Origin of the sequence: Pontibacter saemangeumensis (genome assembly GCF_039541895.1) — a bacterium.
Taxonomy (GTDB): domain Bacteria; phylum Bacteroidota; class Bacteroidia; order Cytophagales; family Hymenobacteraceae; genus Pontibacter; species Pontibacter saemangeumensis.
Genome location: NZ_BAABHC010000005.1, coordinates 115,077 through 230,419 on the forward strand (window position 1 = coordinate 115,077; position 115,343 = coordinate 230,419).

82 protein-coding genes and 2 tRNA genes (2 of these 84 cut by a window edge) are annotated in these 115,343 nt (G+C 54.1%); 45 read left to right on the plus strand and 39 right to left on the minus strand.

Annotated features, from left to right (window positions below; genetic code table 11):
• The 4 genes from murC to ftsZ form a co-directional block, all read left to right on the plus strand.
• Window positions 1-78, plus strand: partial view of a UDP-N-acetylmuramate--L-alanine ligase gene (gene murC, locus ABD920_RS06810; RefSeq protein WP_345157774.1) — the 3' portion only. It extends 1,332 nt beyond the left edge of the window; only the last 78 of its 1,410 coding nucleotides appear in the window; its start codon lies off the left edge, out of view; its stop codon occupies window positions 76-78.
• Between the two features lie 100 nt (window positions 79-178).
• Window positions 179-829, plus strand: coding sequence for a cell division protein FtsQ/DivIB (locus tag ABD920_RS06815; protein WP_345157776.1), 651 nt, complete (start codon window positions 179-181; stop codon window positions 827-829).
• Between the two features lie 11 nt (window positions 830-840).
• Window positions 841-2,166, plus strand: a complete 1,326-nt coding sequence (gene ftsA, locus ABD920_RS06820; protein ID WP_345157778.1) for a cell division protein FtsA — start codon at window positions 841-843, stop codon at window positions 2,164-2,166.
• 26 nt (window positions 2,167-2,192) lie between these two features.
• Window positions 2,193-3,740: a cell division protein FtsZ gene (ftsZ, locus tag ABD920_RS06825; protein WP_345157779.1), complete on the plus strand. Its 1,548-nt coding sequence runs from the start codon at window positions 2,193-2,195 to the stop codon at window positions 3,738-3,740.
• Window positions 3,741-4,247: 507 nt separating this feature from the next.
• Here ftsZ and ABD920_RS06830 read toward each other — a convergent pair.
• The 4 genes from ABD920_RS06830 to ABD920_RS06845 form a co-directional block, all read right to left on the minus strand.
• Entirely contained in the window at window positions 4,248-4,772 is a 525-nt protein-coding gene (locus ABD920_RS06830; protein ID WP_345157780.1) for an NADPH-dependent FMN reductase, read from the minus strand.
• A gap of 163 nt (window positions 4,773-4,935) precedes the next feature.
• On the minus strand, window positions 4,936-5,688 hold the full coding sequence (locus ABD920_RS06835; protein ID WP_345157781.1) for a succinate dehydrogenase/fumarate reductase iron-sulfur subunit: 753 nt from the start codon (window positions 5,686-5,688) through the stop codon (window positions 4,936-4,938).
• A 153-nt stretch (window positions 5,689-5,841) separates the two neighbouring features.
• Window positions 5,842-7,776 (minus strand): fumarate reductase/succinate dehydrogenase flavoprotein subunit, encoded by a 1,935-nt coding sequence (locus ABD920_RS06840; protein ID WP_345157783.1) that lies wholly within the window; start codon window positions 7,774-7,776, stop codon window positions 5,842-5,844.
• A gap of 21 nt (window positions 7,777-7,797) precedes the next feature.
• Entirely contained in the window at window positions 7,798-8,478 is a 681-nt protein-coding gene (locus ABD920_RS06845; RefSeq protein ID WP_345157784.1) for a succinate dehydrogenase cytochrome b subunit, read from the minus strand.
• A gap of 385 nt (window positions 8,479-8,863) precedes the next feature.
• Here ABD920_RS06845 and ABD920_RS06850 point away from each other — a divergent pair, with 385 nt between their 5' ends.
• The 5 genes from ABD920_RS06850 (at window position 8,864) to ABD920_RS06870 (ending at window position 14,721) form a co-directional block, all read left to right on the plus strand.
• Window positions 8,864-11,620 carry a T9SS type B sorting domain-containing protein gene (locus ABD920_RS06850; protein ID WP_345157786.1) on the plus strand — a complete coding sequence of 919 codons (2,757 nt, stop codon included), beginning with the start codon at window positions 8,864-8,866 and terminating at the stop codon, window positions 11,618-11,620.
• On the plus strand, window positions 11,620-12,045 hold the full coding sequence (locus tag ABD920_RS06855; RefSeq protein WP_345157787.1) for a thiol-disulfide oxidoreductase DCC family protein: 426 nt from the start codon (window positions 11,620-11,622) through the stop codon (window positions 12,043-12,045). The genes ABD920_RS06850 and ABD920_RS06855 overlap by 1 nt, the downstream gene beginning before the upstream one ends.
• 140 nt (window positions 12,046-12,185) lie before the next feature.
• The gene (gene fabD / locus ABD920_RS06860; protein ID WP_345157789.1) at window positions 12,186-13,067 is read left to right on the plus strand and encodes an ACP S-malonyltransferase; all 882 of its coding nucleotides are present in this window, start codon (window positions 12,186-12,188) and stop codon (window positions 13,065-13,067) included.
• A gap of 515 nt (window positions 13,068-13,582) precedes the next feature.
• The gene (locus ABD920_RS06865) at window positions 13,583-14,407 is read left to right on the plus strand and encodes a CPBP family intramembrane glutamic endopeptidase (RefSeq protein ID WP_345157790.1); all 825 of its coding nucleotides are present in this window, start codon (window positions 13,583-13,585) and stop codon (window positions 14,405-14,407) included.
• 11 nt (window positions 14,408-14,418) lie between these two features.
• Window positions 14,419-14,721: a hypothetical protein gene (locus ABD920_RS06870; protein ID WP_345157791.1), complete on the plus strand. Its 303-nt coding sequence runs from the start codon at window positions 14,419-14,421 to the stop codon at window positions 14,719-14,721.
• 31 nt (window positions 14,722-14,752) lie between these two features.
• Here the strand turns inward: ABD920_RS06870 and folK are convergent, their stop codons facing one another.
• Window positions 14,753-15,244, minus strand: a complete 492-nt coding sequence (gene folK / locus ABD920_RS06875; RefSeq protein WP_345157793.1) for a 2-amino-4-hydroxy-6-hydroxymethyldihydropteridine diphosphokinase — start codon at window positions 15,242-15,244, stop codon at window positions 14,753-14,755.
• A complete protein-coding gene (locus ABD920_RS06880) occupies window positions 15,237-16,082 on the minus strand; it encodes an alpha/beta hydrolase family protein (RefSeq protein WP_345157794.1) in 846 nt (281 codons plus the stop codon). The genes folK and ABD920_RS06880 overlap by 8 nt, the downstream gene beginning before the upstream one ends.
• A gap of 575 nt (window positions 16,083-16,657) precedes the next feature.
• On the opposite strand from ABD920_RS06880, the gene ABD920_RS06885 reads away from it, so the two are divergent.
• The 3 genes from ABD920_RS06885 (at window position 16,658) to ABD920_RS06895 (ending at window position 19,310) form a co-directional block, all read left to right on the plus strand.
• Window positions 16,658-17,635 (plus strand): polyprenyl synthetase family protein, encoded by a 978-nt coding sequence (locus tag ABD920_RS06885; protein WP_345157795.1) that lies wholly within the window; start codon window positions 16,658-16,660, stop codon window positions 17,633-17,635.
• 117 nt (window positions 17,636-17,752) lie between these two features.
• Window positions 17,753-18,271, plus strand: coding sequence for an energy transducer TonB (locus ABD920_RS06890; protein ID WP_345157796.1), 519 nt, complete (start codon window positions 17,753-17,755; stop codon window positions 18,269-18,271).
• A 415-nt stretch (window positions 18,272-18,686) separates the two neighbouring features.
• On the plus strand, window positions 18,687-19,310 hold the full coding sequence (locus tag ABD920_RS06895; RefSeq protein ID WP_345157798.1) for a class I SAM-dependent methyltransferase: 624 nt from the start codon (window positions 18,687-18,689) through the stop codon (window positions 19,308-19,310).
• 21 nt (window positions 19,311-19,331) lie between these two features.
• On the opposite strand, the gene ABD920_RS06900 is transcribed toward ABD920_RS06895, so the two are convergent.
• Together ABD920_RS06900 and ABD920_RS06905 are read right to left on the minus strand one after the other, a co-directional pair.
• On the minus strand, window positions 19,332-20,495 hold the full coding sequence (locus ABD920_RS06900; RefSeq protein WP_345157801.1) for a putative sensor domain DACNV-containing protein: 1,164 nt from the start codon (window positions 20,493-20,495) through the stop codon (window positions 19,332-19,334).
• Window positions 20,496-20,801: 306 nt separating this feature from the next.
• Entirely contained in the window at window positions 20,802-21,200 is a 399-nt protein-coding gene (locus tag ABD920_RS06905; RefSeq protein WP_345157804.1) for a hypothetical protein, read from the minus strand.
• A gap of 572 nt (window positions 21,201-21,772) precedes the next feature.
• On the opposite strand from ABD920_RS06905, the gene ABD920_RS06910 reads away from it, so the two are divergent.
• The 3 genes from ABD920_RS06910 to ABD920_RS06920 all read left to right on the plus strand — a co-directional run bounded on the left by ABD920_RS06910 (window position 21,773) and on the right by ABD920_RS06920 (window position 23,983).
• Complete coding sequence (locus ABD920_RS06910) at window positions 21,773-22,336, plus strand: hypothetical protein (RefSeq protein ID WP_345157806.1); 564 nt, start codon at window positions 21,773-21,775, stop codon at window positions 22,334-22,336.
• An 85-nt stretch (window positions 22,337-22,421) separates the two neighbouring features.
• Window positions 22,422-23,147, plus strand: coding sequence for a hypothetical protein (locus tag ABD920_RS06915; RefSeq protein WP_345157807.1), 726 nt, complete (start codon window positions 22,422-22,424; stop codon window positions 23,145-23,147).
• Between the two features lie 110 nt (window positions 23,148-23,257).
• Window positions 23,258-23,983 carry a leucine-rich repeat domain-containing protein gene (locus tag ABD920_RS06920; RefSeq protein ID WP_345157809.1) on the plus strand — a complete coding sequence of 242 codons (726 nt, stop codon included), beginning with the start codon at window positions 23,258-23,260 and terminating at the stop codon, window positions 23,981-23,983.
• Between the two features lie 214 nt (window positions 23,984-24,197).
• On the opposite strand, the gene ABD920_RS06925 is transcribed toward ABD920_RS06920, so the two are convergent.
• Entirely contained in the window at window positions 24,198-25,373 is a 1,176-nt protein-coding gene (locus tag ABD920_RS06925; protein WP_345157811.1) for a peroxiredoxin family protein, read from the minus strand.
• A 282-nt stretch (window positions 25,374-25,655) separates the two neighbouring features.
• On the opposite strand from ABD920_RS06925, the gene ABD920_RS06930 reads away from it, so the two are divergent.
• Window positions 25,656-27,932, plus strand: a complete 2,277-nt coding sequence (locus ABD920_RS06930) for an aconitate hydratase (RefSeq protein ID WP_345157813.1) — start codon at window positions 25,656-25,658, stop codon at window positions 27,930-27,932.
• 131 nt (window positions 27,933-28,063) lie between these two features.
• Here the strand turns inward: ABD920_RS06930 and ABD920_RS06935 are convergent, their stop codons facing one another.
• The gene (locus ABD920_RS06935; protein ID WP_345157815.1) at window positions 28,064-31,369 is read right to left on the minus strand and encodes a S8 family serine peptidase; all 3,306 of its coding nucleotides are present in this window, start codon (window positions 31,367-31,369) and stop codon (window positions 28,064-28,066) included.
• Between the two features lie 266 nt (window positions 31,370-31,635).
• On the opposite strand from ABD920_RS06935, the gene paaN reads away from it, so the two are divergent.
• Window positions 31,636-33,309 (plus strand): phenylacetic acid degradation protein PaaN, encoded by a 1,674-nt coding sequence (paaN, locus tag ABD920_RS06940; RefSeq protein ID WP_345157817.1) that lies wholly within the window; start codon window positions 31,636-31,638, stop codon window positions 33,307-33,309.
• Between the two features lie 60 nt (window positions 33,310-33,369).
• On the opposite strand, the gene ABD920_RS06945 is transcribed toward paaN, so the two are convergent.
• Entirely contained in the window at window positions 33,370-33,636 is a 267-nt protein-coding gene (locus tag ABD920_RS06945; protein WP_345157818.1) for a sll1863 family stress response protein, read from the minus strand.
• Between the two features lie 512 nt (window positions 33,637-34,148).
• On the opposite strand from ABD920_RS06945, the gene ABD920_RS06950 reads away from it, so the two are divergent.
• Window positions 34,149-34,589: a response regulator gene (locus tag ABD920_RS06950; RefSeq protein WP_345157819.1), complete on the plus strand. Its 441-nt coding sequence runs from the start codon at window positions 34,149-34,151 to the stop codon at window positions 34,587-34,589.
• 138 nt (window positions 34,590-34,727) lie between these two features.
• Here the strand turns inward: ABD920_RS06950 and ABD920_RS06955 are convergent, their stop codons facing one another.
• From ABD920_RS06955 to ABD920_RS06975, 5 genes are read right to left on the minus strand one after another with little or no spacing between them, the layout of a single operon-like run.
• Window positions 34,728-36,083 (minus strand): ATP-binding protein, encoded by a 1,356-nt coding sequence (locus ABD920_RS06955; RefSeq protein ID WP_345157821.1) that lies wholly within the window; start codon window positions 36,081-36,083, stop codon window positions 34,728-34,730.
• Between the two features lie 6 nt (window positions 36,084-36,089).
• Window positions 36,090-37,136 (minus strand): ATP-binding protein, encoded by a 1,047-nt coding sequence (locus tag ABD920_RS06960; protein WP_345157824.1) that lies wholly within the window; start codon window positions 37,134-37,136, stop codon window positions 36,090-36,092.
• A complete protein-coding gene (locus ABD920_RS06965) occupies window positions 37,126-37,539 on the minus strand; it encodes an anti-sigma regulatory factor (RefSeq protein WP_345157827.1) in 414 nt (137 codons plus the stop codon). The genes ABD920_RS06960 and ABD920_RS06965 overlap by 11 nt, the downstream gene beginning before the upstream one ends.
• A complete protein-coding gene (locus ABD920_RS06970; protein WP_345158156.1) occupies window positions 37,523-37,933 on the minus strand; it encodes an STAS domain-containing protein in 411 nt (136 codons plus the stop codon). The genes ABD920_RS06965 and ABD920_RS06970 overlap by 17 nt, the downstream gene beginning before the upstream one ends.
• Window positions 37,934-37,940: 7 nt before the next feature.
• A complete protein-coding gene (locus ABD920_RS06975; protein ID WP_345157829.1) occupies window positions 37,941-38,813 on the minus strand; it encodes an STAS domain-containing protein in 873 nt (290 codons plus the stop codon).
• 245 nt (window positions 38,814-39,058) lie between these two features.
• On the opposite strand from ABD920_RS06975, the gene ABD920_RS06980 reads away from it, so the two are divergent.
• A complete protein-coding gene (locus ABD920_RS06980) occupies window positions 39,059-39,601 on the plus strand; it encodes a DUF4136 domain-containing protein (RefSeq protein WP_345157830.1) in 543 nt (180 codons plus the stop codon).
• Window positions 39,602-39,636: 35 nt separating this feature from the next.
• Here the strand turns inward: ABD920_RS06980 and cobA are convergent, their stop codons facing one another.
• Window positions 39,637-40,392 carry a uroporphyrinogen-III C-methyltransferase gene (gene cobA / locus ABD920_RS06985; RefSeq protein ID WP_345157831.1) on the minus strand — a complete coding sequence of 252 codons (756 nt, stop codon included), beginning with the start codon at window positions 40,390-40,392 and terminating at the stop codon, window positions 39,637-39,639.
• Window positions 40,393-41,121: 729 nt separating this feature from the next.
• On the opposite strand from cobA, the gene nirB reads away from it, so the two are divergent.
• From nirB to ABD920_RS07015, 6 genes are all read left to right on the plus strand, one after another.
• Window positions 41,122-43,626: a nitrite reductase large subunit NirB gene (gene nirB / locus ABD920_RS06990; protein ID WP_345157833.1), complete on the plus strand. Its 2,505-nt coding sequence runs from the start codon at window positions 41,122-41,124 to the stop codon at window positions 43,624-43,626.
• 50 nt (window positions 43,627-43,676) lie between these two features.
• Window positions 43,677-44,033 carry a nitrite reductase small subunit NirD gene (gene nirD / locus ABD920_RS06995; protein ID WP_345157835.1) on the plus strand — a complete coding sequence of 119 codons (357 nt, stop codon included), beginning with the start codon at window positions 43,677-43,679 and terminating at the stop codon, window positions 44,031-44,033.
• Between the two features lie 240 nt (window positions 44,034-44,273).
• Window positions 44,274-45,560: an alginate export family protein gene (locus ABD920_RS07000; RefSeq protein WP_345157836.1), complete on the plus strand. Its 1,287-nt coding sequence runs from the start codon at window positions 44,274-44,276 to the stop codon at window positions 45,558-45,560.
• Between the two features lie 61 nt (window positions 45,561-45,621).
• Window positions 45,622-46,986, plus strand: a complete 1,365-nt coding sequence (locus ABD920_RS07005; RefSeq protein ID WP_425568568.1) for an MFS transporter — start codon at window positions 45,622-45,624, stop codon at window positions 46,984-46,986.
• 233 nt (window positions 46,987-47,219) lie between these two features.
• Entirely contained in the window at window positions 47,220-50,747 is a 3,528-nt protein-coding gene (locus ABD920_RS07010) for a molybdopterin-dependent oxidoreductase (protein ID WP_345157837.1), read from the plus strand.
• An 18-nt stretch (window positions 50,748-50,765) separates the two neighbouring features.
• Window positions 50,766-52,259 (plus strand): rubredoxin, encoded by a 1,494-nt coding sequence (locus tag ABD920_RS07015; protein ID WP_345157838.1) that lies wholly within the window; start codon window positions 50,766-50,768, stop codon window positions 52,257-52,259.
• Window positions 52,260-52,269: 10 nt separating this feature from the next.
• Here ABD920_RS07015 and purU read toward each other — a convergent pair whose 3' ends face one another.
• From purU to ABD920_RS07030, 3 genes are all read right to left on the minus strand, one after another.
• Window positions 52,270-53,109, minus strand: coding sequence for a formyltetrahydrofolate deformylase (purU, locus tag ABD920_RS07020; protein WP_345157839.1), 840 nt, complete (start codon window positions 53,107-53,109; stop codon window positions 52,270-52,272).
• Window positions 53,110-53,297: 188 nt separating this feature from the next.
• A complete protein-coding gene (locus ABD920_RS07025) occupies window positions 53,298-56,246 on the minus strand; it encodes an FAD-binding and (Fe-S)-binding domain-containing protein (protein ID WP_345157841.1) in 2,949 nt (982 codons plus the stop codon).
• Between the two features lie 609 nt (window positions 56,247-56,855).
• Window positions 56,856-57,395 carry a hypothetical protein gene (locus ABD920_RS07030; protein WP_345157842.1) on the minus strand — a complete coding sequence of 180 codons (540 nt, stop codon included), beginning with the start codon at window positions 57,393-57,395 and terminating at the stop codon, window positions 56,856-56,858.
• 517 nt (window positions 57,396-57,912) lie between these two features.
• On the opposite strand from ABD920_RS07030, the gene ABD920_RS07035 reads away from it, so the two are divergent.
• The gene (locus ABD920_RS07035) at window positions 57,913-58,107 is read left to right on the plus strand and encodes a hypothetical protein (RefSeq protein ID WP_345157843.1); all 195 of its coding nucleotides are present in this window, start codon (window positions 57,913-57,915) and stop codon (window positions 58,105-58,107) included.
• 76 nt (window positions 58,108-58,183) lie between these two features.
• On the opposite strand, the gene ABD920_RS07040 is transcribed toward ABD920_RS07035, so the two are convergent.
• From ABD920_RS07040 to ABD920_RS07050, 3 genes are all read right to left on the minus strand, one after another.
• Window positions 58,184-58,257: transfer RNA gene (locus tag ABD920_RS07040), tRNA-Pro, on the minus strand.
• Between the two features lie 144 nt (window positions 58,258-58,401).
• A complete protein-coding gene (locus tag ABD920_RS07045; protein ID WP_345157846.1) occupies window positions 58,402-59,553 on the minus strand; it encodes an MFS transporter in 1,152 nt (383 codons plus the stop codon).
• Between the two features lie 164 nt (window positions 59,554-59,717).
• Window positions 59,718-59,791, minus strand: a tRNA-Pro gene (locus ABD920_RS07050).
• 640 nt (window positions 59,792-60,431) lie between these two features.
• On the opposite strand from ABD920_RS07050, the gene ABD920_RS07055 reads away from it, so the two are divergent.
• Window positions 60,432-61,448 (plus strand): GntR family transcriptional regulator, encoded by a 1,017-nt coding sequence (locus ABD920_RS07055; RefSeq protein ID WP_345157847.1) that lies wholly within the window; start codon window positions 60,432-60,434, stop codon window positions 61,446-61,448.
• A 69-nt stretch (window positions 61,449-61,517) separates the two neighbouring features.
• Here ABD920_RS07055 and ABD920_RS07060 read toward each other — a convergent pair whose 3' ends face one another.
• The 3 genes from ABD920_RS07060 to ABD920_RS07070 form a co-directional block, all read right to left on the minus strand.
• Window positions 61,518-62,855 (minus strand): FGGY-family carbohydrate kinase, encoded by a 1,338-nt coding sequence (locus tag ABD920_RS07060; protein WP_345157849.1) that lies wholly within the window; start codon window positions 62,853-62,855, stop codon window positions 61,518-61,520.
• Between the two features lie 207 nt (window positions 62,856-63,062).
• A complete protein-coding gene (locus ABD920_RS07065; protein WP_345157851.1) occupies window positions 63,063-63,254 on the minus strand; it encodes a hypothetical protein in 192 nt (63 codons plus the stop codon).
• Window positions 63,255-63,286: 32 nt separating this feature from the next.
• A complete protein-coding gene (locus ABD920_RS07070; protein ID WP_345157852.1) occupies window positions 63,287-64,693 on the minus strand; it encodes a purine-cytosine permease family protein in 1,407 nt (468 codons plus the stop codon).
• A gap of 918 nt (window positions 64,694-65,611) precedes the next feature.
• On the opposite strand from ABD920_RS07070, the gene ABD920_RS07075 reads away from it, so the two are divergent.
• The 10 genes from ABD920_RS07075 (at window position 65,612) to ABD920_RS07120 (ending at window position 84,451) form a co-directional block, all read left to right on the plus strand.
• Complete coding sequence (locus tag ABD920_RS07075; protein ID WP_345157853.1) at window positions 65,612-68,797, plus strand: SusC/RagA family TonB-linked outer membrane protein; 3,186 nt, start codon at window positions 65,612-65,614, stop codon at window positions 68,795-68,797.
• Window positions 68,798-68,818: 21 nt separating this feature from the next.
• Complete coding sequence (locus tag ABD920_RS07080) at window positions 68,819-70,318, plus strand: RagB/SusD family nutrient uptake outer membrane protein (RefSeq protein ID WP_345157854.1); 1,500 nt, start codon at window positions 68,819-68,821, stop codon at window positions 70,316-70,318.
• Window positions 70,319-70,740: 422 nt separating this feature from the next.
• Window positions 70,741-73,230, plus strand: a complete 2,490-nt coding sequence (locus ABD920_RS07085) for a glycoside hydrolase family 31 protein (protein ID WP_345157855.1) — start codon at window positions 70,741-70,743, stop codon at window positions 73,228-73,230.
• Window positions 73,231-73,513: 283 nt separating this feature from the next.
• Complete coding sequence (locus ABD920_RS07090; protein ID WP_345157857.1) at window positions 73,514-75,127, plus strand: arylsulfatase; 1,614 nt, start codon at window positions 73,514-73,516, stop codon at window positions 75,125-75,127.
• Between the two features lie 399 nt (window positions 75,128-75,526).
• Window positions 75,527-75,838 (plus strand): L-rhamnose mutarotase, encoded by a 312-nt coding sequence (rhaM, locus tag ABD920_RS07095; protein WP_345157859.1) that lies wholly within the window; start codon window positions 75,527-75,529, stop codon window positions 75,836-75,838.
• Between the two features lie 37 nt (window positions 75,839-75,875).
• On the plus strand, window positions 75,876-78,035 hold the full coding sequence (locus tag ABD920_RS07100; protein WP_425568580.1) for a glycoside hydrolase family 31 protein: 2,160 nt from the start codon (window positions 75,876-75,878) through the stop codon (window positions 78,033-78,035).
• Between the two features lie 137 nt (window positions 78,036-78,172).
• Window positions 78,173-79,375, plus strand: a complete 1,203-nt coding sequence (locus ABD920_RS07105) for an alginate lyase family protein (protein WP_345157861.1) — start codon at window positions 78,173-78,175, stop codon at window positions 79,373-79,375.
• A 245-nt stretch (window positions 79,376-79,620) separates the two neighbouring features.
• Complete coding sequence (locus ABD920_RS07110) at window positions 79,621-82,473, plus strand: glycosyl hydrolase (RefSeq protein ID WP_345157863.1); 2,853 nt, start codon at window positions 79,621-79,623, stop codon at window positions 82,471-82,473.
• Window positions 82,474-82,629: 156 nt separating this feature from the next.
• Window positions 82,630-83,415, plus strand: a complete 786-nt coding sequence (locus ABD920_RS07115; RefSeq protein WP_345157864.1) for a polysaccharide deacetylase family protein — start codon at window positions 82,630-82,632, stop codon at window positions 83,413-83,415.
• Between the two features lie 262 nt (window positions 83,416-83,677).
• The gene (locus ABD920_RS07120) at window positions 83,678-84,451 is read left to right on the plus strand and encodes a rhamnogalacturonan acetylesterase (RefSeq protein ID WP_345157865.1); all 774 of its coding nucleotides are present in this window, start codon (window positions 83,678-83,680) and stop codon (window positions 84,449-84,451) included.
• A 45-nt stretch (window positions 84,452-84,496) separates the two neighbouring features.
• On the opposite strand, the gene ABD920_RS07125 is transcribed toward ABD920_RS07120, so the two are convergent.
• The 3 genes from ABD920_RS07125 to ABD920_RS07135 form a co-directional block, all read right to left on the minus strand.
• Window positions 84,497-85,564 (minus strand): hypothetical protein, encoded by a 1,068-nt coding sequence (locus ABD920_RS07125; RefSeq protein WP_345157866.1) that lies wholly within the window; start codon window positions 85,562-85,564, stop codon window positions 84,497-84,499.
• Between the two features lie 459 nt (window positions 85,565-86,023).
• Entirely contained in the window at window positions 86,024-86,152 is a 129-nt protein-coding gene (locus ABD920_RS07130) for a hypothetical protein (protein WP_345157868.1), read from the minus strand.
• 26 nt (window positions 86,153-86,178) lie between these two features.
• A complete protein-coding gene (locus tag ABD920_RS07135) occupies window positions 86,179-87,621 on the minus strand; it encodes a glycoside hydrolase family 28 protein (RefSeq protein ID WP_345157870.1) in 1,443 nt (480 codons plus the stop codon).
• Between the two features lie 555 nt (window positions 87,622-88,176).
• Between ABD920_RS07135 and ABD920_RS07140 the strand changes: the two genes are divergently transcribed.
• Window positions 88,177-89,736, plus strand: coding sequence for a sialate O-acetylesterase (locus tag ABD920_RS07140; protein WP_345157871.1), 1,560 nt, complete (start codon window positions 88,177-88,179; stop codon window positions 89,734-89,736).
• 364 nt (window positions 89,737-90,100) lie between these two features.
• Here the strand turns inward: ABD920_RS07140 and ABD920_RS07145 are convergent, their stop codons facing one another.
• From ABD920_RS07145 to ABD920_RS07160, 4 genes are all read right to left on the minus strand, one after another.
• Window positions 90,101-91,981 (minus strand): rhamnogalacturonan lyase, encoded by a 1,881-nt coding sequence (locus tag ABD920_RS07145; protein WP_345157872.1) that lies wholly within the window; start codon window positions 91,979-91,981, stop codon window positions 90,101-90,103.
• 49 nt (window positions 91,982-92,030) lie between these two features.
• Window positions 92,031-93,293 carry a rhamnogalacturonan acetylesterase gene (locus ABD920_RS07150; RefSeq protein WP_345157873.1) on the minus strand — a complete coding sequence of 421 codons (1,263 nt, stop codon included), beginning with the start codon at window positions 93,291-93,293 and terminating at the stop codon, window positions 92,031-92,033.
• A 219-nt stretch (window positions 93,294-93,512) separates the two neighbouring features.
• On the minus strand, window positions 93,513-94,940 hold the full coding sequence (locus ABD920_RS07155; RefSeq protein WP_345157874.1) for a glycoside hydrolase family 88/105 protein: 1,428 nt from the start codon (window positions 94,938-94,940) through the stop codon (window positions 93,513-93,515).
• A 218-nt stretch (window positions 94,941-95,158) separates the two neighbouring features.
• Window positions 95,159-96,463, minus strand: coding sequence for a DUF4861 family protein (locus tag ABD920_RS07160; RefSeq protein WP_345157875.1), 1,305 nt, complete (start codon window positions 96,461-96,463; stop codon window positions 95,159-95,161).
• A 414-nt stretch (window positions 96,464-96,877) separates the two neighbouring features.
• Here ABD920_RS07160 and ABD920_RS07165 point away from each other — a divergent pair, with 414 nt between their 5' ends.
• Window positions 96,878-98,029, plus strand: coding sequence for a glycoside hydrolase family 88/105 protein (locus ABD920_RS07165; protein WP_345157877.1), 1,152 nt, complete (start codon window positions 96,878-96,880; stop codon window positions 98,027-98,029).
• A gap of 238 nt (window positions 98,030-98,267) precedes the next feature.
• Here ABD920_RS07165 and ABD920_RS07170 read toward each other — a convergent pair whose 3' ends face one another.
• Both ABD920_RS07170 and ABD920_RS07175 read right to left on the minus strand, forming a co-directional pair.
• Window positions 98,268-99,203 carry a glycoside hydrolase family 43 protein gene (locus ABD920_RS07170; protein WP_345157878.1) on the minus strand — a complete coding sequence of 312 codons (936 nt, stop codon included), beginning with the start codon at window positions 99,201-99,203 and terminating at the stop codon, window positions 98,268-98,270.
• Window positions 99,204-99,708: 505 nt separating this feature from the next.
• On the minus strand, window positions 99,709-100,056 hold the full coding sequence (locus ABD920_RS07175; protein ID WP_345157879.1) for a c-type cytochrome: 348 nt from the start codon (window positions 100,054-100,056) through the stop codon (window positions 99,709-99,711).
• Window positions 100,057-101,194: 1,138 nt separating this feature from the next.
• Here ABD920_RS07175 and ABD920_RS07180 point away from each other — a divergent pair.
• From ABD920_RS07180 to ABD920_RS07190, 3 genes are all read left to right on the plus strand, one after another.
• Window positions 101,195-102,598 (plus strand): sulfatase family protein, encoded by a 1,404-nt coding sequence (locus ABD920_RS07180; protein ID WP_345157881.1) that lies wholly within the window; start codon window positions 101,195-101,197, stop codon window positions 102,596-102,598.
• Between the two features lie 52 nt (window positions 102,599-102,650).
• Window positions 102,651-104,732 carry a sulfatase-like hydrolase/transferase gene (locus ABD920_RS07185; protein WP_345157882.1) on the plus strand — a complete coding sequence of 694 codons (2,082 nt, stop codon included), beginning with the start codon at window positions 102,651-102,653 and terminating at the stop codon, window positions 104,730-104,732.
• Window positions 104,733-104,966: 234 nt separating this feature from the next.
• Window positions 104,967-107,123, plus strand: a complete 2,157-nt coding sequence (locus tag ABD920_RS07190) for a right-handed parallel beta-helix repeat-containing protein (RefSeq protein ID WP_345157883.1) — start codon at window positions 104,967-104,969, stop codon at window positions 107,121-107,123.
• A 24-nt stretch (window positions 107,124-107,147) separates the two neighbouring features.
• Here ABD920_RS07190 and ABD920_RS07195 read toward each other — a convergent pair whose 3' ends face one another.
• The 4 genes from ABD920_RS07195 to ABD920_RS07210 all read right to left on the minus strand — a co-directional run bounded on the left by ABD920_RS07195 (window position 107,148) and on the right by ABD920_RS07210 (window position 111,357).
• Window positions 107,148-108,497 (minus strand): sensor histidine kinase, encoded by a 1,350-nt coding sequence (locus tag ABD920_RS07195; RefSeq protein WP_345157885.1) that lies wholly within the window; start codon window positions 108,495-108,497, stop codon window positions 107,148-107,150.
• Between the two features lie 510 nt (window positions 108,498-109,007).
• Complete coding sequence (locus ABD920_RS07200; protein ID WP_345157886.1) at window positions 109,008-109,667, minus strand: SOS response-associated peptidase; 660 nt, start codon at window positions 109,665-109,667, stop codon at window positions 109,008-109,010.
• A gap of 194 nt (window positions 109,668-109,861) precedes the next feature.
• Window positions 109,862-110,509, minus strand: a complete 648-nt coding sequence (locus tag ABD920_RS07205) for an SIMPL domain-containing protein (protein WP_345157888.1) — start codon at window positions 110,507-110,509, stop codon at window positions 109,862-109,864.
• A 341-nt stretch (window positions 110,510-110,850) separates the two neighbouring features.
• On the minus strand, window positions 110,851-111,357 hold the full coding sequence (locus ABD920_RS07210) for a DUF6265 family protein (RefSeq protein ID WP_345157889.1): 507 nt from the start codon (window positions 111,355-111,357) through the stop codon (window positions 110,851-110,853).
• A gap of 377 nt (window positions 111,358-111,734) precedes the next feature.
• Between ABD920_RS07210 and ABD920_RS07215 the strand changes: the two genes are divergently transcribed.
• The 3 genes in view from ABD920_RS07215 to ABD920_RS07225 are tightly spaced (at most 52 nt apart) and all read left to right on the plus strand, a layout consistent with a single transcriptional unit that may run on beyond the window.
• On the plus strand, window positions 111,735-112,799 hold the full coding sequence (locus ABD920_RS07215) for a twin-arginine translocation signal domain-containing protein (protein WP_345157890.1): 1,065 nt from the start codon (window positions 111,735-111,737) through the stop codon (window positions 112,797-112,799).
• A 52-nt stretch (window positions 112,800-112,851) separates the two neighbouring features.
• Window positions 112,852-114,246, plus strand: coding sequence for a c-type cytochrome domain-containing protein (locus ABD920_RS07220; protein WP_345157892.1), 1,395 nt, complete (start codon window positions 112,852-112,854; stop codon window positions 114,244-114,246).
• A protein-coding gene (locus ABD920_RS07225) for a DUF1553 domain-containing protein (RefSeq protein ID WP_345157894.1) crosses the window boundary here: on the plus strand, window positions 114,221-115,343 show its start. The gene runs 2,147 nt beyond the window's last position; only the first 1,123 of its 3,270 coding nucleotides appear in the window; the start codon lies at window positions 114,221-114,223; its stop codon lies beyond the right edge, outside the window. The genes ABD920_RS07220 and ABD920_RS07225 overlap by 26 nt, the downstream gene beginning before the upstream one ends.

The window sequence follows — 115,343 nt, forward strand, 5'->3', positions numbered from 1 at the left end:
ATTGGCGCCGGGGACATAGACACACTAGTAAAGCCGTTAAGAATTTTTTTAGAAAATAACTGCGATGGGCTTGAATAGTAAAATAAAATCTTTAATTTTTGCAGGTTGTAGCGTGGCTGCGATGGGCGGGTTGGCGGCATTTGCTTCTTCACGACAAAATGAAAAAGTATGTGAAAAAGTGTCAATAAATATTGATAATGAGTACAATAATTACTTTATTGGGGATAAGGAAGTAAGGGACTTGCTCACGCGTGAGGGAGAGCGGAAATTAGAGGGCCTGCCGAACCAGGAAATTGACCTGAAGAACCTGGAGAAGCGCATTGAGGCAAATAAATTTGTGAAGGACGCAGAGGTTTCCAGAGGCTTAGACGGGAACGTGCATGTGCAAGTAAAACAGACAAGGCCTATTGCAAGAATTATACGATCAAACCAACAGGATGTCTATATAGACGCGGAGGGCAACATACTGCCCTTGTCTGACAGATACACCGCTCGTGTAATCCCTATTACAAAGTCAGCTCTTATCAAGCCATCTGACAAAGGATTCTTTCAGGATTCTATAGGCCAGTCTTACCTTTCCCTGCTGGAGTTCATCGAGAACGACCAGTTCTGGAAAGCCCAGCTGGCCCAAATGCACATTAACGGAGAAGGAGAGGTGTCTTTCCTGCCACAGGTAGGCGAACACACCATAGAGTTCGGAAAGCCCGACAGGGTCGAGCAGAAGTTCAGGAAGTTGATGATCTTATATAAAGAAGTGCTGCCCGCCATGGGGTGGGAGCGCTATAAGAGAGTGAACTTGGAATACGAGGATCAGATAATTTGTGAATAACAGACAAAAATATGCAGAACGACAAAATAGTAGTAGGCTTGGATATTGGCACCACCAAAGTTTGCGCACTTGTAGGTCGTAAAAATGAGTTTGGCAAGCTGGAGATATTAGGGATGGGAAAGGCCGCCTCCGAGGGGGTAGTCCGTGGCATAGTGAGCAATATCGACAAAACAGTGGAAGCCATCCGCAAAGCGATTCGTCAGGCCGAGGAACAGTCGGGTATCAACATTGGCGTAGTGAACGTGGGTATTGCCGGGCAACACATAAAAAGCCTGCAGCACAACGGTAGCATCACGCGCCAGCTAACCGACCATGAGATCACGGTAGAGGATGTGAATCGCCTTACGAACGACATGTACCGGTTGGTGACGCCTCCGGGAAGCGAGATCATCCACGTGATGCCGCAGGAGTACAAGGTGGATTACGAGGAAGGGATCGTGGACCCGGTGGGGATGTCCGGGGTGCGGCTGGAGGGCAACTTCCATATCATCACGGCGCAGTCAAACGCCATCAACAACATCAACAAATGCGTGTCCCGCGCAGGCCTGGAGGTGGATCAGCTGATCCTGGAGCCGCTGGCTTCCAGCATGTCCGTGCTGAGCGAAGAGGAGAAGGAGGCAGGCGTGGCCCTGGTGGACATCGGGGGCGGTACCACGGATTTAGCGATCTTCAAGGACAATATAATCCGCCACACCGCAGTTTTACCTTTTGGGGGGAATATCATCACCTCTGACATCAAGCAGGGGTGCATGGTGATGCAAAACCAGGCAGAACAGCTGAAGGTGAAGTTCGGGAGGGCCATCGCCGATGAGGCCTCTGAGAACGAGATCGTCTCCATACCCGGTTTGCGCGACCGCACGCCCAAGGAGATATCGCTCAAGAACCTTGCCTACATTATTGAGGCGAGAATGGAAGAAATCGTGGAGTTAGTGTATGCCGAGATCGTGCGCTCTGGCTACGCGAATAGCCTGGCTGGAGGCATTGTTGTGACCGGGGGAGGATCGCAACTTCAGAACCTGGTGCAGCTGGTGGAGTATATAACGGGGATGGATACGCGTATCGGATATCCGAACGAGCACCTGGGCAGGTCTAAGATAGATGCTGTGAAGAGCCCGATGTATGCCACGAGTGTTGGGTTAGTGCTTGCCGGGTATCAGCCCCTGGACCAGCGTGTGGAAGGGTACAGCAGTGTGGATGTGCAAACTGTCAATCAGAAGCAGAAGCCGCAGCCGGAGCCGAGAAGCGCATCAGGAAACAGTAACAATGGCGGGGGAGGCCTTCTGCAGAAACTGAAAGGCTTTTTATCAGACGACATCGACAACAAACAAAGTTATTAACCCATTTTAGAGCAGGAGAAATTAGCATGAGTTCAATGTATACCTTTGACTTGCCAGCCAGCGGCAAGTCTATCATAAAAGTAATTGGCGTTGGGGGAGGTGGTAGCAATGCTGTGAACCATATGTACGGCCAAGGGATTAAGGATGTAGAGTTTATCATCTGTAACACCGACGCGCAGGCTCTGAAGAGCAGCAGCGTCCCGAATAAACTCGCCATCGGGCAGAACCTGACTGAGGGCCTTGGTGCCGGTGCAAACCCTGAAAAGGGCAAGCACGCTGCCCTGGAGAGCAAGGAAGAAATTCGGGAGATGCTCAGCAACGACACCAAAATGGTGTTCATCACGGCTGGAATGGGCGGTGGTACCGGAACTGGTGCTGCGCCCGTGATCGCCAAGGTGGCCAAAGAACTCGGCATCCTGACCGTGGGAATCGTAACGGCCCCTTTCGTATTTGAGGGCAAGAAGAAGAAGGTGGCGGCTGAGAACGGCATCAAGGAACTCAGCGAGAACTGCGATACCATCCTGGTGATCCTGAATGACAAGCTGCGCGAGATGTTCGGCAACCTGACCATCCGCGAGGCTTTTGCGAAGGCTGACAACGTGCTGACAACCGCTGCCAAATCGATAGCGGAGATCATCACCGTGACCGCCGAAGTGAACGTTGACTTTGAAGACGTGAAAACAGTAATGAAAGACTCTGGTGCTGCAGTGATGGGTTCTGCAACCACAGAGGGTGAGGGCCGTGCCCTGCGCGCCGCTGAAGAAGCGCTTTCATCTCCATTGCTCAATAACACTGACATCCACGGTGCCCAGAAAATCCTGCTTTCGATCATGTCTGGCGAGCAGGCCGAACTGGAGATGGATGAACTGACAGAAATCACGGAATACATCCAGGACAAGGCGGGCCAGGAGGCGGAGGTTATCTTCGGCCACGGCATCGACTCCTCGCTGGGCCAGAGCATCCGCGTTACCGTGATCGCCACAGGTTTCGCTGCGGACGCTGAAAGCATCATCGAGCCTAAGAAAACGATCTTTGACCTGAACAGCCAAAAAAAAATTGAGGTAGCTGAGCCTGCAAGGCCTGAGCAAGAGGTAGCCGCTTTCGTGGCGCGCCCGGTAGCCCCGGCCCCCGTGCCGCCACAGCAGCCCGCGCAGCAAGCCCCGCCGTCTCAGCCTGCCTACGAGCAGCCTGTTCGACGCCCGGAGCCACAGCCGCCGGTACAGCCGCAGCCAATCGTGTTTGAGCTGGATGGCAACGTGCACCAGAGCCCTTACAGCGCCCGTGAGGAAGAGAGCATGGCCACACGCGAGCGCGAGGCAGCCAAGCGCCTGAGCGAGGAGCGTGAACTGATGCAGCGCCGCGCGGAGGAACGACGCGAGCGTCTGCGCATGCTGAGCTCGGAAGTAACAACTGAAGCGATCAAAGAGAAACTGGACACCCCCGCTTACCTGCGCCGCAACGTGGCCTTAGACAGGGTGTCGCATTCCTCAGAGCGTAACATCTCCCGCTTCAACCTGAACGACGACAACGAAATATTAGGGGATAACCGCTTCCTGCACGACAACGTGGACTAAGCGATTATATATAGCCATATAGCCAAACAGCGAGCGCCTGCATTGTAGAATGCAGGCGCTCGCTGTTTATAGGCAGTGTCTTAACAGTCTCCTCATACAGGATAGGGTTTTGTTCAGGATGTCATACTGACGAGAACGGTATGATGGAAACCTGTTGCTCCGAGGGCAGGTCTCGAGCGCACGTGATGGAATAATTTAACCCGGTACTGAAACAACGGTGTTTATATATATAAAGCTTATCCTGAAACGCACTGATTTATACTAACTTATTTATGCTAAGTGTCCTAAACCGTCTTCCATATATGGCATTATCTTTTTGATTAAAAGGTAATGCCATTTTAACGTGACTATGTGAGGATGAATATATGAGTGATATCATATAGGGGAAACCCCTGAAACAGGGTGGGATACAATGTCCCCGGGACCTGACTCAAAAGTGCTCACCCTATTCAAGGCATCGGCCAACAGCAGGGGAAACATATTGCCGGGCGATGCTCTATCCCCTTTTTAAAACCGGATCAGTTGATCTATATGCTGCTCCAGCAGCTCGTTATATAGCTTGTTGGTGATTTGCTGGCCATCAAAGTTTTTCTCGATATGGGCGAGTTTCAGCTTCATGGCCATGATGTGCATCCCGAGGTAGTTCAGGATGTCAGTCAGGTGGCTCAGCGCAAGGCCGCTGCCCTGCATACCCGACGAGAGGCCAATCAGAGCGCCTTTCTTGTTCATAAACGGGCAGGGGTAGCTCAGGGCATCGATGAAAGCCTTTAGAACACCAGGAAAGGAGGAATTGTACTCCGGCACCACAAACAAGAACTTGTCGGCATTTTCAATCATCCGTGTCAGATTGTTGAACTGCGCGTTCTTGCCGGAGTTCGTATACATCGCCGACTCGATGAAGTCCGGTGGCAGGTCGGCCAGGTCCAGTATCTGATAGGCCACCCCGCGCTCCTTCAGCATCGATGCATATAGATTAACGATTTTCCTCGATTTAGAGCCTTTCCTGTTGGTGCCTGATATCAGTGTGATCATGTAAAGCGGGTCTTATATCTCCTCTAACAGTTTATAGCGGCATAGGTTATACATGCCGCGCATTTATATATAAACGGTCTTGTGCGGGAGATTCGGCTATACTAAAAAAAGGAAAGGCGGGAACAGTAGCTGCCCCGCCTTTCCTATGCTGTGAAACGTTCGGTTATAGGTTCTCAGAAGTGGCTTTGGCACTGATGTACTCTCTTCGGAGCATGTCGATGTTCTCCAGCGATATACCCACCGGGCACTCGGCCGCACAGGCGCCGGTATTGGTGCACGAGCCGAAGCCCTCGATGTCCATCTGCGCCACCATGTTCTCCACGCGCGTTTTGCGCTCTGTCTTGCCTTGCGGCAGCAAAGCCAGCTGCGATACCTTGGCACTCACGAACAGAATGGCAGAGGCGTTCTTACAGGCCGCCACGCAGGCACCGCACTGGATGCAGGTCGCCGCGTCGAAGGCTTTGTCCGCAATAGTCTTCGGGATGGGGATCTCGTTGGCATCGGGCACGCCGCCTGTGTTCACTGACACGTAGCCGCCTGCCTGCTGTATGCGGTCGAAAGCGGAACGGTCCACGACCAGATCCTTATGCACCGGGAAGGCTGCGGCCCGCCAGGGTTCAATGGTGATCGTTTCGCCGTCGTGGAAGTGGCGCATGTGCAGCTGGCAGGTAGTGGTGCCGCGCTCCGGGCCGTGGGCACGGCCGTTGATGAACAGGCTACACATCCCGCAGATACCCTCGCGGCAGTCGTGGTCGAAGGCGATCGGCTCCTCGCCACGCACCATCAGATCCTCGTTCAGCACATCCAGCATCTCCAGGAACGACATATCCGGGGATATGCCTTTCACAGGATACGTGACCATCTGCCCTGCTGTCTCTCTATTTTTTTGGCGCCAAACCTTAAGTGTCAGGTCCATCGGTTTAGCATTTGGATTACTTCCAGCCATTTCTTTTTGAATTAGAAATTATAAATTATGAATTAGAAATTATTAGAACTGGTATCTGTTGCAGTATCCTGCATGGCCATTCACTTCTAATTTTACATTTCTAATTTTTAATTATCAGTTATACTATTTGTAGCTACGCTGCGTCAGTTTCACGTTCTCGAACTCAAGCGCCTCCTTGTGCAGGACTGGCTCGTTTCCAACGCCCGTAAACTCCCATGCGGCTACATACGCATAGTTCTCATCGTCACGCAATGCCTCGTTTTCCGGTGTCTGTGACTCTTCGCGGAAGTGGCCGCCGCACGACTCGTTCCTGTTCAGGGCATCATCCACCATCAGCTCGCCAAGCTCGATAAAGTCGGCCACGCGGTTGGCACGCTCCAGCGTCTGGTTCAGTTCCTCGTTCACGCCGGTCACTTTCACATCGCGCCAGAACTCATCCCGCAGTTTCCGTATCTGCTGCTTCGCAAACTTCAGACCCTCCGCGTTACGGGCCATGCCGCAGTGCTCCCACATAATCAGGCCAAGCTCCTTATGGAAGTCGTCCACGGTGCGGGTGCCGTTGATAGAAAGCAACAGGTTGTTTTTAGCGATTACGGCTTGCTCTGCCTCCACAAAGGCAGGGTGGCTTGTCGGGATTTTGTCGTTTGGCTGTTTGGCTAGGTAATCCCCGATGGTGTAAGGGAGCACGAAGTAACCGTCGGCCAGGCCCTGCATCAGCGCAGAGGCACCGAGGCGGTTCGCGCCGTGGTCTGAGAAGTTACACTCGCCTGCAGCATATAAACCCGGTATGGTTGTCATCAGGTTATAGTCAACCCAAAGCCCGCCCATGGTGTAGTGCACCGCTGGGTAAATGCGCATCGGTATCTCGTAAGGGTTCTCGTCCGTGATCTTGGCATACATCTCGAAGAGGTTACCGTACTTAGCGGCGATGGCAGGCTGTCCTTCCCGCTTGATGGCGTCAGCAAAGTCGAGGTACACGGCCAGGCCCGAGGACCCAACTCCGCGGCCCTCGTCGCACACCTGCTTGGCGTTGCGGGATGCCACGTCGCGCGGCACCAGGTTACCAAATGCCGGGTACTTGCGCTCCAGGTAGTAGTCACGGTCTGCCTCGGCTATGTCAGCCACCCTTATCTCCCCTTTGCGCAGTCGCTGCGCCATCTCCACCGTCTTGGGCACCCATACACGGCCGTCGTTACGCAGCGACTCAGACATCAGCGTGAGCTTCGATTGGTAGGTACCGGAAACCGGGATACAGGTAGGGTGAATCTGGGTAAAGCAGGGGTTGGCGAACAGGGCGCCTTTTTTATATGCCCTCCAGGCCGCTGTGGCATTCGAGCCCATCGCATTGGTGGAGAGGAAGAACACGTTGCCATATCCCCCGGTAGCCAGCACGACAGCGTGTGCGCTGTGCGATTCAATGGCACCCGTAATCAGGTTACGCACCACAATGCCGCGGGCTTTGCCGTCAACCATCACCAGGTCCAGCATCTCGGTGCGCGGGAACATCTTCACCTTGCCGTAGGCAATCTGGCGGTTCAGGGCAGAGTAGGCGCCCAGCAGCAGCTGCTGGCCCGTCTGGCCGCGTGCGTAGAAGGTGCGCGACACCTGCGCGCCACCGAACGAGCGGTTGGCCAGCAAGCCGCCGTAGTCCCGGGCGAAAGGCACGCCCTGCGCCACGCACTGGTCGATGATGTTGACAGAGACCTGCGCCAGGCGGTACACGTTGGCCTCCCGGGAGCGGTAGTCCCCTCCTTTTACCGTATCATAGAAAAGACGGAAAACAGAGTCCCCGTCGTTCTGGTAATTCTTAGCGGCGTTGATACCGCCCTGTGCTGCAATAGAGTGTGCCCGGCGCGGGGAGTCCTGAAAGCAAAACGCTTTCACATTATATCCCAGCTCGCCGAAAGTGGCCGCCGCAGAGGCGCCCGCCAGGCCAGTGCCCACTACAATGATATCGTACTTGCGCTTGTTTGCCGGGTTTACCAGCTTCACATCAAATTTATGCTTATCCCACTTGTCAGCTATCGGGCCTTCCGGGATTTTGGAATCTAATATCATAGCAACTATATAAAGTAGTTATTATTTTAAGAAGAAGAAGTACAGCGGGATAATGGCAAAGCCAAGGCACACCAACACTGAAAACGCGTAACCAAACATCTGTATAAAGGGCGTGTATTTTTTATGGTCCAGGCCCAGCGTCTGGAAAGCGCTCTGGAAACCGTGGATCAGGTGATAGGCAAGGGCAACCATGGCGATGACGTAGATGGCGACATACCACCAGATCTGGAACGACTGCACCACCTTCAGGTAAAGGTTGTCATACTCCACATCCTCAATCACAACACCCTCCAGTCCACCGAAGCGGGCGGGCACAAAGAAGTTCCACAGGTGGATGATCAGGAAGACAAGGATCACGGTGCCGAGCAGGCCCATGTTGCGCGACGACCAGGTGCTGTTCTCTTCCGGGTGATTATTTACGTATCCTATAGGGCGCGCCGCCTTGTTACGGCGGGTCAGCACGATGGCGTCGTATATATGGAACAGGAACCCGGCCAGCAGCACGATTTCCATGGTGCGGATGATGGGGTTGGTGCCCATAAACCGGGAGTAAATATTGAAAGCAGCTCCTCCGTCGTTGTTAAAGAGCTGTAGGTTGCCGATCAGGTGTACTACTAAGAAAGAGCACAGGAAAAGGCCCGTCACAGACATCACGATCTTGCGCCCAACTGTACTGGAAAACGTTTTAGTAAACCAATTCATCTGTAAGAGTTATAGTTAAAGTAGACATGCTTTTTAATTCTCAAAGGTACATGCGGACCTTATATAAACCAATATTAATATCATATTTTGAATCAATCTAAATTGCTACGCGTACCACAAAATGCTATATTCTGATAACCTACTAAACTTCTATTTGTTGATAATAAAATCAAAAAGAAGGAGTTTTATTTAGAGCTTGTATATATTTCGTTTCGACAGCAAAAATGAGTGAATGGAGTGTCGATCAGGCGCCTTTCGGGCGTAATAGCAGCAACTACCACCCAAAGATATCCGCAGGCAGGTTCTGGATGCGCACATTCGCAGCTCAAAGTATTAATTCTTAAAATGCTCTTATTGCCTATATTTACCGCCAAACCCAAGATGTATGCCATATAGTTTACGCATGAAGTATCTGCTGCGCGCCAGTCTGTTGTTCGTGCTGATCATAATGTGGGGCTGTTTCTCAGAAGCACAGGCGACGCACATCCGCGCAGGAGACATCACCGCCCAACGCGACACCACCCCAAACCCCAATCCACGCCGCTTTTTCTTTACCATGACCATCTATACCGATCAGGCTTCCTCCGCTGAGGACCCCATCGTGTATATGAACATGGGGGGAGGCGTGGTGCTGGAGGTTCCACGGCTCGCAGTGATACCAATCGGGAATGAGACTGACCGGGAGGTATATAAATGGGAGTACACTTTCCCGACCGACGGTACGCACCGGGTGTCGTGGGTGGGCGTAAACCGCAACAACGATATCCTGAACATGGCCCCGCCCTCTGACCAGCGCTCCTTCTTCATTGAGACAGTGATCAACATCAACGCGTTGCGGGGGTTCAACAGCACACCGGTGCTGACGGTGGCGCCAATCGATATCGCGGCGGTGGGAAGAACCTACGTGCATAACCCCGGCGCCTATGACGCGGACGGCGACAGCCTGGCCTTCAAACTGATTGTTCCCCGTTACGAGGACGCCCAGGGGAGGATCACAGTCGTTCCGGGCTACAGCCTGCCGCACCTGACGTTCCGGAACGCGGGTTGCACGACCTCAGACGCCTCTGGTCCGGCAACGTTTTCCCTGGACCCCCTGACGGGTCAGATGACATGGGACGCACCGTGCGTGAAGGGGGAGTACAACGTGGCCTTCGTGGTGGAGGAGTGGCGCGTCTCGCCTGGCGGCGGGGCGGTGAAGCTGGGGGAGGTGGTGCGCGACATGCAGATACTGGTACGGGAGACGCCCAACCGGCCGCCGGTGCTCGAGCCGCGCGACACGTGCATCGTGGCGGGCACGCTGCTCAAAGGCACAGTGTTGGCCACCGACCCGGACGGGGATTTGATAGAAATTACAGTGGCGGGATCGGGCATTGTGCCGCCGGCCACCTTTGAGCAGACCGTACGTGAGCCCGGCCAGGCGGCCGGGGTACTGACATGGCAGACGCAGTGCTCGGATGTGCGGGAGCGGCCCTACCAGGTGGTGTTCCGGGCCGAGGACGTGCGCCCGCCAGGAGAGGCGCGCCTGACGGACGTGCAGCCCTGGAACATCACGGTCGTGGCCCCGGCACCGGAGAACCTGGCGGCAGCGGCCGGCCCGGGGGAGGTGACGCTCACCTGGGACCCCTATACCTGCCCCAACGCCTCTACCATGCGGGTGTACCGGCGGGAGGGCCCCTCCGGCTTCGTGCCGGACGCCTGCCAGACGGGGGTGCCGGCCTCGACGGGTTACGTGCTGATCGGGGAGGTGGACGTCTCCACGGGAACCTTCGTAGACAAAGAGGCGCAGGCCGGGGTGGAGTACTGCTATATCATCTACGCGGTGTTCCCCGCGCCGGGGCGGGGCGAGAGCCTGGCCTCTAATGAGGCTTGCGTGGGCGTGGAGCGCGACATCCCCTACCTCACCAACGTGACGGTGGAGGAGACCTCGGCCACGGCGGGGCGGGTGCTGGTGCGATGGACGCCCCCCGAGCCGGGGCAGCTGACGCCGCCGCTGGAGTATCGGCTGCTGCGCAAGCAGGGCCAGGAGGCGGGCGAGGGCTACGTGGAGGTATTCCGCAGCCGCAATATGGCCGACACCTCCTTCGTGGACACAGGTCTGAACACACTGGAATTAGGCTACCGTTACCGCCTGGAGCTCTATCAGGCGCCGACCGCGGGGGGGCAGCCCACCGAGTTGCGGGAGGGCGCGGAGGCCTCAAGCGTGCGGCTGGAGGTGAGCCCGTCGGCGGGGGACGAGGCGGCGTTTGAGCTGACATGGACCTACCAGGTGCCCTGGGACAACGGGGTACTGCCCCACCGCATTTACCGGCGGGAGCCGGGCGGGGACCTGACGCTCATCGACAGCGTTGGGGCCACGGCCACCGGGGGCAGCTACACCGACAGCGGCCCGGGGCTTAAGCGCGGGGAAGACTACTGCTATGTGGTGGAGACGGCCGGGGCATACACCGTGGCCGGACTCCCCTCGCCGCTGCTCAACCGGAGCCAGGAGGCCTGCGCGCGACTCGAGAAGCTGGTGTGCCCGCCGGAACTGAGCGTGGACGCACTGGACTGCGAAGCCTTTGCCCGCGGACCGCGGGAACCGCCGTTCCAAAACGTGCTGACGTGGGTGCCGGCCTCTTCGGCGGACTGCACCCAGGACATCGCCTTCTACACGGTCTACTTCCGCGCCTCGGCTGGTGGGGAGTATGCGGTGCTGGGCACCACGGAAGAGACCACCTTCGTGCATGATGGGCTGGAGTCCTACGCAGGCTGCTATGCAGTGAGCGCCACGGACGCCCTGGGGCGGGAGAGCGCCCTGAGCAACGAGGTTTGCAAGGACAACTGCCTGGGCATCGTGCTGCCCAACATCATCACCCCCAACGGTGACGGGCGGAATGACAAGTTCCGGCCGGCCGGGCCAGGGGCCTCGTTCATCCGGGGAGTTGAGTTCCGGGTGTTCAACCGCTGGGGCGTGGAGGTATACAGCAGCTCGGCCGGGGCAGGGGGCGGCGACGCACTGCTCATTAACTGGGCCGGGGTAGATGGGCAGGGCAACCGCCTCACCGACGGCACCTACTTCTATGAGGCGGAGGTGGAGTTCCATGCGCTGGACCCCGCCAACGCCCGCGCCACCTACAAGGGGTGGGTGGAGATCATAAGGTGATGCGTTCTTTCGATCCGGAAAAGCTGCAGGGGGAGTCCATTGTTTTTTACGATGGCACCTGCGGCTTTTGCCAGGCAAGCGTACAACTCGTGCTGAAGCATAACAAGCGCCACAATTTAACTTTTGCGGCGCTGCAATCCGGTGTGCTAGAGGCTTTGGTGCCAGCCGCGCGACGCCCTGATCCCTTGCCGGACTCCGTTGTTTTCTATGAGCAGGGCCAGCTCTATACGGAGTCGGATGCGGTGCTGCGTATTGCGCGCCATCTCAGTTTTCCATTCGCGGCGCTTTACTATTTCCGGTTTATTCCTTTATCTTTCCGCAACTTTGTGTATCGCTTCATCGCCAGGCATCGCTATAAAATAGCAGGCCAGGCACAGGCGTGCATGCTGCTCGGCCCGGAAGAACGGGCGCGGTTTGTAGCGTAAATCGGTAAGGTTAAAATACTGGATTGCTGTTTGGGTAGATTGCCAAAACCTGACATAGCATGGGCAAACTAATCCTGCGGTTTAGCCATGCAACAGTCCAACAATTCAAAAGGAAACGAATAAAGATAAACGAACATCGAATGAAAAAGGCATACATTTTCCCGGGGCAGGGATCGCAGTTCCCGGGTATGGGAAAAGACCTGTATGAGCAGCATGAGGAAGTAAAACAGCTGTTCGACAAGGCAGATGAAATATTGGGTTTCTCTATCACAACCGTGATGTTCAACGGCACGGATGAAGAGCTCAAACAGACAAAAGTAACGCAGCCCGCTATTTTCCTGCACGCTGTGGCGCAGGCTGCCGTGGCCAAGGATTTTAAGCCGGATATGGTTGCCGGCCATTCGCTCGGCGAGTTCTCGGCGTTGGTGGCGAGCAAAGTGCTTCGCTTTGAAGACGGCCTCCGGCTGGTGTCGAAGCGCGCGCTGGCGATGCAGGCTGCCTGCGAGGCAAACCCTTCTACCATGGCAGCCATACTAGGGTTAGAGGATGCAAAGGTAGAGGAGATCTGCGCCTCAATCGATGGCGAAGTGGTGGTGGCAGCCAACTTCAACTGCCCTGGCCAACTGGTGATTTCCGGAACCAACAGGGGGATTGAGATCGCGTGTGAGAAAATGAAAGAGGCTGGAGCCAAGCGGGCACTTCCATTGCCTGTGGGCGGTGCGTTCCACTCGCCCTTGATGAAGCCGGCAGAGGAAGAGCTGGCGAAGGCCATCAGCGAAACAACCTTTAGCCAGGGTATATGCCCCATCTATCAGAACGTGGACGCCCGGCCGCATACGGACCCTGAAGAAATCAAACAGAACCTGATTCAACAGCTGACTGCCCCGGTGCGGTGGACGCAATCGGTGCAGGCCATGATAGCCGATGGCGCCACACATTTTATAGAGTGTGGTCCGGGCAAAGTGTTGCAGGGGCTGGTTAAAAAGATTGACAGAAACGCAGAGGTCAGCTCAGCAGAATAAGCTTTGTGCGCATATATAACCAACTGCTATAGCGTTCTATATAACAAGAAGGTCCTTCCCGGCGCTATGCCGGGAAGGACCTTCTTGTTTCATGTTTACCCGCTCCGCCTGTTGCTTGTCCTGAGGAATCAGAGAAAAAAGTAAGCTGCATATTGTCTGAGGAGGGTAGAATGAACTTTGAAAACAGGTATATTTATCTTGTATATTCAGCTCGCCTATCCTGCTAAGACAACACTATGTTCACAGGTATATATAATACCAAGTGATCTAAACCTTCTTCCATATATGGCTTTATCCTTTTGAATAAAATGAAAGGCGAATGGGTTTCTTACTTTAGCTATGGAAGGAAGTATATAGGATTTGGTATAAAATGTATCAGACGCAGGCGGGGGTACTCTGGCTTTGTATTTTATTGTCTGGGAGGTTTACAGCCGCGCGGGCCACTGTTTGCGACCATATGCAACTTGCATCATGTATATATAACCCTTTAAATTTGTAGCCCTCGAACTGTTTTTATGCAAACAAAGAGATCGTTTCTGCTGTGGCTATTCGTATTTGTGGTCCTGAACCTCTACGTGAATCTTGTGCCGCGGCTTTTTGATCAGAGCAGCATTACATGCTGGGGAGCCTACTGGCTTGCTTTCTTCGCTTTTACTTTTCTGACAGCAAGGTATGTCCTTCGGCTCCAGGGGCTGCAGTCGTTTGGGATGCGCCCGCACAGAGGGTGGCTCCGGCATATAGCAATCGGGTTTGTGGTAGGCTTTGGCATATATGCGGTGAAATACCTCATCTCTTATGCGCTTGGTAAATTCGAGGTAGCAGGCACAATGGACACCGCTTTTATCTTTATGCTGCTAGCCCAGGCCTTGCTGGCGATGTTCTTTTCGTCGGCTATCAACGAGGTAGTGATCAGGGGCTACTGGCTGGCTTACCTTCGGGAAAAGCACCTGCTGACATGGTTCCTGCCCGTCGTAACGGTGCTGTACATACTCGATGATTGCTGGAATGCAGGTTTTCATGCGGAGAATGTGGTGTTCTCCGCCATTCTGGGATTTACGTTTGCTTATGCGGTGCTGAAAACCGGCAACCTCTGGCTGTCGATCGGGTTGCACTGGGGCGGAAACGTGATGTACAGAATGCTGTATGGCTTTAACGGCCAGGGCGTGTGGCGACTGGAAAACATAGCAGATCAGCCTTTCTACGACTATATAAGCCTCACTGTAACGGCGCTTATGTTCCCGGTGGTCTATAGGCTTCTGAAGAGCAGATTAATATACGTTGATGCGCCGGCTGATGCAAAACAGGAACCCCTTTCCGCGGGTACGGCCCGGTTAACCTGATTATATCCGATATGAATTCTGAAAACAGAAAGGAAGTGCTGCAACTGGTGGATGCTGCACATGCCAGGGTAGAGGCCTTTTACCCGGACGCACCCGTCTACCGGCAGACGCCCGAGTGGGAGGAGAAATGGAGGCTGCTGCTCTCAGACCTGTCGCTGCACCTGGCGCAGGATGCCTTGAAAGGCGAAAGCATAAACAAGGGTTCGCTAAGGAACCACCTGTTTGCCATCCTGAAGATCTGTGATGAGTTTTTCCCCGATGAAAACTACAGAAAGGCAGCCGAGTGGGTGGATCGTGCGGAAGCAGAAAAATAACTCTATTCCAGCAGGAGCAAAGCGGCTGCGCTTAAGCCCCTCCCATATACTCTCGGACCTCTAACGTATCCGGGCACAGTTCCAGCAGTTCCCTTACCGTTTTCCCCAGCAGAGGGTGCAGCAGGGTGGGGGCTATTTCTGCGAGCGGCAGCAGCGTGAAACGGCGCAGGTGGAGCTGCGGGTGCGGAACGGTGAGGCGCTGGCTTTGCAGCACCCGGTCTTCATAAAAAAGAATGTCGATGTCGATGACACGGGCACCCCAGTGCTCCCGCCGCACCCGGCCCAGTTCCTGCTCCAGGCTGTTGATTTTCTCAAGCAGCTGCGCCGGCCCGAGCGGGGTCTGCACCTCCAGCACCTGGTTCAGAAAAGCAGGCTGCGCGGTGTTGCCCCAGGCAGCCGTCTCATATAATTTAGAGCAGCGCACGATGCTGCCTACCTGCGCGGCAATCCCCTCACGGGCCTGCGCCAGGTATGAAATGCGGTCGCCGAGGTTGCCGCCGAGCAGCAGGTAGGTGTCAGGCATACTTCCGGAAAAAAGCCATGGTCAGGTCTGCGGCGGCGCGGGCCGGGGCTGGCAGCTCGGTGTGCGGATACGGGTGCTCGCCGCCGAAGGAGTGGTTTGCGCCGGGCAGCAGGTGCAGTTCCGCATCGGGCTTCCACTTCTTCAGGTCATAGGCCATCTGCACCGGTAGCGTCTCGTCCTCCTCGCCGTGGAGGATCAGCAGCGGCTGCCGTACTTTCCGGATTACCTGCGGTATGTCGAGGCGCGCGCGGTTCTGGTAAAAGTCCTCCACCATCTGATAGTAGAGCGGCATCTGCTGACCGGTGCGGCCATTCAGCACATACTGCACCCCCTGCTTTTTCCACTGTTCCATATGTAATTCCGTCCAGCGCTGGTCGTAATCGCTGATGCCGGCCCAGGTGGCCACGGCATTCACGCGGGGCTCCTCAGCAGCCTTCAGGAGAATGGCGCCGCCGCCACGGCTGTGCCCGATCAGGTAAATGCGTTTCAGGTCGAGTTCCTGGCGCTGAATGGGTGGGTTCGCCTCGTGGAGCAGGTCGATCAGGGCCTGCAGGTCGTCCAGCTCCAGGCTGAAGTTGTTGTTACCAAAGGCCTCCATGTCGTGCATGTCGCTGTGGTCTTCCACGGTGGTGCCGTTGTAGGCAAAATTAAACTTCACGAACACAAAGTCCCGTTCAGCGAAGTAACGTGCCAGCAGGTTGAAATGCCCCCAGTCTTTAAAGCCTTTAAAGCCGTGTGTGAAAATGACGATGGGCTTCGGCTGGCCATCGGGCATATAGGTGGCGTCAGCGGTGAACGGGCGCCCGTGCTCGGGGTATACGACAAAATCTACTTTCATCTTTTTGCTTGTAAATTGTTCGTTTGATGAGCCGTTGAATCAATTAATCAACAGAAGACCAGCTCATGCAGGAAGGTTCTTCCTGAACTTCCACAAAGGTAGCTTTCTATTTTACAGCAAGCATGCAGCCTATATAAACGACAGGTGCAATATCAGGAAAACGTTTCACTGAGCAGATAGCATCTGCCGTCGAACCTTAGCATGCGACTGCAAACGCCACCCGGTTATATATGGGATGCGCCTGCAAAGGTTGTACGATCGCCGTCCTGCTATCTGAAGTTATTGCACCGATGCTATATATCTTTAAAAGCGATGCCCCGCCTCCTTTCTAAAGTAAGAACACTTTAGAACGCGCTTTCCTTCCGGTTACTTTCAGCAAAAATAAAACCATTCAGCCTTTCAGTTCTTAACAAATGAGTTGGCAACCACAGAGGTATATAGCCGATGCAACCAGAAATTACAACAAGCGGGCGGCAGCAGCAAGCAATCCGGTAATTAACCGGTAATTAAACGCTGATTTGCCGATGCACGTTTGGAAACCACTCTGCGACATAGTAATATTGCGGTCTTAATACATGAGCATCAGCCTAAAGGATATACAAGCGCCCATTGCGCCGGAAATGCAGCTTTTCGAGAAGAAGTTCAGGACGTCGATGAAGTCGAACGTGCTGCTTCTGGATCGTATCATGAGCTACATCGTGAAGCGCAAGGGCAAGCAGATGCGGCCGATGTTCGTGTTCTTCACAGCCAAGCTTTTCAGGGAAAGCATCGGCGACTCCACCTACCGTGGGGCGGCGCTGATCGAGTTGCTGCACACCGCCACGCTGGTGCACGACGATGTGGTGGACGACGCCAACTACCGCCGTGGTTTCTTCTCCGTGAATGCCCTCTGGAAAAACAAAATTGCCGTGCTGGTGGGCGATTACCTGCTCTCCAAAGGCCTGCTGCTCTCGCTGCAAAACGATGATTTCGACTTGCTCAAGATCGTGTCGAACGCAGTGAAGGAGATGAGCGAGGGGGAGCTGCTGCAGATGGAGAAAGCGCGCCGCCTTGATATAACAGAGGAAGTCTACTTTGATATCATCCGGCAGAAAACGGCCTCCCTGATTGCCTCCTGCTGCTCGGTAGGGGCCGCCTCGGCGGGCGCCTGCAAAGAGGAGGTGGAGAAAGCCCGCCTGTTCGGGGAGAAAGTAGGGATCGCTTTTCAGATCAAGGACGATCTTTTCGACTACGGGACAGCCGAGATCGGCAAACCGGTGGGCATTGATATCAAGGAGAAGAAGATGACCTTGCCGCTGATCCACGCCCTCCGGCAGGCCGACTGGCTGACCAAGCGCCGCATCATCTACAACGTGAAAAACAACAACGGCGACAGCAATCGGGTGCAGCAGGTAATTGATTTTGTGAAGAAGTCGGGCGGCATCGAGTACACGATACAGCTGATGAACCGCTACCATGCCGAGGCGCTGGCCATCCTGAACACTTTCCCGGCTTCCCCTTCGCGGACCTCGCTGGAGCAACTCATTGCGTACACCATAGAACGGGAAAAATAGCGTTTTCTACGTTTGGGTACTATATTTTAAACTTTTTGTGGTGTTTTACAGTAGCATGCCTAATGCTGCCAGAACTATTTGCCCCAGAACTGGTTCTGTTACTTTACATACATGTACATGATGCGTAAGGCCCTACTCTTCGTCAGCCTCCTGGTGCTGTCGGTTCCTCTTGGTGTGCTGGCTCAGGACCACGAGCCTGTATTTGTGCATGAGCGATACAAGCACCCCACCGAGCTGTTTGCCCAGAACATGCTGCCTGATGTATATGAGCTGTCGAAGCTTTGTGTGAATTCCGTAACGTTTGTCCGGTTTATAATCGGTGCCGACGGGAGTGTGAAAAGCGTGGCCTGCACCAAGGACACGCCAACGGTTATTGCTGCGTCGCTGAAAGAAACCGTGCTGGCCACAAGCGGCAGCTGGCTGCCTAAGGAAGTGAACGGGAAGGCGGTGGATAGCAAACCGTACCTGTTGCCGGTCATGTTTAATGTGAACTACGGATGTCCTAAAGCTGACAAAAGCACGAACAAGTTTGAGGAGGCCGTGCGGCGGGTGCTGGTTTTCGACGATGGCACCGTGGCGGAGTCGATGGAATGCACGATGCTGCCTCCGATGGTACAGCGCTATACCAAAAACTGACCCCGCTCCCGGCAGGGTTTTTATATCACTGCCCGGAAGACGGACTGTAGTTGCCCCGCTTCATAAGAGCCATTCCCTTTAAGCACACTTTTTCTGAAGGCTATATAGCTGAACCATATATGTCTTATCCCATGCCTGCAGCCGAGGCCGACGCGCAGACAGGTCGCGGCTTGTCTCTACTAGGGATTGCACCAGGTGCAAAGGCTCCTATATTGGAAGGGGAAAAATCGCCCTGATGCCCCTGCAGTGCGGGTATATAAAGGGTAAAGCATCAGAACGAATCATCCTGTTTAAAAAGACCATCTCTTAAAAAATCGGCTCTAAGGCCATATATAAAAAAGTGTGTTTATATATAAACTGTGGCGTTTGAGGGAGCGGATCTTTAAATTGCAGCGGCACGATACACCTCCTACACATGGGCATCAACACCACTTCCTGGAACCGCTTACGGTATACCTTCTATCTACCCCTATATGATTTCGTGGCCGACCGCATCTTCCGGCGATACAGACAACGGTCGGTCGTGCTGTTAGGGGCTGCCCCCTCCGATGCCATCCTGCTGCTGGGGGCCGGCAGCGGGCTCGATCTGCCTTACCTGCAGGGCTACACTAATCTCACCGCCATCGACATAACGCCGGGCATGATCACGAAACTGAAGAAGCGGGCGCAGGAACTCCATATACCGGTACAGGCGCAGGTAATGAACGGGCAGGAACTCCAGTTTGCCGACGCCTCTTTTGATGCGGTAATCCTGCACCTGATACTGGCCGTGATCCCGGACCCGGTGGCCTGCCTGCGGGAGGTGGAGCGGGTGCTGAAGCCGGGGGGCACTGTGATGGTGTTTGATAAGTTCCTGCCGGATGGGCAAAAGCCATCGCCCTTGCGCCGCCTGCTCAACCAGCTTACCAGCACCCTCTTCTCCGACATCAACCGCCGCATTGGCGACATTGTTGGCCACACCTCTTTGCAGGTAGAACTGAATGAACCCACAGCCTTGGGCGGTGCTTTCCGGATTGTGCGGCTGCGGAAGCCGGGGTAGGCTACTTGCATATCCTTCTGGCTACAGCAACAGCGTGTCGATCTGGTGCGCCTGCACCATCTTTGTGCAAGGCGACCAGGCGAAGGCTGTGAAGCGGCCATCCTGAGAGGCTACCAGCGCAATAGCATCCTGCTGATCTTGCACGAACTGCGCCGCGGACAGGTGCCGGGTACCGCCTTTCTGCGTGGGATGGACAATGCAGGGTTCGGAGCCAAGAACGGGCTCCGTCACCATCATCTGCTCCACCGGTGCTCTCCCTACAGGCCGGGTTATCTTGGCGCCGAAAGCGATTAATTCATACTGATCGGTGATGATGGTTGCCCCGTCTACAGCAGTGAAGCTGGCGATACTGTCGATAGCCTCCCGTAGCGCTCCCTGCCATTCGGGTGTGACTTTCTCGCGCTCGTCCTGTTTCATCAGGTCGGACAGCCCGAAAAACGGGGGCTCTATCAAATGCAGGATCGGGTGAACCATTGAGGCCTGCCATGCAGCAGTGCCTGCCGGCACAATGAGCAGGGTGCCCCCGTGCCTGTGGGCGCGCATGGATAAGGCTAACTGCACCAGCGCATTAACAGGTTCATCCCAGGAGGAGGAGGACCCCAGGCCTAGCAGTGAAGTGAGCAGAGCCGGGCATTCCGTCAGGTGTGTGCTGCTTTCATCTATCACCTTCACCTGCTCCCCAACCAGCACAGCCATATTTTTAAATTTCACGAGTCCTTCTTTTCGTTTATGCTTCACCACCAGCATGCCCGGCTCTGAAACATCCACGACAAAACAGAAATTCGGCAGGTGGCGGGTGGTGCCCCACACGTAAAGTTCATCCTGCTCATACCAGACCCCGAGGTGAATGCCGGGGCGCTCTACACCGGGGGCAAGTTTTTTGAGGTTATTGGTGGAAAGTTTCAGCCGCTGCCCGAACCGCACTGGCTGCACGGCCTGCTCCGGCGGGAGGAAGGCAAGGGAAATCCTGGGCGAGAACCCTTCCTCCCGCCGCAGGCTCGTCCAGAAAGCGGCGTCAATGATGCCCTCGATTGCTTGCGCATGTGGTTGTACGGCCTGTCGCTTGTCCCCGCTTCGGCGTGCCGTGGCGATATGGCGGGTGTAATGGCTCTCTACCGTTTCGACGATGGTGATAGCCGTCTGGTATTTTGTTAAGTGGGCCGGTGTTACGGTTTGGCTGGTCATGTGGGAGAGCTCTAAAAGGGTGGGGCGCTCACCTGAAAAGGGCACCTGGGCATTGTGCTGTTATACCCGAAATAATTTGGTTCTGCTTCGTACAGCAGGGTTCTTACTATTTTTTACGCGGCCTGCTTGTTTCCGTTTACTTTATATTGTTATATATAATATATGTTAAATTTTGTTTTGAAGCAGCTGATGCTGCTGCCAGCCAGAGGGTGAGCCGCCGCTAGTTCAGTTCTTGACAGATTGGGAACGGTGCCAGAAGCAGCTCATCAGGACCAGCAGAAAGAGTGAACAGACAGAGGTTGAACGTTAAAGGAAAGACACTTTCTGGATAGCTATATCCGGTGAAGTTGTTTTTAACTTAATTTCCTGCTCCTGTACGTTTTTGCCATCCCACACCCGCACGCTGTACAAACCGTCAGATAACTGGGACAGATCGAAACGCACCCTGGTTCCGCTTTCCACATGCGATAGCGTTTTAATGGCAATGGTATTGCCGGAGGAATCTTTCATGCGGATGATCATTTTCGGGGTATCTGTGGCCTTAATGATTACATCCACTTTTGAGTTGTCGATCACAAAAGCAACGGGATCAGAGGTGGCTTGCGTTTCGTGTCCATTGCCAGTGGTGCCTGCGGCAGAGGCAAAGCTGGGAGACGAGGTGCCTACGGTGAAGGCTACGAAGATGGCGGCAAATAAAGTTTTCATGATTTAATTTTTTAAAGGTTATGATGTCTGAATTTTATATTGGCAGCAGTTTTTTTTGCTGTCTGATGATTCAAAGAGACTACATTTCTGGTTAGCGAAAAAATGGAATAGACCGGCGGCCTGAGGGCACCGACGGGAATGGCTCTACAGGCTGCCAACGGGACTAAGCGCGTAAACAGGCTGATAAACAAGGTTGTATAGAGGGGATAGGCGGGTTCTGTCGGTTCGATCGGGGCTCCTGTCGATCCAGGATGCTAAAACTTGCCAAAAGAGGCGGGGCTGGCATTTAGCTTTGACAATGCCGGAGCAGTTTCTTATATATAGGAATATTCGCGTAAAAGAGCTATGTTTAACATAAGATGTAGTTATACCGCAAACACGCTCCAGAGGCTGGAATCGCACCCGCTGTTTTTGGTACTTTGGCAGGAGCAGAAACTGCCGACGGTTTTGTTTATATTGCTCCGCATATATAGTATATTCGGCAGCCCAGTTCCGATTATCGTTCGTTTTCGACAGATAACGGGAACAGACTTCCGTTTACACCATAGTTGGGTGTCATTATAAATTAAGAAATGAAAAAATATATACTCGTTGTTGCTTTAGCTACTTCATTCCTTGGTTGCAAACCTGCACAAAGAATATCACCTGTTGAGGCCGCAAATAAACTTGGCCCCAATCCTCACTTCATTATAGACGGACAGGCATCTGATAAATCCGCAATGCAAACAATGGAAGCTGAAGATGTTGCCTCTTTAACAACTTATTTTGGAAAGGACGCCACAAACCGATACGGAGATAAGGCTAAAGATGGAGCCGTTGAGATTGAAACTAAAGCATTTGCTAAGGTTAAGTACCAGAAGGTGCTTAAAGAAGCAAGTAGTGATTATAATAAACGACTTGAGATTGAAGGAAGTGACGACAGTTTCCAATATATCCTGAATGGACAAGTGTTAACAGATAATTTCGCAGGTGACTTGGCCAGCATAACACCCGACTTATTGAAAGAAGTGAAGGTTGTTTGGGGTGAGGAGCTAAATAGTAATTTCAATGCAAACGGAAAGAAAGCTGTAGTTATCATTGTCGCATCGCCGCCCAAAAACCTCTACAACGGCAAGGAAAAATTCAAACAAAAATAACGTCACCCAACACTGTATAAAAATCATGCTACGGCCGACGTCCTTGCACATTTTTTATACGAGGCCGTTGTATGTAACCCGAATAATGAAAAGAGTCTTTGATTTTAGTATAGTTGATTGGATTAGCAAAGGTGTGGACCAGCATAGCTTTGGTAAGGTAAGTAATTTGCTGCCTCTAACCTTTGACAGCTACATCAAAATACTAATGCCTATTTGCATAGATAAGAAAATGCCAATTAAGGAATATTCTTACAATGCCAAATCAGTTGAAGACCTTAATAAAAGGGTAGAGTTTTGGAATAAGTATGGAATAAGCAATGGCCATCCAGCCAAAGACAGATTGGAAAGAACTTCCTATAAAGAACTGTCCAAAGAACTGAACATCCCTTACAATAAGCACATAGACACTCAAAGTATTTGGAACATTGATAAGCAATGGCCACCAAATTTAGGAAGCTTGCTTGAAGTAGATATTGAAACTCTCAATGAAATAATCAACATTATTGGTGCAGCAACTCCAACCTTCTTCTATGGTGACGTGCTTGATGGCAAAGGTTTTCATGAAAATGAAGAAGTTGTGGATTGGCTTTTCTTCGGGGAGTTGTCAGAACTTACAACACTTTACGTTGAGCAGAATCAAGACTTTCCAAGTTACTTCTTTGCAGAAAACAAAGGTTGGTGTTTTTGCCATCCTGAAGACCAAGGCTTCCTACTGCTTGGCTGTGGCGAAGAATTAGCAAATAAGATTCTTAAATCTGAATTTCTTGAGTGTTTTGAGTTTGACCAGCAGGAACGAATAATAAAAGAATAAGAAAAAGGGCTCCACACAACGTCTTGTGTATACCCTATGCTTCGTCTGAAGGCCTTGCACAGGGTATACACAAGACGTTGTGCAAAATTTTGATAGTATAAAGTATAATAATGAAATCAGTGATTACAATTCTATTCCTTTTTATTGCGCTTCAGTCAAGCGCTCAAAAGATCAAGTTCAAAGACGCTAACCTCAAAAAAGCTTTGATTGAACTTGGGTACGACTTCAATAAAAACGCTGAAATTGAAAAAGCCGAAATAGATACAGTCTCCATACTCAAAGTATCTAAACGTAACATTTCGTCACTTGACGACCTTGTTCACTTTGAGAATCTTAGAGTTGTTCATGCAATGACGAATAATATCACCAATATTAACGTGTTCTTTGGAAACTCAACAATAGAAGAGTTATACATTGGAGAGAACAAACTCGGTCCAAAACTTGTGCTAAAGGATATGCCGAATTTGCGAGGAGTTTATGCTTTTCGCAATGAATTAAAAGATGTTGAATTCAGCGGGAATCTTAACAAAATGAGATCCTTATACCTTCAAGGAAATTTGTTTGTACATCTTGACGTACACAATCTACCAAACTTAGAAAGCTTACAACTATTTGAATGTGATCAATTAAGGACTGTTGATATTTCCAAAGACACCAAGCTTAGGCAATTTTTCTTACTTGACTCAAAGGTTGTAAATGTCGCTTGGAAGAATCAAGATGTCAAAACAATCTTTATTGAAAGAAAAGCCGAGACTGAAGTTCCTACTCAACACGATAGTATAAAGACCGCGCCTACATTTAAAGTTAAAGAAGGTGTGAAAGTAAAGACAAAGTAAAACTTAGCACAACACGAGCTTCACGGTAGCTGCGCCACCGCAAAGCCAAATACGTTAGCTTAACATAATTGGGCTTTTGAGACAGCAGCCAAACTACTGCTGCTCTATATAAAAGCCATCTGCTGACATGATACAGCAGACGGCTTTTATCTTTTGCCAGCTCTGCTCCCATTACTCCCAGCCACATATGAACCGATAAACAAGCAACGGCTCCCTACTTCTCCGCCAGCAACTCCTCCATCGTCTTGTTGAAGTCGGCTACCCAGTCCTCGTAGTACTGGCCGGTGCCGGGGCCGGAGAAGCCGGTGTGGATCTTGCGCACTTTCCCGTCGCGGCCAATGAAGATGGTGGTCGGGAACGACATGACGTGGTTGAGCGCAGGAAGCGCCTGGGCCGCAGCCTCTTTATCCGACACGCCGGCCACCAGTAACTCATAGCCAACGTCGAGGCGTTCTTTCATTTTGGCGAGGCGCGCGGCGGCTTTCTCAAACTCCGGGCTGCGCTCAAAGCCAAGCCCGATCACCTCAAGTCCTCTGTCCTTGTTCTTTTCATAATAGGGGGCTAGGAACTGCGTTTCGTCCATGCAGTTCGGGCACCAGGAACCCAGCAGTTGCACCAGCACCACCTTGCCCTGGTATTTCGGGTCAGCCAGAGACACCTGCTCGCCCTGCAGGTTCGGGAACGTGAATGACAGGGAGTTATATCCCTCTTTCAGGTAGGTGAGGGTGTCGGCGCTGGCAAGTGCGGCGTCCGGGTTACGCCTGGCAGTCCAGCTTTCGTAGCCGCTCATGCCAGAGTAAAAATCACCCTGCAACGTGCTGTCGCCGCTCGGTTTTGCCGTGAACAGGTAGGTATGGTTGCCGTCGAAGGTAGAGAGTTTCAGTTCATCGCCCGCAACCTGCCCCTCCAGGTAGCGGTAGTCGCCCGTCTCTGTCAGAAAGGTGCCGGTCACATCGTTATCCTCCTGTTCGAACAGGCCGATGGCGTTGTAGCTGCCGCCTGCCGTATCCGAGAAAACGACCTCCCATTTACCGCCAAAGTTGAAAGTGGCCGGGGCCGGGTCTGCCGTAAAACGGTTCTGCTGCCCGTGCACCGCCGTAAACGGTATAGAGTAGCGCGTTTCGGTGTCGTTCTTCACAAAGCGACCCTGCATGGTGTCGCCGTCTGCTTTGGCAATCAGGTCGGCATCAAACATGTGCAGCCCTATTTTCACCGAGTCGCCCTGCGGCTGCAGGTCGTCCAGCAGAATGCGCTCCTCGCCGTTGAGGAGGTAGAGCACTGTTTTTCCCTCTTTTTGCTCCGCCTCCATCAGGAAAGGGATTTCCTGGCCTTGGGCCTGCAGCGCCACGCGCCAGGTACCGGTTCGTATCGTGTTGTCAGTAGCTTCCATGGAGTTGCAGGCGCTTAGCAGTTGTGATATTATAATTGTCAAAAACAAAATAAGGCTGGCAGGGGTATTAAGAAAATGATGTTTCATGCGGTAAACATTTAAAAAAATATGCGTGCGCAAAAATACAGCATCTGTATTTAATTTCTGCATGCCGCACACAGGGAACACAACATTAGGTAACCGCCTATATTCATGGGGGCTAATGTTTTTCAAGATATATAGATTTCGTACATTTGTGAACTTCATCAAGAAGCATTAAAAAACACTAACAATAGCAAAACTATGGCATTTGACTTAGGAATGATCAAGGCAGTATATGCCGGTATGGCCGAGCGGATATCCACTGCACGCAATAGAGTTGGCAGACCGCTCACCCTGACAGAGAAAATCCTGTACGCGCACCTTTACGAAGGTCCGGCGACAGGGGCACACGAGCGCGGCCAGTCTTACGTGGATTTCGCGCCGGACAGGGTAGCCATGCAGGATGCCACGGCACAGATGGCCTTGCTCCAGTTCATGCAGGCCGGAAAGCCGACCGTGGCGGTTCCTTCTACAGTACACTGCGACCACCTGATTCAGGCACGCGTTGGCGCCGACGCTGACTTGCAGGACGCCTACACAGAGAACAAAGAAGTATATGATTTCCTGGCGTCGGTGTCGAACAAATACGGCCTTGGCTTCTGGAAGCCGGGTGCGGGCATTATCCACCAGGTGGTGCTGGAGAATTACGCTTTCCCGGGCGGTATGATGATCGGAACGGACTCGCACACACCGAATGCCGGTGGCCTGGGGATGATCGCCATTGGCGTGGGCGGTGCTGATGCCGTGGACGTAATGGCCGGCATGCCTTGGGAGCTGAAGTTCCCGAAAGTGATTGGCGTAAAGCTGACCGGCCGCCTGAGCGGCTGGACTTCACCGAAAGACGTGATCCTGAAAGTGGCCGGTATCCTGACGGTAAAAGGCGGTACAGGCGCGATCGTGGAATATTTCGGCGAGGGTGCCGAGTCGATGTCCTGCACGGGTAAAGGCACGATCTGTAACATGGGCGCTGAGATCGGGGCAACCACCTCCGTGTTCGCCTATGACCCTAAAATGCGGGAGTACCTGATGGCCACGAGCCGTGAGGAGATCGCAGAGATGGCGGATGAAGTGGCCCAGCACCTGCGTGCAGACGACGAAGTGCTGGCTGACCCGGCTGCTTTCTATGACCAGCTGATCGAGATCAACCTTTCTGAACTGGAGCCGCATGTGAACGGCCCCTTCACGCCGGACGCAGCGTGGCCCATCTCCCAGTTTGCGGCTGTCGTGAAAGAGCACGGCTGGCCGGCCAAGCTGGAAGTAGGCCTGATCGGTTCCTGCACCAACTCCTCTTACGAAGACCTGACCCGCTCCGCCTCTATTGCAGCACAGGCTGTGGAGAAGAAACTGGTGGCGCAGGCCGAGTTTACGATCACGCCTGGTTCCGAGATGGTGCGTTACACCACCGCCCGCGACGGTTTGTTGGATACGTTTGCAGAGATGGGCGGCGTGGTGCTGGCAAACGCCTGCGGCCCGTGCATCGGCCAGTGGGCCCGCCATACCGACGACCCGACCCGCAAAAACTCCATCATCACCTCGTTTAACCGTAACTTCGCCAAGCGCAACGACGGTAACCCGAACACGCACGCGTTCGTGGCTTCGCCTGAAATCGTGACGGCGTTCGCCATCGCCGGAGATTTAACATTTAACCCGCTGACCGATACCCTGACAAACGAGGACGGTGAGCAGGTGCGGCTGGATGAGCCGAGGGGCATTGAGCTGCCAACACAGGGCTTCGCCGTGGAAGACGCTGGCTACACAGCCCCTGCGGAAGACGGCAGCCAGGTAGATGTGGTAGTGGACCCGGCGTCTGACCGCCTGCAACTGCTGGAGGGCTTTAAGCCATGGGAAGGCACAGACCTGAAAGGCCTGAGGCTCCTGATCAAGGCACAGGGCAAGTGCACGACCGACCATATCTCCATGGCAGGCCCGTGGCTCAAGTACCGTGGCCACCTCGACAACATCTCCAACAACATGCTGATCGGGGCCATGAACGCCTTCAACGGCGAGGCGAACAAAGTATATAACGACATGACGCGCGGCTACGATACGGTTCCCGCCACTGCCCGTACCTACAAAGCGGCCGGCATCGGCACGGTAGTGGTAGGCGACGAGAACTACGGCGAGGGCTCTTCCCGTGAGCACGCTGCCATGGAGCCGCGCCACCTGGGCGTTCGCGCGGTGATCGTGAAGTCATTCGCGCGTATCCACGAAACCAACCTGAAGAAGCAGGGCATGCTGGGGCTTACCTTCGCCAACAAAGCTGACTACGACCTGATCGAGGAAAACGACACCATTGATATCCTTGGCCTGACCGATTTCAGGGAAGGGCAGCCGCTGAAAGTGGTGTTGCACCACAAAGACGGCAGCCAGGACAGCTTTATGGTGAACCATACCTACAACCAGGGGCAAATTGAGTGGTTCAAAGCCGGTTCTGCCCTCAACCTGATCCGACTGAAGGAAAAGGGTGCCATCGCTTAGGCACGCGCATTCTTATATATAAAAAGAGAAGTCCTCCCGATCGGGAGGACTTCTCTTTTTATATAGGCCTGGTAGTTTTATACCATGGTTATATATGGGTGTAAGTTTATAGCTAAACCTTAGCGTCAGATTTACCTGTTCCGTACCAGGACGCGCTCCACGTAGCTGGTGTTGTTGTAGAGTACGCGCGCAATATATACGCCCGCGGCCAGCCTGCTGACATCGTAGTGCACGTTTGATTCCGAGACAGAATAGGGCGGCGAAACAACTTTGCCCGTGATATCAGTCAGAGTAAGCTGCGGGCTGGTGGTGTTGCTGCTCATGTCGAGCGGCCCGGTCAGGGTAAGGGCAAGGACCTCCGTTGCCGGGTTAGGGTAGAGGGTAACGTGGTCGGCATAGATTTGCAGTTCCTGACTTGTGCTGCTCTGCACGCAGCCAAGGCTGTCGGTGGCTGTCAGGGTGATGGTATATAAGCCGGCCTCCTGGTAGGTATGGGTGGGGTGAATCTCGGTGGAGGAGGTGCCGTCCCCGAAGTCCCAGGCCAGGTTGGCGGCATGCTTGCTGAAGTTCAGCAGGCTTACTGCCTTGCCCATGTTCCCAAAGGCCTGCGCCAGCTTAAAGTTAGCCCTGGCTTCTGCCGGAATCTTATAAGAGTAAGGCACCGACCTGCTTTCAAAAAGCGAGTCGGCGTTGCTCACGTAAATGGTTTTGTCTGTGTAGAGGGCACCCGCCGGAAAGGAATCGCCTGAGCCCAGCAATTCTGTCTTATCCTGATCGGCGTAGAAACGGAAGTTGCTCCCTTTATCGGGCGTGACGACAACCGGCGCGCCCGCACATATACCCTGCACGATACCGGTAGGCAGCGGCCCTGATTTAATGGCCTGGTACTTTGCCTGTGCCGCCGCGGCATGTGTTTTCAGCTTACCGAGGTCGTCTGCCGCCAGCAGGGCGAACGCCACAGTCCGTGTCTCGCCCGGGGCAAGGCCGGCAATCGTACCTCCCACCACATGCGAGATGTTGTTGCCCCGCTTGCCGCCTGCCCGTTTCCTGCTGATGCCCCTGGCGATCACCTTGTACTTCTCAGCATCAGAAAAGCCGTCGTCCACGGTCACGGTCGAGTCGTTCCCGCCAATGTTATCGATCGCGTGGTAGATGGGCGCGTTCCGGGTCAGCAGCTTAATGCCGGCGTAGGGCAGGGCGGAGGAGGTGTTGTAGGCGTAGCCCAGGCGCAGCAGCGTATCATAGGCGGCCGCATTCTGCATATAGTTGCCGATGTCCCAGTCGGCGTAGATGCCGGCGTGCACTTGTTTGATCGTGTCCGGGGTAACATTGGTGAGCTGGTATTCCACAATGATATAATCCTGATCCGGGGCTTCCATCCAGGCAGAGGCCACCTGCTTTACCCTTACCCCCGCCTGCCTGTCGCCTGTGGCCGCCATCAGCGTGCGGGCCTCCTGCGTGGCGAGAGGGGTGTCGTAATGCAGCCGCACCGCTCCGGCTGATTTAAAGTTCTCGTCGTTGAGCCACCGGTCGTTGTGCAGGTTGTCGGAAACAGCGCCGGCGTCTGTGGCCACCATCAGACCTCCCTCGAACAGCAGCGAAGGACCGCCTTTGTATTTCACGCCCACTCCCTGCTTAAAGTTGAGGCCGTTGTAGCCGATGTTTCCCACATTGTTCAGCGTTACGTGCAGGTTGTTGGCCGTCAGTGTCACAAAGCTTGGGTTGATGACCAGCGTGATATACTGGAAATCATTATAGGTGCCGTCCTTAAAGCCGAAGCGCAGGCGCACGAGGTGGTTGGCAGGGGCCTCTTCCGCAATATTCAGGATAAACGGCCGCAGCCCGGTGGTGGCGGTGGCCATGGTGGCAACACTTCCCAGGCTCAGCGTGCCCCGCTCCACCTGCACATAGGGTGAGGCGGAAGTCAGCGTGACCTCAAGGGCCGCGGTCGGGGAAAGGTAGTTGACAAAACTGGCGTCCAGGGCTACCTTGCTGCCCGCATAGGCCAGCTGCGTGCTCAGCGACAGGCCCGACGAGGTGCAGCGCACCGACCGCAGGTTCGTTTCCCTGAGGGCCCGCTTCAGGTTCAGCCGACCTTTGCCGAGCATCTCCAGGAAAGGCTGGTTCCCGGGCAGGTAATAGATGTCATCAGCTGTTACGCGGATGCGCTCTGCCGCCTGTAGCGCCGTCAACTGCGGGTACTTCGACCTGACAAGCGCAGCGCTTCCGGCCACAATGGGAGAGGAAAAGGAAGTGCCATAGGCGCCGCCATACGCGTTGTCGCTGCTCATGGTGGCCGTGTACACGCTCTCGCTCGGTGCGGTCAGGTCGATGTGGTAGTTGTAGGTGTGGTCTTTGTACTTGACGTCTTTAGGGTTGGTGCCGCCCACGGACAGCACATTTTTGTAAGCTGCCGGGTAGATGTCTACCAGCTTGTTTGTGTTTCCGGCGGAGGCCACGATCAGCACGTCCTTGTCGAGTACGGCGTAGTTGATGATATCCTGCTCGTACTGCGACTGCCCTTCACCGCCCCAGGAGAGGTTGATCACCTTAACGCCTTTATTGGCCGCGTACACGATCGCCTCATAACCACCGAATGGGCCGTTGGCGACCGATGAGAATACCTTCAGGGGCAAAAACCTGGTGTTATAGCCGAGGCTGGAAATACCCTTGGCGTTGTCGGTGGCGCCGGCCGCCACTGCTGCTACGCCGGTTCCGTGCCCTTTCCACGGCGTGTCGTCAAATACATTGTTGTCTTTGTCGGCAAAGTCCCAGCCTGAGAAGTTGTCTATATAGCCGTCCCCGTCGTTGTCTATGCCGTCAACCGGGTCGCTGTAGTTGTGCTTCACCTTTGTGCTGAGTTCCTCGTGTGTCAGCCCGAAGCCGGTGTCCAATATGGCAACGACCACGTTGGTATCGCCCTTTTCCACCGTCCAGCCCTCATAGGCCTGCACCAGTTTCAGGTAATACTGCCGGGTCGTGACTGAGTCCGCGAAGGGGTCGTTGGGCTGGATGAGCGGTTCCCGTAGATAGAGCGGCTCCACGTAGGTGACCACCCCCGTCGCCAGCAGTGTCTGCTGCACCTGCTCCAGGGTAAGGCTGTCGGGATACTGCAGTTCATATATATGGGAGAGGTCTACGGCAGGGGCGGCCTTGCGGCTGTTAGTGGCCTGGGCTGTCTCCTGCCCCGGGAACTTCTGCCGCGGCACTTTGGCGCCCACGCGCTGCAGAGCCGACTGCAGGGTGCTGCCAGTGCGCTGGGTAGTGCGGGCCATCTGGCCATAGCCAGGCTTCAGTTTGTACACCACCGTGCGCGGCACCGTCTTTCCCCCGGTTCCGGTTCCCGGCAGGCGCTGTGCGTACAGCAGGGGCATAAACACAAGCGCCACCAGTAGGGTGCAGAGGCCACGCTTCAGCAGTTCTAGTTGGGTAAACATGCAATCAAATCAGCTAAATTTTTAGTGCAACGATGTCTGGATGCTGCGCCAGGGTAACGTCTGGTACGGGATTAAGGGCTGCGGGTTGATTTTGACACGCTGCCATATCCTTACCAATTTTTTACGTATCTTTCCCTAATGCAGTACAAAAATCCTGTGTTTATGCCTATAATAAATATACTATTAATTATAACTTAAAAACAAGATTTAACCTGCTAAAAGTACGGAATTAAAGTATATATGTTCTATTATATAAGCGAATTACTATGAATTTAAATTTAGTGGATAAGCATCAGTCTACTATCGATACGGCGGTTCGTGCCCTGCATGAGCGGACCTTCTTTGCTCACTACCCCGAGAACCCCTCTCCGGACGTATACGGCGAGCACGCCGATAAGGAGGGCCGCGAAAAGTACAAGGCGCATCTGAACCAGAAGTTTGAGGAATTGCTGCAGCAGGACCCGGAAGCTTGGGTAGGGCAGGAGGAGTCGCCGTACGAGCAGCAGCCCCTGGGCGTGAAATACCCTTTCTTCTCCCCTGAAACCCTGGTTTCGCGTGCTGAGGAGGCTTATCACCAGTGGCGCAAGGTAAAGCCTGCCGACAGAGCGGCCATCCTGGTGGAGTCGCTGGAGCGCCTTAGAACCCGCTTCTTCGAGATTGCCTACGCCACCATGCACACCACTGGCCAGGCCTATATGATGTCGTTCCAGGCATCGGGGCCACACGCAGCGGACCGTGCGCTGGAGGCCGTCGCCGCCGGCTTTGAGGAGCAGACCCGTTTTCCGGAGGCCGCGGCCTGGGAGAAGCCGATGGGCAAGTACAACCTTAAACTGAACAAGACCTGGAGAGCCGTGCCTAAAGGCGTGAGCCTCGTGATCGGTTGCGCCACCTTTCCCACCTGGAACACCGTGCCCGGCATGTACGCCAGCCTGGTGACGGGTAACCCGGTCATCATCAAGCCGCACCCGAAAGCCGTGCTGCCGATTGCCATTGTGGTGGCAGCGGTACAGAAGGTGCTGCAGGAAAACGGCCTGAACCCGGACATCTGCCAGCTGGGGGTGGACGCAGACGACCATCTGATCACAAAAGACCTGGCCGAGCACCCGAAAGTAAAGTTGATTGACTATACCGGTGGCACGGAGTTCGGCAACTATATAGAAAGCCTGCCGGGCAAGACCACCTTCACGGAGAAAACTGGCGTCAACTCCATCATTCTGGACTCGGTGGATGACATCGATAAAGTGGCACAGAACCTGGCCTTTTCCGTTACCTTGTATTCGGGGCAGATGTGCACGGCGCCGCAGAACTTCTTTGTGCCGGCGGGCGGCGTGAAGGCGGGCGGCGAAACAGTGCCGTATGCGCAGGTGGTGCAGAAGATCGCAGATGCCGTCACAGCACTGGTAAATAACCCAAAGGCGGGCCCGCATATACTCGGTGCTATACAAAACCCGGCTACCGCTGCGCGCGTCAAAGACGCGGCCTCGCTAAAAGGCAAAGAGGTGCTCAGCACCTGCGAGTTCCAGCACCCAATGTTTGCCAACGCCCGCACCTGCACCCCGGTTATATATGAGGTGGACGCCACCGAGAAGGAAAGCTACAGCCGGGAGCTGTTCGGGCCCATTGTGCTGGTGATCAAAACCAGGGACACGGCGCAGTCGATCCAGATCGCGAAAGAGATGGCGCAGAATTACGGCGCTATCTCCTGCGGGGCCTACACCACCGACCCGGATGTGAAAGAGCAGATTATGGATGAGATGGGGCTGGCCGGTACGCCGGTGTCGTTTAACCTGACGGGCGGCATCTATGTGAATCAGAATGCCAGCTTCTCCGACTTCCACGTGACCGGTGGGAACCCGGCGGGGAACGCCTCTTTTACAAACCCGGAGTTTGTGATCAAGCGTTTTACCTGGGTTGGTTTCCGGGAGCCTGCGGCAGGCTGAAAAGAAAGCGAAGAAAAGCAAGAAGCCCCTGCAGCACGAGCTGCAGGGGCTTTTGTATGGCTACTTGAATAAATTTGTGAGGTCGTCCTTCAGGTTATCGAGGCCTTCGCGCAGTTCCTGCCAGGTGCTTTGGTTGTCTTCGGCAGTGGCCATTTTGGAGGCAATTAATTCCCGTTTCCGCTCCAGGCCGGCAATGTGCTGGTGGTAGGTGTGGTTTGAGTCGGCGGCGGTGGCGTTTGCTCTCCCTTTCAGCACTTTTATTTTACTGTCCAGCTCTTCCAGGCTCTGCTGTATCTCCTCACGCGTCAGGTGAGCGGGCGCTTTCATGTGTTCTGGTTTTAGAGGGTAGTGGTCCATAGCTTTCGTTAATTCGTTCTACACGCGCCCTTGTCAGGCTTTTCTATCTGTAATACTTATCTGGAGGCAAAAAGGATGTACCGATCCGCCGGCTTGTGGCGTAATTGCCCCAATTTTATCCCGTCATCAGAACACAGGCAGTTTTTCACCGTATCCTGTCACTTCACGTCATCCTTTTATGCCGAGACTTTGTGCCCAGACTGTTCGCGGAGGTATCGGTTGGGGTATATAGATCAGGCTTTGCTCCCAATCCAGCACGTTATGCAAGCCCTGCGGTGTGGATAAATACTGCTATGCATGTGGAACTATTACCGCCAGCGCACTGCTTTATAATTCGCGTTGCATGTACGAAATAAAAGTGTTTTTAAAATAAGCCAAAGTACCCGATATTTGGCTTAACTTTAACGAGCACCAGACTCTCTGGCAACGGCACCGCTGCTTATATCTTTAACATTAATTTTGAGGGTAGAAATATACACAGAATGAATTCATATAACACTCCTTTGGATCTGGTGCTGCTAGTAGACGACGATGAGACAACCAACTATCTGAACGAACGCTTATTGAATGAAATGGAGGTAGCCCGGGAAATCCGGATACTCAAAAACGGGAAAGAAGCGATTGATTATTTATCCAACGCCTATGCCTCGCCGCTTGACCCCGCGTTTAAGCGCCCCGACCTGATCTTCCTGGACATCAAGATGCCCGTTATGGACGGTTTCACCTTCCTGGAGGAGTACGAGCGGCGCGGGCTTGACATGGGAGACCATATGATCATCCTCATGCTCACATCCTCGGCCAGCTTCTATGACCTGGAGCGGCTCAAGAGCTTCAGGAAAGTGAAAAGGCATTTCTCAAAGGCGCTCACCAAGCACGATGTCCGTGAAATCCTGAGTGACTTTTTTAAGGTAAGGAAACAGTAGCATATATCGCCTGCTATACGACAAGAGGCGCAGCATTCGGTTGCTGCGCCTCTTGTCGTATAACACAGGTTCGGCTCCATTGGGATATGCGAACGCCGGGAGTTCAGGGGTTATATATAAATACGCCCGTGCATGGCGTTAGATGCTGTTTTCCGGAACGATCTCGTTGGTGGGCCATGTAAAGTGAAAGCGGCTGCCACGCCCCTCTGATTCAATCCACAGCTTGCAGTCCTTTACCTGTATTATCTTTTTGACGATGGACAGGCCAAGGCCCGAAGAGAAAGGCCTTGGGGTTTTGCTATCGGCTTCATACAGGTGCAGCACCTCCTGCTGCTTATGGGGCGGTATGCCCGGGCCGTTGTCCTGGACCGTGAACAAAATGAAGTCCTCTTTTACCTCACATGCTATATATACCTGTGCCTCCGCAGGCTTGTCGTGGTGTTTGATGCTGTTGCCAATGATGTTGCTGAAAACCTGGAACAGGAAGATCTCCTCGGTATGCAGCACCGGCAGTTCCTGCGGAATATGCACCTTGAAACCGGCGGGTAATTTGAAAGAAGACACTACCTGGTGCAGCAGCGTGTACAGGTCCACCTGGTTCTTTTGGATGCTTTGCCGGCCGGCCAGCGAATAGGCCAGTATGCCTGTGATCAGGCGGTCCATTTTTTGCGCTTGCTGGCGCAGCAATGGCAGCACGAGCAGCGCCTCCTCAGGCTGCTCGGCGTCAATACAGGCCTCCAGGGCCATGGCAATGCCATATATGTTCTGCAGCGGCGCACGCAGGTCATGCGATACCGTGTGGGCGAAGGCATCCAGGTTTTCGTTTACGAGGTGCAGCTGAGTGTTTTTCCTGTTCCGGTCCTGTAACAGCATGTTTATCTCGTCGTTGGACTGTTGCAGCCTGGCATTGAGCCGCCTGATCTCCTGCAGTTGCTGTTCTGCCTCGGTGTTGCGGATGCCCAATTGCTCCAGCACCTCCAGTAGTTGCATGTTCTGCTTTTTGATCTCAGCATAAGGCGAGATGTTCAGCTCCTGGTCAAACTCCACCACCCAGTTGTCGAGCAGCTGCTTTGATACGTTCGGGGCCAGGGAAGGCAGCCGCTTCCGAAGCATCACCCGGGTGCCCTTCTCAAAATCACTCTCTATATAAAAGGAGTCCACCAGCTTTTTGGAGTTGATAATACCAGAGCCACGGCCGGTGGGGGCGTGGGCTGCTTTGGAGAGAATATGGTCGAGGTTGCCGATGCCGCGGCCCCTGTCCGTAATCATCGCCTCCAGGTAGTTGGCGCCGGCCTCTTCCATCAGGCAAAACTGTATGCTGCCGCTGCCCACATACTCTACCACGTTCCGGCAGATCTCTGAGACGGCGGTGGCAAACTTTGTCTGGTTTACCTGCGCCAGACCCAGCCGCTCCGACAGCTGCATGGCCCGCTTATAAGCCAGCACCACGTCCAGCTCATTCGCAATGTTAATCTTTAGGATACTACGCGACATCTCTTGTTATATTTTGCCTTTACACACTATAACCAGGGCATCATCTGTCAGCCGGCTGTTCGTCTTATATAAAACGGCGGCGATGGTGGTGGCGTGATGACGGATCAGGTTAGGGAACCTGGTTAGATCCCACCGTGACCTGAGCCCGTCGGAATGCAGCACCAGCACCTTGTTCCGTTCCCAGTCCAGTTGCTGGTTGCTGATGGTGGTGGGGATGTTGTGCCCCAGAATGCCGTTATAGGAAATAATGTTCTTGTAGGAGGCGCCGGCCATGCTCCCGTCCAAGGTAAAGAGCTTGCCGGCGATGTTGCCGATGCCACAGTAACGGATGCTCTGTGTGCTGCCACTGATGTTGGCCGCCAAGCCCACGGCGCCACGCGTGCGCTTGATATTGTCGTGTATGTGGCGCAGGGCCTCGCTGGGGGAGGACTCCGGGCAGGCCAGGAAATGCTGTGCCGCCTGTTTCGAAGCCTCATGGGCGTTTGACCCGTGGCCAAGGCCGTCCAGGGCCAGCAGGTATAAATTCGCATCGCGCTGTACCAGGGCGAGGCCATCGCCGCAAACGATTTCGCCCGGCTTCGGCACCAGCACGTGCCCTACCTCGTAGCGGGGGGCGTTTTCCGCGGCTGCCGGAGGCTTCTTTCTGCCGCTTTTATATATCCTCGAAAACACGACGGTGCCAACGCCGGGCTGGGAGTAGATGTCGAACTCATCGGACTGCCTTCTGATTGCCCCCATGCCTTCACCTGCCGAGCCGTAAGTAGAGAAGCCGTCTTCCTGCATGCGGGCCGAATCCACCACACCGGGGCCGCTGTCGAGGCAAATTACCTCGATGCCGGTAATGGGGCTGCCTATTGGTTTTACCAGTAGCTCCCCGCCCTCAGTGGCAAACTTCGCCAAGTTCGTAACCAGTTCCGCGACCACGATGTTCACCTTGCCCACATCAGCGGGGGAGAAACCGTAGCTTTCGGCCAGGCGGGTAACGTCCCGCTTCGCTATACTGGAGTAGCTCTTGTCAGGGATTAAAAACTGCTGGTGCTGATTAACGTCCATTTTTCCAGTGGGTAACGGTGACACGGGTGCCCTCGTTGGGCCTGCTCTGTATGTCAAACTCATTGACAAGCCGCTTGGCCCCGGGTAAGCCGAGGCCAAGGCTTTTACCGGTCGAGAAGCCATCCCGCATGGCCTGCTGAATGTCAGCAATGCCGGGCCCTTCGTCTATAAAAGTTAATCGTATGCCACTCCGGGCATTCTTGCTGATGATTTCGATGTTGACCTGACCGCCGTTTGCATACTTGAGCATGTTGCGGACCAATTCGCTGGCAGCCGTGATCAGCTTTGTCTGGTTAATGAGGCTCATCCCGATTTTGGTACTGAACTCGCGCACCCGGTTGCGGAAAAGGACCACGTCCTGCTCCCGCACGATCTGCATCGTGTCCTTAGTCAGTACGATCATCCGGCTCTTCCACCTCGTCCTGCTCCTGCACCTGGTCAGGGCCGATTTTGTCCTGAAGCAACTCCATGCCCTTTTCCACATCCAGTGCCGTGTACACGCCCTGCAGCGTGAGCCCGAGCTCCACCAGCGTTATGGCAACAGCGGGCTGCATGCCCACCACCACTGTCTCGGCATCCATGATGCGCGACATGGAGGCGATGTTGCCCAGAATACGGCCCATGAAAGAGTCGACGATGCTTACCGCTGAAATATCTATGAGCACGCCCCGGGCATTGGTCTTGCTGACCATGCTGATGAGGTCGTTCTCCAGGTTCAGGGCCAGCCTGTCATAAAGGTCCACCTGAATGGTGACCAGCAGAAAGGGGCCCATCTTTAGTATCGGAATTCTTTCCATTTCCATATTAGCGCTTCAGTCCGAAGTTCATGATCCTTCCCTGAGACTTCACTTCTATTTTGTTCATGCTGAACGCTAGCTGCAGGGCGCTGGCCAGCGTGGCTTTTGTCTTGATGTTGGAGAGGTCGATGCCCAGGTGCACAATGGTTTGCGCAATCTCGGCCCGTATCCCGCTGATGATGCACTCGGCGCCCATCAGGCGGGTGGCGCTCACGGTCTTGATCAGGTGCTGCGCCACAAGCGAGTCTACGGCCGGCACACCGGATATATCCAGGATGGCGATGTTGCTGCCCGTGTTCACGATCTCCTGCAGCAGGTTCTCCATCACCACCTGCGTACGGGCACTGTCCAGGGTGCCGATGATCGGCAGGGCCAGAATGCCCTCCCACACGCGGATAACCGGGGTGGATATCTCGCTGATCTCATCGGTCTGGCGCAGGATCACCTCTTCCCGGCCTTTGATAAACGTCTCGAACGTGATGACGCTGAGGTCGTCGAGGAGCCTGTTCACGGTCATCATCTCCTTGTAGAGCTGGTCCGGCTGGTCGGCCAGCTGCTGCTCGAGGGTTTCGGCCAGGGCCTGCTTCAGGCTCAGCACATATAAACCGGTTTCGCGCGGACTAAAGCCCTGACGCGCCCGTGTGATAGAAATGTCTGACAGGATTTCAGTTACCGGCTCATACTCCAGCGCATAGATGTTGTCTACATTGCCCGATGCCATGGCTTTGCCCAATTCATCCAGCAATTCCTCTGATTGCCTATGCAGCTCTTCGTTCGAAATAAGGTCTTCGTGAAGTCCGTGCCCGGAGAGTTGATTGCTGATCCAGCTTTCGAGGATGGTTTTCTTCTTACGCTGTATTAATTGAGCCGTTATGTTCATGGTTGCGCGAAATGGTTTCCGAATAGATAGTGTATGTGGTGCCGGCAGCAGTGGGCCACGGGTCATATTTTCGCTAAAGGTAAACATTCTGCTGTACATACCCGCTGGATATATTTCAGAAAATACGCGAAAATGACTTGCGCGCCACATGGCCAGCGGGATGCTGCCGGGGCGCCGGCTGAAGAATCTGTTGTTGCCCCGCTGGTTTACGTATACAGGAGCTAGATATATAGAGAAAGAGCGAAATGAGAAAGACCTGTTTCAAGTGTATTTTGCCGCTCCTGCTGCTGCTGGGGGCCTGCGCGCCAGCCATACAGGTGAAGACCGAGCCTGCCGCTGATTTCCGGCTAAGCGATTACAAGACCTTTGCTTTCTACGAAGTGGATGCCTCCGGCGACGGCTTAGGGGACTCGTACCAGCCGCAGATCGATTACCTGCAGCAGGAAATAGCCGCGCAACTGGGGAAGCGCGGCCTGACACGCACCAACGCCGATCCTGATCTGCTCATAAACATAGGCGTGGTGGTAGACGAGGAGGTGCAGACGCGGGAAACGAACCTCCGGTCAGACCCGCCGAACTACATTGGGCAGCGCCGCTATACCTGGCGGAGCAAGGAAGTGGAGGTGGGCCGCTACAAGGAAGGGACCGTATCGGTGCACCTCGTGGACAGGGACCGGAACGAGCTGGTGTGGCAGGGCACGGCAGAAACCATCCTGCGGAGCAAACCGGAAAAACTGCAGGAGCAGATCGCCGATGGCATGGAAAAGCTTTTCAGGCTGGTGCCTTAGAGTCCGTTCGGTGCAAGGCTATATATAGGATAAGGTTAGTGAGTGCCTGAGCCCTGGTGGCTGCCCTGCTGTACGCTTACCACCCAGCCGATGATGATGAGGGCCGGGTGGGTCAGGTGGTTTGAGCTGATCAGTTCGGGCAGATCCTTCACCTGCCCGGTCACAGACCGCTGGTGGGGGAGCGAGGCATGCTGTATCACCGCGACAGGCACATCGCCCTTGCCCTCGTGCATATAGGTGGCGGCAATCTCGGCCGCCTTCTTCATGCCCATATAGATCACCACGGTGGCGTTGCTTTGCATGGCTAGCCGCAGGTCATCCGACAAGGAGCCGTCTTTCTTGGTGCCCGTGATGGCCCATATACCCTCACTCACCGCCCGGTGCGTGAGCGGAATGTCGTGCAGCCCGCTTGCCTGCATGCTTGTGATGCCAGGTATATAGTGTGTCCGGATGCCATGCTCCCGCGCAAAGAGCACTTCCTCAAAGCCTCTCCCGAATATATAGGGGTCTCCGCCCTTTAGCCGCACCACCATCCCTTTGCTGAAAGCCTTTTCCCTGATCAGTTCATGTATCGCCTCCTGCGATGTGAAGGCGTCATAGGGTCGTTTGCCCACATATATGTGCTCGCATGCGGGTTTTGTGATGTCCAGCAGTTCCTTGTTTGCCAGGTTATCAAAGAGCACCACGTCGGCCCGCTGCAATACCTTGTAGGCTTTTACAGTAATCAGTTCCGGGTCGCCGGGGCCGGCCCCCATGATATATAGTTCGGGCATTGTCATTTGGTCAGGCATATCTTCTCATGCTTCCTGCAGGTGGTTTATATACTTTTTCATCGCATTACTTTCGCTGGCCTGTCGTGCTGCCAGGCATGCAAGGGTGTGTCGGCTACAAATTTAGGCTTTCACTTGCTAGCTTCAAACCAGTTAGGCCCTTCTGTGCCGCCGCACCGGCACTTCATGACTCCAGCTATTGGGGGTTTTTCCCATCCGAGCCGAACTTTTACAGATGATTAGTTACTCACTCAGTATCAAACTCGTTAATTTTACGGTATATTTCAATTTTGAATAGCTTATATATGCTTTTGGTATAGGTTCTGTAAATGTAAGGGGTGTCACCTTTATAAATAGCATAAATAATAAATACCCCCTATTTTTATAGGGGGTATTTGAGTGATAGCTGCATAGTTATTTATTTTTAGTGTTAATGAAATAAAGGGTGTGTTAAATATTTTTAATTTTTTTTTAATTAGTCATAATATTAGAATAAGATAATTTATATGCCTTAAATAGCGTGTTTATGTCAAAATTATTAAATTATCAAAAACAACGATTCATTTTGATACATTTTCAATTTACATGCCTTATATAGATTGATAAATAATTATTACGTATGTTTGATTGAAAATATGGCAAAAACGCATTTAGGGCCAAAGAGTAAGATTTTCCGTGGTTAGCGAGCCAAGAGCGCCAATAGCTGACCCTTCTCAGACCTGGAAGCAGATTAAAATTGAAACTATGGATATGTCTCAGCAAGATTCCAAAACAATAGTAGTAGTAGGCAACGGGATGGTGGGCTACAAGTTTTGTGAGAAGCTTACCTCTAAAACTACCGCTTTCCGCATTGTTGTTTTCGGGGAAGAGCCGCGCCACGCCTACGACCGGGTGCACCTGAGCGAATACTTTAACGGGAAGTCTGCAGATGACCTGTCGATGTCGCACCTCGGGTGGTACAGCGAGCACAACATCGCCCTGCACCTCGGCGACACGATCACAGAGATCAACCGCGCTGAGAAAACGATCCATTCCTTGAAAGGTGTCTCGCTCTCCTACGATTACCTCGTGCTGGCCACCGGCTCTTCGGCCTTTGTGCCCGACATCCCCGGCGTGGAAAAGGACGGCGTGTTCGTGTACCGCACCCTCGAGGACCTCGACCAGATACAGACGTACGCCAAAGCAGCCCGGAAGGGAGCCGTTTTGGGCGGTGGGCTCTTAGGCCTCGAAGCGGCGAAGGCGCTCATCGACCTGGGTATAGAGGAAACACACGTGATAGAGTTCGCGCCCCGGCTGATGCCCCGGCAGATCGACTCCGCCGGCAGCGCCATGCTACAGTCCAAGCTGGAGCAGCTGGGCCTGAAGGTGCATATGAACAAGAGCACCAGCAGTATTCTGGGGGCCGACACGATAAAAGGGCTGCAGTTTGCCGATGATACCTCCCTTGATGTGGATATGCTGGTGATCTCGGCGGGCATACGCCCCCGCGATGAACTAGCCAAACTGGCAGGGCTGGAGACCGGCACGCGCGGCGGCATCGTGGTGAACGAGCAGATGCAGACCAGCGACGCCAGCATATATGCCATAGGCGAGTGCGCGCTATATGACGGGATGATCTATGGCCTAGTGGCACCGGGATATGAGATGGCCGAAGTGGTGGCCACGCAGCTATGCGCCGGCGAGAGAGCTTTCACCGGTTATGACATGAGCACGAAGCTAAAACTGATCGGGGTGGACGTGGCCAGTTTCGGAGACCCTTTTGTGACGGAGCCCGACAGCCGCTCCATCGTGTTCGAGGATTCCCATAAAGGAATCTACAAGCGCATCAACATCAGCAACGACGGCAAGTACCTGCTGGGCGGGGTGCTGATTGGGGATGCCGATGCCTATAACCTCCTGCTGCAGACGGTGAACAACAACATCGTGCTGCCGCCAAACCCGGAGGACCTGATCCTGGGCTCCAGGGGAGGCGAGGCCAGTGCGGGAGCGGGTGTAATCACCTTGCCGGATGAAGCGCTGATCTGTTCCTGCGAGGCCGTATCGAAAGGGGATATATGCGGCGCCGTGACCGACCTGAACGTGACGACGGTGGAGGGGATGAAGAAGTGCAACAAGGCCGGCACCGGCTGCGGCGGCTGCGTGCCGCTGGTGAAAGACCTGATCAACGAGACGCTCAAGGCAAACGGCACCTATATCAAGAACGTGGTGTGCGAGCACTTCGATTTCTCACGCCAGGAGCTGTTCGATCTGCTGAAGCTGAACCACATCAGAACCTACGACGACGCCCTGGACCATTTCGGGAAAGGCGATGGCTGCGAGTCCTGCAAACCCGCCGTGGCCAGCATCCTCGCCAGCCTCTGGAACGACGTGATCGTGAAGCAGCACACCATCCAGGACAGCAACGACCGGTACCTGGCCAACATCCAGAAAGGTGGTACTTACTCGGTGGTGCCCCGCATTCCGGGCGGCGAGATAACACCGGATAAACTCATCATCATCGGGCAGGTGGCCAAGAAGTACGGCTTATATACCAAGATCACCGGCGGCCAGCGCATCGACCTCTTCGGGGCGCATCTCAGCGACCTGCCGGATATATGGGAAGAGCTGATAGACGCCGGATTCGAGAGCGGCCACGCCTACGGAAAGGCGCTGCGTACGGTGAAGAGCTGCGTGGGCAGCACATGGTGCCGCTTCGGCCTGCACGACAGCGTGTCTTTTGCCATCGAGGTGGAAGAGCGTTACCGTGGAATCCGGGCACCGCACAAGATAAAAGGCGGCGTGAGCGGCTGTGTGCGGGAGTGCGCGGAGGCGCAATCGAAGGACTTCGGCATCATCGCCACCGAAAAAGGCTGGAACCTGTACGTGGGCGGCAACGGCGGCTCCAAGCCCCAGCACGCCCAGCTCCTGGCCACAGACATCGACAAGGAAACCTGCATCAAATACCTCGACCGGTTCCTGATGTTCTACATCAACACCGCCGACGCCCTGACCCGCACCGCCACCTGGCTGAACAAAATGGAGGGTGGCCTGAGCTACCTGAAGAACGTGATCATCAACGACAGCCTGGGAATATGTGCGCAACTGGAGACGGAGATGCAGGCCCTGGTGAACAGCTACCACTGTGAGTGGAAAGAGGTGGTGGAGAACCCGGACCTGCGCAAGCAGTTCGCCCACTTCGTGAACTCCCCGAAAGAGAAAGACCCGCATGTTGCTTTCGATACGATGCGCGAGCAGGTGAAGGCAAAGGAGTGGTAACAGCCGAACAATAGACTTAAATCATATATAAACTGAAATCATATAACCTTATGGAAGCAGTAATAGACATAGCAGTAGAGTGGGTTTTTGTTTGTAAAACAGACGATGTGCCTCAGAATGGCGGAGGCTGCGTGAAGGTTGGGAGTGAGCAGATCGCGATCTATAACTTCAGCCGCCGCGGCGAGTGGTACGCCACCCAGAACCTGTGCCCGCACAAGCAGCAGATGGTTTTATCGCGGGGGATGATCGGCAGCACCGGCGATACCTGCGAGCCGAAAGTGGCCTGCCCGTTCCACAAGAAAACCTTCTCGCTCCTCTCCGGCGAGTGCCTCACGGGGGAAGACTACCAGCTCAAAACCTACCCTGTGAAAGTGGAAGGCGACCGGGTGTATATTGGCATCGAGTAGGTGCGCCTAACAAGAGCTGTACGATAACAGAAAGGGGCGGTGCCAGCCTTGCCTGCACTGTTTCTTACCCTGACCATGTCTCCACCACCGGGAGCCTTTAGCCAGTTGCAAACTTCTGAAAGCCTGCCAAAGACCTCGCAGCGTGCGCAGCACCTGCGGGCGTCTGGGCAAGGGCTGCGCTTTCCTCATGCGGCCAGCAGGCACACACAATAATTTTCTCAGTCAACAAAGCCAATGCGTATGAGAGTACCCTTTACAAGAATTATTCTGCTTGTGCTAACGCTGCTGCTGATCGGCACGGAGGCGTCCTTCGCACAGTTCACGTTATCGGCCGAGATAAGGCCGCGCGCGGAGTTCCGCGACGGCTTCAAATCCGTGCAGGCCGAGGGCGAGTCGCCGGCCTTCTTCATTGAGCAGCGGTCGCGGCTGAACGCAGATTACCAGTCGGATAAAATCCGGCTGCGGCTGTCGCTGCAGGACGTGCGGGTGTGGGGAAGTACCAGCCAGATATATAAGGCAGACCCCAGCCTCATGAATGTATACGAGGCATATGGCGAATACAGCTTCACTCCCTTCCTATCGGTGAGGGTGGGGCGGCAGGAGCTCGACTACGACAACACCCGCTTCCTGGGGAACCTGGACTGGGCGCAGCAGGGGCGCAGCCACGACGCCGTTCGGTTTATATATGCCGACAGCACGGGATTTGCCCTGCATGCGGGGGCCGCCTTCAACCAGAACGTGCCGCTGGAGCCCGTAAAGCTGGAGGGCACGTTCTACGGGGGCATCGACAACTATAAAACCATGCAGTACCTGTGGCTGCACAAGGAGGTAAGCGGCGCTAAATTCTCCGCCCTGGTGTTTAACGACGGGCGCCAGCGCGCGGCAGACTCCACGGTGTTTTTCCGCCAGACCTACGGGGTGATCGCCGAGAAAACCCTTGGTGCTGTCGGGCTGGGGGGGGAGCTGTATTACCAGGGCGGCAAGGACCCCGCCGGCCGAACAGTGCAGGCTTACCTGGCCGCCCTGCGCGCCACCTTCGCCACAAAGCTCACCCCGCTCACTATAGGGGTGGATTATCTGTCCGGCTCCGATGCCGACGACACGCGCAACAAAGCCTTTGTGCCGCTTTATGGCACCAACCACGGCTTCTACGGGCTGATGGATTACTTCTATGTAGGCAACAACCACGGGCAGCAGGGGCGTACGGCCGGCCTGGCGGATTTCTACCTCAAAACCAGCTTTAAGCTGGGGGAGAAAAGCGCGCTGCTTGCCCATCTTCACCATTTCGAATCGCCCGCGACCATCTATAATCCGCAGGAGGGGGCCGGCAAGCTGAATTCACGGCTCGGCGAGGAGATCGACCTGGTCTATAACCTGAACGTGAGCCCCGAATTCAACCTGAAGGCGGGCTACTCCCAACTCTACGCCACCGCATCCCTGGACGCTTTGAAAGGCAAGTCCGGCGAGCGTTTTAATCAGTGGGCGTGGGTGATGCTCACGTTCAAGCCGACCTTGTTCAAACAGTAAGCCGCCCTTTGGGGCATATCATACAAAAAGAAACTACCTCTCACTATTAAAATTTATCATCATGAAGGGAACGAACAGAAAAGCCACCTCCATCAACTTGTTCAGCCTGAAGACGGTTCAGATGCGGACGTTCCACCTCTCGTGGCTCGCTTTCTTTCTGTGCTTTTTCGGCTGGTTCGGTATTGCGCCGCTGATGGCGGTGGTGCGCGACGAGCTCAGCCTCACAAAAGACCAGATCGGGAACATCATCATCTCCTCGGTGGCCATCACCGTTATCGCGCGCCTGGCCATCGGCTGGCTCTGCGATAAGATCGGGCCGCGCATCGCGTACACCGCCCTGCTGATTCTGGGTTCGCTTCCGGTCATCTTCATTGGGCTGAGCAACAGCTATGAGTCTTTCCTGCTGTTCCGGCTGGCCATCGGCGTGATCGGGGCTTCGTTCGTGATCACGCAGTACCATACCACCGTGATGTTTGCGCCCAATGTGGTGGGCACGGCCAACGCGACCACAGCCGGCTGGGGTAACCTGGGCGGCGGTATCACGCAAATGGTGATGCCGCTCATCTTCGCCGCCTTTGTGGCGGCCGGCTTTATCGAGGCGCAGGCCTGGCGTTATGCCATGGTGGTGCCGGGTGTGGCCATGATCCTGTGCGGGATCGCCTACTACCTCTATACCAAAGACTCGCCGGCAGGCAACATCGGCGACTTGTCGGATATAGCCGTTGCCAAAAAGAAAAAGGACACGGATTCTTTCTGGAAAGCGGCCGCTGATTACCGGGTTTGGGCGCTGTTCGTGCTCTACGGGGCCTGCTTCGGCATCGAGCTGACCATCAACAACATCGCCGCCATCTACTACCACGACTATTTCGCCCTCGACCTGGCCACTGCCGGCCTAATTGCCGGTTTGTTCGGACTGATGAACATCTTTGCCCGTACCCTCGGCGGCTATTTCGGGGACAAGGCCGGTATCCGCTGGGGGCTCTCCGGCAGGGTGTGGTTCCTCGGGGCAGTGATCCTGGTGGAGGGGCTGGCGCTGCTCGTGTTTTCGCAGATGACGGTGCTGCCGCTGTCTATCATGGCCATGATCGTCTTCAGCCTTTTTGTGCAGATGTCGGAGGGGGCTACTTTTTCGGTGGTGCCTTTCATCAACAAGAGAGCCATGGGCGCGGTGTCGGGCATCGTGGGGGCCGGCGGCAACGCGGGTGCCGTGGCGGCGGGCTTCCTCTTCAAGGTGGATAACCTGTCGTACCCCGAGGCCCTTTTCATCATCGGGCTGGTGGTAGCCGGCACCTCCATACTGGCGCTGCTGGTGCGTTTCTCACCGGAGATGGAGCGGGAGGCGCAGGCCGAAATGGACCTGCTGCTGGCTGAGAAGGAGACGATCATGGTTGCTGAACCCGCCTACGAGGTGGAGGAAGTCAGGTAATGCGAAAGTGCCCCTCTCGGGAGCAGGGCCTTTAGCTTCTACCCGAGCCGGCGCGAATCTTTAGATTCGTGACTTGGGATGAATGTGGAGTCGGAGACTTCACTGGACCAGAGGACCAGGAATAGCAGATACGAGCGAAGACGCACGCACCCTATATACATTGCTTTAGCTGATGAAACTGGCGCTTTAGTCCCCCTTAGAAGAGGACTAAAGCGCCTCCTAAATAACTTGATATGCCAGTAGATACGCAACATAAGAATTCCTTTTCCAGCACGTGTTGCTATTGTGGCGTGGGCTGCGGCGTAGTGGTGAACAGGGAAAAGAACGGCACTGTCAGTGTGTCCGGGGACAAGGAGCACCCGGTGAACAAGGGCATGCTGTGCAGCAAAGGCATGCACCTGCAGTACACGGTGAACGACAAAAGTGACCGGCTGCTGTACCCGGAGATGCGCTACAACAAGAACATGCCGCGGCAGCGTGTGACCTGGGACACGGCCCTGGAGCGAACGGCCGCTGTTTTCAGGACTTTCATCGAGAAATACGGGCCGGAGTCGGTGGCGTTTTATGCCTCGGGGCAGTGCCTGACGGAGGAGTATTACGTCATCAACAAGCTCATCAAAGGCTTTATCGGCAGCAACAACATCGACACCAACTCGCGCCTGTGCATGAGCAGTGCCGTGGCCGGATATAAAATGGCGCTCGGCGAGGACAGCGTGCCGATCTGCTACGATGACATTGAACTGGCGGATTGCTTTTATGTGACCGGGGCCAACCCGGCCTGGTGCCACCCCATCCTCTGGAGAAGGGTGGAGGCGCACAAGGCGGAGCACCCCGAGGTGAAGATCATTGTGGTGGACCCGCGGGTAACGGACACCTGCGCCATCGCCGACCTGCACCTCCAGCTCAACCCCGGCACCGACGTCACGCTGAACCACGCCATCGGCCGGGTGCTGATCGAAAACGGCGACATTGACCTGGATTTTATACGGAACCATGCGCAGGGCTTCGAGCAGTACCGCGAGGTGGTGTTCCAGAAAACGGTGGCGAAGTCTGCCCAGATCTGCGGCGTAACGGAAGCCGAGATCCGGTTGGCGGCATCCTATATAGGCAACGCGAAAGGTTTCATCTCCATGTGGACGATGGGGCTGAACCAGAGCGCCAACGGCGTGAATAAGAACCTGAGCCTGATCAACCTGAACCTGATCACCGGGAACATCGGCAGGCCCGGCGCCGGCCCTTTCTCCCTCACCGGCCAGCCCAACGCCATGGGCGGCAGGGAAGTGGGCGGTTTGTCTAACCTGCTGGCGGCGCACCGCAACCTCAACGACCCGGCACACCGCGCAGAGGTGCAGAAGTTCTGGGGCGGCACAGTTATATCCGAGAAACCCGGACTCACGGCCACCGAAATGTTCGAGGCCCTGAACGACGGGCGCCTGAAAGCCATCTGGATTCTCTGCACCAACCCGCTCACCAGCCTGCCGAACGTGCGCATGGCCGAGGAAGGCCTGAAGAAAGCAAGGTTTGTGGTGGTGCAGGAGATCAGCAACAAACCCGAGACGCTGCCATATGCCGATGTGCTGCTGCCTGCCGCGGCCTGGGCGGAGAAGGAGGGAACGATGACCAACTCGGAGCGGCGCGTGAGTTACCTCCCCAAGGTGATCGATGCGCCGGGAGAGGCCTTGCCGGATGCTGAGATCATATGCCGCTTTGCCCGGAAGATGGGTTACCGGGGCTTCGACTATCCAAGTTTTGCCGACATATATAAAGAGCACACCCAGTTGACTGCCGGCACGAACATCGACGTGAGCGGGCTGAGCTACGAGGTGCTGAAAGCGAACCGCAGTGTGCAGTGGCCCTATATAGCCGGCGAAACCGGCAAGGGAAAAGCACGGCTTTTTACCGACAGGCTGTTTTATACCCCATCCACGAAGGCCATTATACATGCGCCCTCCGACGAGGTAAGCAGTGAGCAGCCAAATGCCGATTTCCCGCTGATCCTGACCACCGGCCGTATCCGCGACCAGTGGCACACCATGAGCAAGACCGGCAAGGTGAACAAGCTGAAGAAGCATATACCACAGGCCTTCCTGGAGATAAACCCCGCCGATGCGGAGCGCCTGCAGATAGCCGGGGGAGACATCGTGGAAGTGAAATCGAGAAGGGGCGAGGTGCGCGTGAAAGCGCAGTTGTCTGCCCATATAAAGCAGGGCGTGGTGTTCCTGCCGATGCACTGGGGCAAGATACTGGGCAGCGACCTCAACCGGGCCAACAACGTTACCAGCGACCTGCTGGACCCGATCTCGAAAGAGCCTGACTTTAAGTTCTGTGCGGTGGAGGTGCAGAAATACCGGAAGCCGTTCCAGCGCATCGTGGTGATAGGGGCCGGCGCGGGTGCCTACGGGTTTGTGAAGTCCTACCGTGAAATCAACGAGGACGACGAGATCACCATCTTCAGCAAAGAGGATTTCCCGTTCTACAACCGCGTGATGCTGCCCGATTATATCAGCGGGCAGCAGAGCTGGCAGCAACTGGTGAAGATGCAGGACTCGGAAGAGCCTGCTTACAACATCGAACTGCTGCGGGGGGTGAGCGTGGAGCAGATTGATAGGGAAAACAAGTTCGTCACCGACTCGCGGGGCATCCGGACCAACTACGATGTGCTGCTGATGGCCACCGGTAGCCGGGCTGCGGTGCCCAGGCACCTGCCGTCGCTGCCCGGCATCTTTACCATGCGCAGCCGGAACGATGCCGATAACTTCAAAAACCATGTGCCGGAAAATGCCCATGTGGTGATTGTGGGCGGCGGCTTGCTGGGGTTGGAAATGGCGGCTTCCCTGCGGGAGATCGGGGTGAAGATCACCATCATCCAGCGGGTATCGCGCTTCCTGGACCGCCAGCTGGACCCTTTGGGGAGCCAGCTGCTACACGAGGAAATGATAGACCAGGGCTGCGATATCTACTACAACGACGAGGTGCAACTGTATTACGGGCGGTCGAAGCTGACGGGCGTAGGCCTGAAAAGCGGCCACCGGATCGACTGCGATGCCATGATCATCGCCATCGGCACCGTGCCGAACCTGGAGCTGGCCCGGGCCTGCGGCCTGGAGTGCAAGCGCGGCGTGCTGGTAAACGAGCGGCTGCAAACTAGTGACCCCAACATCTACGCCATCGGGGAGATAGCCGAGTTCAACGGGGTGCTATATGGCATTACGGCCGCCGCCGAGCAGCAGGCGGAGGTGGTGGCGCAGCACCTGAACGGCAACATCGCCAGCTACTACGAGGGCAGCACGTTCATGAACATCATCAAGATCCATGGCTTCGATCTGTGCAGCATCGGTCTGGCGGAGAGCCCCGACGAGGAGCACTACGAGGAGATCGTTTTCATAGACAAGGCCAAGCGCTACTACAAGAAATGCATCATACACCAGGACAGGCTGGTGGGCACCATCCTGATAGGCGATAAATCAGAGTTCCAGGAGTACAGGGAGCTGATCTCGAACCGCATTGAGCTGAGCGAGAAGCGCCTGCAGCTGCTGCGAAGCGGCAACAAGGCGGAGCCGGTGCTGGGCAAGCTGGTGTGCAGTTGCAACAACGTGGGCAGTGAGAACATCCGGCAGAAGGTAACGGAAGGCTGCACGGATCTGAAAACGCTCTGTGCCCAAACGGGTGCCGGAATGGGCTGCGGCTCCTGCCGGCCGGAGGTGAAACAGATCCTGGAAAAAACCCTGAGGCTGGAATTAAAGGAGGCGGCCCTCAGCTAACATAAAACGGAGATGACGATGAGGAAGAACTTAGTGAAGATAAACCTGCCCGGTGGCATGGTGTCTGCCGGCGATCTGTACGGCATATTGGATGCCGCGGAGAAGGCCGGGGTGGAAAACGTGCGCTTCGGAAACAGGCAGCAGATCATTTTTTATGTGGAGGAAGCCAAACTGGAGGTGCTGAAGCAGGATCTGATGGCGGCCGATATTATGTTTGAGCTGGATGCCGACATCCACCCGAACATCATCAGCGCGTACGCCATTGAGGATGTGTTTTACCACGCCGACTGGCTCCGGGAAGGGGTATATAAGGACATCCTCGACCTGTTCGATTACAGGCCCCAGCTGAAGATAAACTTGGTGGACAACAACCAGACGTTTTTCCCTTTCTTCACCGGAAACCTGAATTTTATCGCGTCCGGCACCAGCAACTACTGGTACTTATATATACGCTTCCCCAAGACCAATATCCTCTACGCCTGGCCTTCGCTCGTGTACTCCGAGGACATTCCCGGCCTCAGCAGCGCCATCGAAAGCGCTATTTTCGACAACAAGGAGCAGTTTTACGACCAGCCGGCCATCGAGGGGAGCGTGCTGCACCGCCTGGTGACTGCAGGGGGCAACTTTGTGGTGCAGCCGGTAACGGAGGCCTTGAAACTGCCGGATTTTAAACTGCCTTACTACGAGGGGTTTAACCGTTATGGCAGCAAGCTGTGGCTGGGCATCTACCGCCGCGACGAGTTGTTTTCGGTCACCTTTCTGAAGGACGTCTGCCGGATATGCCTGAAAACCCGCGTGGGCCAGCTCTATACCACCCCCTGGAAATCCATCATCATCAAGGGCATTGAGCTGGCAGACCGGGACGTGTGGGATGTGGTGTTGTGCAGGCACCGGATTAACGTGCGCCATGCCTCCAACGAGCTGAACTGGCAGGTGGAGGACCTGTGCGACTACGGGCTTGAGCTGAAGAACTACCTTGTCCGGAAATTTAACGAGGAAGACGTGCGGACCTACCGCCTGTGCTTTGCCATCAAGACGCAGCCGAAAACAGGCTTGTTCGGCTCCATCGTTATCCGGACGCAGCAACAGCATCTACAGGGAATGGAGCCTGGAGACGAGCGTTTTGAGGTGCTGCATACACGCGAGTTCAACCCCAACTCCAAAGATTATATCTGCTTCCGGAAAGACGTGAGCAGGCAGGAACTGAGCGCCTCGCTGATAGAGTTGTGTAACCTGTTCTATGAAATGCAGGGCGAACCGGAACTGATGACAGGCGCCGTTTACCTCGAGGAAGATACGGCAGCCGAGAACGAAGAGCAGCCGACGCACCAGGTGTACCAATGCAGGAACTGCTTTACCATATATGATGAGGAGCAGGGCGACGCACTCAATCACATCGCGGCGGGTACTCCGTTCGAGACCCTTGCCATCTACAACTGCCCGACCTGCGACGCGCCAAAAGCGGACTTTATGCCCGCCGAGCTGGAGACCCTGCTGATGGGCAAGGCCTGAACGGAACGGGCTATTCGAAAATGATCGTCTTGTTCCGGTAAACGAACACCTGTTCGTTCAGCACCAGCTTCAGCGACTTCGCCAGCACGTTCTTCTCCACATCCCGGCCAGCCTGGGCCATTTCGCGGGCGCTGTGCGTGTGGTCCACCGGTATCACGCTCTGGGCGATGATGGGCCCCTGGTCCAGGTCGTTGTTCACGAAGTGGGCGGTGGCCCCGATGATCTTTACGCCCCGCTCATAGGCCTGGGCATAAGGGTTAGCCCCCACAAAGGCGGGAAGAAAGGAGTGGTGGATGTTGACAAGCCGGTTGGTGAAATGGGCCACAAAATCACCTGACAGGATGCGCATGTACTTGGCCAGTACCACAAACTCCGGGTTATACTGCTGAATGGTTTCGAGCACCGCCGCCTCATGGGCCTCCCTGCTCAGCCCTATATGGCTGACGTGATGGAAGGGAATGTCAAACTTCCGTGTCAGTTCTTCCAGCACGTCATAGTTGCTGACCACGCAAAGCACGTTGGCATTCAGCTCGTTGAACGTGTGCCGGATGAGCAGGTCGCTGAGGCAGTGGTGTTCTTTGGTCGCGAGCAAAACTATGTCCTTTTTCCTTCTATCCGTGAGCTTTATGTCTACGTTTTCGGGCAGAACGGCATACAGGTCCTGCAGCAGCTCCTCCCGGTCAAACTCCCCGGAGAATTCTGTGCGCATAAAGAAATGGTTGAAGTTCCTCTCCACGAACTCCCCGTTCCGGATGATGTTCAGGTCATACTTATTGTACAAGATGCCTGTGACTTTATAGACGAGCCCGCTTTGGTCCGGGCAGTTGATCAGGAGAATGTGCGAGAGCATGTGTTCAGTTGTAAGGCATTGTCTTCTCTTGCATACCGCAAGTTTTCAACTTGTGGTTTATATAGCGCCAGTTTTCAACTGGCGTTACCCACTTTATTATCATATATACTTCATCATATATATCCGCCAGTTAAAAACTGACCTCATGAAAGCTTCAAGTTGGAAACTTGAAGCAGGTATAGTTGCTCCTACCGCAAAGCATCATACAACACCTCAATCGGGTGGAGGGCTTTGCGGCCGGTGCCGTCGTGGATCTGGTGGCGGCAACTGGTGCCGGGGGCGGCGATGATCACCTCCTCCGGCTGCTGCCGCACCGTCGGGAACAGCACCAGTTCCCCCACCTGCATGGAGATGTCGTAATGCTCGGCCTCGTAGCCAAAAGAGCCGGCCATGCCGCAGCAACCCGACGGGATGTGCTCCACCTTGTAGTTTTTAGGCAAAGTGAGCATCTGTTGGGTATATAGCACCGACGACAGCGCTTTCTGGTGGCAGTGCCCGTGCAGCTTAATCAGCCGTGCCTCGTCCTTGAACAGGCTCTTGTCGATGTGGCCGCTGAGGATCTCGCGGGCGATAAACTCATCGAACTGCAGGCAGTTGATGGAAAGTGATTTAGCGTCTTCCTCCTGGTCGGCGTCCACCAGATCCATATATTCATCGCGGAAGGAGAGGATGCAGGAGGGCTCGATGCCCACCAGCGGCGTGTCGCTCGAGATAAGGTCCTTGAGCAGGGCCACGTTTTGCTGCGCCAGCTTCTTGGCCTCCCGCAGCAACCCCTTCGACATATAGGTGCGCCCGCTTTCCTCGTGCTTCGGAATCTCCACTTCATACCCCAGCCGCTCCAGCAGCAGCACCGCCGTTTTGCCGATGTGGGTGTCGTTGTAGTTGGTGAACTCGTCGCAGAACAGGTACACTTTCTTTTTGGCCGGCTGCTGCCTGTTGCCATAGGTCTTTTGCCGCTTATGCTTCTTAAACCAGCTGCGCAGCGTGGTTTCCTGCAGCAGCGGCAGCGTGCGCTTCGGCGCGAAGCCCATCATTTTTTTAGCGATGGCGGCCGTGGCGTTGTTCTTAAACAGGAAGTTGTAGATGCCCGGCGCCATGGCGGCCAGCTGGTTCGCCTTGGTGAAATTACCTATCAGCCGCGTACGGAAGGGCACGCCGTTGGCATCGTAGTAGTGCTGCAGGAACTCCGCCTTCAGCTTGGCCACGTCCACGTTGGAGGGGCACTCTGACTTGCAGCCTTTGCAGGAGAGGCACGTGTGCATGGTGTCCATGATCTCCTCGTGGTCGAAGCGGTTCTCTTTGGTGGAGCGCGTCAGGAACTCGCGCAGCATGTTGGCGCGGCCCCGGGTGGTGTCCTTTTCGTTGCGCGTCACCATATAGCTCGGGCACATGGTGCCGCCCGTCAGGTGCGTTTTGCGGCAGTCGCCGGAGCCGTTGCACAGCTCGGCTGCCCGCAGCACGCCCCCGACCTGGCCGAAGCGGAAAACGGTGTCGAACTCCGGCGTTTCCTGGCCTGGGTCGTAGCGCAGGAAGGTGTTCATGGAGGGCGTGTTCACGATCTTGCCGGGGTTGAAGATGTTGGACGGGTCCCAGACGCGCTTCACTTCCTCCACCAGTTTGTAGTTCTCTTCCCCGATCATGAACGGGATAAACTCCCCGCGCAGGCGGCCGTCGCCGTGCTCGCCGCTCAGGGAGCCCCGGTACTTTTTCACGAGGTGGGCGATCTCGGTGGCGATGTCGCGGAAAAGCTTGTTGCCTTCCTCTGTCTTCAGGTTGATGATGGGGCGCAGGTGCAGTTCGCCGCTGCCGGCGTGGGCATAGTGCACGCAATATAAATTATACTGCTCCAGCGTGAGGTTGAACTCCCGGATAAACTCCGGCAGGTCGTTCACGTCCACGGCCGTGTCCTCGATCACGGCCACGGGCTTCGCGTCGCCGGGCACGTTGGAAAGCAGCCCGAGGCCCGCTTTGCGCAGCGTCCAAACTTTCTTCGTGTCGGGGCCGGTCACGAGCGGGTAGTGGTAGCCCAGGCCGTTCTTTTCCAGGTCCTGCACCAGCGCCGCCGCCCGCTCCTTTACCTCCTCCAGGTTGTCGCTCCCCAGCTCCACCACCAGGATGGCTCCCGGGTCGCCTTTCACGAAGAAGCGGTTCTGGCTTTGCTCAATGTTGGTTTTGGTGCACTCCAGTATATAGCTGTCCATGAGCTCGCTGGCGCTGGGCTTGTAGCGGAGCGCCACCAGGTTGGCCCGCAGCGACTCGTCGATGCTGTGGCAGTGGATGCACAGCAGGCCGGTTTCCTTTGGCGGCAGCGGGTTCACGTGCAGCTTGATCTCCGTCAGGAAAGCCAGCGTGCCCTCGGACCCCGCGATCAGTTTGCAGAAGTTAAAGGGCTCTTTGCCCGCCGTAAACGGCTCCGACTCCAGCAGCAGGTCGATGGCGTAGCCGGTGTTGCGGCGGTGGATGCTGGGCTTCGGGAACTCCCGCCGTATGTTCTCCTGCGTCTGCGCATGCGACAGCATGGCTTTGGTCGCCTGGTAGATGCGGGTCTCCAACTCGCCCGACGTGTTCTCTCCCCGGCATTTCGCGTCAAACTCTTCCTGGGGCAGCACACCGAACTCGGCTTCGGTACCGTCGCTGAGAATAGCTTTCACCGAGATCGTGTGCTCGCGGGTGCTGCCATATATAACCGAGTTGGAGCCGCAGGAGTTGTTGCCCACCATTCCCCCGATCATCGCGCGGTTGGCCGTGGAGGTTTCCGGGCCGAAGTAGAGGCCGTAGGGCTTCAGGAACATGTTCAGCTCATCGCGGATCACGCCCGGCTGCACGCGCACCCAGCTTTCCTCCGGGTTCACCTCCAGTATCTGGGTGAAGGCGCGCGACACGTCCACCACGATGCCGTTGCCCACTACCTGGCCCGCAAGCGAGGTGCCGGCCGTGCGCGGGATAAGCGAGGTGACCTCCTGGCGGGCAAACCGGATCAGCTTTTTTATATCCGCCACAGACTTCGGGAAGGCGACGGCCTGGGGCATCTCGCGGTAGGCCGAGGCATCGGTGGCGTACAGCGTACGCATGGTGTTATCGAAATAAAACTCGCCTTCCAGTTGCCCGGCAAGTTGTTTCAGTTTTTCTGGAGCCATATATAAAAGCGCAAACCCGGTACCGGCGGCAGCACAAGAGGCATCTCCTGCAACGGCCAGAGAAGGGGGTATAGGCGCTGAGTTTAGTAAAATGCGTTAACCCTTTGTCAATCTTTGTTTTGTTTTTTTAAAAGCGTGGCAACATATATAGCCGGTGCCTTGCCTATTTAACAAAGATTCTTCTCCCGAAGGTAAGCAGAGGAACGGTAAAGTCAAAAAGTGAAACAGGATGCTGTCGACGCAGCGGGGATGATGCTGTGAGCCGGTTGGCCCTTTAGAGTTAAATAATTGGGGGAATAGCTGCTATAAAGCGCTACAGGGGGATTTATATATGGCTCCGTTGCCTAAAATTTCCCTCACCGAAAGGGATTGAACAGCACCCCGTTCCGGTGGAGTGGCGGGTGCTACAGAGAAACGCGCTGCCTGGCGGGTTGGAGGGCTGTTGGTTGCCCGTGAAGCGAAGGTTTTTATATACGGCGGAGGGATTTATATATAGCCGCCTGTAAAAAACGCCTGCCGGTGGTGGCCGGCAGGCGCCTGTTTCAGAAGCAAAAACGGAGACAAAGCTGCCGCAAGGGGCAATATCTGTTCTATCCTCTGCTGCGTCTGTTAATACTGTACCTGGGCAACCACATCAATGTCCCGGGGCTGGCTAAGCATCATTTCCTTGTTTACCGTAAAGTTACCCACGGTTTTTTCTGTAATGGTGATCTGATCCAGCAGGAAACGGCGCTTCTTTTCTTCCTCACCTAATACCAGGCCCCATACGGTGGGTCTCTCTTCCGTGTCTTTGCCATATACATATGGCGAGAGCACGACCGTTTCCTCATGTCCTTTTTCATCCTTATAAATAAGGTCCAGGATAAGCTGATTGTTGATGGCGTTGATGATCGTTGCTATTTTGGGGGCGCCCTCCATATAGTAACTGCCCTGCTCCGTCAGCCTGCCGTAAATGGCGTGTATGTGTTCCGGGTTTTTAGAACCCTCGAAGGCGGACGGTTCCTGAAGCTCTATCAGTCCCTCGAGGTGGAGGTTGTGTATATAGGTCTCTGAAATATTGGACGGGTCTCTTTGCATCAACGGTGTCAGGTCGTGAAACTGCCCGTCCCCATAGAAGTCGTGCAGGTAGGTTAAAACAGGGTTTATCATTGCTTTGGGGTTTTGGTTTCTTTGTTAGTGCAGCTTCTCAGCAGTTCCCATGCGCAAGCCTTGCAGGCATACGCTGCCCATGTTGGCATCGGGGATAATTTTGCATCAGCGCCGGTTCTGCATACATGTATGTTAAAAAGACTAAAAGGTTCTATAAACACATAAAAAAGCCTTGTACAGACATATATACGTTGTTCCTATAGGCAGGAGGGATGGGTTTGTAACACTGGTAACACGCGCTTTGAACAAGACGGTAATTTTAAGCCAAAGAAGAAGCCGCCGCCTTTTGAAGCACCGGCTGCAGCTTTTTTGCAGCACGTGCGCAATAATCCAGCAAGTTGCTTGTTAAAGAAGCATGAAAGTGCGGGGGGCACTTTCTGTGCTCAGGAAACCATAGTCATTCAAAAACTTTTTTAAAATTACCCTGTGTAACTCTACAACGTCCTGAGCACGAGTGAGTGAAAGAATTATACTTTGGATCAGTTGGTAGAGTGCACGCAGCTGATTTGCGCAGACAATGAACACGGAAAGGAAAAGAGAGCTGAAGATCATTGCCACCGAAATAGTTGCCAATATGGCCACCGAGGCAGATGTCTCCGATTTTGAAAGTAAAGTAGAGGAACTCCACAAAACAGAAGCAGAATTCGTGGTTTCCCAGGTTAACCATATCGGCGAAACCCTAAGAAACAGGGTAAAGCGGATGAAGGAGTGATAAGGAAGGCGTTGCCTCCGGGGGTTCCTATAATGATAAGAGGCCGTTTATGCGATATAAACGGCCTCTTTATTTGTCGGAGTGGCAGGATTTGAACCTGCGACCTCCAGCACCCCATGCTGGCGCGATACCAGGCTACGCTACACCCCGAATCTGACGGCAAAATAAAAGCCTTCCGCAACAAATGCAAGACTTTTTAAAAGGGAGGGGATATATAAGTTTGCCTGAGGCCCGCCGCTGTATATAGCAGCGCCCGCGCATGTTTTTATAGTGGGTTGATAATCAGATACAATATTAGCGGGCCGCTGCCACCTGGGCCTCTTTTTTGAAGAACAGCTGGGAGATGGGGATGAACATGAACCCGGCGAAGGCAAAGGCAATAAACGATACCCGCAGGTTAAAAGCATGGGCCAGGTAGCCAATCATCGGCGGCCCAATCAGCATGCCGACAATGCCATAGGTCGCGATGATCGAGATGGCCATGCCGGGAGAGTATTTTTTGGAGGCACCCGCCAAGGTATAGGTCATGGGTATGACGGCGGCAGTGCCAAATCCTACCAGCGAAAACCCGACCATGGCAGGCCAGAAGCGCGGCACAAGCGTAGCCAGCCCGATGCCTGCGAAAATGAAAACAGCGCTCACCATATAGGTGGCAGGCATACCGATCCTGTCGATGATGCGATCGGAGAGAAACCGCGAGAGCGCCATGAACGCCATGAAGACCAGGTAGCCGGAAGTGAAGATATCCACCCGCACCACTTCCTGGAAGTAAATGCCGCTCCAGTCGAACATGCCGCCTTCGCAGATAGCCGCGAAAAACACCAGCAGCCCCAGGTACAGGATATAAGGGTCAGGTTTGCCGAAGGCCAGTTTGTTGCCTGCGGCAGCCCTGTCGTTGCGCAGCAGAAACCGGTAGCATGCCAGCGTCGCCAGGATCGCGATGCCTGACACTGACAGCAGATGTGGGACCATCGGAATATCCAGCGCCACCATCAGGGTGGTATAGCCGACCCCCACGATGCCGCCAGTGCTCCAGAGCCCATGGAAAGAGCCGTTGATTTTGCGCGCGTACTGCTTCTGGAGCGTAATGGCCTGCGTGTTCATGGAGATATTGAGTATCCGCATGCAAAACGCAAACAGGAAGATCGCCGCCACAAGCGTAGCGGTGGTGCTGGCAAAGCTGATGAGCGACAGGCACACCGCATATAGAACAAAGGCAACCGACAAGGGCACCCGGCTGTCGAACCTGGTGATGAGCCAACCGGAAAAGGGGAGGCCGATCAGGGAGCTGATAGGCATGGCGAGCAGAATGCTGCCTAACTCCGCCTCGTTGTACCCAAAGGCTGTTTTGATGGTCGGGATACGGGATGCCCAGCTCGAAAAGCAAAACCCGGAGAGGAGGAAAAAGGCACTGAGCGAAACCCGCTGCTTTATTTTAGAATCCATGGCAACAATTCTTTACGGGTGCAAATATCCTGACTTAGCCGCAATAAACGGGCTGCTTGCGATATAAAAATGGGGAAGTATTCCGAACGCGCCTGTTAACCGCGGGTAAAACAGGGCATAAAAAAGCCCGCCTCTCTTAAGAGAGAAGCGGGCTTTTTTATATGTCGGGGTGGCAGGATTCGAACCTACGACCTCCACATCCCAAATGTGGCGCGATACCGGGCTACGCTACACCCCGAACTGATACTTAAAAGAAACCAAAAGCGCTGCAGAAAGGCAGGGCGTGTGCTTCCATTGCGATGCAAGTTACGCAGCGGAAACCATTTTACCAATGCCTTGGCAAAATTTGCTCCGCGCCAGCGTTTCTTTTCCATAGCCGCTCGTGGAAGCTGATCCAGCGCAATCCTCAAGGACGTAAGCAATGTTCGAAAGCTGCCTGGAGTTGAATTTATATAAGCCGTTGGATTACAGGTAACACTGAAATGTGCCTGTAGGCAGGGCCTGTTTCTACCTACAGGCTGGATGGAGCTGTCTGTCGCGCCATATATAGAAAGCAATAGGGACGAAGCTTTTCCTGGTAAATTTTTTGACAAACTGAAAGAAATTGTTACCTTAGAAATCTGAACCGCTTGATTGACTACTCACTAAGGTAAAAAAAGAAAATTGAAGACGCTGAAAAGCGATTTTTTTTAACCTTCAATGCAATCGGTTGCGCAAGGCCGGTGCTGCATATCAATATACTGTAAAGGCCTTGTATACAGTATGTTGAGGTTGTTTTTTTACAGGCGGGGCTGCCGTCGGTTTACATGGCTCTCTCGAGCGGTATGAGCTGACAAAATTTAAACGAGTGTTCATTTTGCCATTTTAAAGACTACCCTATGGAACTTATAGACCGTATTGATGCAACGTCTGCCACGCCAAAATACCTACAGGTTGTTAATGCCGTGATCGCAGACATAGAGGCCGGCATACTGAAGCTTGGGGAGCGCGTGCCTTCCATCAACGAAACCAGCGAGATGTATTACCTGTCGCGCGACACGATTGAAAAGGCCTACAAGGTGCTGCGCAAGCGGGGCGTCATCAGTTCTGTGAAAGGAAAGGGCTGCTTCATCAGCAAAACGTTTTGTGCCGACAAAATACGCGTGCTGCTGCTGTTCAACAAGCTGAGCGCCTACAAGAAAACCGTTTACTATTCCATTCTCCAGACACTGGGCGAGGATGCCATTGTAGACCTGCACATTCATCACTTCGACGGCAAAATCTGCGAAGACCTGATTCAGGAAAGCTTAGGGAAATACCACTATTATGTTATCATGCCGCATTTTTCCACCAATGTGGAGGCAGCCAACCAGGTAATCAGGAAAATCCCGGAGGAAAAGCTTTTGCTGCTCGACAAGAACATAGAGACCTACCAGGGCAACTGCGCCGCAGTGTATCAGGATTTTGAGCGGGATATCAGGAGCGCCCTGCATTCGGGGAAAGACCTGTTGCAGAAGTACAACAAGTTTGTGTTGGTATACCCCAAGGAGGTGGCCTATCCGATCGAGATCGTGAAAGGCTTCCGCCAGTTCTGCAGGGATACCGCCATGGCGCATACGGTGGTCAGCAACATCCAGGAAGAGCCGCCATTGGCCGGTACGGCCTATATCGTGCTGGAGGAGTCTGATCTGGCCGATCTCATTCAGGAAACCCGCGCAAATGGGATGGCTTTGGGAGAAGACATCGGGCTTATCTCCTATAACGACACGCCTCTGAAGAAGCTCCTGGATAACGGGATCACCGTGATCTCGACCAACCACGAACAGATGGGTGAAACGGCAGGGTATCTGATGAAGCACAAACTGCAGGAGAAAGTACACAACCCTTTCACGCTTATCCGGAGAAGCTCTCTGTAGCGCTTGCCGGGGCAGGCAGCCTGGAGCAGCAGGGAGGCCTGAAAAAAACCGCCCTACCGCCGAGGCATGCTAATATGGCCACACATTCAGAGCCAGTGCGGCTCCGAGCGCGGTGCCCTGGGCCTCTTTTCTGGCTTTGATTTTTAAATCAGGGAAAACGCGCCGCAGCAGGGACATGAAAACCTGGTTCCGGCTAAAGCCCCCCTCCACAAGCAGCAGCTTAAAATAACCGGTGTCTCCCTCCGCTGCCAGGTTTAAAGAATCGAGCAACTGCTGAATTAGCTGCTCGATTAACTGATGGTACGCGGCCTCGTAGGTGTCATGCAAGGCCAGGTCCACCTCTAAGCTCACCGCTGAGACCACGGTGTCACTCCCGAGTGCCTGCCCCTGCTTTTGGGCGCTCCCCAGGCCCTGCAGCAGGCCCGCATTTGTCAGGCTCTCATCATACTGAACCGATTTGTAATAATCCAGCGGTTTCCCGTAATACTCCGCGAAGCGCTTCACCTGCTTCTCATGCACATCCCCGATAAATTTACGCGATGCTTTCACTGGGTTTCCCCGAAACGTCAGGTACTGCAGGCAGTCGTGCTGCAGGTCTGTCGTGCTCAGGGGTTGCCTGGCAAAGGGGTTTAGCGTGATGCCCCATGTGCCCATCGAAAACAGCAGGAAAGGCTTCCGGTACTGCTTTAAATACGGGATGAGCGCCGCAGAGCTATCGTGCAGCCCTAACCCGGCAAGGATCTTCCCGGACCTGAAGGTGGTCTCCAATGGCCTGTAGTAGTGCCGCAAAGGGGGCAGCAGTTTATCGAAGCCCTCGGCATATACCCAGGCATGGTAATCCTTTTTCTGAAAATCCCAGAGGGCAGTGTGGCAACCGAGGCTGGTGTACTCCGTTGTCAGCTCCCCGGTGAACAGGTAGGCAACGTACTGTGGCAGGTGCAGCGAATGCCGTATCTGCCGGAATAACGCAGGTTTCTGATACTTTAGCCAGTATAGCTGCAGACCCGCGTTCAGCATGCCAAGGGGCGGCGACGCTGTCTGCGCCGATAGCGTGAGCCTGTCTCCGTAGGTGTTGTAAAATTGTTTCTCCAGGTTTTCCGGGAAGGGCTTCAAGTAATTGTAAAGCGGCGTAACAGCCTCGCCTGCATCGTTCAGGTGCACGAGGCTGGCCCCGTAGGCCGTAAAGTTCACGGCCAGCACGTCATAGCGCTGGTCTGCTTCCAGGGACCGCCAGGTGGCGCGTATCCAGTTGGTCAACGCCTCCAGGTCTTCTCCTTTATCCCCATCGTCATCTACTGTCGCCTCGATGCTAACTTCTTCTTCTTTTATTATCTGGTAGCGTTGATCGAACAACAGGATTTTCTTGTGTGTTTTGCCAATGTCAAAAATTGCGATACAAGGGATCATAAAGGAGAATCAGAAATAAGTTTAGACAATAGTTTAAGGCCCGCAGGCGTGTTTAACTGCCCCTGCTGTGGCTGCTGGTATTGGATGGCAATACAACCGGATCGTTTTTTTCTCAGGCGACAGGCCGGTATAAAAGGTTCCGGTGCCGCGTTGTCTTACCGGTTTCTCTCTGTTCAGGGCACACCGACCCGGGCTTCTTGCCGGATGCTATGCTTCCCCTGCCGGTTCCTTCTGCTTGTTCATCCAGAAGGGTGCCGTCACGAACCAGAGCAGCGTGCCTATTAACATCAGTGTTTTATGAAAGTTCAGCTCAATAGCCCCTGAAAATACTAAGAAAGCAGGCACAACCGTCAGGATCAGGCCGATAAATGATATGATTTTTAAGATAGACTGCATCATTTGAGTGGAGTTAGAATTAGCAGGAAGCGCAATTATAAGGCATTCGCAGAAATCTTAACTTCCGCTTGTTCGGTTATTTTCTGCTGGTAAAATTTGCTTATGACGATGTACAGGGTGGCGGCAATGAACCAACCCGGCAGCCCCAGGAAGAAAATCTCTATGCCCTGGAAGAAATTGAGGGACAGGCAAAGCAGGAGCGTTGCCAGCCAGGTTACGCCAGCCGCTATGTTAAAGGACGATCGGACCACACTCGCGTAGTTGCTGCGCAGACCAATTTTAGGGAAAATATAAAAATCAATGAAAATGATGGCCCCCATCGGCATCAGCACCAGGCCATATAGTGCCACAAAGTCGAGCAGCCGCATGACCAGGGCAGGGAACAGGGCCGCAATCGTGGTGACCAGGCCCACGACCAGCGTAACCTTCCACCTTTTTACACTCGGCACAATGGACTGAATGGCCAGGCCCGCTCTATATATGGTCGGGTTGGCGGTCGTCCAGCCGGCTATCATCACACAGATGGCGCCCGCTACGCCTGCGCTGCTGTAGGCAATCGGCCCCGGGGTCACCTCGCCGCTTGCCGCCGCCACCAATATACCCGAAGCGATCCATGCCATCACGTGGCCGATAAACATACCGGCAGTGGAAGCAAAGCCATATTGCCATTTCCGGGCATAGCGGAGGATAGAAAGGTCACCCATGCCAATGTGCATGGCCATGTTCGCGAACCAGGCAAAGAAGGTGACGTGCCAGAAGGTGAATTTGCTGAAGCCTTCCACCGGAACGCCCGTCCAGATCCGGGACTGCGCCACCTGCCAGAAGCTGTCCAGCGACGTGATACCCAACTGCGGCATCACGGCAAAGGCGGCTGCCACGAACACCAGGATCATCCAGGGTGCGCAGATGTTCGCGAACCTAGAGATCTGCTCATATCCTAAAATGGCGACCACTGTGATCACCGACCCCACCAGGAACACCGTCACCATCCAGCCGATGCTTGTCGGGTACAGGTCGTCCAGGCCGGGCATGGCTATATTAAAGGGGATGCCCACGGCAGTCGCTGCCACCGCAATCATGGAGCCTGCCAGGAAACAGAACATCAGGGCATTCACGAGGTTATAGCCCGATACCAGGTACCTGCCGCAGATCTTCTCCAGCTGGAAGTAAAGCGTGAGCCTGGCTTTCACCGCGATCGGGGCGCACAGGAAAGCCCAGCTTAAAACAGCCAGTACGTTGCCTACCAGCAGACCCAGGAAAAGATCAGGCGCGCTTACGCCATGCACAACAAACAGCGGGCCTATCACGAACTCCGTTCCGGCAGTGTGCTCCCCTGCGTACATGCCGATAAAGCTTTTCAGGCCCTTCAGCTTATTTTCAGGAACCGGCTCCCGCTCATACTCATCGATGGAGTCTAACTGATTGGCAAGTGTCTTCTTCATTTCTCAGGTTGTTTAGATACTACATTTCCCGGTATTCGATTCGGGGGCAACAGCATGTGGCAAAATCCTAAACTCAGTTCAGGTCAGTAATATAGGGTAATTTCCGCACGATCGCTTTCACTGAGGATATATAACCTATGTGCTTTGTAAGGATGCGTGTCAGATGTGAAAAATAGATATAATTGATTTCATAACTATCCGGTAGTGTCCTGTGTCTGCCGCATTTCGCGAAAATTTGAGCAGCCCCCGGGCAGACAAGGCAGTAACGCAGGAATTACCTGCAGGGGCTGCTTCTGCGCCAGGCAATTAATTATATATAGCAGCTGGTTTATGCGCCTTGAATCTCGCCTGTCTGCAGCTTGCCATCCAGGTAGGGGCAGGGGTGAGTTTTGCAGAACAGCTTCGTACGTAGCATTCGGTTTATAGGGGGATAATACAGCGCACGCAGCGAATCCTCCCCTTTGCGCGCCGTTATATATACCTTCCATATGTACCTCACGGCAAAGCCTTTCTTTCTTAAACTTTAAAAATCAAGCTGGCGCGAACCCTGCTGTTACGAAGCTGCAACAGGATAGAGCAGGATAGAATTCTTTTTTGAGCTCTGTAATTTTAAGAAATGGCAGAGATGTTATCGGTTTTGCTCTGTGTATAAATAGCTGAAAAGCTGATATATAGGTATCTGGGGTTCGTAGCTATAGTATAGGGCGCACCCGTTCTGTGGCATGCATAGCGGGTGTTCTAATCAAACTGACTTGCCTCCTGCGCATGCCACCCTGAGCCGGGTGGGAAGACAGAGACTGACAGATAAGTACCGCAGCAGCTAAGGCTAAACAACTTAAAGAAAGCCTTGCCTAACCGCTGACCGGATTGAAGCTCCTGGAATGATTTAAAAATATATAACCTTAAAAATGCTCACCTATGAGAAGAAAAATACAGCTATGGCAGCTAAGAAGCTGCATGGCATTTATACCGTTGGCTCTGATAGGAGCTGCTCTTCCCCAGGAGGCGATATCTCATCCTTCCGTTGTGTCTGCCAATGCTTTTGAGTGGACTATTTCCGGTATAGTAACGTCCGAGGCGGGAGCCCCGCTGCCAGGTGTAACCGTGTTGCTGAAAGGCACCACCAATGGCGCCGCCACCGGTGCAGATGGTTCTTTTAATTTATCTGTGCCTGAAACGCCGGGCACCTTGGTGTTCTCTTTTATCGGCTTCAATACTGTAGAAAGGGAGTTCTCAGGCCCGCAGACAATTAACGTGACGCTTTCGGAAGACACCGAAGCGCTGGAAGAGGTGGTAGTAGTGGGGTATGGTACCCAGAAAAAAGCCGACATAACAGGTGCTATTGCCACACTGGATGCGAAAGCGATCGAGGAAAGGCCGATTGCGCGGGTTGACCAGGCGCTTGTTGGCCAAATGGCTGGCGTGAGGGTGCAGCAAACCAGTGGGTTACCAGGGCAGGGGTTCAGCATTCAGGTGCGGGGCTCGGGCTCGATCTCGGCGGGCAACGAGCCGCTGTACGTCATCGACGGCTTCCCGCTGGACGTGTCTACGCAGAACTCAGCGGGAGGCTTTTCCCAGGGCAACCCGCTGGACAATATCAACCCGAACGACATAGAGTCTATCCAGGTGTTGAAAGATGCGTCGGCGGCGGCCATATATGGCTCACGGGGAGCGAACGGGGTGGTGATCATCACGACAAAGTCAGGCAAGTCCGGCAAACCCAGGATCACGTTCAACACCTATGCCGGCTGGAATGAAACAGCAAAGAAACTAGATGTGCTCAGCGGCGAGGAGTGGATAGACAGGGCCATTGAAATGGTAAACTACAACTGGGTGAATTCAGGGGAGGGCAGAACGGCCAGCCAGAGTTCTGCCGAGCGGATGGCCATTCTGGGCCGTTTTAGTCCCAGCCTGATCCTGGATGAGCGTTGGCTGCAGCCAGGCCACCCCGGGCTGCAGATCGTGGACTGGCAGGATGAGGTTTTCCGGAAAGGCTTGGTGCAGAATTACCAGGTGACGGCATCCGGGGGTACCGACGCTGTCAATTACTATGTCTCAGGCGACTATCTGAATCAGGAAGGCATTGCTTTGGGCGTAGGGTATGAGCGGTATTCCGGACGGGCCAATGTAGAGGTGAAAGCCAACAACAAACTGAAGTTCGGGCTCAACCTGAACCCTTCCTACGCCATCATCAACGACCCCGGGGTAGAAGGCAAAGACCAGCAGATGCATATCGCGGTAGGTTTCAACCCCGTTGTGGAAGACACCGTGGGATTAGACGTGAACACCGGGAACAATCTGCCTTACCAGTGGGGCGTATCCAGGAACAGTCCGGTGCGCGTAATCGAAAACTCCATTGGGGAAACCAAGATCTTCCGGACCCTGGTGACTCTGTTCGGGGAGTACAGCATTGTGGATAACCTGAGGTTCAGGAGCACTGTCAACCTGGATCATTCTGACGCCAATATCAAATCCTTCACACCTTCATTTGTCAGCGGGCAACGCGGGAACAGGCAGGCATCCGGTACTTTTAACGGTTATCGCAAGCAGACTTTCGTGAATGAGAACACGCTCTCCTATGACAGGGTGATCGGTCAGAACCACAATGTCTCGGCGCTGGCCGGTATGTCCTACAACATGGGGAGTTTCAACAACTGGCAGATCCGGAGTGCCGGAGGGTTTGGGACGGATGACATATCTACCCTGAATGCAGCCAACAACATCAATGTCGGGAGCACCTTCACGACGGAGAACAAGCACACAATGCTGTCCTACTTTGGCAGGGTGCAGTATAATTTCGCCGAACGTTACCTGCTGAGCGCCACCATCCGCCGCGACGGCTCTTCCAGGTTCGGGGAAGATACCAAATGGGGCACGTTCCCCTCGGCCTCTGTGGGCTGGAGGATTTCCGAGGAAAGCTTCATGGAAAGCATCGGGTTGATAAACGACCTGAAACTGCGGGCCAGCTGGGGTATTTCGGGCAATAACACAATTGGCAACTATGCGCACATCGCCCTGCTCGATTTTTCCAATTATACCTTCGGCAATAATATAGCCACAGGGCAGGTGCCCGCCAATGCCCCCAACCCCAACCTGGGGTGGGAAGAGTCCAGGACCATCGATGTCGGGTTTGACATGGGGCTTTTCGAAAACAGGATTTTCACCTCCTTCGACTACTATACCAAAACAAACTCGAACCTGCTGCTGGACATACCGGTGCCTACTGCCACAGGGTTCTCGAACGCGCTGACGAACATTGGGGAGGTATATAACAAAGGATGGGAGTTTGAACTGACCACGCGCAACATGACAGGCGCCTTTAACTGGACGACGAACCTGAACCTGAGCCACAATAAGAATGAGGTCAGGCAGCTAGGGCCGAATAACACGCCGGTCGAGGCCGGGGAGTTTGGTACTTTCCACAGGATTCTGCAGATAGGGCAGCCGCTCTGGAGCATTTACGTGGTACAGCAGGACGGCATTCTGACGCAGCAGGACATTGATAACGGCGTGCCGCTTTACGGCAACCAAACCGTCGGCGACCCCCGGTACGTGGATGCCAATGGCGACGGGGAGATTTCCCCGGATGACAGGGTGATTGCCGGCAAGCCGAACCCTGACTATGTATGGGGTGTCACAAACACCTTCAGTTTCAAGGGATTTGACCTGAGGGTGCTGCTGCAGGGCCAGCGGGGCGGGGAGATTTATTCGCTGTTTGGCCGCGCCATGGACAGGCCAGGCCAGGGCCTGGTGGAGAACACGCTGGGCCTGCACCGCGACCGCTGGAGATCTCCCGAAGACCCGGGTGCCGGGCTACGCGGAAAAGCGAACTCGAACTTCGGCTTCCTGAAGAGCGATGCCTGGCTCTACTCCTCTGACTACTGGAGAGTGCGAAACATAACCCTGGGGTATGATCTGGGGCAGTTAATCCAGAACAAAAGCCTGGTGCAGGGAGCACGGGTATATGTAAGCGCAGAGAACTGGTTTGGGGACGACAAGTATGAGGGCGGTTTCAACCCGGAAGCCATCAACACGGGGGGAGATGACTATGGCGCTTTCCCGCTGGCGAAGTCTATGACGATCGGGCTTAACCTTACATTCTAATTGCTATCTAAAACAATTGTGATGAAAAAGATATCTTTATTCATATGTTACTTGCTGGTGGCAGGCCTGGTGTCCTGTGAGGATGAACTGGATCAGGCACCGCTTTCGGATGCCAGCGCAGCGAACTTTTACCGTAACTCAGCTGATTTTGAGCAGGCAGTCAACGGCATATATGCCCAACTCAGTCCTGTCCCTGACCGGTACTACGACCTCTCTGAGACAAGGTCAGACAACGTGTACGGTTCCTCTTCAACGGGCGTAAGGCCCTGGGACCCGGTGAATGACTTTGCTACTACCCTGGAAAATAACGAACTGATCGCAGAGGCCTGGAATAATGATTTTAACGGCATTATGCGGGCCAATACGGTATTAGAAAAGCTCAATGAGAGCGTGGTGCCCGAGGAAGGCCTGAGAAACCAGTTTGAGGGGGAAGCCAGGTTCCTGAGAGCGCTTTATTATTTCGATCTGGTCCGGTGGTTTGGCGAGGTGCCCCTGTACGCCACGGTTGTGCTTCCTGCCGAGGCGTTAACCATACCCCGGAGTCCTGTGGCAGATGTGTATGCGCTAATCATGGCTGACCTGAACACAGCCATAGAAAAGCTACCCGCCTCCTATGGCGCCTCCGGCAAGGGGAGGGCAACCTCCTGGGCCGCCAAAGCCCTGTTGGCCCGCGTTCACCTCACCCGTTCAGGGCCAAGTTATGGTATAGAGGGCCCCGGATTGGAGGCGAACGAATATTCTCAGGCACTTACCCTGCTGAACGATGTCATCACCAACGGCCCATATGGGTGGGTGAGCGACTATGCCAGCATCTTCGGTTACGGCAATGAGAACAACCCCGATATCGTGTTCGACATTCAGTTCCAGAGTGGTGGCCTTGGGCTGGGCACTACCCTTCCCGGCTATATGGGGCCAGGATCGTATTTCAATGCCATACCAGGGATTCCTTCGCCGCAATCAGGCGTGGAAATGCGGGAGCTCTCTGATGACCTGTTGAATGCCTATGTCCCGGAAGATGTCCGGAAAGGCGTCACGGTTCAGGAAGGGTTCACGGATGTGAACGGGAACGTGGAGACGAGGGCGTTTTACAGGAAATTCCTGGATGAAAGCAGCCCCGGCATTGACCGCTTTGACTGGCCCATCAACTTCCCGCTCATCCGGTACACCGACGTACTCATGATGAAAGCAGAAGCCATCCTGCAGGGGGCCGCGGGCACACAGCAGGAGGTGGATGACATCGTGAACATGGTAAGAGCCAGAGCCGGATTAGAGCCCGTGGCGAATGTAACCCTCGGCATGCTGCTGGAAGAAAGAAGGCTGGAGTTTGCGGGCGAGGGGCTGCGCTGGCATGAACTGGTACGGTTTGGCCAGGTTATAGACAAAATGAATGCCTGGCTGCCACAGGAGGATGAGCTGAACCGGATGCCGGAGAGCATCGAAGCATTTCATGTGATTTACCCTATTCCGTTCACACAACTCACCGTGAAAGAAGGGTTATATGAGCAAAACCCTGGCTATTAACCTACACTGGGGTAAAACACATGAAAGGAGCGGCGCATGGTGTGTCGCTCCTTTTGCTTTTCGCTGAAAAATGTGGCTAAAGCACCCACTGAAGGAATCACAGACAGCAAGTAATACCAAGTGATCTAAACCTTCTTCCATATATGGCTTTATCCATTTGAATAAAATGAAAGGCGAATGGGTTTCTTACTTTAGCTATGGAAGGAAGTAGATAGGATTTGGTATAACTCCAAACTGACATTACAACCGGACAGTGCAGGATGCCTGTATCAGCAGAAATGACTATTTTTATGAGAAGCGTTGCAATGACAGGCGCAGGCGAGTGCCGCTGATTCGCCTTCAAAAGTCTCCTTTTGTAAAGGAAAGGAGGCAACGGCGCGATAAATCACTTTAACCGATAGCATATATAGATGTTATATACCTTGAAAAGTCTCCTTGCGGTAGTTGTCATTCTTCAGTTTTTTCCCTTTGCTGCGCTGGCCCAAAACCCTGTCGGGAACTACCAGTCCGGCTTCCGGCAGCAGGGCAACGAGGTGTTTTTCTCCAATGCCGATGCGGACGTAAAGCTGGAGTTCAACTCACCCGATATGTTTCGGGTAAGGGCCAGCTGGGACAGGAAGTTTCAGCCAAACGAGCCCTATATGGTGGTTGATTACGATTGGCCCAAGGTGGAGATAAAGACCTCTGAAAAGGCAGACCATTTCCTGCTGCAAACCGAGAAGCTCGATATAAAGGTAAGCAAGGCGCCTTTCGGCATCGCGGTATATACCAAGGCTGGCAAACTGCTCACCGCAGACGCGACGGCCGGGAAGGGCGGCGGGCTTGCGAAAGAAGGCGAAGCCGTATCGGTAACCAAGCAGCTCTCCCCGGATGAGCATTTTTTTGGCTTTGGCGAGCGGATGGACTTTCTGGACCAGCGCAACAAGAAATTGGAGCTGAACGTGGGCAGGGGCAAAGGGCTGCCGCACCACGTGGGGGCCTACAACGTGCTGGAGGCGAATTACTCCCCGGTGCCTTTCTTTATGAGCACCCGCGGTTACGGCATCTTCTTCCACACGGCCTACCCCACGGAATGGGATATGGGCCACACTAACCCCGACAGCTATAGTTTTAAGGCCGAGGGAGGGGAACTGGATTACTATTTTATATATGGCCCCACGTTCCCGGCGCTGCTAGACGGCTATACCTCCCTGACCGGGAAATCGCCGCTCTTGCCTGAGTTTGCGCTGGGCCTGCACGTGGGTACCTACAGCGGCGGCACCTGGGGGCACGAGGCTGAAACATCAGACAAGTATGTAGTGGAACTGGGGCGCAAGTTCAGAACCTACGGCATCCCCGCCGATATCCTACACCTGGACTCTACCTGGCGCATATTCGGGAAAGAGGGCGGCAAAGGGGCTACTTCCTTCGAGTGGCGCCCGACTTTCAAAGACCCCAAAGGCATGTTCGACAGCCTCTATGCGATGGACTTTAAAATGGTGGGCCTGCACCTGCGCCCGCGCTTCGATAACGGGGAGCAACTGAACCTGCTGGCGCAGGCGCAGGAAAAGGGCTTTGTATACCCTGAAAAGAACAGTCCGGGCGAGTTCGTGAATTTCTTTGACCAGAAGGCAGTAGACTGGTGGTGGGAAAACGGGGTAAAGCGCATCGCCGACCAGGGCGCCATGTTCCTGAAAACAGATGAGGGCAGCGCCTTCGGTGCTCTGGCAAACGAGAGCGAAAAAGTAGGGCCCACTGGCGAAGACATCAAGTGGAAGCACAACATTTTCCCGCTCATTTATACCAAAGCCTCCTTCGAGAAATTCCAGGAGCACAACGGCATACGGGGCATGGCCCACACCCGCGAAGGCTATGCAGGCATTCAGCGCTATCCGTTCATCTGGGCCGGCGACTGGCCGAGCGAATGGCAGTACTTCGCACCCGTTATCAAAGCAGGGTTGAATATTGGCCTGTCCGGGGTGAGTTACTGGTCGCACAACATGGGTGGGTTTGAGCACGTGGCGGACCCGGAACTCTATATACGCTGGGTGCAGTTCGGGATGTTCAGCCCCATTGCGCACCTGCTCGGGATGGAGCACCCCACCTACAAAGAGCCCTGGAACTATGGCGAGGATGCACTCCGGAACTTCAGGAAGTACGACCTGCTACGCTACCGCCTGATTCCCTATATATACAGCAATGCCTACATCAACCACACCACCGGCATGCCGCTGATGCGCGCCCTGGTGCTCGAGTACCAGAACGACCCGAACGTATATGATATAGCCGACCAGTACCTGTTCGGGAATAACCTGCTGGTGAACCCTGTCACGACAAAGGGAGCAAAAACACGCACGGTGTACCTGCCGGAAGGCACCTGGTTCGACTACTGGACAGGCAAGCAGTATGAAGGCAAGCAGTATGTGCACGTGCTCACGCCGCTGGATACCATCCCAATGTTCGCCAAAGGCGGGGCCATCATCCCGATGCAGCCAGAGATGAAATACTTTGGCGAAAAGCCGGTGGACCTCATCACGCTGGATATCTTCCCGCATGGTTCCTCCAGCTTCGAACTGTATGAGGATGACGGCAAAAGCCTGGACTACAAAAACGGGGAGTACGCCATCACCGAAATCTCCTCTGACCTGACAGCATCCGGTTTAAAACTCGCTATCCAGAAGCCGAAGGGAACATACAAAGTGCCCCCGCATCACTACATGGCTAAAATTCACTGGAACGAAGCGAAAGCTCCGGCCAGCGTGACGGAAAACGGGAAGAAAATAGCGGCGGCGGCAAACGCAGCAGCTTTGGAAAAAGGAGCAGGATGGTTCTACGATGCCTCAAACAAACTTCTTTGGGTGAAGACAAAGCGCTCCAATAAAGATGATATTAACCTGCATGTGAGCAAGCAACAAGGTGCCAGCACGAAGTGAAACTGTTTCCAGTTTTTCCATGAGGCGCCTCGAGAGTTTCCGGTGCCGCGGGAGCGGCAGCCGTAAGGCAGGAAACGAAAGCAGCGCCGAAGGGGAAAACGAGGCCTCTCGGCCTGAGAGCACCACAGCCAGTTGTGGAACTTGAGAGGTAGTGAGGCCGCAGGGATGGACAGCGGTCAAAGCATAAACAGAATAACTCCCGAACTCACGATAGAATAAATATTGAGGCTTGTCTTTATATATGCCCAAACGCAATAACATTTTCTCCTTTAATGCCTTGTTTATGATAAAGAGACGCATCCTGAGCCTTTCGCTGATATTCGCGACCGGACTTTTAGTAAGCCTGGCTCCCCGGAAAGACCAGCCAAACATCATCATCATCCTGGCCGACGACATGGGTTACTCTGACATCGGCAGCTTTGGTTCGGAGATAGAGACCCCTTACCTGGATGCCCTGGCAACGGGTGGCCTTAAAATGACGCAGTTCTACAACGCCTCACGCTGCTGCCCGACACGCGCATCTTTGCTTACAGGCCTGTACCCGCATCAGGCGGGGGTGGGGCATATGGTCAACGAGCGGGAGCAGCCTGGCTATCGGGGCATGCTGAACGAGGAGTGTGTAACCATTGCCGAAGCCTTGAAGGACGGTGGCTACAGCACGCTGATGGCCGGCAAGTGGCACCTGAACGACCGAAAGGAGCATTGGCCGGTAAAGCAGGGCTTCGACCGTTACTTTGGCCTGCTGGACGGCGCGAACAGCTACTTCGGCAACCGCCCTTACCGCCCCAACCAAAAGCTGACCTATGCCCTTGATGATGCGCCCTACACGCCGGGCGCAGGCTTTTATGCCACTGACGCCTACACCGACTATGCCCTGAAGTTTATCGAAGAGGGAAAAGAAAAGGACAAGCCGTTCTTTTTGTACCTGGCATATACCGCCCCGCACTGGCCTTTGCATGCGCTGGAAGAAGATATAGCCAAATACAGAGGCCGTTACATGAAAGGCTGGGATAAACTGCGTGAGGCACGCTTCCGGCGCATGCAGGAGATGGGCGTCATCCCCCGTTCTACAAAATTGTCGCCCCGCGACGAGAACGTGCCGGCATGGGAGTCGCTTTCAGAAGCCGAGAAAAGAAGGTGGGATGAGAAAATGGCCGTGTATGCAGCCATGGTCGACCGCATGGACCAGAACATAGGCAGGCTCCGGCAGAAACTCAAGGAATTAGGGGAAGCGGAGAACACCATCATCATGTTTCTGTCAGATAACGGCGGCAGCTACGAAGCCATCGATGGTCCTGGTTTTACCCCTGAGATTCTGGAGGCGAGCAGGATGTCGCCCAGCAATCCCGCCTCCTTCACCGCGTACGAGTACGAAGGAGCGAACGTGAGCAATACTCCTTTCCGCAAATTCAAGCGCTGGGAGCATGAGGGCGGCATTTCTACGCCCTTCATTGCGCATTACCCGGGCACGATTCAGCCAGGCAGCATCAGTCACCAGCCGGCGCACATCATCGACCTTATGGCGACCAGCCTGGAGCTGGCCGGGGTAACATACCCGAAAACTTATCAGGGAAACGCAATCAAACCGATGGAGGGGGTGAGTTTAGCATCTCTGTTCGACGGGCAGAAATGGCAGGGGCATGAGGCTATTTTCTTTGAGCATGAAGGCAACCGCGCTGTTCGGCAAGGGGAGTGGAAGCTTGTGTCGATGTTCCCGGAGAATAAGTGGGCGCTCTATAACATGGAAACAGACCGGACAGAACTGAAGGACCTCAGTGCCCAACGCCCGGAAAAAGTAAAGGGAATGGAAAAGCTGTATGATGCCTGGGCTGCGCGCGCGAATGTGGTGCCGTTTGCACAGCTGGTGGAGTACGACAAGCAGCGGAAGCGCGAGTAAAGTAAGATATAGTGACTTGAAGTTGGAGATTAATTCATATACGATCTATCGTATTTCAGTTGTTTATGTCTATATATAAACATAGCATCCAGCACGGAGTGAAAGCTCTTCCAGTTTTTCCATGAGGCGCCGGGGGTAGGGGCCCTCTATTTGTAGATTTCCGGTGCCACGTTAGTGGCAGCCGTAAGGCAGGAAATGTACACAGCGCCGAAGGGGAAAACAAGGCCTCTCGGCCTGAGAGCACCACAGCCTGCATGAAACTTAGAAGTAGTGAGTCCAGTGGGATGTACAGCGGCTATCAGCGTAGGCGAAATAATTTTCGAGTGTACATTATAATGGTCTTCGCAGATAATTGCATCGGAAACAGGATAAGACGAATTAAGAATTAATACGAAAGATATGCAGCGGTTTGCTTTCAAAATGAAACTGAAGCCTGGGCATGAGGCCGAATATAAAAGGCGGCATGATGCGATATGGCCCGAACTAAAACAGCTTCTGAAAGAGGCTGGCATCAGCGACTACACCATATACCTGGATGAAGAAACCCACACCCTGTTTGCAGTGCAGAAGCAAAGCGGCGCCTCCTCGCAGGACTTGGGGAGCACGGCTATCGTGCAGAAGTGGTGGGCCTATATGGCCGACATCATGGACACGAATCCGGATAACTCCCCGGTCAGTGTTCCTTTGAAAGAAGTCTTTCACCTGGAGTAATACGGAGGCTCCATAAACAACAAAGAATCCCCATATGATGCGTCTGTCTAAGATCCTTACTTTTCTAATTGTCTCTTGCTGTGGTATCGTTACTGCAGCAAATGCCCAGGGGTTAAACTGGACTGAAGTAGCGCCCGGTGTCTGGAAAACGGTCGTGGGCAATCCCGATGAATATGATTTACTGAAAGCAGCCGGTGTAGCACCCAAAGTGGAGGCACTGGCAAAAATTGGGCAGGCCGCTTTTCCGCTGCCGGAGAGTGACATTGCCGGGCAGGTGCAGGGAGGGAAAACTGCGTTGCGCTTTCCGTTGGAGCGGGGCGAGCAGATCTACGGTTTCGGCCTAAACTTTCAGTCGGTTCATCAGCGGGGAAAGATATTGCGCCTGCACGTAGACCATTATGGCGGGGAAGACAATGGCAGAACGCATGCTCCCGTGCCCTTCTACGTTTCGTCCAATGGCTATGGCGTGTTTGTAAATGCAGCCCGCTATATTGATGTATATGCAGGGGCTGCTGCACGAATCGACAGCGAGAACCCGCCGGAGGCAAGAGACCGGAATACCGATGAAAACTGGACCTCAAGGCCCTACTCAGATGCTGTGGAAATGCTGGTGCCGGCAGCGGGAGTGGAAGTGTACGTGTTTGCAGGGCCGACGCCCCTGGATGCTATCCGGCGGTACAACCTGTTTAACGGCGGAGGACCTTTGCCTCCGCGCTGGGGGCTTGGTTTCACGCAACGGGTGCATAAACTATATACAGCTGAACAGACCATAGCAGAGGCCAAAGCTTTTGAAGAAAAGGGATATCCCCTGGACTTTATTGGTCTGGAGCCCGGTTGGCAAAGCAAGGCTTATCCCTGCACCTTTGAGTGGGATAAAGGCCGCTTTGCTGATCCGGAAAAGTTCGTACAGGAACTGAAGGGGATGGGCGTGAAGGTCAATCTCTGGACGAACCCGTATGTGGCGCCTGAGGCCTCCATTTATGATGAGATATTGCCTTATACCGCTTCTCATACCGTATGGGTGGGCGCCGTGCCGGATTTAACCATGCCCAAAGCGCAGGACATCTTCTGGTCTGCGTTTGAAGAAAACCATGTGGACATCGGCGTGAGCGGGTACAAGATTGACGAGGTGGACGGGTATGACCGCTATCTTTGGCCGGATGTTGCCACCTTCCCATCCGGAGTCAGCGCCGAGCAAATGCGGCAGACTTATGGCCTGCTGGTACAGAAGCAGAGCACCCGGCTTTTCCGGGAGCGGAATACCCGCACCTATGGTCTGGTAAGAGCGTCGAACGGAGGAGGAACGTCTTTCCCTTATGTCATCTACAATGACTATTACAAGCACGAGGATTTTATAACAGCCCTGGTCAACAGCGGCTTTGCCGGGGTGCTCTGGACCCCGGAGGCGCGCGCTTCCAAAACCGGTGAGGAGTGGCTGCGCAGAATGCAATCCGTTGTGTTTTCACCCATGGCTATGATCAACGCCTGGTCGAGCGGCACCAAGCCGTGGTCTTTCCCGGAAGTAGCAGAGGAGGTGAAGGCAATGGCCATACTGCGCATGCAAATGATGCCCTATTGGTATAGTGCGTTTGCAAAATATCATTTTGAGGGAACGCCGCCTTTCCGTGCCATGAATCTGGAAGAAGGTTTTACACAGGATCAAAGCGCCGCAACGTTGGCGGATTCCCAGGTAAACCTGGAAACAAACCCCTACGCCGAAGCGGTGCGCAGGGAAGTAAAAGACCAGTACATGGCGGGCGAATATCTGCTGGTGGCCCCTATGTTTACTGGCCAGACATCCAGGAAAGTAATCCTTCCGCAAGGCAGATGGTATGATTTCTATACGGGAGAATTCGTCGGGGGTGGAGAGGTTATTACAGTTACCCCTGGCCTGGAAAAAATTCCGGTATATGTGAAAGACGGCGGCATCATACCGATGATGGCGCCCATGCTGCATGCCCCCAAGGCAGGGGAAAAGGTGGCCATGGAAATTCGCCACTATGGGGAAAAGCCAGGGACATACAGGCTCTATGATGATGACGGGGAAACCTTTGACTATGAAAAAGGGGAATACACCTGGCGAGAAGTAGTGGTGGAACGCCGAAGTAACGGTAAACTCAGAGGCAGTATTTCCAAAGCGGAAAGGGGGATGCCTAACACCTTTGGTAAAGTCTCCTGGAATTTTATGACGAACTAAAATTAGCGGAAGGCCTGTTTCAGGCGCTGCGTGTGCTGTATTCGCCATAGTACGCGGAAGACGCCAACCAGCTATATTAATTTTATCGGTCGCAACGGAGCGGTTAATGCGGGTTTAAATCAAAACGGAGTCTACACATGAAAGTCAATTCACTATCTGTACTGTGTTGTTTTTTATTTTTATGTATGGCGGGATGTGGGGTAAAGGTGCGTACAACCGAGGCATTGAAAGAAGAAGCGGTGGGAAAAGACGATGTTGTAGAAGTGCTGCATGAGCATGTTTTAGAAGCGGCCGCATGGGCGCTGCAACAGGGGCCTGTTACAGTAACTGCTCACGTTGCGGAAAGAAGTGCGGGAGGCATCCATGACTTTTATTCGGAGGGAGATTACTGGTGGCCTGATCCTGAAAATCCGGAAGGGCCCTACATTCAGCGGGACGGGATGACGAACCCGGATAATTTTGTAGCGCACAGACACTCAATGATTCGCTTTAGCCGCATCGTCGGTGCCCTTGCTTCAGCATACGAAATCACCGGGGATAAGAAATATGTAGACCATGCGCTCAGGCACATGCAGGCCTGGTTCGTAAACCCAGAAACCCTCATGAACCCCTCTCTTCTGTATGCACAGGCAATCATGGGGCGTGTGACAGGCCGAGGCATTGGCATTATTGATACCATTCACCTGATGGAGGTGGCCCAGGGATTAATTGTGATGCAAGGTGCCCCTGGGGTGGACAGCGCGTTAGTAGCGGATATAAAGGACTGGTTTGCCCAATATTTGGAGTGGCTTACCACCCACGAATATGGCAAGGACGAAATGAACAGAGCCAATAACCATGCAACCTGCTGGGTGATGCAGGTCGCCTCCTTTGCCAGGCTTACGGGGAATGAGGAAATACTGGATTTCTGCCGCGAGCGATATAAAAATGTGTTGCTGCCCGGCCAAATGGCGGCAGACGGCAGCTTTCCGGAGGAAATCGACCGGACCAAGCCCTATGGCTATTCCCTCTTTAATCTGGATGCCATGACTACTGTGGTACAGATCTTATCGGATGAGTCACACGATCTTTGGAGCTATAAGACCGCTGATGGTAAGTCTATAAAAAAAGGAATTGATTTTTTGTACCCATATGTGGCAGATAAGGATAAATGGCCATATGATGAAGATGTGATGTATTGGGAAAACTGGCCGGTAGCGCATCCTTTCTTAGTGTTTGGCGCAGAAGCGTATGATCAGCAAAGCTGGTTTGAAACATGGAAGCGGCTGGATCACATGCCGGAGGTAGAAGAAGTGGTTCGCAATCTGCCTATACGCAATCCTATTATCTGGATGAATTAAAAGCTATGAGGAAGGAGTTGATGCTAGGCCCATCGGGCATGAGAGCGGAACGTGCTTACAGAAGAGCTGGCATGGTCTCGTTCAATCCCGGTAGCCATTATTCAGAAACTACTTCTTCCTAAACCAGGAACGGAGAGCTAACGAAGCTGCTATAAGTAAACCTTATTCCTATGCATTAAAAAGTAATCCTGTTCCCGAGATCACGTTGAATTATGAAATCAAAACAGCCGCTAAGACATTACATCATGCATCAAAATAAATTGCTCGCTGCCCTTGTTTTGTGCGGCACACTGCTCACCAACTGCCGTCAGCCACAGGCATCAGAAACAGCTTCTGCTGCAGGAACTGCAGCACAGGCCGCCGCAGCATGGCCGGACATCAAAAAGGAGCACAGACCCTGGACGCGCTGGTGGTGGATGGGCAGTGCCGTGGACGAGCAGAACATCGAACGGCTGCTGGAGGAGTACGCCGCCGCTGGCCTGGGCGGGGTGGAGATAGCGCCTATATACGGAGCAATGGGGCATGAGAGCAGGTACATCGATTTCCTCTCTCCCGCGTGGATGCACATGCTCGATTTCACGGTGAACAAAGCCGATAGCCTGGGCATGGGAGTCGATATGACGCAGGGCACGGGCTGGCCCTTCGGCGGTCCGCAGGTGAAGCCGGAGCATGCCGCCACCAAACTCATCGTGCAGACCTATCCGCTAAAAGGGGGGCAGACGCTCAAAGAGACCCTTGAAGTGCAGGACCCGAAGCAGCGCGAGCTAAACCCAAAACTGCAGGCCGTGATGGCGTACAGCCTTGCGGGCGAAGTAGTGAATGTAACGGACAAAGTAGGCCCGGACGGAAAACTGAGTTGGAAACCGGAAGCGAGCAACTGGACCATCTATGCCGCTTTCAGCGGGAAGACGCGGCAGATGGTGAAGCGGGCCGCCCCCGGGGGCGTCGGGTATACCCTGAACCACCTTTCCGAAGATGCGGTAGAAACTTACCTGGAGCGGTTTAGCAGCGCTTTCGGAGAACAGAACTATGGTGTCAGAGCCTTTTACAACGACAGCTACGAAGTATATGACGCCGATTGGTCGCCAGATTTCTTTGAGGCGTTCCGGGAGCGCAGGGGATATGACCTGCGCCCGTACCTGCGAGAACTTGTCAGCGAAGCGCATTCCGACACCGTTGCCCGCCTGAAGTCCGATTACCGCGAAACAATGGGTGAGCTGCTGCTGGACCATTTCTATGAACCTTGGAACGCGTGGGCGCACCAGCGCAACAGCATCACCAAAAACCAGGCGCACGGCTCACCGGGCAATTTGCTGGACTTGTATGCGGCCGTAGACATCCCGGAGTGCGAAACCTTCGGCTCCAGCTACTTTCCGATTCCGGGTCTCCGCCGCGACAGTGCCGATGTGCGCAACGTGGATCCGGACCCGATCATGCTCAAGTTTGCTTCTTCGGCGGCACATGTTACAGGCAAGAAACTAGTGTCAAGCGAAACTTTTACCTGGCTGGGGGAGCACTTTAAAACAGCCTATTCCCAGATGAAACCGGAAGTAGAGCAGGTGTTCCTTTCCGGCGTTAATCATGTGTTCTACCACGGCGTTACCTACTCCCCGGAAGACGTGGCGTGGCCGGGCTGGCTGTTTTACGCTTCCCTCAACCTGACGCCTGCCAATAGCCTGTGGCCGCAGTTTAGCGGGTTCAACAACTACATTACGCGGGTGCAGTCGGTGCTGCAAGCAGGCAGTGCTGATAACGAGCTGCTGGTCTACTGGCCGATCTATGATGTGTGGAGTAAACCCGAGGGGATGGAAATGCTGATAAAAGTGCATGACATTGACGAGTGGCTTCACCCAACACAGTTCTACAAGCAGTCGAAACAACTGATGGAGGCCGGTTACTCCCTTGATTTTGTCTCTGATAAAATGCTGCAGCAAGCCAGCGTACAGGAAGGTAACATCATGACGGCTGCCGCGGCTCCCGCGTACAGGGTGCTGGTCATCCCGCAGAGCGAACACATGTCGGTGGAGACGCTCGAAAGGGTGATACAACTTGCTAAAGAAGGGGCTACTGTTGTGGTGGAGGCGTTGCCGGACGATGTGCCGGGCCTGCATAACCTGGAGGAAAGAAGACAGGAGCTAAACCAACTGAAGGCCTCACTGGCGTTTACGGATGCAGGGAACGGTATCCGGCAAATGAAAACAGGAAACGGGGAGATACTGCTTGCCGGGGATGTGCAGCAGGCATTGGCGTACAAAGGCATTCAGCGTGAGGCCTTAACGGATACCGGGCTGAAGTTCACGCGTCGGCAGGTAAACGACGGGAAATACTATTACCTGGTCAACCACACACCCAAAACCGTCGACACGACCATTCCCCTGAACGTGACGGCGCAGGCTGTGGTGCTGATGGACCCGCAAAGCGGCAACGCCGGGCTGGCCGCGTCCACCACGGAAAACAACAGGACAGTGGTAAGGGTGCAGATGAAACCGGGGGAAGCGCTTATCCTTCATGCCACATCAGGCCAGGCACCGGGTATGGTGGCGTGGCAGTACCTGGAGAAAGCAGGGGCGCCGATAGCAGTGAACGGTGACTGGGCCCTGCGATTCACACAAGGCGGTCCCGCGCTGCCTGCCGACCAGAAAATGAGCCAACTGAAATCCTGGACGGAGCTTGGCGACAAGAAAGCTGAAGCCTTCTCGGGCACAGGTGAATATACCACCACCTTTGAGATGCCTGCCAAAAGTGCAGAAGAGTATGTGCTGGATCTGGGTAAGGTAAATGAAAGCGCGCGTGTCTGGATCAACGGGCAGGAGGTAGGAATCCTGAACAGCATCCCGTTCGAGACAAGGGTAGGCCAGTATTTGAAGCCGGGTAAAAACACGCTGAAGGTAGAGGTGGCCAACCTGATGGCGAACCGCATCCGGGACATGGACCAGAAGAAAATGGAATGGCGGAAGTACCATGAGATTAACTTCGTGAACATTGACTACAAGCCTTTTGATGCTTCGGTATGGAAACCCATGCCATCCGGTTTGCTGGGGCCGGTCACTATTACACCCTATACTACAGCTGCCGCAAAGGAGGTTGGTTTAAGGTGAGTAGTTGTGAGGCGGGGCGGATGTTGCATCATGCTGAAACATGCGCCGGGTTACCTGAAAAGCATAGGTTATTTGAAGCAGGAAAGGGACCTCGCCTCAGCACCGCCATATAGAGTATATATAAGAACTATGATGAAACCGTATTCAGTGTTATGCGTGCTTCTTGTACTCACGCTCTATATAGCTTCTGCCTGTACGGCATCAGGCCAGATAGTCCGGAAGCAGGTGCCGGATAAAGTGGTGGTGCTCACTTTTGATGACGGCGTGGCCTCTCACGCCACCTTTGTGGCGCCCCTGCTGAAGAGGTACGGGTTTGGAGGCACTTTCTTCGTCTGTGAATTCCCGCCTGATTTTGAGGACAAAACAAAATACATGACGTGGGAGCAGATACAGCAGCTGGATAAAGCGGGTTTCGAGGTGGCGAACCATACTAGGAACCACACCCACGTCACCAAAATGAGCAAAGCCGAGTTTGTGGAGGAGTTAGCCTATATCGAGGAAAAATGCGCCGAACTGCAAATCAGAAAACCCCAGACCTTTGCCTATCCGGGCTACAGCACCAGCCCGGCCGCCATCGAAACGCTAAAAGCGAAAGGCTACCTGTTTGCCCGCGCCGGAGGCAGCCGTCCCTACGACCCGAACACGGACCATCCTTACCTGATACCAAGCTACAGTACCACAGGTGATGACAAGCAGCGGGTATTAGAAGCACTGCAACAAGCGAAGGCCGGCAAAATCGTCGTGCTGACCGTGCATGGTGTGCCTGATACGGCGCATGACTGGGTGACTACGCCCCCGGAGTTATTTGAGGAGTACCTGGCCTATCTGAAAGAAAACAACTATAAAGTGATTGCCCTGCGCGATCTAAAGCAGTATGTGAATGTGGAGCAGGCACTAATCGAAATTGAGCCCGTATTCACAAACCTTATGAACAAGCCATAACGACCTGCTGCTATAAAAACTTGGTATATAGCTAAAAGCGAAACCGTTTCCAGTTTTTCCTTGAGGCGCCTCGAGAGTTTCCGGTGCCGCGGGAGCGGCAGCCGTAAGGCAGGAAACGAAAGCAGCGCTGAAAGGGAAAACGAGGCCTCTCGGCCCGAGAGCACCACTGCCAACTATAGAACTTAGAGGAAGTAAGTCCAATGGGATGTACAGCAGTCGAAGGCATAGGCAGAATAATTCTCATTTCACATTATGATTATATATGATAAAAACGAATATGCTTCAAAACCTGAAAATTCTTGTGCTCTGCCTGCTCCTGGTGAGCTTTACGTTTCCTGGAAAAGAGAAGATAACCATCTACCTGGCAGGTGATTCTACCATGCAAACCTACAAAGAAGCTGAGACGCCGATGCGGGGCTGGGGCCAGTACCTGGGGCAGTTCTTTGATGAGGACGTGATGGTGGTAAACAAAGCCATCGGCGGGCGCAGCACCCGTACCTTCCTCAGCGAGGGGCGCTGGCAGGGCATCGTGGATGCGTTGCAGAAAGGCGACTGGGTATTCATCCAGTTCGGGCATAACGATAACTCCAGCAAGCCAGAGCGCCATACCGCGCCTGAAGATTACCGGGATAACCTGCGCAAGTTCGTGAACGAGGTGCGCGCGAAGCAGGCGAACCCGGTGCTGCTGACCTCCATCACCATGCGCCGATTTGATGAACAGGGAAAAGTAAATACCGCCATCGGCCCATATCCAGACATTACGCGGGAAGTAGCCACCGAAATGAAAGTGCCCCTTATTGATTTAAACCAGAAAACCGGAAACTATGTGCAGGCAATGGGAGCGGAGGCAGCTAAGGAACTCTATATGTGGCTGGAGCCGGGAGAGCACCCGAAGTACCCAGACGGCCTGCAAGACGACACCCACATGCAGGAGCCCGGCGCCCTGAAGGTGGCAGAACTGGCGGTGGAAGGAATAAAGGAACTTAAGCTGAAGCCGCTGGTGAAGAACCTGAAAAAGCCTAAACTCACTAACTAATTCATATTCATATGACTTAAGCAGTGTCGCCCTTGCCGTATATTTTCACCGGAATTCAACAACCTGCTGGTTTTTTCGAAATAGTATCTTTGCAATTTCTCCGTTTTCCCAATAATCTGCTATATGCTCTTTTTGCTTTTCGGTTAGCGGTCTTACTTCCTCATTTAGCTGTCTGGCATAAGCATTGGCTGCTAAAATATCGTAGTAGGGGCCATTGTCGAATCCGACTAAATCCGATAAAACAGCTTTCACACTTGCTAACCAAGAAGGGATATCGCTTTCTCCTATTTCAGGGAGCCCTATTATCTTATTTTGGAGAATTTCTTTTTGAAAATGCAGAAATTCAGAAGTTTGCAGATACTGCGGGTCATTAAGATTAAAATCTTTCAGGAAACTATAATAGGATCTGTCAATCTTTTGTATACCTGGTTTATTGCTTCTGTCGCAAGTTGAGTTTCGATAATTACGAATCATCGCATCTTCATAGTCAAAGACATGTGCTACATACATGTTTAAACGAAAATCCTTGGACAGAACTCCTTTTAATTCTTTTGAAATTAATGTATCATTATTTAAAATCTCTATTCTTTCTGATATAATAGTCTTCGCGTGATTCAGAAAATAATCTGTGCTTTTGTCATACAAAGGTTCCGGTGCCTTGCTATGCTCAGAGGAGGCCATTTTAGGTATGAACTCTACGCCTCGGATCATATCATATTGCGTCATGTTTGCTGGCGTAACGTCAATATTTGCGCTATGAAAATCTGAATCATAAGCAATTTCAAGATTAGTAACACCACCACTTGTCAATTTAGCATAAAAGGGCATGTGCGGATTTAAACTTGTGTTTAAGCCAATCAGAGAAATAGCGGTTTCAACATCAATGTCAAGAGAGAACTTCCCTGACTGATCAACGAGCGCTTTATATTGAACAATCTCTCCCGAAATTGGATGTGTAACAAAAGCATTTACATAAATGCTATCCTTGCTGGTATCGTTCGGACTTGTTATGCTTCCTGTTAATTTAGCTGTTCCTGCTGTTATTTTAGCTGTACCTGCTTCTATAGTAGTTGTATCTGTTACCTTACTAACAGACTGTCTGCACGATAACAACAACAAAAGGCTGAGTAAGTATATAAGGTTTAATTTTATTGTTTCAGTTATAGTTTTTAATTTGAACCTAATAAACCTTTCTTCAAGACCCGTTAGAATTAAGTGTTCTGTCGGTAAACATTTTTTATAATTGCTATATGGTAGATAGTAGTAATACCTTATAAATAGCGGATATGCGTGAACATAGGGTTATCTGCACTATGTATGGAAGCGATTTTGCCTTTTCTTCCGAATTCGTGCAGTACTTGCTTGGGTTAAAAAAACAATTTTATATCCTCATCTTCCAATCAAGATAGAAAGGTTTTGTTAAGGCTCCTAATCAAACTTGTTATATATACTTCTCCTATATATCCACCCATAAAACAAAAAAACCGGTGTTACCCGGTTCTTCTTGTTAAAACTCTTCTGTCATAAATAATGCGGAGTACTCCTCGCAGCCCGGGCAGTGGAGAATGAAATCTATTGATTTTGGTACTCCAGCTTTTCCCAATGCAGCTGTTCCTCTTTCGGCAGTTCCTCAAAACTGAATTCATCCACTGCCGCGCCGCATTTTCTGCAATTGTTTACCCCGACTTCGGCCTGTTCCATATATGGCAGGCAAAGCAGCACGTAAATTACAGGCCGATGTTCGTGCTGTTCTTGACGTCTATTTTGCTGCCATCCTGCGTGTCGATGTCCACATCCTCGAACGTCCAGTTCCTGGCATGAGAGATTTCTCCTGCTGTTTTAGCGTCAATCTCCATGTCGCGCAGGTGGAAATCTTCTATATAGGATTGTGGAATTCCGGCAGCGGAAATAGCCTTGGCGGCATCTTTTACCTTTATATCGGAGATATATACCTCCCTGAAATTCGGAATGCCGCGCTCTTCCGGCTCTACCTTCTGCAGCATGGTTTTCCAGTGCTGCGGGATGGTTTCGTAGGTATAGCCCTCCGGTAAAGTAGAATAACTGTAGCTCGGGTTCCAGTTCATCGACACCTCAATCGGTACCCTGACGCCGTCCATCTCGATGTCCTGTATATAGATGTTCTCTACGGTGCCGCCCCGGGTGGTCGCCGACTTAAAACGAATGCCTACACCGGTGCCCTTGGCCTTCAGGTTGTGCGCCACTACGTGCCGGATGCCCCCGGATGTTTCGCTGCCAAACGTGATGAGCCCGCCCCCTGCCCGCGAAATGCAATCGCGGATTAAAATGTATTCTGTGGGCCTGTTTACCCGCAGCCCGTCCCAGTCGCGGCCCGCTTTTAGGCAGAAGTTGTCGTCGTTGCAGTCGATGTCGCAGTTCTGCACCAGTATATAGGAAGAAGAGTCTATATCAATGCCGTCGGTGCTGGGCCCGTGCCCGTCGATGTTGTTTTGAATCACCACGCCGTCCACGGTTATATGGTCGGAATACAGGATATGAATCGTCCAGAAACCAGCCTGTTTCATCGTAATGTCTTTGATGGTCACGTCAGAAGACTCGGAAACCAGCAGCGTACGCGGGCGCTTGGCATCGTAGTCTACAATCCAGCGCAGGCCCTTTGGCTCGTACTCCTTGCGCATGTTCCAGTATAAGTCCCAGAACGGCTTCCCCTGCGCATGCACCACGCCTTTCCCCGATATGGCTACGTTTTCCTGGTCCAGCACATTAATCAGCGCCGAGGGCCACCTCATTTCGATGCCCGCCACACGGGTGTCTATCTCCGGGTAGTCGGCCAGGTTCTGGCTTCCTAATAGCTGTACGCCTTCATCTATTCGCAGATGCACGCCTTTTTTTAAATAGATGGAGCCGGTGAGGTAATCGCCGGGTTTGAACGTGACGATACCCCCGCCTTTGGCGGCACAGGCATCGATGGCGGCCTGAATGGCTTTGGTGTTGAGCGTTTTGCCGTCGTTTACCGCGCCGTATTTTGTCACTTCATATACCTTCTTTTTAGTGGGCATCTTTTTCGCGCCCACTTCCTTCAGCCATGCCAGTTTCGGCAGATCGTCTTGCTCAGGTTTCCCCTGAAAGCTGATAAAAGCGAAGGCGCATACGAAAAGCAGGACCAAGGTGATAAAGCTATCATGTCTCATAAGGAAGTTCTATATAGGGCGGGTGCTAAAATTCAGAAGCAAAACTGTTGTTTTACCACTCTCTAAATTAGCTAAATGAGGTAGAATTCCTATCCTGCGCTGTCCTGTCCCTGCGGCAAGAAAAAAGAACGTGCCGAGTCAGCATTTATGCGCTTTCTTTTGCTGCTATACTTTCATCAATTAGGTTTTACGCATACTCGCTGTGCAAGCATGTTCGAACCACCCCTGCCCCTCCTTGTCCAAGGAGGGGAGCTTTTCTTACTCCTTCTCCTTTCTTCCGTGACTCAAGCTATATATCAAGTGCATGATTATATATGGTGAGTTTCAAACTGTAGAATTCATCTAAAATACCTTCAACTATAATCTTTGAAGTTTGAGGAGGCAGCAGTAGACTCCCCTCCTTAGACAAGGAGGGGCAGGGGTGGTTGGATAGATATGTAGAATCCATTCGATACTGCTGCAAGCCTGCAAATTTATGCCGGCACCCTATACCACAGGATAGTCTTGTGAGCAGGACACCTTATATTACGTTCAGATAGACAAAAGCGAAAACAGATGGATAGAAGATTCAGAGGATGCCTTGGGTTGTGCCTGCTGCTGTTACTGCCCCTGAGCAACAGGTTGTATGCTGACATCAAACTTCCTGCCCTGCTTGCCGATCACATGGTCCTGCAACAGGACACAGCGGTTACGCTGTGGGGCTGGGCCGACCCGGGAGAAACGGTGCAGGTGACCGGAAGCTGGAATAACAAAGCAGCAAAGGCCGTCGCGGACGCAGCCGGTAACTGGCAGGTGAAACTGCATACGCCAAAGGCAGGAGGACCTTTCACGGTTCGCTTCAAGGGGAAAAACGAGATACAGCTGGAAAATGTGCTGGCGGGCGAAGTGTGGATTTGCTCAGGACAGAGCAACATGCATTTCCCCGTGGCACCGATTGAAAACTCCGGATGGGCAACGGGTGTGGTGAACTATAAAGAGGAAATAGCAAAGGCAGACTATCCCAAAATCAGGATGTTCACAGTGGCGCGTGAAGTAGCCGATGAGCCGCAGCAGGATGTGGAGGGAAACTGGCAGGTCGCCAGTCCGGCCACCGTGGGAGATTTTTCGGCCGTGGCCTATTTCTTTGCCCGGGAGCTATATGAAAAATCCGGCCTTCCAGTTGGTTTGATAAATACCTCCTGGGGCGGAACACCCGCAGAAGGCTGGACACAAAAGAAAGTGCTGGAGTCGGACGCCGACTTCCGGCCGATATTGGAGCGGTATGCGGAGGATGTAAAAAAATTCCCGGAGGCGATAGGTGTATATAAGCAGGAACTGGAACAGTGGAAAGAGGAGGCAGCGGAAGCGAAGGACAGAGGCGAAAAGCCTGCGGCCACCCCGCGCGAGCCGATGGGGCCGACGCATCACAAGTCTCCCTACAAACTTTATAACGCCATGATTGCGCCGCTGCTGCCCTATACCATCAAAGGGGCCATCTGGTACCAGGGTGAGTCCAATGCTGACAGAGCCTACCAGTACCGGAAGCTTTTCCCGGCCATGATTGCGAACTGGCGGCAGGGCTGGAAGAGCGATTTTCCGTTCTACTTCGTGCAGATTGCCCCGCACCGCAGCCAGCGGCCGGAAATCCGGGAGGCTCAGTTGCTGACCATGCAGACTATTCCCAACACAGGCATGGCCGTGATCACAGATGCCGGGGACTGGCTGGACATCCACCCCCGAAACAAGCAGGTAGTCGGAAAGCGCCTGGCATTGTGGGCGCTGGCAAAGGATTATGGGCAGAAGAACACCGTCTACTCCGGCCCTGTTTACAAATCGATGCAGGTGACAAAGGGCAGGATAAAACTTTCATTTGACCATATAGGCGGGGGTCTGGTAGCGAAGGGGGGAGAGTTGACAGAGTTCACCATTGCCGGTGCAGACCAGCAGTTTGTACCCGCTAAGGCGAGGTTAGAAGGAAATAAGGTCGTGGTCTGGAGCGATGAGGTGAAGAATCCGGTGGCGGTACGCTTTGCATGGGAGCGCATACCGGAGCCGAACCTCTACAACAAAGCCGGGCTGCCCGCCTCGCCATTCCGCACAGATACCTGGTCAGCCGAAACGTACGGGAAGAACTAATGGATTAGCTTTTTGTAATGTGAACTCGAGAATTTATTTAATGCGATTCACTGAAATAAGGTTGACTACATATAAGAATACATTCACTGGCTCAAGGCTAAACTGTTTCCAGTTTTTCCTTGAGGCGCCTTGTAAATGTTGCGGTGCCGCGGATGCGGCAGCCTGAGCAGAGCGAATAGAGGGCCCCCACCCCCGGCAGCTTCAGTTACACAGCACCGAGGGGGAAAACGAGGCCTCTCGGCCAGAGAGCACCAAAATAAACTATGGAACTTAAAAGGATTGAGTCCAGTGGGATGTACAGCGGTTAAAGGCATAGGCAGAATAATTCCTGAGGCTACGTGTTAGTGACCTGTGCCAAATTTATTTATAAACGCTTGGTTCGCTTCTGATTGGTACCTGTTTTTTGGGAAGTTATAATATTCGGGCGGGGCGGCTGCTTCATGCCGTGCCCCAGAAAGTAGCTGGTATGCGGCGGCTGGTTGTAGCCCACGTTTTGCCAGGCAACACTCAGGCGGTACTGCGGGTTATGCATCAGGGTATACAGGCGGTGCTTTGTCGGGATGGTGGTGGTATAGATGCGCAGGCTTTGGTTATCCTCCGTTCTGAAAATCACCTCCTCGCGCCAGTCGCCAAACAGGTCTGCGCTTAAGGCGGGCGTCGCTTTGGTGTCGTTGTTGGAGGTGCATTCTTCAGCTGTCAGTAACCGCACCTGTTGCTCCTGTTCATAATCCCACTTGTCGATGTAGTTGCTGTTGAGCAGTTCCCGCAGCAGGTCGCCGTCCCACCAGATGGCGAAGTTCGTAGCAGCAGGGCTTTTGCTGATTCGCTCGCCTTTTACATTATACAGGCCCTTGTCGCCGTTCCACCACATTTCAGCGCCGGGGTTGCGTGGGTCGATGTCCGCAGCCAGGCCGCGCCCAACATCCTGCCCTTCTTCGCCTCCCCAGATAATCTCGCCTGTCCGGGCGTTGTACAGGGCAACGCCATACCCTGATTCGCTTGTTTCGTTCTCATGAATTCCCCACACCAACTGGTCGGGGTTGGCCGGGTCGAACTGGCTTACGTGCAAGGCGTCGCCGTGGCGAAGGCCGGTGGAGTAGAGGCCTTTGCCCGTATCGTCTAACGCCATCGCGCCATATATAACCTCGTCTTTTCCGTCGCTGTCTATATCGTTTACGCTCAGGCTGTGATTGCCCTGGCCGGAAAAAGGATTCTCTCCGTCTTTTGAATCAAACACCCAGCGTGAAGTCAGTTTGCCGTTGCGCCAATCCCAGGTGGCTATCACGGACCGGCCGTAGTAGCCGCGACACATCAGTACGCTCGGCAGCTCACCGTCCAGGTAGGCGGCTCCGGCCAGAAAGCGGTCTACCCGGTTGCCGTCGCAGTCATTGCCTCCGTTGCCGCCCACGCCGCCCCAGCCGCACAAATCACCCCGGCCGGGTATGAAATCGGCGGTGGCGAGCGCTGCGCCTGTTCTTCCGTCAAACACAGTGAAATATTCCGGGCCCTGCAGGATCAAGCCGTTTTCATCGCGCCAGTCTTTGGTGGCATCGCCCATCACTTTGCCTGTTCCGTCTACAGTGCCGTCGGCAGTTTTGCAGGCGAATTCCGCAATGCCGTCGCCGTCCATGTCTATCACGATGAACTGCGTGTAATGTGCGCCTTCCCGGATATTCCTGCCCAGGTTTATCTTCCAGAGCAGTTTGCCATCTAAGGTATAAGCATGAAAAATCGGTTCGTCGGTCAGGCCGTTGGATGAATTGTCGCGCCCGCGCCCCGTCATATGGACGATCAGCTCATATTGCCCGTCCCCGTTGAGATCACCTACCGAGGCATCGTTCGGGGAATACCCTTCCGGCGTTTGCAGCGGAACAGTCAGGTAGTTCCGGCTCCAAACCGCTGCGGCTTCGGAGGCTTCCCCTTCTTTCCCGTTGAGCACCGGCCGCACAAAATAAGCAGGAGAAAGGTTGAGGGCGGCATTAGTATCTATATAGTTCGTGCTCTCGGTAATAGGTTTCCTGTTCAGCTTCACAGGCTTTTTATTGCCTATTTTCCGGTAGAGGTTGAAGGCTGTTTCTGCAGGTTCTGTCCCGAGCAGGCGCCAGCTCACAAACACAGAATAGTCACCCGTTTGCACGGCCACCACGCCCCGGTCGAGGTATTCCATTTGCCGCTGTGCCGTTGCCTGTGCCAGACTCAGCAAAAGGAAAATGCCTGACAGAAATATTGTTTTGGTTTTTCTCATCGTGCCAATGGGTTTATATAGGAGGAGCCTTTGCGGAGGGAGTGCATTCCTAATTTCCGTCGGGCTTCACCACAGTTACATCCGGGCTTTGCGGGAGTTTCCAGCTTTCCACCGGGTCCGGGTTGGCCGGGTCAAAGGGCTTCACATCCTCCCGCAGGTAATCCGTGAGCTGGAGGTTGTTCTTTTTGATGCCCTCCACCACGGCTTTGGCTAACTCATATGCCCCGTACGTGCTGAAGTGGGTGTTGTCTTTCAGTTCCGTATCCTGCCCGGGAAAAGTGCCGGCCGGATAATGTACAAAGGCTTTCTTAGACTTTTCAGGACCCAGTGCTTCGTAAAACTCCCTGCTCATGGCGTTTAAGTCTATCAGCGCCACGTTTTCTTCCTCTGCTGTCTGCCGCACTGCCTCCGGGTAATCCCCGAGCGTGTTGATAATTTTGCCCTCTTCGTCGAAGTTGCGGCGGTGCATCGAGGTGACCAGCACCGGGATGGCTCCCCGCTCACGCGCTTCGGCTATATATAGCTTCAGCATGTCTTTGTAGGTGGTGAACGGCTCTACGTGCGAGGACCCTGGCTTCTGATCGTTGTGGGCGAACTCAATAAAAAGGTAGTCGTTTGGCTTGATGACGCTCAGTATCTTCTCCAGCCTTCTTTCTCCCATAAAAGCTTTCAATGACTCGCCGGATTCAGCATAGTTGGTGACCACCACGCCGGGCTTGAAGAAGCGCGGAATCATCTGGCCCCAGGCCGCCCACGGCTCGTATTCCTGGTCTACCACCGTGGAGTTCCCCGCCAGGTACATGGTTAGGACATCCTCCACTTTCCTGATTTCGATACCGGCCACACAGGGGCGGATATTGTTGAATTCCAGCGTGAGTTTGTTGTCCCAGTTCAGGTATACAATTTCACGGGACTTCAGGCGAATGCTTTCTGTTTCACTGATGCGCGGCGTACGTACGTTTACCGTGAACGTGTGGGCTTCCACCTTACCGGAAGGCGTTTGCACCTCCTCCAGCATCAACCGGCGTGACTCCGCTTTCACGGTAGTCATAGAAGTCCCTTGTTGGTCGCCCAGCAGCACCGTTACCTCATAATTACCTTCCGGCAGGTCAACTGCAAAATAGAAAGGTTCTTTGCTGGTGATATAGTCACTGCGCAGGGCGTCAGTTCCTTCCCGGCTGACGGCCTGCACTGGAGATTTGCTGAGGATGCCGTAGCCGCGCTCTTTGGTATATAGGGTTGAAGGAAGCACCTGCTGATACCCTGCCTGCACCCCGCCAGAGCCAAAGTCAAACTTTTTCAGAAGGGCCACAGCTGCATTGTCAGGCGTGGTTGTTTGTCCAGAAGATGGCGCTGAAAGCGCCGTCTCCTGATTTGCCTGTATGATTGCTTCTTCTGTCTTTATGGCTTTGCAACCAAACAGGAGGCAGCAAACAGTGCTATATATAACAGCCTTTTTTATGGTTTGAAGGATTATAATTTGCCTGATGCTTTGTCTCATACCGAACCGGAATTTATATAATCCTTAAGCTTACTGGTTCCTGGATGAGAACTGGACAGCGCTGTCGTTTATCTCATATTTGCTGCCTTTCAACAAGTTGATGATTTCAGCCCCTGCGAGTAACACCGGGCCGTAGCCATGGGCCGCGTACACGTTGATCGGCCGGTAAAAGTAAAACGCAGGGTCGAAACCCATGCCGGTGCCCACGCAGGTCCCTTCCACCTGTCCTTTGTCGTTCACCTGCGTGGCGACGGCGTTCCAGGCCAGCAGCACCATCGGGCCATATGCTTGCCTGTCGATCCAGCCCTTGTTGATGGCGCGGGCAATGGCGTAGGTATAGATGGCGGTGGCGGAGGTTTCCAGATAGGAGTTGTTGCGGTCGATGAGCTGGTGCCAGAAACCTTCGCCCGCCTGGTAAGCCGCCAGGCCTTTCAAGTGCGCGCGCAGCTGGTCCATCACCTTCGGGTAGCCGGGGTGGTCCTTTGGCAGCACTTCCAGCAGCTCCACCAACGTCATCACAGCCCAGCCGTTGGCACGGGCCCAATGGAACTGCGGATGCGGCTCCATGCCCTGCACCCAGCCGTGCATATATAAGCCTTTTTCTTTGTTGAACATACGCTCCGAGAACTGCACCACCTGCTTCACGGCGTCGTCATAATAGCGTTGCTCCCCCGTTAGCTTTCCCATCTGCGCCAGCGCCGGCACGCTCATAAACAGGTCGTCGAGCCAGATGGTGTTGGGCAGCGGGCGGTTGCGGGCCAGCGTGCCGTCAGGAAGGCGGAACTCTTTGTTGCTGATATAGTCGATGTAATTGTCGATGAGCGGGCGCAGGTCTGCCTTGGTGACGCCGGCGCGGCTGGCCTTGATCATGGCGGCACAAACAGCACCGGCGTCGTCCAGGGCATGCGGGGCCAGCACCTGCCGGAGCGGCGTTTCGGCCTTCGGGTTTTTCTTCAGCTCGTTCCGGTAATAGGGAGCCAGGTTCGCAAGGAAGTCCAGCCGCTCTGCCGTATAATTGGTGAAGCGCGGATCGCCGGTGGCTTCTCCGGCCAGGAGCATGCCCGCGTACGTCACGCCCCACTCATAACTGGTCAGCCTGAAATCGCCCTGCTCCAGCTTCGAGTTGCTGTCCAGTTTTTTGAGGTTCGTGACCGGTTTCCCCGTTTTCTGGTCTACCATGCGGGCGGGTGTCGTGGCGTCGAGGTAGGTATGCACCCGCGTCAGTACTTTGGTGATGTCCTCCACGGTGGTGTTGCCGTAAGGCGTGGGGTAATCCGGCTGCATGGCGTGCAGAGGCGTGGTGGTATCGGAAACTTTGGCCGGCTTCGTCTGCGCTTGCGCCGCCTGAAAAGCAGCGACCAACGAAAGCGCAAAAAAGGCTGTCCGGGCCTTCGTGCCTAACCACTGACTGTTGCTGCGCTGTGCAGCGGAATTAGAGTATTTTGCTACTGCTTTCATTGGTGTTTGATGTTTAGGTGTTGTGTTGGTGCTCGTTTCCGGGTGTTTCGCTACCGGGTAAATGCTTTACAGCCTGAGCAAGATTGTAAGGCTTTGTAAAATAGGAAGAAAAAGAGGATATGCCATCCTGCTCTGTCCAGCCTGTGAACCGGATGCCACAGTACCAAAGACAAAAGCTATATAGGCGTCAGGTGTTGCACCTGGATAGCTTTTCGCTGCTAGTTTACCTTTACCTCTACCTCCGCTGTTACCTGACGGGCAAGGTCCTGCACATACTTTCGGAAGGAGGCAGCGTCTTTGAAGGCCTCGTTGCTCAGTTCCCAGCCAGCTACGGCATAATAGGTCACAGGCTGGTTTTCCGCTGCTTTCATTTTAGCGAAATAGGCCTGCGCCAGCTTGCCTGTGGCAGGTGCTTCCATATAGCCCTGGTAAGCGTCTTTCGGTAAGATAAGCGCCAGGCCCAGTAGCCATTCATTCCGGTAGGTTTCCCGGTCGTGCGTCAGCAGCACCACCCACTTGTTATCCACGTCAATCTCAGCGATAGAATCTGTCCGGTCCAGGTTATTCATGCCGATGAGGAGGGTTTCATCGCCTTGCAGGCCGGAGATTTTGGCGGTATTGCGGTAGGCGTACATGCCCGGCCAGATGGTGGGCTGCTCTTCCAGGGTGTAGGTGCGGTTGGTGCCATCGGGGTGCCAGTTGTTGTAGCGGAGCTGCATCATCGACCGGACAGGCCCTTCTGTGATGATATTGAAGTTGGTGCTTTCTACATTGTTCACCGTGTCGTTTACCGTCACGCCGAGGCGGTACAGGCTATCGCCGATCATCAGGCCGATGCCGCCGATGCCCGCCGAGCTGCCCACGGCCATGATATCCCGTCCCCATTCCTTCATCTCATGGTAATTGTCTTCCACGGCACCGGCCGTGTCAAGGCCCACCGCCTCCGGTGTCATATCGGAAACCTTCTTCCCGAACACGTCCTTCGCGTTACGCCCGTCCAGGTAATGGCGGAAACCCACCTTGTCGTTTTCCCATGCCGGGCCATCCGTCTGATAAGGCTGGTAACCGAAGCCGGCACTCTTTGGCAACTGGTTGGCATAGGAGGTGTCGCTTGTTACAGGCTGCACAGGCGTGTCCGCGGAGGCGCGTTTGCCGAACCGGACGCTGGTGCGCGTGGTATAAGCGGGCTTCGTGGTTGCCCACGACAGTTGCAAGGTTTGCCCGCCCTTGGCTGGTAAATCAGTTACAAAAAACAATTCATCCCATGCCTTGTCGCCGTCCAGATCATCCAGTTGTGCCGCCACGGTGTCGCCGGATTGGGTGAGGAGGACGGGGAACACGTCTCCCTCCGGGACATCGGGAAGCTTGTCGCGGGAAATGGCAATGGCCTTATCCGTTAAATCGACTGAAGAGGAGTTACTGAGCGTGATTTCCCGTGTTTTGTCAGCCTCGCCGGACTGGCAGGAGAGCAGCGCGCTGCAAAGGCAGAGGAAGGAGAACGGAACAATACCTTTTCTTATCATGGAGGAGGAGGATTTTTAGAAGTTTATAAAAACAATTGCTACTATTATATCAGTTTCAGTATACAGGTGCGCAGGCCACAGAGGGTACAGGAACTTTTATACACCTGAATTTGCTCCTGATAAGTAGCCTTTCTCAAATATAATCAGAATTAGATACCGGGCTGTCCTGCTATAACCTGCCTGAGCAGGAAAACAGCAGGCCGGTAATGAGGCCTGAACAGCAGTGCTTCCGAAATTATATAGGACTTGCTTATATATGGCCTGGCGTTTACGCGGCGCACAGGATATAGCAGGATAGAAAGTAGCGCCAGCTATGTTAATTTTAGCCTGATGCGGGGTATAGCGGTTCTTCACAAAACATCGTTGATACCCCGCCCACGTTCGCAAAAGCAGATAAAACTATATATTACCAGCATGACCATCCCTCTTACATTATTCCGGAATAGCTTCTTCTTGTGTTTGTTCGTCTTGTCCTTTGCGGCACAGGCCGTTGGCAAGTATAAATTGCCAAAGAAGAAGCAGATTCTCAAGACCATGACCCTGGCCAACGATTATTTTATGCAGAAATGGCCTGACCCAGGCAAGGAGATCGTGACGAACAAGACGCGCCCCAGCAACATCTGGACACGGGGCATTTATTACATCGGCTTGATGGAGCTGTATGAGGCGGACCCACAGCAGCGCTACTACGACTACGCGGTGGATTGGGGGCAAAAGCACGACTGGGGCCTCACCGGGGGAGACAGCATCCGGCACGCCGATTACCAGACCTGCGGCCAGACCTATATAGAACTCTACAAAATAGACCCCAAGCCGGAAAGGATTCAATCCATCAAGGCATCCGTGGACAACATGGTAAACAGCACCAAGGCAGACGACTGGGATTGGATTGATGCCCTGATGATGGCCATGCCGCTGTATGCGCAGCTGGGCGAGATATATAAAGCCGATGCCCCTGCCTACCACGCCAAAATGTATGACCTGTACAATGCTTCCAAAACCGAGATCGGGGGTGGGCTCTACAACCCGGAGGACGGCCTGTGGTGGCGCGATGCGGACTTTGTGCCGCCCTACAAAGAACCGAACGGCGAAGACTGCTACTGGTCGAGGGGCAATGGCTGGGTAGTGGGGGCGCTGGTACGAGTGCTGGAGACCTTGCCGAAAGACGCGCCGCACCGCGAGGAGTACCAGAGAACTTACCTGGAGATGATGAAGGCCCTGGCGCCGCTGCAGCGGCCGGACGGCTTCTGGAATGTGAGCCTGCACGACCCGTCGCACTTCGGCGGAAAGGAGCTCACCGGCACAGCTTTGTTTACCTACGGCATGGCCTGGGGAGTAAATGAAGGGCTGCTTGACGCCAAGGTATATAAGCCCATCATCGCCAAAGCATGGAATGCCATGGCAAAAGAGGCGGTACACCCGAACGGTTTCCTGGGTTATGTGCAGGGCACCGGGAAAGAGCCGAAGGATGGTCAGCCGGTTTCCTATACCAGCAAGCCAGACTTCGAAGACTACGGCCTTGGCTGTTTTCTGCTGGCCGGCACAGAAATCCTGGAGATGAAGTAAAGATTGCTGATTTCAACTAATAACACAAAAGAGGTCTGGCTTTGAAACAAGACCTCTTTTGCATTTATCTTATAGCCTTAACAATAAGGTTATGCGCGTACTCGCTGTGCTAATGTATTCCACCACCCCTGCTCCTCCTTGGGCAAGGAGGGGCAGGGGTGGTTAGACAGGTATGCAAAACTCACTTGATACCGTTATAACATGAAAAAAAAGAAGTATTGCACACCCCTATACCCACCTACTGCAGCTTCTCGAACTCGGCCTTGGTGACTGTGAAAATGGTGCCGTGCCGCATGCCCTCCGGGAAAGAAATCTTGTCGGAGATATCCTCCCAGTTTTTCAGGTCCGTCGACTGCACCGCGCCCATGCTGTGCTCAATGTACTTGTCGAAGTAGACAATCCATTTATCGCCGAGCCTCAGGGTAGTGGGGCCTTCCGCCCAATAGTCGCCGGTGATGGGCGGGCCGGCGGCGCTGTAGGGGCCGGTCAGGTTTTGGCTGTAGGCAATCCGGAGGTTCTTCTCGGCCGGCTCGCGGGTTTCGTCTTTCAGAAACATCACGTAGCGGTCGCTGTCCTTCACAATGGTGGCGTCTATCACGTTAAAGCCCGGCTCATATAGCAGTTTGGTGTCGCTGAAATCTTTGAAGTCTTTCGTGGTGACGTAGTACATGCGGTGGTTGTAGGCATCGTCTTCCTGCGATTGCGTTTCCGGGTAAAGCCCCGTGATCGTCGTGGCCCAGTAAATCATATATTGCTTTTTCTCCTCGTCATATGTGATCTCCGGGGCCCAGGTATTGCGGGCGTTTGGCTCATGCGCCATCACGGGTATAAACTGCTGCTCCGACCAGTTAATCAAATCCTCGGAACTGGCGTATCCAAGCCCTTTCTCGTTCCAGCTCACCGTCCACACCATATGGAACCTGCCGTCTGCGCCCCGGATGATGCAGGGGTCGCGCATCAGTTTGTCGTTGCCCGCGGTGGGCTTCAGGAAAATGGAATCGTTCTTCAGGGCCTGCCAGTTGTAGCCGTCGGTGCTGTAGGCCAGGTGCAGGCCATCGCCGTTCCCTTTAAAGTAGGAAAACAGGTAGACATCGTCCTGCGCAGCCTGCTTTTGCACCACGGCACAGGAGGTGAGGGAGAGGAACAATAATACGTAATACAGTAATTTTCTCATAATGGGGCGCTCTGGAAGCTTTGGGTATTTCAGGTGAATTATTTTACTAATTGTTACTGCAGCGGCTGACGAAAACCAGCTATTCCCAGCCACTGCAGGGGAAAGGGGCTTTCTTTCAAGTGCTTTGCCGATTCTGTCCATCAGGTGATTCAATAAGCGGTCCTGGCGCTTTCTGTTAACCAAAAATCCCCTCAAGTTAAATTAAAGCGATAAGTTTTAAAAACATGAGCACTGATTGCCGGGATCAACAAACAGCAGTCGCATATATGCTTTGCGTACCGGAGATGTCACGCCCGCGTCAGAATACCGACCAAAATTAAAACGGACGGTTATTGCATTGGCGTGATTTGTAAGAGTTAGTTTCTTATCTGTAGAGGAAAGCATCTTTATATATTAATGAATTTCTGCTATATATAGCTTTCAGGAGTATATGCCATATGGCGCTGTCGGGATAAAACACAAAGGCTTTTCTGGATCCATAGCCCTATAGGGGAAGGGCTTAAAATCATGGACTGTCCTGGGGCTCTTTAAGGGAAAGGATATAGCTAACCATAAGTTTAGCTTCTGCTTTTGACACCTTCGGGTGCGCGCTCATAACCGCACTTCCCCAGGCACCGCTTCCGCCGCTTATAACCTTTTGGGCGAGCATGTCTATATATACCCGCTGAACGGGGTACCTTTCGGCAATTTCTTTAAAAGCCGGGCCCACCGAATCTTCGTCTTCTTTATGACACGTATCGCAATCAGAGTAAGCGATGAGCACTTCTCCCTTTTGGGCTACACCAAGAGGCACCGGCTGGTTTTCCCCGGGTATTTCCCGATCAGGATCTGCTTTTTTTCGTTTGTTTCCCACATCCGGGTTATCACAGGCCACCACACAGAGAATGCACAAGCAGAAGCAGCACCCATCTAGCTGGAGCTGCTTTCTGACAAACTTGGTCAGGCTGCGCCACAGGCCCTTATAGATGCCCTTTCCCGTGGCGTAGAAATACCGGATTGTTTGTCTGACGGTCACCGTTGGTATACAATCTTATATGCTCATTCTCCTGATGGCGCTTCATGAAGCCGTTCGCCCGGCATTCCCTACTTACCGTTATTTTCAGATGAGCAACCTGTGGCATTTTTCATCGCTGCCCCCTCTAACCGGGAAACCTCCCGTTGCCGCAACTTAAAAGCGGGGATAATTAATATTACACCATTGCCCTGATCATCGCAAGAAGCTGCTTTAAAAAAAGTGTTCGGTTGCTGAGCCACTGTAAAAAAGGGTAGTGATAAAGAAGTAATGCTGGTTCAAAAATACAGCTAAGGCTGCCCTCGCTCGCCTCTGGCGAGTGTGAACTCTAGGTCGGCCTCTGGCCGCTTAGAAACCATAACATAGAGTTAAACGAGGCGGTACGCCTCCTGATAACTCACACTCGCCAGAGGCGAGCGAGGGCATAGCATTACTTCTTTATCACTACCTAAAAAAGAAAAGGCTCCTCGGGGAGAGGAGCCTTTCTGTTTATGATCAGTTTTAAGAAACTTCTCAACTTTTAGCCATACATCTATACGGGATATCGAACAGGGAGGAGATGAAATGCAAAGAAAAACAGATTTTTTATGAGTCAAAGAACTTCTGTCGTAGCCGAAGCGAGCCAGCGGAATGCCTGGTTCCCTGTCGTGCGTACTGCTTTATGCTAGTGGAAGGTTGCTAGCTCGCCCTAAAAGCAGGTAACTTATATATGAATAAATAAGAAATGACATAGTTCTACCGGCAGTGTCTCGGCTGAATAGCCCCCTGCTTCAAAATACCTCCACCTCTATATAAAAATGCAAAGGCGGCCTTTCATAAAAAGACGAAATGATTATCTTTAGTTACCATTGCCCCCTTCCGGTAGCCTCACTTTTTGAGGATCTTACCCAAAGGCTTAATGGTAAAGAGGCGGCAGAGTGGTTGGCCGGCAAGCAGGAAAACAGGTGCGGGCAACATGTACAGTGCTTTGATCAAGACAATGCGAAACATAACAGGATTTCTCCTAGTGCTCCTCCTTGCAGGCCTGGGCACCCGGATGGCAGCTGCGCAGGCTACTGCCTCCAACCCAAACTTCATCATTATTTTCACGGATGACCAGGGCTACGGGGACCTCGGGTGCTACGGTCATCCCACCATCCGCACGCCCCATATTGATAAAATGGCGGCAGAGGGACAGAAGTGGACCAATTTCTATGCGGCCGCCAATGTCTGCACGCCCTCCCGGGCAGCCCTTCTGACCGGACGGCTTCCCATCCGGAGCGGCATGTGCGGGGATGGGAGGCGCGTGTTGTTTCCTGACTCGGATAGCGGGCTGCCGGCGACGGAGAAAACCATTGCCGAGGTCCTGAAAGAGAAAGGCTACAGCACTGCGGCCATCGGCAAGTGGCACCTGGGGCACCTGCCGCCGTACCTGCCAACCAGCCATGGGTTTGACACCTACTACGGCATCCCCTACAGCAACGATATGGACCGGGATACGGCGGTAGCGTACAAAGAGTCGTTCCTGCACCCTGAAACTGCATATTTCCAGGTGCCCCTGATGCGCAATACCGAGGTCATTGAACGCCCCGCCGACCAGAGCACTATTACCAGGCGCTATACGCAGGAGGCTGTAAAGTATATCTCCAAGAATAAAAAGAAGCCTTTTTTCCTGTACCTGGCGCATTCTCTGCCCCACGTGCCGCTTTTTGCTTCTCCGGGTTTCCGGGGGAAGAGCGAGAGGGGGCTTTACGGGGATGTGATAGAGGAGATTGACTGGAGCGTGGGGCAGATTCTGGCTACCCTCAAAAAGGAGGGGCTGGACAAGAACACGTACGTGATCTTCACTTCTGATAATGGCCCCTGGGCCATCTTCAACGAACACGGCGGGAGCGCAGGACCCTTGTTTGGCGCAAAAGGAACGGGTTACGAAGGCGGGGTGCGGGTGCCGGCGGTTTTCTGGGCACCTGGCAAAATAAAGCCCGCTGTTATATCTGAAATTGGAAGTACACTGGATATTTTGTCCACCATCAGCAAACTGGCGGGTGCCGCCCTGCCGGGGGACCGGGTGTACGACGGCTATGACCTGTCTCCCCTGCTCCGGGGAGAGCGCGCAACCCCGCGGCAGGAAATGTACTACTACCACGGTACCCGGATTTTCGCGGCCAGAAAAGGTGACTACAAACTCTATTTTTATAAAAACAACCCACTTGGCTACCCGGAGCAGATGGAGAAGCTGGAGCAGTACCAGTTGTTCAACCTCCAGCACGACCCTTCGGAACGCTACGATCTGGCGGGTAAGCTGCCGGAGGTGATAAAGGAGATTGAAGACATGGTGCAGCAGCACAAGGCTTCCGTCGTGCCGGTGGAGAGCAGATTAGAAAAGCGTATTGTGAAGCAGTAGTGAGCCTGCAGGATACACAGGATTTGCCGTTTAACAACCACGGGCCAGCGAAATGAAACGAACAGGAATCTTCCTTTGCATCATCCTTTCCCTCTTTAGCGTTACCGCGTGCCAAACACGGGTCGGGCAGTCAACTACTGACCGGAAGGCGCCGAACATCATCTTTATTCTGACCGATGACCTTGGCTACGGGGACCTGGGAACCCTGTTCCAGAATGAGCGGCGAAAAGCTGGCCTGCCCGCTCTGCAGACGCCATTCCTGGATCAGTTGGCGGCTGGCGGCACCTTGCTCACCCGCCATTACGCGCCTGCCCCGGTGTGCGCGCCCTCTCGGGCTTCCTTTCTTCTGGGCCAGCACCAGGGCCACGCCAACGTGCGCAACAACCAGTTCGACAAGGCCCTGGAAGACAACCATACCATTGCCTCCGTGCTCAAAGAAGCCGGCTATGCCACCGCCCTCGTCGGCAAGTATGGTTTGCAGGGGCTTGAAGGCAACAACCCGGAGACCTGGGAGGCTTACCCCACCAGGCGCGGGTTCGATCACTTTTTTGGCTACGTGCGGCACGAGGACGGGCACAATCATTATCCGGCACACGAGGCCCGGCAGCGCCCGCCGGTGCAACTTTACCATCAGAACGAGGAGATATCCGGCCAGCTCCGGGGCTGCTACACCACGGACCTGTTCACAGCGGCGGCCAAAAAGTGGATCATCGGCCAGCAGCAGCAGCATGCGGAGCAGCCGTTCTTCCTGTACCTTGCCTACGACACGCCCCACGCTGGCCTGCAGGTGGCTTCCGCTCCCTATCCGGCAGGAGGCGGGCTGAAGGGGGGCGTGCAGTGGAAAGGGGAGGCGGGAAACTTCATCAACACCGTCTCCGATACCATCGACAGCTACATCCATCCGGACTATGCCGGGCAGGACTGGCCGGAGCAGCAAAAGCGGCATGCCAGCATGGTGCGGCGCATCGACGAGGCGGTGGCCGACGTGGTACAACTGCTCCAGGACCTGGACCTAGAGCAGGAAACGCTGCTGGTCTTCACCTCCGACAACGGGCCGCACCATGAGTCCTACGGCTACGGCGACTATAACCCCACCTTCTTCGACAGCTACGGACCGCTGGACGGCACCAAGCGCGACACCTGGGAGGGCGGCATCCGGGTGCCCACGATTGTGCGCTGGCCGGGGAAGATAAAGGCCGGCCAACGGAACGAAACGCCCAGCGGCTTCCATGACTGGCTGGCCACTTTTGCTGAGTTGGGGGGCGTACCGGCCCCGGCAAATAGCGATGGCGTGTCGCTGGTGCCGCTGCTGACGGGCCGGGGAAAGCAGGAGCAAAGCACGGTGTACATCGAATACAGTGTCGGTGGGAAAACCCCGGACTACGAGCAGTTCGATGCTTCGCACAAGGGGCAGGTGCGGGGAGAGATGCAGGTCATCTACCTGGATGGCTACAAAGGCATCCGCTACAACACACAGGCGGCCGGCGATGATTTCCGGATATATGAGACTCGTCAGGATCCCGGCGAGGTACAGGACCTGGCGGACACAGGGACTCCCTTTGAAAAACTGCAGCAACGCATGAAGGACAGGGTGCTGCAGGTGCGCCGGCCCGATGAAAGCGCTCCCCGGCCATATGACATGGCCCCTGTGCCCGCCCTGGCCGCGGTGTCCGGCATTAGCCCCGGCCTCCGTTACCGTGCTTTTGAGGCGGCGCCGGCCTGGGTGCCGGTGGTGGCTACGCTGCGGCAAAATACGGCCGGTTCCGGGGTCTGCACCGGGATAGACCTGGGCATCCGTTCCCGGGAGAACGACATCGTCATCGAGTACAGCGGCCTGCTGGAGGTGCCCGAAACCGGCGAGTATACCTTCTCCCTGCAAACAGACCGGGGCGCGGTGCTCCGCCTGCACGAGGCCACGGTGATTGACGCCGACAAAGGGTACCCTGCCGGATCTGTCAGGGTAGCCGGTGTTCGGCTGGCGAAGGGTTACCATCCGGTGCGGCTTACTTACATGCACGGGGCGCAGGGGGCGCCATCCCTGGATCTGCAGTGGCGCGGGCCGGGCGTTCCGCAGCGACCGGTGGAGGCAGAGCGACTGTTCCATCAGATTGACCAGGGGCGGGCAGCTTTGTAATCAGGTATCGAATGCATTTCAAAAGGCCGGCCGACAAAAAGGGAAATATGGAGCAGCGAAATATTTCTTTTCTCTCTGCTTGGCGGGAAGCGCTATACCCTGGGCTCATGCCCGGTTCTGTCTCTATTGCGTGTAAGGATCAATGCGCAGTGGCGGCTGTTTGAGCTAAATCTATCAATATTCCATCTATTATATGTAACTTTATGCCTTTTGGAGGCCATGAAGCAGTTCATCATGATGTTGATTATGGTTTTGGAAGCCTGTTCTGCCTTGGCGGTCACTTATTATATCAGTCCGCACGGCGATGACGCAGGCAACACCGGCACCTCCCGAACCCAGCCCTGGGCAACCATCGGCAAGGTGAACGCGACTGTTTTCAACCCCGGCGACTCTGTTCTTTTTGAAGGAGGCAGCACCTTTGAAGGCAGTCTTTATTTTGGTTCCGCTGTGAGAGGCACTGCTGCCAACCCAGTTGTTATCAGTTCTTACGGAACAGGAAAAGCCACCATCCGCAGCGGGAGCCAGGCTGGGATCCATGTCTACAATTCAGCCGGCTTCAAGCTGGAAAACCTGGTGTTTCAAGGGGCCGGGCGCACGGACAATTCCAGTTCCGGGATCGATTTCTATATGGACCAACCGGGCAATGCCCGCCTGGACTATATCGCCATAAACAACGTGGAAGTCTCCGGTTACCGCTTGTCGGGTATCGCTATACGCAGTTGGAGCGGTGCGAGCGGCTTTGACAATGTTTCCATCACGCACAGCAGGGTGCATGACAACGGCGACAGTGGCATCTCATCGTACGCAGAGGCGACACTGGGGCACCGGAACGTATATGTGGGCCACAACAAAGTCTATAACAACTCCGGCCTGCCCGAGAAGACTGAATTACACAGCGGGAACGGCATCGTACTCGGTGGAGTGGACGGTGCCGTGATCGAATACTGCGAGGCGTACAACAACGGCTGGCTCAATGCCTGGACAACTGGCGGCCCTGTCGGAATCTGGGGCTACCATTGCAACAACCTGGTGATCCAGTACAACGAGTCGCACCACAACAGGACCGGAACGACCAAAGACGGCGGCGGGTTTGACATAGACGGCGGCTGCACCAACAGCATCATGCAGTACAACTATTCCCATGACAACGAGGGTGCGGGTTTCCTGGTGGCACAGTATGCTTATGCGCCGCCAATGAAAGGGATTGTCGTCCGGTACAACATCAGCGAGAATGACGGGAGAAAAAACGGCTATGGTGCCATTCATCTCTGGTCTTCCGGCGCGAACGGCGGTATACAGGACCTGGAGATTTACAACAACACCGTCTACCTCAGCCCTGCCGGCAGTGGCGAGCCCAAAGCCATCTATGTGCAGGAGGGCGGCGCAACCGCTGCCAACATCCGGAACAACATTTTCCAAACCACCGGCGGCCTGGAGGTGGTGAATGTGCAGCAGCTTCCGGGTTTGCGCTTCGAAGGCAACAGCTACTGGTCAGGGGAGGGGAGCCTGCACTTCAACTGGGCGGGTACAACCTACACGTCGCTTGCTGACTGGAGAGCTGCCAGCGGTCAGGAGCAACTCGGCGACTCATCCCTTGGCTACTCCATCGCGCCCGGGCTCCAGGACCCGGGAAAAGGAGGGACTTTGGGAGACCCGTACAAACGGCACACGCTCACCGGCTATGAACTGAAAGAAGATTCGGGTCTTGCTGGCAAGGGCCTTAACCTTGCCACGTCGTTCCAACTGAGCGTAGGTTCCTTTGACTTCTTCGGGAACAGCCTTGAGGACCGGCTCATCTTCAGCGTGGGAGCGCATCAGCCTGAGCCCTCCACGCTTCCTGTCACCTTTGGCGCGTTCCGGGCCTATAGAAAAGAAGGTGTTGTCGTGCTGGACTGGGAAACAGCGTCAGAGCAGAATAACTTGGGGTTTGAAGTAGAAGTGTCCGATGACGGACGCGATTTTCGCCCGATCGGCTTTGTTGCCAGCAAGAGCACGAATTCTCAAAGCAGGCAGTTCTACAGTTTTACGGATGTAAAATCAGCTGTAACGGGCTTCCGGTACTACCGTATCAGGCAAGTTGACCTGGACGGCACCTTCTCCTTCTCTTTGATTAGGGCGATCCAGGGCTTGGAGGCACCCGCCGGCCCAGCAGTTTCTCCTAACCCTTTCTCAGATGCGTTTGTGCTGGAGGTGCATGCGCTCCAGGAGGAAGAAGTGGAACTGACAGTGCAGGACATGCTGGGGCGGGTGGTGATCAGGAAAGTCGAAACATTGCAAAAAGGGCAAAACCAGTTACGGCTCTTCTACGGCGAGGAGCAGGCAAAGGGGCTGTTCATTGTGTCAGCAGTTTACGGGGGAAATACCCATCAGCTGAAAGTGCTGAAGCATTGAGAAATACCTTTGTCTGCGGCACGCCTATACAGCTTTCTTTAGTTTTTCCCGGACGTGCAGCGGCAGCCTGATGACGAATTCTGTGTATTCCCCTTCCTCTGACTCTACCCTGATCTCTCCTTTATGCCCCTTGGTGATAATCTCGTAGCTCAGCGACAGCCCAAGCCCGATTCCCTGGCCCGCCGGTTTGGTGGTGAAGAAAGGCTGGAATATTTTAGAACGGACACTTTCGGGAATACCGCCGCCATTGTCCCGGACGCGCACTTCTAAAATCCCCTTCTTATGAGAGGTGCTGACACGCACCAGGGGCTGATAACCTTCCTGGTTAGTAGCGGCTTTTTTCTGCTGTACGGCATAAAAAGCATTGTTGAACAGGTTGAGCAGCACTCTGCCGATATCCTGCGGCACCACCTCCAGCGCAGGTAGATCGCTTTCGAAGTGCGTTTCTATTTTGGCCTGAAAGCTCTTGTCTTTTGCCCGCAGGCCGTGGTAACTCAGGCGCAGGTATTCATCGGCAAGGGCGTTGATGTCGGTCGGCTCTTTCTGGCCGGTGCTGGCGCGGGTGTGCTGCAGCATCCCCTTCACAATGGAATCTGCCCGTTTGCCGTGATGGTGTATCTTCTCGAGGTTATGCGTCAGGTGCTGCATAATTTCGCTGGCGCTTTCTTTATCAGCCTCCGGTAGATGCTGCAAGGGGCCGGCCTGCAGTTCATCCAAAAGCTCCGAACTCACTTCTGAAAAGTTGTTGACGAAGTTCAGGGGGTTTTGGATCTCATGGGCAATGCCAGCGGTTAGCTCACCCAGCGACGCTAATTTTTCCTGCTGGATCAGTTGCGCCTGTATCACTTTCAGCTCTTTCAGTGTTTCCTGTAAGGCGTCCTTCTGCTGGGTGAGCTCTGCAGTGCGGGCCGCCACCAAAACCTCCAGCTCCGCCTTCCGGTCAGTGATTATTTGTAATTCCCGTTGCTGCTTTTTGGAGTTTGCCCACCTGGCGAATATCCAGATAAAAGCCCCGACAATGGCGAAGTCAAAAAAGTTAGACCACGTATCATAAAAATCGGGCGCAATAACCTGAACCACGCTGTTAAAAAGCCCTACTGCAACCAAAGGGTACGTAGCCTCTAGATAGGGCCGGAAGTCAACCAGGTCAGGCTGTTTTGTCAGGTACACCAGGAGGCCGAGCAGCAGGAGGCTTGCCACCAGAACACTCCCTAAGTCTCCGAAGAATTTAGAGACGACAAAGAATAATATAACAACTGCCCAACTCGTAAAAGAGAGCAGGCTGTCCCATTTTATATAGATGGGCGAGTCCTTCAGCAGTTTCCGGAAACGCCGAATCAGCAAAAAGCCAGCTATAAAAAAAAACAGGTGCATGCAGGTACCTCCCCGGTTTAAAACATTGCTGATGGATGCGTGACAGATATTCGAATGGTGGCTCAAAAGAAACTATGCTTCCGAAAAGCATCCCAAAGGGTCTGTATCCGACCGTAAAGTACACCGCAGTGCCATTGCAGCACTGCTTCTGGCTGTCTGCCAACGGATTTATATAGGCACCACCTTGTTCCTGGAGTAGTTGCCGACTGCCTGGAAGGCTGCTTTCCCTATCGTTCTTCCCTTATAACTAAGGAAGATACAAAATATAATTTATATCATGCAGAACATTGCTTTCTTCCTTTGCCCGGACCTGTTAGTGTTTTGTTGTATATTATTTATGGGTGGTGGTGCGTCAGCTTCGGGGTGTAAAATGGGAGGGGCAGTTAACAGCGTCCCGCTTCTTCTTCTTCTTCTTCTACCTCGTTTTCTCTGGCAGCGCTGTATTTTCGCTTTTCTGGCGCGGGTATTGCCCCGTGCGCTCCATTCACAAGGGTAGCAAACCGTTGCCTCTCAAAGAGAGTTGATGACTTCGGGAACGTTGTTCAGGGCTGAGTTGACCAGAGGAGAAACCGGGTAGGCTTTCATCTTTCCTGCGTCGAAAGGGTGCAGCAGCGACAGCAGTTCGTCCTGCGACTCATGTGCATCCAGCCACAGCTCTTCTGCCTCCGGTGACAGGATAACCGGCATCCGGTCGTGGATCGGCTTTACCAGGTCGTTGGCCTCTGTGGTGATGATGGTGTAGGTATGCAGCAGCTCCCCTGTGCTTTTGTCCAGCCACTCGTCCCAAAGCCCGGCAAAGCTAAATGTATCCTCGCCCTTCAGCAGGATCCGGTAGGGCACCTTGCCCTCGGGTGTTGCCTGCCACTCGAAAAAGCCGTCGGCTGGCACCAGGCACCGCTTTGTCTTGAGCAGGTTGCGGAAGGAGGGCTTTTCGGTGAGGGTTTCTGCCCGGGCGTTGATGGAGCGCTTCACGGACTTCACATCCTTCGCCCAAAAGGGCTGCAGGCCCCAGGAGAAGAACTGCACCGTGTCGGGCTGGGTGTTCGTAATGACTGGCAGGTGCTGCGACGGAGCGGCATTGTAATGCGCTTCCCTCATCTGTGCTGCCAATAGCTTCGCAGCCTTCGAATCGCCTTTTGCTTTTGGTAGAACGGAGTATCTGCCGCACATGGTGCTATCTATATAGTTTCTAATAAGCTTTTACGCTTGAAACGTAGAGATAGCTACCGCTCCGGAAGAGGAATTTTTAAGAGAAAGGGCAGATGCGGGAGCAGTAGATATTGGCGCTGTTGTGCCTCAAAGTGCGGACACTTCCGGAGCAGAAAACGGTCAGTCATTCAGCCAAGCCAGCGCTATATAAAAGGCTATTCTATCCGCCAGGTAATTGTCACCGTCTCCGTCACGTCAATGTCATCGGGCTCAAAGTCCGGGGCGGCATCGTAGGTGCGCACCATGTCGGCTTCGTAGACCGGGTAGTCGTGGCGCTGGGAGCGGATGGTCAGCTCGCGGTAGGAGTAGTCGATGTCGAGGATCTCTTTCAGCGCCACGTCGGTGGCCCCGGCGATGAGCGCGGCATGCTCTTTGGCTTTGCTGATGGCCTGCAGGATGAGTTGCTGCTGCTGCAGGGAGGCGTCCTTCACCCCGAAGGCGATGCTGAAGTCCAGGTTGTCGAGCTTTTGGGCGATCTGGCCCAGCAGCCTGTTGATGATGGCCTTGTCCAGGGGAAGCTCCAACTCCAGGCTGTGGGACGCCTTGAAGCCGTTGAAGTCATAGGTGTCCGTCTTATTGTTCCTGATGGTCTCTTTCCGGATGTCGAAATCCTTCGTCTTCAGGTTTTTCCGCTCCACGCCCACCGCCTCGATGATGGTTCGGAGTTCTTCGACCTTCCTGTTCAGGGCGCTGATGGTTTTTTCGTACTCCCATGCCTGCGCCGAAGCGTTGAAGGAGAGGAGGATGATGTCGGGGGCCACCGACAGTTTGCCCCTGCCCGTGATTTGTAGTTTGCGTTCCATCTTTTCTGATGTTTGTATATATCCGTCTTAACAGGGAGGCCGCGGCTGGCCCTGCTTTTCCCTTTCTGCCCGGTTTCCGAAGGTAGGCTAAAGAGCCATCACATCAATAAAAAAGATATACAGAAGCATGGACGTGCAGCCAGTTGCAGAAGCATGAGCGGTACACGGCGGAAGGGCGCAGGGCAGGGGCCGTATTCGTCACTCCGATGAAGCTACGTTGCTTGACAGGGGGCATGCAATCGCTATATAGCTGTGTGTTTTCAGAATGACGGGGAGGAGGCCACTCCCCTAAACAACTGCAGCGAAAAGCCTGTCCTCGCCGGGGAGGCCTGCAGCTTCCATTACTTCACCCTGTTGAATACGAATAAGTCCTTGAAAACCCACTTCCCGTTTTCCTGGTTACCACGCTGTATCGCAAACTGGTCAGCGCCGCGTTTCTCATATACGATCCGGAGCTCGTCGCCTTCTTTTTGGTAAAGCACCCGGTCCTTGCCGGCTTCCAGGAAATTGTAACGGTCATACTTGTCTTTCTCCTCCAGCCCGATCAGGCCCGGCTTAAAGTGCTTCACCAGCGATACCAGCCCCTCGTCTGTGTTTTCGTAGGCCAATATCTCATACATGGTCACTTTGCCGTCTTTCATCATGCGCATCATGCCTACCATGTTATCCCCCTCCGGGGCGAGCCAGGTCCCTTCCACGGTGAGGCCATCGGGTTGTGTGGCTCTCCAGTGGCCTTCTATAAATTGCATCGTAGCGGGCGATCCAGCCTTGGAACTGGTCTGGGCATTTGCCTCCGGAAGCGAGCCGATCAGTAAAAAGAGAGCGAATAAAATGAAGTGTTTTCTCATAATCAGAAGTCTGTTGATTTGTGGCAGGTATATATAGCAGGCGAATTTGATATAAGGTACTATTTTCAATTTTATATTGCAAAGCGCCGCGCCATCAGGCGTGAAAAGGATAGCTGACTACAGCCGAAGGCACAAAGGTTTCAGCCATCCGGCGTACGTCTGCAGAACACTGGCCCAACCTGAGCCAAAGGATTGTAGATCAATTACTGTGGAAAAAACTTGTGTGGTTAAGCAATTAAGAATATATTCATAATTGTAAGAAGGGCAACCCTGCACTTTGCTTCATACTTCGTGTAAAGCGCCGTTTCTTTTGGTAGCCTTTCCTTCGACTTGACATGCCAGCGCGTCAAGTAACCTTTAATTAAAATAAAGCAGGTATGACAGAAGAGAACACCAGGCGCGATTTCCTGAAAAAAGCCAGCGCCGCACTGGTTTGCAGCGCTGTGCTGCCGACGGCGTGGGCAAAGCCCGGTGCCGCCGCATCAGCTGACATTACATTGGGGCATAACTCCCACCGGTATAAAGTCGTGGAAGGGTGGGGGGTGCTGGATGCCGGTAAAAACCCGGTGAACGACTGCCACGAAATGGTGGAAGACGCTAAAGGGCGCCTGCTCCTCCTGACCAATGAAACCCGCAACAATGTACTGGTCTACGATAAATCTGGTAAGCTGCTGGAGACCTGGGGCAACAGTTACCCCGGCGGCCACGGCCTGACGCTGAGCACCGAAGGGGGCGAGCAGTTTCTGTTCATCACAGACACGGAGCGTAACCAGGTAGTCAAAACAGATCTGAAAGGAAGGGAAATCCTGAAGATCGACTACCCCAAAGAGACCGGGCAATATACCTACCCTGATCAGTTTGTGCCGACCGAAACCGCAGTGAACCCGGCCAACGGGGACATTTATATAGCCGATGGCTATGGCCTGAACTTCATCACCCAGTACAACCACAAGGGCGAGTACATCCGGCACTTCGGCGGAAAAGGCGATACGGACGAGACGTTTGACTGCTGCCACGGTGTGCTGGTGGATACCCGGGACCGGAAGAACCCCACGCTGCTCATCACAGACAGGTCGCATATGCGCCTGAAGCGCTTTACGCTGGACGGGAAATATTTGGCCACGATCCCGGTGCCGGGGTCATTCATATGCCGGCCTGTGCTGAAGGGCAGCCATATATACGCCGCTGTCTACAGAAGCACTTCCCAGGACTACCCGAACTCCGGCTACATCACGATCCTGGATGAGAAGGACCAGGTGGTTTCCACGCCGGGCGGGACGGAGCCTATATATGCCAAAGGGGCCCTGCAGGAGCAGCGGAAAGACCGCACGTTCCGGGGCTTCATGCACCCGCACGACGTGTGTGTGGATGCTGATGAGAACCTCTATATCCCGCAGTGGGCGTCGGCGAAGACGTACCCGATAAAGCTGGAGCGTGTGTAAGCAGCAATGTAGCGTTTGCCTGGCTTCGTAAATAAAATCTATCCTTATACCCTTGGAACATCTCATTCAATTGTTTGGCCGGTTTCACCCTTTGGTTGTCCATCTTCCGATCGGTATCCTGTTTCTGGCAGTGGGGTTAGAGCTTCCTGTCCGGAAAAAGAAGTATGCTTTTCTGGCTCCCATATTGCCGTTGCTTTGGGCGGCAGGCTTTGTAAGTGCGGTGGTGGCCTGCATAGCCGGTTACCTGTTGAAACAAAGCGGTGGCTATGATGAAGCGGCCCTAGAGGTGCATCAGTATATGGGCATTGCCTTAGCCGTCACCGCCGGGCTTGTTTTCTTCCTGAAGAAGTACAGGGCATATGGACGGCTTCAGTTGCCAGTGGCTGTTTTGTCCGGGGTGCTGCTGATGGGCACCGGCCACTACGGCGGAAACCTGACGCACGGCGAGGATTTTCTGACGCAGCCTGTGATGGCGCTGTTAGGAAAGGAGCCGGTAAAAGTCGTGCGGGAGCCTATCACCGATATAGAGCAGGCCGTTGTGTTTCATGACCTGGTGGAGCCGGTGCTGGAGGAGAAATGCTACAATTGCCACAGCAGCTCCAAGCAAAAAGGGAAGCTGCGTCTCGACTCTCCGGAACTCATCCTGAAAGGCGGGAAGCACGGGGAGGTGATCGTGGCGGGTAACGCCGCCAACAGCGAGCTCTACAAGCGCTTGCTGCTGCCGGAGGAGGATGACGACCGCATGCCTCCCAAAGGAAAGACACAGCTGACGCAGGACGAGATAGAACTGATCAGGTGGTGGATTGCGCAGGGGCAGGCAGACTTTAAAACCACAGTGGCCAACGTGCCGCAGGACAAGGACATCAAACCCATTCTCGCGCAATATGGGGGCGGGGATACCGGCAGCGGGGAGGAAGCGGGATCCGGCACAACCATGGATATGCCGGCTGTAGCGGTCGCGAAAGCGAAGCCCGCGGATGTGGCGGCCCTGCGGAAATTGGGGGCGGTGGTGACTCCGCTCACGCCGGAACAAACGTTTCTGGCGGTAAACCTGGTCAACAACCCCGGCTTTTCGGATGAGCACATGGACGCCCTCCTGAAACTGGGGGAGCAGGTTGTCTGGCTGGACCTGTCTGACACCAAAATAACGGACAAAGGGCTGCAACAGGTAGGGAAGCTGAAAAACCTGACGCGCCTGAGCCTGGACAACACCGCCATCAGCGACAAAGGGCTCGCCTACCTGAAGCACTCGGAAAGCCTGCTCTACCTGAACCTGTACCACACCAGCATTTCAGACAAGGGGCTGAAGAACCTGGAGGGCATCCCGAACCTGAAGGCACTGTACTTATGGCAGACGCATGTTACGCCGCAGGGAGTAGCCCTGGTGAAGCAGGCGATCGGCGATCATATAGAGATAAACTATGGAAGCGACACGGATATCCTCTAACGTATGGCGACACATTAGCCTGAGCACCTGCATCATCCTGTTTGGTGCCGTCGTCTGGAGCAGTTGCGCTGATCCTGAGCTGCCCGCGGATGTGGAGCAGGCCATGGCGGCACTTCCTGCCAGCATAGACTATAACCAGCATGTAAAGCCCATCCTCTCAGACCGGTGTTACGCCTGCCATGGCCCGGATAAAAACAAGCAGAAAGCTGAGCTGCGCCTGGATTTGCCGGTGGCCTATGAGAAACCGGCGGAGAGTGGCCGGATGGCCCTCGTGCCCGGCAACCTGAGAAAGAGCGAGGTGTTTCACCGGATCATCAGCGAAGATCCCGAGTATATGATGCCCACCCCTGAATCGCACTTGAGCCTTACCGCGGAGGAGAAGGCGATTCTGATACAGTGGATTAAGGACGGGGCGGAATACAAGCCCCACTGGTCTTTGGTGGCCCCGGAAAAGCCGGAGGAGCCGGAGGTGAAAGCGAAGTCCTGGGTGAAGAACCCGGTGGACCATTTCGTGCTGGCAAAGCTGGAGGAAAAAGGCCTGAAGCCTAATCCGGAGGCCGGCAAAGAGGCCCTTATCCGGCGCGTGTCGCTCGATCTGACCGGTCTTGCGCCCACCATACAGGAGGTCGATGCGTTTTTGGCGGACAAGTCACCGGATGCCTATGAGAAAGTAGTGGACCGCCTGCTCCGTTCCCCGCATTACGGCGAACGGATGGCGGTGGACTGGCTTGACCTGGCACGCTATGCCGATACCCACGGGTACCAGGACGACGGCTTGCGCAATTCCTACCCCTGGCGCGACTGGGTCATATCCGCCTTCAACCGCAACCTGCCCTATGATCAGTTCATCACCTGGCAGCTGGCCGGCGACTTGCTGCCCCAGGCTGGCAAGGAGCAGATTCTGGCCACCTCGTTTCTCCGCAACCATCCGCAGAGCCAGGAGGGTGGCATCGTGGACGAGGAGTACCGCGTGGAGTATGTGGCAGACCGGGTGAACACCTTCGGAAAAGCTTTCCTGGCGATCAGCACCGAGTGCGCCCGCTGCCACGACCATAAATACGATCCCATCTCCCAGAAAAACTATTTCGAGCTGTTCG

Excerpts from the sequence above, each read along its gene's own strand:
- ftsA (WP_345157778.1), top strand. The coding sequence starts at position 841 with ATGCAGAACGACAAAATAGTAGTAGGCTTGGATATTGGCACCACCAAA.
- ftsZ (WP_345157779.1), top strand. The coding sequence starts at position 2,193 with ATGAGTTCAATGTATACCTTTGACTTGCCAGCCAGCGGCAAGTCTATC.
- ABD920_RS06830 (WP_345157780.1), bottom strand. The coding sequence starts at position 4,772 with ATGATCACACTGATATCAGGCACCAACAGGAAAGGCTCTAAATCGAGG.
- ABD920_RS06835 (WP_345157781.1), bottom strand. The coding sequence starts at position 5,688 with ATGGACCTGACACTTAAGGTTTGGCGCCAAAAAAATAGAGAGACAGCA.
- ABD920_RS06840 (WP_345157783.1), bottom strand. The coding sequence starts at position 7,776 with ATGATATTAGATTCCAAAATCCCGGAAGGCCCGATAGCTGACAAGTGG.
- ABD920_RS06845 (WP_345157784.1), bottom strand. The coding sequence starts at position 8,478 with ATGAATTGGTTTACTAAAACGTTTTCCAGTACAGTTGGGCGCAAGATC.
- ABD920_RS06850 (WP_345157786.1), top strand. The coding sequence starts at position 8,864 with ATGCCATATAGTTTACGCATGAAGTATCTGCTGCGCGCCAGTCTGTTG.
- ABD920_RS06855 (WP_345157787.1), top strand. The coding sequence starts at position 11,620 with ATGCGTTCTTTCGATCCGGAAAAGCTGCAGGGGGAGTCCATTGTTTTT.
- fabD (WP_345157789.1), top strand. The coding sequence starts at position 12,186 with ATGAAAAAGGCATACATTTTCCCGGGGCAGGGATCGCAGTTCCCGGGT.
- ABD920_RS06865 (WP_345157790.1), top strand. The coding sequence starts at position 13,583 with ATGCAAACAAAGAGATCGTTTCTGCTGTGGCTATTCGTATTTGTGGTC.
- ABD920_RS06870 (WP_345157791.1), top strand. The coding sequence starts at position 14,419 with ATGAATTCTGAAAACAGAAAGGAAGTGCTGCAACTGGTGGATGCTGCA.
- folK (WP_345157793.1), bottom strand. The coding sequence starts at position 15,244 with ATGCCTGACACCTACCTGCTGCTCGGCGGCAACCTCGGCGACCGCATT.
- ABD920_RS06880 (WP_345157794.1), bottom strand. The coding sequence starts at position 16,082 with ATGAAAGTAGATTTTGTCGTATACCCCGAGCACGGGCGCCCGTTCACC.
- ABD920_RS06885 (WP_345157795.1), top strand. The coding sequence starts at position 16,658 with ATGAGCATCAGCCTAAAGGATATACAAGCGCCCATTGCGCCGGAAATG.
- ABD920_RS06890 (WP_345157796.1), top strand. The coding sequence starts at position 17,753 with ATGATGCGTAAGGCCCTACTCTTCGTCAGCCTCCTGGTGCTGTCGGTT.
- ABD920_RS06895 (WP_345157798.1), top strand. The coding sequence starts at position 18,687 with ATGGGCATCAACACCACTTCCTGGAACCGCTTACGGTATACCTTCTAT.
- ABD920_RS06900 (WP_345157801.1), bottom strand. The coding sequence starts at position 20,495 with ATGACCAGCCAAACCGTAACACCGGCCCACTTAACAAAATACCAGACG.
- ABD920_RS06905 (WP_345157804.1), bottom strand. The coding sequence starts at position 21,200 with ATGAAAACTTTATTTGCCGCCATCTTCGTAGCCTTCACCGTAGGCACC.
- ABD920_RS06910 (WP_345157806.1), top strand. The coding sequence starts at position 21,773 with ATGAAAAAATATATACTCGTTGTTGCTTTAGCTACTTCATTCCTTGGT.
- ABD920_RS06915 (WP_345157807.1), top strand. The coding sequence starts at position 22,422 with ATGAAAAGAGTCTTTGATTTTAGTATAGTTGATTGGATTAGCAAAGGT.
- ABD920_RS06920 (WP_345157809.1), top strand. The coding sequence starts at position 23,258 with ATGAAATCAGTGATTACAATTCTATTCCTTTTTATTGCGCTTCAGTCA.
- ABD920_RS06925 (WP_345157811.1), bottom strand. The coding sequence starts at position 25,373 with ATGGAAGCTACTGACAACACGATACGAACCGGTACCTGGCGCGTGGCG.
- ABD920_RS06930 (WP_345157813.1), top strand. The coding sequence starts at position 25,656 with ATGGCATTTGACTTAGGAATGATCAAGGCAGTATATGCCGGTATGGCC.
- ABD920_RS06935 (WP_345157815.1), bottom strand. The coding sequence starts at position 31,369 with ATGTTTACCCAACTAGAACTGCTGAAGCGTGGCCTCTGCACCCTACTG.
- paaN (WP_345157817.1), top strand. The coding sequence starts at position 31,636 with ATGAATTTAAATTTAGTGGATAAGCATCAGTCTACTATCGATACGGCG.
- ABD920_RS06945 (WP_345157818.1), bottom strand. The coding sequence starts at position 33,636 with ATGAAAGCGCCCGCTCACCTGACGCGTGAGGAGATACAGCAGAGCCTG.
- ABD920_RS06950 (WP_345157819.1), top strand. The coding sequence starts at position 34,149 with ATGAATTCATATAACACTCCTTTGGATCTGGTGCTGCTAGTAGACGAC.
- ABD920_RS06955 (WP_345157821.1), bottom strand. The coding sequence starts at position 36,083 with ATGTCGCGTAGTATCCTAAAGATTAACATTGCGAATGAGCTGGACGTG.
- ABD920_RS06960 (WP_345157824.1), bottom strand. The coding sequence starts at position 37,136 with ATGGACGTTAATCAGCACCAGCAGTTTTTAATCCCTGACAAGAGCTAC.
- ABD920_RS06965 (WP_345157827.1), bottom strand. The coding sequence starts at position 37,539 with ATGATCGTACTGACTAAGGACACGATGCAGATCGTGCGGGAGCAGGAC.
- ABD920_RS06970 (WP_345158156.1), bottom strand. The coding sequence starts at position 37,933 with ATGGAAAGAATTCCGATACTAAAGATGGGCCCCTTTCTGCTGGTCACC.
- ABD920_RS06975 (WP_345157829.1), bottom strand. The coding sequence starts at position 38,813 with ATGAACATAACGGCTCAATTAATACAGCGTAAGAAGAAAACCATCCTC.
- ABD920_RS06980 (WP_345157830.1), top strand. The coding sequence starts at position 39,059 with ATGAGAAAGACCTGTTTCAAGTGTATTTTGCCGCTCCTGCTGCTGCTG.
- cobA (WP_345157831.1), bottom strand. The coding sequence starts at position 40,392 with ATGCCTGACCAAATGACAATGCCCGAACTATATATCATGGGGGCCGGC.
- nirB (WP_345157833.1), top strand. The coding sequence starts at position 41,122 with ATGTCTCAGCAAGATTCCAAAACAATAGTAGTAGTAGGCAACGGGATG.
- nirD (WP_345157835.1), top strand. The coding sequence starts at position 43,677 with ATGGAAGCAGTAATAGACATAGCAGTAGAGTGGGTTTTTGTTTGTAAA.
- ABD920_RS07000 (WP_345157836.1), top strand. The coding sequence starts at position 44,274 with ATGAGAGTACCCTTTACAAGAATTATTCTGCTTGTGCTAACGCTGCTG.
- ABD920_RS07005 (WP_425568568.1), top strand. The coding sequence starts at position 45,622 with ATGAAGGGAACGAACAGAAAAGCCACCTCCATCAACTTGTTCAGCCTG.
- ABD920_RS07010 (WP_345157837.1), top strand. The coding sequence starts at position 47,220 with ATGCCAGTAGATACGCAACATAAGAATTCCTTTTCCAGCACGTGTTGC.
- ABD920_RS07015 (WP_345157838.1), top strand. The coding sequence starts at position 50,766 with ATGAGGAAGAACTTAGTGAAGATAAACCTGCCCGGTGGCATGGTGTCT.
- purU (WP_345157839.1), bottom strand. The coding sequence starts at position 53,109 with ATGCTCTCGCACATTCTCCTGATCAACTGCCCGGACCAAAGCGGGCTC.
- ABD920_RS07025 (WP_345157841.1), bottom strand. The coding sequence starts at position 56,246 with ATGGCTCCAGAAAAACTGAAACAACTTGCCGGGCAACTGGAAGGCGAG.
- ABD920_RS07030 (WP_345157842.1), bottom strand. The coding sequence starts at position 57,395 with ATGATAAACCCTGTTTTAACCTACCTGCACGACTTCTATGGGGACGGG.
- ABD920_RS07035 (WP_345157843.1), top strand. The coding sequence starts at position 57,913 with ATGAACACGGAAAGGAAAAGAGAGCTGAAGATCATTGCCACCGAAATA.
- ABD920_RS07045 (WP_345157846.1), bottom strand. The coding sequence starts at position 59,553 with ATGGATTCTAAAATAAAGCAGCGGGTTTCGCTCAGTGCCTTTTTCCTC.
- ABD920_RS07055 (WP_345157847.1), top strand. The coding sequence starts at position 60,432 with ATGGAACTTATAGACCGTATTGATGCAACGTCTGCCACGCCAAAATAC.
- ABD920_RS07060 (WP_345157849.1), bottom strand. The coding sequence starts at position 62,855 with ATGATCCCTTGTATCGCAATTTTTGACATTGGCAAAACACACAAGAAA.
- ABD920_RS07065 (WP_345157851.1), bottom strand. The coding sequence starts at position 63,254 with ATGATGCAGTCTATCTTAAAAATCATATCATTTATCGGCCTGATCCTG.
- ABD920_RS07070 (WP_345157852.1), bottom strand. The coding sequence starts at position 64,693 with ATGAAGAAGACACTTGCCAATCAGTTAGACTCCATCGATGAGTATGAG.
- ABD920_RS07075 (WP_345157853.1), top strand. The coding sequence starts at position 65,612 with ATGAGAAGAAAAATACAGCTATGGCAGCTAAGAAGCTGCATGGCATTT.
- ABD920_RS07080 (WP_345157854.1), top strand. The coding sequence starts at position 68,819 with ATGAAAAAGATATCTTTATTCATATGTTACTTGCTGGTGGCAGGCCTG.
- ABD920_RS07090 (WP_345157857.1), top strand. The coding sequence starts at position 73,514 with ATGATAAAGAGACGCATCCTGAGCCTTTCGCTGATATTCGCGACCGGA.
- rhaM (WP_345157859.1), top strand. The coding sequence starts at position 75,527 with ATGCAGCGGTTTGCTTTCAAAATGAAACTGAAGCCTGGGCATGAGGCC.
- ABD920_RS07100 (WP_425568580.1), top strand. The coding sequence starts at position 75,876 with ATGCGTCTGTCTAAGATCCTTACTTTTCTAATTGTCTCTTGCTGTGGT.
- ABD920_RS07105 (WP_345157861.1), top strand. The coding sequence starts at position 78,173 with ATGAAAGTCAATTCACTATCTGTACTGTGTTGTTTTTTATTTTTATGT.
- ABD920_RS07110 (WP_345157863.1), top strand. The coding sequence starts at position 79,621 with ATGCATCAAAATAAATTGCTCGCTGCCCTTGTTTTGTGCGGCACACTG.
- ABD920_RS07120 (WP_345157865.1), top strand. The coding sequence starts at position 83,678 with ATGATAAAAACGAATATGCTTCAAAACCTGAAAATTCTTGTGCTCTGC.
- ABD920_RS07130 (WP_345157868.1), bottom strand. The coding sequence starts at position 86,152 with ATGGAACAGGCCGAAGTCGGGGTAAACAATTGCAGAAAATGCGGCGCG.
- ABD920_RS07135 (WP_345157870.1), bottom strand. The coding sequence starts at position 87,621 with ATGAGACATGATAGCTTTATCACCTTGGTCCTGCTTTTCGTATGCGCC.
- ABD920_RS07140 (WP_345157871.1), top strand. The coding sequence starts at position 88,177 with ATGGATAGAAGATTCAGAGGATGCCTTGGGTTGTGCCTGCTGCTGTTA.
- ABD920_RS07145 (WP_345157872.1), bottom strand. The coding sequence starts at position 91,981 with ATGAGAAAAACCAAAACAATATTTCTGTCAGGCATTTTCCTTTTGCTG.
- ABD920_RS07155 (WP_345157874.1), bottom strand. The coding sequence starts at position 94,940 with ATGAAAGCAGTAGCAAAATACTCTAATTCCGCTGCACAGCGCAGCAAC.
- ABD920_RS07160 (WP_345157875.1), bottom strand. The coding sequence starts at position 96,463 with ATGATAAGAAAAGGTATTGTTCCGTTCTCCTTCCTCTGCCTTTGCAGC.
- ABD920_RS07165 (WP_345157877.1), top strand. The coding sequence starts at position 96,878 with ATGACCATCCCTCTTACATTATTCCGGAATAGCTTCTTCTTGTGTTTG.
- ABD920_RS07170 (WP_345157878.1), bottom strand. The coding sequence starts at position 99,203 with ATGAGAAAATTACTGTATTACGTATTATTGTTCCTCTCCCTCACCTCC.
- ABD920_RS07180 (WP_345157881.1), top strand. The coding sequence starts at position 101,195 with ATGCGAAACATAACAGGATTTCTCCTAGTGCTCCTCCTTGCAGGCCTG.
- ABD920_RS07185 (WP_345157882.1), top strand. The coding sequence starts at position 102,651 with ATGAAACGAACAGGAATCTTCCTTTGCATCATCCTTTCCCTCTTTAGC.
- ABD920_RS07190 (WP_345157883.1), top strand. The coding sequence starts at position 104,967 with ATGATGTTGATTATGGTTTTGGAAGCCTGTTCTGCCTTGGCGGTCACT.
- ABD920_RS07195 (WP_345157885.1), bottom strand. The coding sequence starts at position 108,497 with ATGCACCTGTTTTTTTTTATAGCTGGCTTTTTGCTGATTCGGCGTTTC.
- ABD920_RS07200 (WP_345157886.1), bottom strand. The coding sequence starts at position 109,667 with ATGTGCGGCAGATACTCCGTTCTACCAAAAGCAAAAGGCGATTCGAAG.
- ABD920_RS07205 (WP_345157888.1), bottom strand. The coding sequence starts at position 110,509 with ATGGAACGCAAACTACAAATCACGGGCAGGGGCAAACTGTCGGTGGCC.
- ABD920_RS07210 (WP_345157889.1), bottom strand. The coding sequence starts at position 111,357 with ATGAGAAAACACTTCATTTTATTCGCTCTCTTTTTACTGATCGGCTCG.
- ABD920_RS07215 (WP_345157890.1), top strand. The coding sequence starts at position 111,735 with ATGACAGAAGAGAACACCAGGCGCGATTTCCTGAAAAAAGCCAGCGCC.